We start from the raw sequence: 85,820 nt of genomic DNA on the forward strand, positions 1-85,820 counted from the left end.
AATATCAAGATTCTCTTCATGGATCATTTTAATCGTTTGTTGAATTTCTTCGCGTGCGAACGTAATTGTCATGAATTTTCCTCCAGTATTCTCCTTACTAAAATTCTAGCTAGTAGAATTAGATACGGTGCATAAACGTAAAAATGTCCTCATGTTGAACCTTAACTTGCAAATTCTTGTCATTTCCCTCTTCTTCTAACATACGGGCCAAATCGGCTAGCCCAATCTTGGATGGATTTAAATTCACAACCATAATCATGGTGAAAAATTCATCAACAATTGTTTGGCTGATATCTAGTATGTTAACGCTGTGTTCTGCAAGACGTCCGGAAACCCAAGCGATAATTCCAGTTTGATCTCGTCCCAATATGGTAACAATAGCACGGTTCGACTCTCCTAATGATAATGCCACGGTACTTCCTCCCTTTATAGACGAATGTATTCCAGTTATGGACATTAGACTAACACATTTGTTAAATATACTCAAGTCATTTTGCCTTATTAAGGGTTACATTGATACGGTTTCGCTACCTATTATAGAATATATGCTCCATGCAACTCTTAAATTATCGGTCGAATGGATGATGGTTGACAATGATAAGTAAAAGAGAGCTCGACCAGAGCTCTCTTTTACTTATTTATATCTTATGAGCAACTTCCGCCGCAACTATCGCCACAGCTACTGCCACCAGCAGTCTTAGCCGTACGAATTTCGAATCCTCCACCGTTTGCGGATTCAATAAAGTCGACAGTCGCTCCTTCTAAATAAGTGGTAAGTTTTTTGTCCGTCAGTAATGACACACCATATTCTTCATCAAGAATATCATCATCGTTTTTTGACTCATCCAGAGTCATGCCGAAATTCGGCCCACCTCAGCCAATTCCTACTAGATAGAGGCGCAAAAATGAATTTTCCTTGTTTTGAGATTTCAGCACTTCTTTGACCTTATTTGCTGCAATTTCCGTAATTTTTACCATTAATTGTCACTCCTTTTCATCCCATTGTTTATTAATATACCACATATTCAGCTTTTCGCAAGACAATCTCACGAACTTTCGAAAGTCTTGGCGTAGAGCCGAGTTCAAACTTCTTGGGCATCCCCATTCGGTCTGAAATCCTTCCATAGACGACGAACTTCTACTTCAATACTTGCGGGTAGATCTTGCGTTAATTTTTGTAATTGTTTCATTTCACCTTGTATTTTTTCACCCCAGTTTGGCCTTTCTGGCCAAGCGATGAAAGCTTTTGGTTGTGAAACGACTAAGCTTCGTAAGAACCCCAAGAGGACAAACAGAGTCAAGAAACGCCAGAGCCAACGCATTTTAGAATTCATCCTTTCCGAATAGCCATTATACAGAACTAGCTTGTCCAGAAAGAGATATTTTAAGTCGTTCGGCGTTTAACTCTTGCCAAAACCCTTCCATGTAAAGAAACATTGGTTTAAAATAAACCATAGCGGCCTTCGTAAATAAATGTTTCTGATAACCACAAATTTTCTCTTGGTAAAACGTTTCACAGGAGTTTTCGCCTACTAAAGGCCAACCTTCTACCCCCGCTAAAGTGAACAAGCGTCCAAGTCCGATAGCACCCACGAAATCCAATTTATCGGCGTCATACAAAATCTTTGCTTCTAATGTATTTGGTTCGTGTCCAGCTTCACGAGAATGAGACACGATAGCCTCTTTAACTCTCAAAATAATATCTTCAGCATAGCCAGTTTTATGCAGAATATTGACGGCCAAGCTAGCGCTACTTTCGGCATGCGTTTTTTCTACCGTTCCTGAACGACCAATGTCATGAAGAAGAGCAGCCAACTCTATGACTGTTACATCTGCGCCTTCCTCTAGCGCCAGTTTCTTACCCCACTCCCTAACTCTTAGAGCGTGTTCAAAATCATGGGCACGGTCTTTTCGCGAGTAAAAACCCTGTGCTACGCGAATTACCTGTTGTAACTGGTCTGGTATTTCTTCATTTTCCATATTCCCACCTCCACGGTGCATAATGAGCAAAGATTATCAATTAAGGTATAATAATTCAAATTTATCTTACTCCCTCCATTCTTCGCTTGTCAAGTTTTCCTAATTAGGGATTAAGTTACCTATTTACGTTCGCAAAGTGAATGCTTACTTTTAAGTGAACATGAACAAGGGCTTGCCCATTTAGCAAGCCCTTGTTTTCAATCCATCGTTAGTTTCTGGATACTCACGCTAATAGCGTCTCTAAGCGCTCAACCAGCCCCTTAAATACTTGCAAAGCATTCCGTACAGGAGCAGGAGTCTCCATATCAACGCCTGCCTTACGTAGCAAGTCAATTGGGTAATCCGAACTCCCACCGCTTAAAAATTCAATATACCTTGTTACTGCAGGCTGACCTTCATCTAAAATAGCCCGAGCAAAGGCAGTTGCTGCAGAAAAACCTGTTGCATATTTGTAAACATAAAATGCATTATAAAAATGGGGGATACGAGCCCATTCTAAAGCAATCTCTGGATCAAGGATAACCTCAGCACCATAGTAAACTGCATTCAATTCACGATAGATCTCAGATAGGTTGTCGGCTGTTAAAGCCCCACCCTCTTCGACCACCGAGTGAATCTTCTTTTCAAATTCAGCAAACATGGTTTGTCGGAAAATAGTGCCCCGGAACTGCTCAAGATAATGATTTATTAGATACGCTAGAACTTTGGGATCGTTTGTTTTTTCCAAAAGATATTCCATTACCAACGCTTCGTTCAACGTCGAAGCAACTTCAGCGACAAAAATCTTATATCCCGCATAAAGATGAGGTTGTTTATGATTCGAAAAATAAGTATGCAATGAATGCCCCATCTCATGAGCCAGGGTAAACATGGAATTCAGAGTGTCTTGGTGATTCAATAAGACATACGGATGTGCGCGATAGGTACCCCAAGAATAAGCTCCACTTGTCTTTCCTTCATTTTCATAAACATCGATCCATTTCTGCTGGAAGCCTTCTGCCAAGATTTTGACATAGTCTTGTCCTAATGGCCGCAGGCCTTCAATCACCATCTCTTTTGCTTCCTGATAAGTAATCGTCATCGTCGTTTCAGGAACAATAGGAACATAGATATCGTACATATGTAACTCATTGAGGTTTAAAGCTTTTTTGCGCAGTTGGATATAGCGATGCATCTGAGGCAAAAATTCATGAACTGTATCAACCAAAGAATCATAGACCTTTAAGGGAACACGATCATCATCCAATGAAGCCTCTATCGCCGATGGATAGCGCCTGGCTTTTGCGAAAAAAACATCGGATTTTACACTGGAATTTAAGGTAGCTGCCCATGTATTCCTTTGCTTCTCATAGGTGCGATAAAGCGTCTCGAAGGCTGCTTTGCGCACGCCTTGTTTATGGCTTTCCATAAAATGAATGAAGTTTCCTTTGGTTAGCTCTATCGATTGACCCGACTCATCCTCAATGCTAGGAAATTTTAAATCTGCATTATTAGCCATCGAGAAAATTGTGCCCGGGGCCTCTGCCACTTCGCTGACTTCTGCTAATAATTTTTCCTCCGCTGAGCTGAGAATATGCTCTTTCTTACGCAGAATATCTTCAAGAGCATGGTTGTAAAGCTCCATTTTCGAAGTCTGGGCGCGGAATTCCTCAAGTCGCGCTTCCGGCATGGCCAATAATTCGGGAACGACGAAGGATGTAGCACTCCCTACCTTCACGGCTAAGGCTCCTGCTCGGTCGGTCAATGCTTGATAGGTTGCATTGCGATTATCCTCATCTCGTCGCATACGAGCATACGAATAGACTTCCTCTATTCGTATGCTTAAGTCATCTAACCATTCGAAACACGCGATTAAGGTATCTGGAGTATCTGCTAAATGTCCTTCAAATTTTTTTCCTACACCTAAGAGTTGCTCGATGTGGGAAAACTCTTTCTCCCACTGATCATTATCCGAAAAAATGTCTTCTAAATGCCATTTGTGATCCTCTGGAATTTCCGCTCTGGACTTCAGACGTTGTTGTTCCACAATTTCCCCTCCTTGAAATTAATAATCTCCCTTATTATATACACCCGGATGTAAAATTACTATTTTCCAACGCGAGCCTTGTGTCACCACATAGAATACGGCCTTTTTCCTAAGTTGATGTTAAAAAACTTAGGATCCTGCGTTATCTCTGATTGTCTATCCACCCACTTGGGAAATTGCAGGGGGTATCCAATTTCCGGAAACTCAACATCCACCGTTATCAATCCCTTGTTTTCTCCCTGATAAACATCAATTTCCCAGGTCAGTCCTGCAAAGGGAATCCGATATCGTATCTTTTCAATCGGCGGGACCAGAGATAACCTTTTGAAAGTCGAACGCTCTTCTGAAGACGATTTGGGGTTTAGCGTCTCAAATTCAAAACGGCTTCCGTCCTGATTCGTTTCCTTAATGGTGATCACGATTGTATCGTCAAGAAATCGATAACGTATCGACGGCTTTTCGCTCAAATACCCTTGTACTATATATTGGCCCTCCTGTAGTAAAGGTAAGTGCTCGGAAAAGACCAGAAATTTCCGTTCAATTTCTAAAGCCAATTCATCATCTCCTGTAATTTCGATTTTCAATTTTTATAATAGGTTGTTCGTTGATCATTATGAATTTTCCTACTTTAGATTGGAGATATCATATCCAAAACTACTCTATACAAAGCGAAACAGGCAGCGTACGTTCCACTGCCTGTTTCATCCACCTTGTCCACTTATCCCCTAGAAGGTTCCCCAACCTTCCAGAGTTATTTTACTAGATTCCATCTCCCTGCGCAAGTGCGTTTGTCCGTCCGTTATAAATTTTAGATTATTAGTTTAAACTAATGCGAAAACGATTACTTAGGAGGGACTATGCAAACTTACGATGATATCTTCCAGCAACTTGTCAAAGCGGCATATCAGGGGAACTTATACGAAGCAATTGAACGGATTCGACAATCTGGTAAGGCAGATGAAGAAAAGCTTGAGCTCCTCCTCCATCCAGAGAACCTCCCTCCAGTAGTGCACCTTAAGCAGGACTGTTCTAGTTCGTCAGTCCCGTCCTCCTGCCAGGTTGCCTGTTTATTCTCTGCCATCCAAAAGGACTCGAAAGGGCAGGTCACTGTGTCTGCTGAGGCGTGTGTAGGATGTGAACTATGTATCAAAAGTTGTAAAAGCGGACATTTAGTCGATCGCAAGGATTTCATTCCTCTCTTTGATGAACTTTCGTCTGGGAAGAATCCCGTCTATGCCATGATAGCCCCTGCTTTCATCGGTCAGTTTTCTGCCGACGTTACCCCGGGTAAATTACGCACAGCTTTTAAGAAGATAGGATTTCATGGCATGATGGAAGTTGCTCTATTCGCTGATATCCTCACTTTAAAGGAAGCCTTTGAATTCGATCGAGCTATTAAAAAGGATCACGACTTTCTGTTAACAAGTTGTTGCTGTCCAATGTGGGTGGCAATGATTCGAAGAACTTATTCTACACTTGTCCCCCATATGCCCCCCTCCGTCTCCCCAATGGTTGCCGGTGGTCGAGTCATAAAACACCTGCATCCTGGGGCTAAAACGGTCTTCATCGGCCCCTGTCTTGCCAAAAAAGCCGAGGCAAAAGAAGCCGACATTCGAGATGCTGTAGATTATGTCCTCACCTTTCAGGAAATTACAGAGATCTTTGATGCTGCAAAGATTTCTCTGCCTACCCTTGAAGAGGATGAACGAGAGCACTCTTCACGCGCAGGTAGGATCTATGCTCGGAGTGGTGGTGTAAGCACAGCCGTCTCTGATACTCTGGCCCGACTTCGTCCAAATCGCACCATTCCCTTGCGTTCAGAAAGGGCAAATGGCATTGTTGCCTGCAAGAAAATGCTTAAAGAGATACTTAATGGTGAAATTAAAGCAAACTTCTTAGAAGGGATGGGGTGTACCGGCGGATGTGTCGGCGGACCTAAATCCTTAGTCCCGGTTGATCTGGCGACTAAGGATGTGAACGATTATGGCAATGAAGCGCCTTACGAGACGCCTGCTGATAACCCATCTGTTTTGAAACTACTTGACCTGCTTGGGTATAAAACTCTCGACTCCTTTCTTGATGCCCCGGAATCGATGTTCACTCGAAAATTCTGAGCTCAAATTAGCCAACTTCAATAACTCTTGCCGTTAATGTCCAACTGTATTATGATAATAAGATAATAAGATGATAGTCGGATAGTTATTACACGGGACCTTGACCCTGAAATAGAATTTATGAACATCGATTTACATAACCAATGCCTAGAATAGTCGAGAACGACCATGAATGGTACCGCGAGGTTCTGACTCGTTCCTTAGAGTGGATGGGGCAGACCTTTTTGTTTTATAGAGAGGAGAGGAAAAAATGAAAAATATGGGTTATTTAGGTCCGAAAGGGAGTTTTTCCGAGGAGGCAATCCATTTATTTATAGCCACTCATCCAGAATTTAATGAAACACAGCCTGCGCTTATTCCATTCCCAACAATTCCCCGCTTACTGATTGCCTGTAATGAGCAGGAAGTAGATTGGGCCTTTGTCCCTTTAGAAAATTCCACTGAAGGCCAGGTAGGCGTAACTATGGATACGCTCGGTCAAACCGAACATCTTTTTATCACTCATGAATTCATCCATCCGATTGACCAATGCCTTCTGGCGCACGAACCTATGCCGCTTGAACAGATTGAAAGAGTGTATTCACACGAACAAGCGATCGGACAATGCCGAGATTTCCTCGGTAAACATCTTCCTCATGCTGAACAGCTAACTTGTCTCAGCACAGCTGAGGCAGCCCACAAAATTTCCTCGATCCGCGAAAACTGGGCAGCCATCGGACCACGTCGAGCCGCTCACCTCTATAATCTTCACCTTCTTCAAGAATGCATTCAAGATGTCACGTTAAATGCCACACGCTTTGTACTCGTAGGGCATAGCCTTGCGGAAATGTCCGGAGGTGAAGATAAAACATCTCTTCTAATCATGGCTGAAAATATGCCAGGGTCTTTATACCATATTTTGGGAGAATTTGATAAGCTGCATATCAATTTAAGCCGTATCGAATCTCGTCCATCGAGAAGGCAACTGGGAGAATACGTTTTCTTTGTCGACGTTGATGGCTATGTCTTTGCGCCCCCCATTCAAGATGTTCTGTGGGCATTTAAGGAAAAAAACATCTATGTGAAGCTATTAGGTTCTTATCCCAAGGCACACACCTGATGAAACAATATTTTAGAGCGAGAGAATAAATCCTCTCGCTTTTCATTTAGGCACATATCCTTAAATTCAATCCAAAGAGGATTAATCCTGTCTCGCTAAATCTCATATAAAATGCAGTTTATCTTCATGATTAATTTATCCTTTTTGGGTCAGAGATGAGAGTCAATTTATTCTGGCAGGACCACAAAAGCTGTCGGTAGATAGCGTTCACCAAAAATATTCCAAAGCTTGTTAATCACTTTTCCGTTATATATTAATTCCGAAGAAGAACCTCCATCGAGATTAGCCGCAGTGACTGCACCATAATCCATAAAGATATTGTAGAGATCGCTCATTTTTGCCCCAAGACTAGAGAGTTGTCTACCATCAATTACGACAAAAATAATCGTGCCATCCGCTTTCTGTCCGATAGCGCTTCTTGGCGCAACTCCCCATAACCCGTCGTCAAATTTACCCCGTTTTCCATCTTTTATTAAAGCCGGCCAGAAGGATACTGCTTCATATATATTTTTCTTTTTAACATCATCTGCCGTAATTTGTCCAACGACTAGGTTACCATCCTTATCAATGGCTACAATGTCTGTACTTTTGTTGCCTATATTGTTATGAACAATTTCTCCATTATGTACGGTCAACCCGTCAGGGAAAGCTCCGTTTCCGGTACCTTTAGGGTCATAAAATCCTCCACCATTTATCCCCGCAACAGCTCCAGTGTCTTTAACAAAGTCACTTACCCGTTCTCCTGTAACTTCCAATTCTTTTGTCACAGCTACTTTTACCCGTTTCGGATTCTTGATTAGCATTACCTTACCTTTAAAAGACGGACCTTTTATATCTTCAATTGTGATGCCAGCTGAAGCATCTGTTTCAGTACGCTGAAATGGGGTATAAGATGTCGAATTTGTATTATTATATTTTTTTACGATTTCGCTGATTTGTTCATCCGATAGAAATGCCTTAGCAACCTGTGTGCCTTGAAGTAAGAACGGAACCTACCGCTAAAGTTTGAATTGCTTCAAAGGGACCCCAAAAAATGATAAAAGGCGCAAGTATAAGCGTTAAGATCATATTGAAGAAAATAAAGACAAAAAGTCTTTTAAACATAAATCTTTTTTCTGCTTGATTTTCTTTCTTTTTTCATTTTGCCTCCTCAATCTGATTAAATTATAGAAGAATCTGCACTAAGTAATATAATTTCTACCCTCTTCCTCAGATTTCCTCCTTATGTCAAAATTAAGTAGAATCTTTATAAAGTCCAAATAACTTGGCCTAGTCTAGTAATTTGGAAATAAAAAAATCTCCATGACCAATCTTTCATGAGAGATTCTAAATGACTTAACACCGTAACAAGTAATGTTATAGAAAGAATAAGCCCGATTGAGTCAGATTGATGTTGTATCTATATCCTAGGGGCTCAATTAATTAAAAGGGTTTGGCAAAAATAAGCCAAACCCTTTTGATCAATCCTTCCTCAATGCACATTTTCGAAATGGTAATAAACTTCCTCCCCAAGTCGTTCCAAACCCCCGTCGACCTTAAGCCCAGAGGAAGTTTCTTAGCTGAGAGAAGCACTTTAGTGGAATTGCGTCAATGAGCGCAGACGATAAGGCGTTAAGAAAAGCAACGGGACTTGTCCATGGATGGACTGATGCCGCGGTGCCCGAAGACACTGTCTTCGCACGTATTAGCCTTCTTGCAGGATGGCAAGGAGCGGCGCACATGCAGAAAGCCCAGAGGTTTTGCTTTTTAGCCTTAGCGACAAGCGAATAGCAATGGAACGTATGCGAACACGATAGTCTCCAGTGACGATACTATCCAGTGGAGAGTATCGCCGAAGGCGCAGAGCCATTAACGTTCACTTTCGCGCCGTAGGATTAGTATCGCCGAAGCCGCTAATCCCCAAAGTTCACCTACCGGCGTAGGATGCTAAGAAACTTCCTCCCCTATAAACATTTTCTGCAATAATTCTGTTATCTCCTCTGGCTCACACACATCAACTTTCTTCGCTTGCTTTTTATCTAACTCTTGTAACCCCACAGGTATTTTCCACCCAGTCAATTGACATAAATAATCAAGGGCTTTCCATTCGTCACCCCAACTCTCCTTTTGCTCTCCCTCTAAACCAGTTAAAACGTTCGAAGCAAATTTAAAAGGGCTTGCCGTGGAGGCAATCACCGTAAACGTTGGATCGTTCGTCGCAGAAAGATAGTCTTTATAGACTTTCACCGCGACCGCTGTATGAGGGTCAAAAACATACTGATAAGCCTGATAACTTTGAGATATCGTCTCAAGTGTTTCCTCTTCATCTGCCCAACCAGCATAGACTGTATCCTGGCAGTTTTTTAAAGTAACTGGATCTACGGTAAACGACCCTTGGTTACTCGCGTCATACCAGGCCTGAATCTTCTTCGCATCTCGTCCACTCATTTCATAGAGAAAACGCTCAAAATTACTGGATACCAAAATATCCATCGAAGGTGAAATCGTTTGGAAAAAGTCACGCCGGCTTTGATAAACCCCAGTTTTAAAGAAATCTGCTAAAACATTATTCTTATTAGAAGCACAGATAATCCGGTCGATCGGAAGACCCATGCACTTAGCATAATAAGCCGCTTGCAAGTTCCCAAAGTTTCCAGTAGGAACTACCACATTCATCTGACCTCCCGGAGCGACCTTTCCCTGCTCCACTGCCTGCAAGTAGGCCCAGAAATAATAAACGATTTGAGGCAGAAGTCGTCCCCAGTTAATCGAGTTAGCTGATGAAAAAATCAGCTGTTTTTCCACTAATTGCGCCTTCAGGGCATCTGAGGCAAAAATATGTTTTACAGCTGTTTGACATTCGTCAAAGTTCCCCTTAACCGCAACAACATGGGTATTCACCCCATCTGTCGTTGTCATCTGACGTTCTTGAACAGGACTCACGCCACCCTCGGGATAAAAAACAACAATATGCATGCCTGATCTATTTTTAAACCCCTCTAAGGCAGCCTTTCCGGTGTCACCGGATGTTGCCACGAGAATTAAGACGTCTTCATCACGGTTAAAAAGTCTAAGGCTAACTTTCAATAAGTCTGGCAACACTTGCAGCGCCATATCTTTAAATGCAGCCGTGGGTCCATGCCAGAGTTCCAAAACTCCAAAATTCCCTACTGTAACCAAAGGTACCGGGTTTGACCCATCAAACGTTCCATCGGAATAAACGTTTACAATTTCTGAGAGGACGTCCTCGGAGAAATCCGGCAAATATGGCATCATAACGCGCTTTGCTACGTCACGATACGATAACCCTTGAAGATCCAGCCAATTCAAGGCGGGAAAGGATGAAGGAACAAAGAGTCCCCCGCTAGGTACCATTCCTAATGTAATCGCTTGTGATGCCCTCTGACCAGAAAGATTACCTCGTGTGCTTTCGTACAATACGTTTCCCTCCTTGACAATAATTCTATTATTTATTTACAATCTATCCGCTGTATATTCGCCGTTTATAGACAAATTTCCTCCCTGTAAAGACAAAGGTCTTTATTAATAGTATTTTTAGCAAAATATCACAAAAATTTCATAGGTTCATGGAGGAAAGTATAATTCTTCTGTTGAATATCTTGTAATCAATCCTAAAAATACTTGAAAGGCGGACCAGGAATGTCTGAGTATACAATTCGTAAATATCGCCAAAGTCTGATTCTTGGACTTATCGGGGTCGTTAAAAAACTTTTTCCAGATGAACAACTGAAAATTGCTTACTCTATTCTTGACGGTCTCTATTGTGAGCTTGAAGACTCGTTAATCTCTTCAAGGGAAGCCCAGAGAATCCAAGATCATTTGCGAGACTGGGTTCTAGCAGATCAGGCTATCACTTATGAAAATCGGAAAGACAATTTATATGATTGTCATATAGATAATTATGAAATTATTACGATTTATCCTCCCCTTAGCCGAACAGGATCTCTCAAATATTTCGAAGTGATCCATTTTCCACCGGGATTCATTCTGCTCTTTCCTAATGCCAATCAAGCGGAGACGATATCTCCTTTTATTCCTCCAGAGAAACTCTCATCAACTTTTTCTGAAACCCAACGTTGGTTGGAAAACTTACACCTGTCCAATGTCCAAGATGTAAATTCTATTATTGCTACCAAGTGTTCACAGGACTTAATCTGTTTGGCTGAAGCCTTACATGAGAAGAAAATATCCTCCATTGCTGATAGGATCTTTGAGCAGCGCAACGTGCGCGTAATTCTTATATCAGGGCCATCTTCGTCCGGTAAGACGACCTTTGCTCAACGGTTGTCAACCCAACTACGCGTCAATGGCCTTCGCCCTGTTGCCCTATCCCTAGATAATTACTTCCTGTCGCGAGAAGAAACCCCTCGAGATGCCTCAGGACAATACGATTTTGAAGCCTTAGAGGCCCTTGATTTACCTCTCCTTGATGCCCATTTGAATGCCCTTATCAAAGGGGCAGAAATTGAAACACCGCTGTTTGATTTTGTATCCGGTCGGCGATTCCCCACAGGTAAATTGATGCATATGAGTTCTGATGAAATTCTTGTGATTGAAGGGATCCATGCCTTAAATCCACGCTTGGCACCATCACTTGATCGAAATCAGACGTTTAAGATTTATGTAAGTGCCCTTTTCCAACTCAATATTGATGCCTATACTAGGGTCTCCACCACACATGTTCGCCTAATTCGCAGACTTGTGAGGGACGATAAATTCCGAGGGATTGATCCTGAACGAACACTTGCACAATGGGAAAGCGTCCGACGAGGGGAAAATAGCAATATCTTTCCTTATCAGGAAGAAGCCACTGTGATGTTTAACTCTAGCCTATTATATGAACTTAATGCCCTCCGTCCCAATGCCGAACATTTATTAAACTCTATAACCCCAGAGTCACCTCATTACAAAACGGCCGTTCATCTCTTAACTCTATTATCTTTTTTTGACCCCTTGGACATCTCCACCGTTCCCTTTAACTCAATTCTAAGGGAATTCATGGGTGGTAGCACCTATCACCAATGAGGTAGAGGTTCAACCTAATAATATAAAGCAAAGTGCGAAGAGGGATATTCTCTTCGCACTTTGCTTTAAACCTTACTTGCCCGACTATTGATCACTGGCAAGCTTTCCTGCGTTGGCATAATTTTCCTTAGGCATGTCACGAATGATAATCGAGACTCTTTCTGCAGGCGCTCCAGTGGCTTCCACAATTGCCTGAGTGACTTTCTCCACGAGTAATCTTTTCTGGGTCAGTGTACGGCCTTCCAATAATTCAACATGCACAATTGGCATTGTTTTCACCTCCCTCCAAACATCGCTTGACATGAGCTACTAAAATTTCTGCACTTTTTCGATTTGTCGCCAAGGGGACATTATGAACATCACAAACACGCAATAAGGCGGAGATATCCGGTTCATGGGCTTGAGCGGTTAAAGGATCACGCATGAAGATAATCATATCTAAACTTTGTGTGGCGACTAAGCTACCAATTTGTTGATCTCCTCCAATTGGGCCAGACAAAAGCGCAGTTACCGATAATCCGGTATGTTCTCGAATCAATTTCCCTGTTGTTCCCGTTGCCGTTAATTCACACTGAGCTAAGACATCTTTATGTTTTTTGGCGAAGGCAATCATTTCCGCTTTTTTTTCATCATGAGCAACTAAAGCTAATTTAAACATATATTCTCCTTACTATTCCTTCTTGCTTTTGGCCGCATCCTTAAACCTCCTCAGGCTGTTTCAGTAATTCCTGAGAAGCCTCTGAAATTAAAAAGGTAAGCTTACGCCGCTCGGCAAGTCGGTAAATTTGTTCGGGTTGCTTAATCAATTGATCCTTTTCCGCACGAACACACTTTTTGATGGCATGTTCTAACCGAAGTGCATCACTCCAAGAACTTACCTCCCAAGCTTGAGCTAAAGAAACGGGCTGATGCGCAGCTGTGTATTTAGCCCCATGGCCTCCTGAAACGCCATGGTTATGCTCTCGCAACCTCCTCCTAAGGTCCGTCGTTGCTCCCGTATAAATCGTATTGTTACCACATCGTGCCAGATACACCCAATATCCCATTTCTACTCCTTTGGCCAAAACTCAAAAACGGGACGACTTGACAAAAGCTTCAGCTCAAAACATAAGTCTAAATATTTCTGAAGCCCTGAGATCAGCTTATCACCTAAGCTGTAATCAAACTGGTTAAAATAATCTCGCCAAAAATCCAGTGATCCTCCAAGCATTGTTTGGCATGTCTTAACTATATCCTCTAGGTTAGACAGTGCCTTGGCTTTGGCGTCTAAGAGCAAGCGATAGACAGTTAATACTTCTTCGCCCCGCTCTGCAATCAGCCTTTTAGGGAAAGCCCAAACGGCATAAGTCATGGAGCAGCCGGTATGACGAAGCCATTCTTCCCCTAGATCATAGATATAACAATCCGGATGAAGAAGTGCTGCTTGAAGGGCAGCATCTGCGATCAAAAGCGCTGCATCGGCCTTAGCAAACATCCCCTGAAGATCAGAGGACATAGTCAAGTAACGTGGAGCAACACCATAGTAATGATGGAGCAAAATTTTTGTTAAATTGACAGAAGTTGCCGATGTATTTGTCAGAGCAACAGTCCTGCCATCTAAATCCTTCAAAGCAACCTTCGAGAATAAAAGGATCGACCCTACCCGGCCTTTAGTAGAGACCGAAAGGTTTGGCAACATCGCATAATCTTTCCAATGTTCGCCATAAGAAAAGGCACTAATCGGAGCCATATCAATTCGCCCATCAGCCAACATAGCGTTATGCCCCGTGGGTTCAGCGGTCACAGACTCCAGTAAAGGATGCTCTCTCTGTAAAAAATAGAACATTGGTAACATATTAGTATTCGGGTTATGTCCAATGCGAATCATGCGAATACCCCCATATGCAAGTAATAACCTTTTGTGTCAGATCAAATAACTCCTCATGGTTATACGCAGTGTCTTATTTTAAGGTATTGTGTAATTCCCCAATAGCTTGGATCTTGACGATAACTCCATCCCCTGGCTGCATCGGGCCAACCCCTTCAGGTGTTCCGGTCAGCACAACATCTCCAGGTAATAGCGTCATGACTTGGGAGATGAAGCTCACGAGTTTTGGCACAGAATTTATAAAATACTGGGTATTAGATGATTGTTTCACTGCACCATTAAGCAAAAGTTGTATATCTAACTGACTTGGATCGATATCAGTTACGACCCATGGACCGATTGGGCAAAACGTATCAAATGATTTTCCACGAGTCCATTGCCCATCTTTTTTTTGCAAATCCCTTGCAGTTACATCATTAGCACATGAATATCCTAAAATGGCCTTTGCGGCTTCAGCCTCTGTACCACCTTTAATAGTACTCCCAATAATCACAGCGAGCTCAGCTTCATAGTCTACTTGCTGACTGATTTTAGGATAAATAATATCCTCCTCTGGACCAATAACACAGGTTGGCGCCTTCAGAAAAATAACAGGGTCTTCAGGTAACGAATGGTTCATCTCTTTGATGTGCAAAGCATAATTGAGCCCGACACAGACTACTTTACTTGGCTCTGTAGGGGCAAGCAAAGTGACCCCATCTAAAGGTAACCAAATATCAGTTAGTTTACTATTGGAGTCAAGGAAAGTCCCGTTCAAAAGCCGTATCTGCTCCCCTTCGACAACTCCATACCTAATCTCATTTTCAGTGTTCTTGAAGCGAACATATTTCATCACGCTCAACCCTTTTCTATTTTCTGATGGTGTCGCCTATCCTATTCTCCTTGCGAGTAAACTTCATTAAGCTTCTTCGCGTTTCGAAATATATTCTAACACGAAAGGAGGTTAATAAGAAGCTTGGGAAGAGAATTTATTTTTAACTCTTGAGTGCTTGGTACATCTTGCAAACAACCGTTAATGGGCATTCTTCACAATTCGGTTTACGAGCAACACATATTCGTCGACCATGAAAGATCAAAAGATGATGGACTTGTGTCCATCTCGCTCTTGGAAAGATCCGCAGCAGTTCTTCCTCAACTTTTTCCGGTGTTTTCCCATTGGCTATACCTAAACGATGCGCGACACGAAAAACATGCGTGTCAACAGCTAGCGCCGGAATTCCAAACGCATTACTCGCCACAACATTGGCTGTTTTACGCCCCACTCCGGGAAGTTTTCTCAACGAATCTATATCATTGGGTACTAGTCCCGCAAAGTCTTCAACGATTACCCTACAAGCGGCAAGAATGTTTTTAGCTTTATTATGAAATAAGCCAAGGGAGCGAATTCTGTTTTCGAGTTCTATTTGCCCTAAAGCTAGGATCTCTTCTGGGGTATTCGTTTTGGCAAACAGGGAAGCGGTGACAAGGTTCACTCTTTCATCAGTGCATTGCGCAGATAATATGGTGGCAATCAAGAGTTCAAAAGGAGTACGAAACTCAAGCTCACAGTGAGCATCCGGAAACCGCTTCAGTAAGGCCTCAAAAATGCTATTCGCTTCATAGGAAGAAATCTCAGACATGTTCTTAAAACCTCCAGAGTGGTTAGCCTAAAACTTCTCGTATAAAAATAGTACGCTTTTCCACCATATTATATTCTTTAATTACATTTTGCCCGAATTCCGATTCATCAAATACTCGAACTATAGGCCGAGCTGGCATGCTTAAATTTTGATCGACAACAACTCCAATTTCTCCGGTAGTCAATCTCACAGTTACTCCGGTCGGGTAAGCCGCAATATTTTTAAGGAATAATCGAACCATTTCTAAGGGGTAAAGTGTGCCCGCAAGACCCATTAGAATTTCACAAGCTTCATAGGGCATAATTCGCTTTTCATCACTGTAGTCGGATGTCAGCCGATCATAGAGATCTGCAATCGCCACAATCTGAGCCAAAGGGTGGATTTCCCCTTCTTTGAGGTGCCGAGGATACCCGGTGCCATTCATGTGTTCATGGTGCTGAAAAGCAATGTGGGCAACGACCAAACTAAGATCTTTACGTTTTCGAAGGTCCTCAAAGCCTAAAATCGTATGTGTTTTAACAAGTTCTATTTCTTCGGGAGTTAAATTAGCGGCTTCACTAAATAATTTCTGATCCAATTGCACCTTACCAATATCGTGAAGTATCGCACCGATGGCCAAGGTATCTAATTTCTCACGATCTAAGAACATGGCCTTCCCTAAAACTGTTGAAAGAACGCAGACATTGACAGAATGAGCAAAGATCTGGTTATCGAAACTTCGCATATCCATCATGTTTACCAGGATATCTTTCTTAAACAAAACTTCTTCAACGATTTTACTAATGATTTTCTTTAATTCAAAGCCATCAAGATTTTTTCCTAACCGAACTGCTCGCATGCTTTTTTCCAAAATCCCCATAGCTTGACGACGATTTTCTTCACTAATAACATCTTCGACTATAACATCATCAAAACGATCGTCTTCAATGTAGAGAATGGATATCCCCATATCTCTTAATTTAGCTATGTATAACGGAGTAAGTTTAACTCCCTTGCCTAACAGGACTCTGCCTGAACTCGAGAAAATCGTTTTACCTAATATATCTCCAATCTTTAACGAATTAACTCCTACTTGCCGCACTTAGAGGTTTACTCCTTCCTATTGAAGAACATTTTGACTACTTGATATTAATACAATCCTATATCATTTTTTGTTTTTTTCCAGTCCCGACCTGAAAATAATAATGACGATTACGAAGCTTGGGAGTATACTTTACAAGGTACATTTTTTAAGTGAGGTATTAAACGAATGTGGCTTAATCTTTTCATTATCTGTATACTAGGTTTCTCAGCTGCAGCGGTCGACGCAATTGCCGGAGGAGGAGGACTCATAAGTCTTCCCGCATTATTATTGGTTGGTGTGCCCCCCCATCTAGCTCTTGGAACGAATAAATTTTCAGCATCCATGGCTTCTTTAAACAGTTCTATTACGTTCGCCCGCTCTGGTAAAGTGCACTTACCGCTAGTAAAGTGGCAAATTCCTTTCACTTTAATCGGTGCACTCCTTGGTGCTTGGGCCGTTCTTAGGGTCAGCTCCGAATTTTTAAGTAAAGCAGTCTTAGTCTTGATTTTATTCGTAGGAATTTATACCTTGCTACATAAAAATCTAGGAATGAAGAACAACTTCAAGGGACTCGATCCTCTGCATATATTTGTAGGGTGTCTATTTGCGATGGCCTTAGGATTTTATGACGGATTTTTTGGTCCTGGGACGGGGTCCTTCCTTATCTTTTCTTTTATTGCCCTTTTCGGCTTTGACTTTGTTGTTGCCTCGGCAAATTCTAAAGTTTTGAATTTCACTAGCAACGTCGCTTCTCTTCTCCTCTTCGCCTGCAATGGAAAGATTCTCTTGTCATATGGAATTCCAATGGCCCTCTTCATGATTTTAGGCTCTCAAGTTGGAACGCGACTTGCCATAAAACGTGGAGCAGAACTCGTCAAGCCGATTTTTATTGTAATGTCTTTGTTAGTAGCTGCCAAACTCATTTATCAATATTTATAGTTCTCAACAGCTAAAACAAGCAGACCTGTTCACTTTAAGCTCTTGTAAACAAATCAACTCCCTAATAGAAGACTAGGCATTGCAAGTCTCCTATTAGGGAGTCTCTTTCTTTAGCCACCCTAATAGTTATTACTCTCTATTATAGTAAAGCTGCCTATTACGGCAAAAATATCTATTTGGGGTCCTTGTTCCAATTCACTGGATGACTTGGTTAACCTCCCGGCTGCTGAAGTATCGGATGTTGATCATCCGCTAATCCATACAGTTGTATTTTTAGCCAGTTTGACCCAGTACGAGCACTGATTAAAAGGTATCCTTGCGTATCATTGCTAAAGCGAAAGCAAGTATTACAAAAGACACAGTCGCACGATACTAGTTTTAAATTCGACAGAAGTCTCATTTCTCCTTCTTCTTATGCTACCGATTTGTAAGGCTTTATATAAATTGCACAAGCTACCATATCTTCCTTCATGGTAAAAGACTATAATTATCAAAGGATTATTCATATGGAAGAGAATACAGCTATAGAATTTAAATTCATACATATTACATACGGGACCTGCTAAGCGCTAGATTCCGTGTTTGAACATTGATTTGGGAGGCTTAGCTATGCCGCGAGATAAACAAACTGATCCTGAAGACATCTCTAGTTTAAAACAAAAAATCGAGATCTTAGAAAGCCAACTCGAAGAGATTCGCTTACAAACTCACGTCCTTTTAGACATTGCACGTGCTCTTAACGCATCTCTCGATACACGAGTTATTGCTACCAATATTATTAGCGCCATTGTTTCGCTTATTGGTATTAATCAAGCGAGTGTTTGTCTTTATAATGAAAAAACACAAGACTTTGAAGTTATCGGTGTGTTTGATTCAGGTACCCTCTCCCCTCAGATACCACCTCATCTCGATCTCTCATTTCTCAAGAAAGTCTTAGCTGAAGGGGTAACCTATTACCGTCCACCTCAGGATTTACGGGATTGGAAATGGATCTGCTGCCTGCCTCTTCAAAACGCACAACACAAAATCGGAAGTATTAATATTCATTCCATTCGCCAACCGGAAATCACTTCCGAGCAAATGGAGTTTTTAGAAACTGTTGCCGGTCATGCCTCCTCTGCTTTGGAAAATGCTCTACTGTATGCCTTTGTTGAACGGGAATCAATCACAGATGGGCTAACAGGAGTATATAATCATCGTTATTTCCAAAAACGATTGCGCGAACAAATCTCACTATGTCAACGCCGTAAACGTTCGGTTACTTTCGGCTTACTTATCATCGATGTTGACAATTTTAAACTTTTTAATGACCGCTACGGTCACCAATTTGGTGATACTGTCCTTCAAACCATTGTGAGAGAACTTCAAAGTAATTTACGAGAAGGTGACCTTATTGTTCGCTATGGCGGAGAAGAATTTGTCATTCTAGTACCTGAAACCACTGAGAAAATAATCTTGCTAATCAGTGAGAAAATTCGTGAAGTCGTTGAAAGAACCTTGATTCATTACCCACCAACAAACGAGGACGTATCCGTTACCGTGAGCATCGGAGCAACGCTCTGGCATCCTTCAGATTCTCCCGCCTCATTAATTTCTAGGGCAGACCATGCCCTTTATAAAGCTAAAAAAACAGGCCGAAATCAAAGTATCTTTGAATAGCGGTCCCCTAAACCCTTATTGTTATACGCAGAGAAGCACTAATTCTTATTTTAGGAATTAGTGCTTCTCTGCGTATAACAAGCTTTTTGCAACTATTCATATAAACTATACTTCAACAATCCTAGACAAAGGTCCTCGTTTTCTTGGTATACGGCGAATTGATTTTACAAGTTGGTAACACGAGGTTGTAATGACTGTAGCACAGCCTAAGAGAAACCCACCTATCATCAGCACGAGAATCCAAGCCAGCATAAAAAACACCCCTTTCGCACACATCATATTTAACTATGATATATCTTGATTATCATTATATCAGATCAAGATGAAAAGAGATAGTGATTGTGTTCACTTTCCTAAAGTCCGACTTTTCTTTCTTTTTTTTGCGTTCTTTCTCTTAACCCCAGATACTACCAACTTCTTCATAAGGCACTTGCTTTCGCGTGAAGTCATCCAGCCACTTTGTGAATAACTCAGTCTCTTGTTCCGGCACATGGACAACAAGCTTGATAACTTCACTAAATTCCTCTTTATCGGTAATCCAAGAATGTTGATAAAGCTGATATTTAAGCTGCTCAAACCATTCATAAGGCACTCGCAAAGCAAATACCTGATAAAGAGTTAATTTTTTCAATTCAGTCTCACTTAAAACTTGCCGGGCAGTGCCACCATAAGCCCTAGACAGTCCTCCTGTCCCAAGAAGTATTCCTCCAAAATACCTGACAACAACCACCAAAATATTCCAAACGTTCCGGTGTTGCAAAATATCAAGCACGGGACGTCCACCCGTCCCTTGCGGTTCACCGTCATCGGAAGACTTCTCAATAAAACCATCATGTAATCGATAGGCATAGACATAATGACGCGCATTTGGGTAATCTTCACGAATCTTTAGTATTGATTGTTCTATTTGCTCTAACGTTGTTAGAGGTACAGCAACCGCAATGAAACGAGATTTTTCAATCACTTGTTCACCCGTAATCACTTGAGATAACGTATAAAAATCTTCCACAGTTACATCCCCTATATACGAGTCTGCGCTTTAACAAGAAACGAGTCAATATCTATTATAAAACGCTCATGTTTTCCTACGCCGATCTGTCCTACTTCATCATAAACCTCTACTGAAAAAACCAAACGTCGGCGGTCTATTTCGATAAGTTCAGCAGTTGCAGAAACTTTAGCTCCTAGTGGAGTTGCTGCAGTATGCGAAATATTTAAAGAAGTACCTACACTCGATTGCCCTGCTGGAAAATTTAGGGCATCTACAGCTGCTTGCTCCATGAGTGCCACCATTGCTGGTGTTGCGAAGACCTCTAAGTGTCCGCTGCCCATGGCCTTAGCAGTATTTAAAGAAGTTACAATCGTCTGAGCCTGCCCACAAACCCCAAGCTGTAAATTCAAAATTATCACGTCCTCGTGACTATATTTTACATAATTGTATCACGAAACATACAATAGCGTTGTGAAAATTTCACAACGCTATTGTATGCTATTCTCTGATTAATTTTGACTATGCCATTACATTCTTGCAATCCAATAGCCAATATAACCAACGACAACAATTCCAATAACATGAACGACCCACCAACCTGTACGAAACATTCCCCAGACTCCTAAGTCGATGCGCTCACGTATGTCACCCATATTTTTCACCTCTTATTTTAATTTAATGGTGAGCGGGGCCTTGTGAAATTTCACTGAGTGCATCTCCTGCTTCATTAATGTGGATTTTTTCAATTGCCAGGTCACCGATGGCTACAATACCCAACAATTTTCCCTGTTCCACAACCGGTAACCTTCTAATTTGATATTTTGACATCAAATCAGCTGCCTCATGTACATCTTGATTAGAAGTCACGCTTTTGATATTTGTACTCATGACATCCTTAGCCGATGTGCTCTTGGTATCTCCTCCGGTCGCGACAACGTTCAGAACAATATCTCGGTCGGTAATAATTCCAACCAATTCATTTCCTTTACAAATTGGAATAGAACCGACATCGTCTTTCTTCATTAACCTCGCAACCTCGACAATTGAGGCATCCGGAGTAACCCAATCAACTGAACTCGTCATAACTTCACGCACTTTCATACTTTAACTCCTCCTAGAATGATTTTTATTTTAGCAAAGCTAGTATAAACATCTTCTCTAAAAACCATGCTGGGTATTATTGTCTGAAATCATAAAAACCGCCAAAGCGGTTTTTATCTTAACATCCCTATTTAGAGTTAACATTTAAGTTAATTGAGTGCGCTTCTCTCGAGACAGGATGGTATGGAACACTGGTCACTAGAATACTTTTGCGGAAAAGTAACATTAATTTCATTAACTGCCCTGTTTGATTATGAAGAAGATTTTGCCACAATCTTTCCGGAACATATTCCGGAATGGCGACGGTAATTGTGTCAAAATGTCCTTTCTTCTCCACTTGATCAATATAATTCAAAAAGTCGTGGACAGTAGCACGATAAGGAGAATCGACAATTTCTAAAGGGATTTCTATATGATGCTCTGTCCAATGCTTAAGCAACTTTGCTGCTCGATTGGGGTCAGATGCTACATGAACAGCCGTGACCTGAGGGGTCAAAGCATAGGCATATTTCAATGTTTTTAAAACAATCAGATTTAAGTCATAAACTGGGACGATCACTTTATTACGATAGTCTGCCAATTCAACATGTGCTCTTCGCCGCTTTAATTTTGTCACATGCCTCTGAAAACTTTCTAGCGCTTCTGTAGTGACCTCTACTTCCCGGATTTCACACTTATAAACGTGACGAATAGCTCGGAACATCAAAACAAGAAGAGGCATGATCACAAGAATAATCCATGCTCCTTGCCTAAACTTCGTCGTAATAAAGATAATTAAAACTAGGAATGAAATGACTCCTCCAAAGCTAAATATTGCAAAGTCGACCAGCCACTTTTCTCCTCTTTCTTGCCACGTATGTTTGGCCAGACCGGTACCTGTCAGGGTAAACGAAATAAACACCCCAATAGCATAGAGCGGAAGCATCGAATGAGTGTCTCCATGGAATACAATAATGAGCAGACTAGACACTAGAAACAACGTCCAAATTCCTACGCTATAAACAAGACGGTCCCCTAAATTTTTAAAATACCTCGGCGCGTATCCATCTCGGGCCATTAAACTCAACAAGATCGGTAACCCAGCATAAGGGGTACTCGAGGCAATGACAAGAATAGCTGCGGCTGTGCCCATCAAGATAAAATAAGGAATAGTCTTTCCAAAGATAATTACACCCAATTGATTTAGGACGGTGTTTCCTTCAGCCGGAACAAGGTGGTAGGCGCCAGCTAAATATGTCAGCCCAATTAATCCCAAAGAAACAATAACGCCCAAAATCATCAAAGTGCGGATAGCACGCTTTTGGGCTGGCTTTTTAAAGGCCGTAACCCCATTACTTACTGCTTCAAACCCAGTTAAGGCTGTGGTACCGCCTGCAAACGCTCGCGCTAAGATAAACCAGGTTATCCCATTAGCTGAGGACGCTGCAATATGCCCTGTTGCTACTGCCGAAGGTGTTACGCCGTGGACTAAAATCTCAACCAAACCCGTTCCGATTAAAAGTGCTAAGGTAGCAATATAAAGGTATACAGGTAAAGCAAATAGTCGTGCAGATTCTTTTAAACCACGTAAATTAACCCACGCCATAAAAATGATGATCAAACAATCCGCGAGAACTTTGTGCTCAGTCGGAGCTAACCACGGAAAAATCCCAGTCAAATTCTCTATAGCAGAGCTAACACTAACAGCAACAGTCAAAATGTAGTCGAGCGTTAAACTCGCACCTGCAATAAGACCATAGTTCTCACCGAGATAAGCTCTTGCAATAGTATATGACCCACCACCTTCCGGATATTTCTGGATTGCTTTACGGTAAACAAGAAAAATACTAATCACCAGTAATACGATGGCAATTGAAATTTTCAAAACATAAGCATAGCCCAAAGAACCAACCAAAAGAAGGACATAAAGAATCTCATCCGGCGCATACCCCTCTGAAGAAATAATGTCCGAACCAAAAACTGGGACCCCGCCAGAAACCCCAACTTTAGCATCCTCAGCGTTTTGGGTCGCCAGCGGATGGCCAAAAATAGCTGTACGAATTCTCAACCATAATAATCTATTATTATTAGCCATCAGAAAAAGCCGCCTTCTTTCTGCCACTGAATTAATGGCCAAAACTCACATTACTCTTTCTTTGGTTTTGTACCTGAAACGATGGCAACAACACCGCCGGCCAAATTATCGAAACGCGTTTCGATCAGCCCACACTCTGCGAAAATACGGACCAGCTCTTCCTGTGCGGGAAATTCTCGAGCCGAGTCATGTAAATATTGATAAGCGCTAGCTTTTTTAGCCCATATTTTGCCCATTAAGGGAACGAGTTTTTCAAAATAGACCCAATAAGCTTGTTTGAACACTGGGAAAGATGGTTTAGCCATATCCAAGGATACAACCTTTCCACCGGGTTTAACGACACGCACCATCTCTCGGATTCCTTGTCTTAAATCCGGCAAATTTCGTAATCCCCAACCCACCGTTACCCCATCAAACGAACCCTCTGAAAAGGCAAGTTCCATTGCATTTCCTTGGATAAATTGAATACAGTTCAGGTTCGGTGACTGTGTTAATGAATGTTTAGCGACATCCAACATTTTTCGAGAGAAGTCTAATCCTGTAACTTTTCCTTTTGGGCCAACAACTTTTGCCAGTTCCATAGAAAGTTGCCCTGTCCCACAACAAACATCAAGCATATGCATACCGGGTTTTGCTCCGACACGTTCCACTGCAATCCGTCGCCACCGTTTATCCATTCCTAGGCTCATTAAACTATTCATTAAATCATAATGGGTAGCAATTGAATTAAAAGTCTCTTTGACATATGTTGATTTATCTTTACCTGCAAAATCCATCGTTTATCTCCCTATCCATTGGTTCTTTATTTATAATTAGTATTTCATTCCTTTAAATAGTACGCGATGTTTGCCCCCTTGTCTAGGTCCCTTCCATATCTAAGCCACAAATAAACAATCCCAATCAATATTGTAAATTAAAAGTTCTAAATTATACTTTATTAAAAACGCTTAAACCGTTATACTGTATATAGCACCATGATGTATATAGCATTATAATGTGATAAACAGTATTAGGAGGTGAATCATTGATCCAGTCAAAACAAAGTCGTCATACTAATGCTTTCATTCTTCTTTTTTTGGAGGAGTTATCTGTGGCCTATGGTGCTCAAATTTTCTCTCACCTACAGTCAGAATTGCCTTATTGCTTATCCGATAGTCCAAGCGTTTACCGTGCCCTTCAGGAAATGGAAGAAAAAGAGTGGGTGAAATCCAATTGGAAATCTCCGCAGACCGGTCCTCCGCGCAAATGGTATAGCATTACTCACAAAGGACGAGCGGCCCTTCATCAGTATGCTGAAGACATCGTACAACGACAGGCTAATTTAAATTTCTTTCTTAAACACTATGCTGCATTAAACCGGACGAATTTATAATGCATAGCTGAAAGGAGCCTCACATTATGAGTCCCACAAAGCCTATAAAATATTCAACGATTAGTATACTTTCTTTAGCTCATATGCTAAATGATATGTACAGTAACTATTTACCTCAAATGCTTCCGTTTCTGGTAGCCGCTACAGCGCTTACTACCACTCGGGCTGCCATCCTAGTATCAGTGTTCACCATCAGTTCCTCCTTCATTCAACCACTCTTCGGTTATTTCCTTGACCGGCAAGGAAAACGCTGGCTTGTCCATGTGGGTACCTTATGGATGGCAATTATGCTTAGTTTAACCGGACTTGTCCACAACTATCTCCTTCTTGTTGTTCTGGCTGGGTTAGCTGGACTCGGTACAGCCGCCTTTCATCCCCAAGCGTCTACTATGATCACAGTTGTCAGTGGCGACCGAAAAGCAGTTTTCTTATCCACCTTTGTTGCCTTCGGAAATATCGGTTTTGCTCTCAGCCCGCTTTTACTTGTTCCTTTGTTTCAAACATATGGTCTGCATGCTACTATTTACACTGTCATTCCTGGAATTTTTGTTGCACTATTGCTCTTTTTCTTTGCGCCCAAAAATGACGTGCTCGGTGGAAATGCTCCAACTTTTTTAGAGGTTTTACATTCTTTGCGGTCAGCTCGTTCAGAGCTACTGACTATTACCGGGGTTATTGCGATTCGTTCTTTAGCCTATACCGGGTTGTTAACGATCCTACCCCTATATTTTCAAGCTCAAAAGCTCTCATCCATTGCCTCCAGTCATTTAGTCTTTATTATGCTGTTCTCTGGAGCGATCGGCGGGGTCCTCGGGGGATTAATTTCCGATAATTATGGTCGGAAACCTTTAATTGTCAGTTCGCTTATTTTATCTACTCCCCTATTCTATAGCTTTTTACACTCCCACGGGACTCTGAGCGTTGTTTTCCTGGCCCTCGCTGGGGCATCCCTACTGTCAAGTTTTTCAGTGACCGTTGTTGCAGCGCAAGAGGCTATCCCTAATAATAAATCTTTAGCAGCAGGACTATCAATGGGATTTGCCGGAGGAATCGGTGGGCTAATGGTCATCATAATTGGCCGTATTGGAGATTCCTACGGTTTATCTTCAGCTATTTCCATATTATTTTTTCTTCCCCTCGTGGCTGGAATTATCGCCCTGTTCATGAAAAGCCGACCTTCAGCAAAAGCAGGTCGCTTAAGCGCACGCTGATCTAGATACAATTCGGAATACTGGGTATGAAGGAAGGGGATCGCCTAAGCGATCCCCTTCCTTCATATTTTGTATCTTAATAAAATTATGCTAGATGTTAAATAGATGACATCTCCATAGAACGTTGCAATTTATTATTCCTTATTTTGGCTCCGAACCCACTAATGTTTCGCCTCGCTCCGTAAGCACCCAAAACGTGTACGTTTCGGACGAAGCAAACCCACATCCTACACACTGACTGCTTCCCCGATCGGTACTACAACTCGAACTACAGGATTGACCGAACTGTTCGGTGCGAATATATCCCATATGTTCCATTTGTTCCAAAGCATTTTCTAGTTCTCGCACCGAACAGCCAACTTCATGAGCCAACTGTGCCATTGATAATGATTCCTTGCGTGCTAGTATTTTCATAATACTTGTTAGCATATCATTCCACCCCCAGAGGGCTTATTTAGAGCTTATTGAAAACCAAGTAGCATTCCACCGTGGAAAACAATCCACCCCATCACAAAACTAAGAATAAGGTTATATGCTACCCCGAAGCTGGTCCAGCCTAAGCTTCCAGATTCTTTATACGTTGTAACGACTGTGGCGAGGCAGGGAATATAAAGCATATACACTACTAAGAAGGTAAACGCCCTCAAAGGAGTCATGGCGCCCGTCATGGCCTGTGCGATGGACTGCGACGCATCTGCAGCAACACCGTACAAAATACCTAGGGTCGACAGTGTCGTTTCCTTAGCAGTGAACCCAAAAACGATCGCAACCATGATCCGCCAATCAAATCCTAATGGCCTTCCAATAAAGGATAACCAGCCTCCCATATCCCCAGCCCACGTTTCATTCATCGGAACCCCTTGCGGATAAGAGCTCAGTACCCAGACTACAATCGATGCCACTAAGATGAAAGTCCAGGCTCTTTTGAGAAAAGAATAAGTTTTATGCCATGTTGGTATCAGAACATTGCGCAATGTAGGAATATGGTATAGAGGCAATTCCATGACAAAAGCTGACCGTTCTGTTTGCTTGACTACTCTTCTTAAGAAGAGCGCAGAAAACATCACCAGAATCATACTTAAGAACAATAGACTTAGCATAACGACAGATCCCCGAGAACCTGGGAAAAATGCTGCAACGACAGCACTCATGACCCCTAAACGTGGAACACAGGGTATTAACGGATTTATAAGCATGGTAATCAAACGATCTTTAGGGTCTTCCAAGGTTCTTGTAGCCATAATTCCCGGAACGTTGCATCCAAACCCAGAAACTAAAGAAAAAAACGATTTTCCATGCAACCCCATCAGTTGCATAAAGCGATCCCCTAAAAACGCAGCACGCGCTAAATAGCCACTATCTTGCATAAAGGAAAAGAAAGCAAAAAATATCGCTATCTGAGGAACAAAAGCTAAAACAGCACCAACCCCCGCAAAGATCCCGTCTCTCACCAAACTTTGCACAAAGTCTGGCACATGGCCCCATCGCAATAAACCGACAAGGACATCAGCAGCCCAGGCCATACCTCGCGAAACAGCATCACCTATAGGCGCACTGGCAACAAAAGAACCCCAAAATACTACGGCCAAAACCGCGAACATGATTGGATAACCCCAAATAGGTGAAAGTACCCATCTGTCCAATAAGTCAGTCCATGTTGGTTTTGCAGGATTTTCGTGAGTCCTAAACTTCGGTAGAATATGAGAAATGTATTTATATTTGGCATCCGCAAAGGCCATCTCAAAATGATCTTTGCTCCACCCTTCTGCCTCATAAGTCTGCAGCAAGTCATCGCCTGGAAGCGCAACCGTTTCTAGAAGCTCGTAATTCACAACATCACCAGGGTCACAACAAGAATCTTTACTCTTACTTTTCCGCGACTGGGACGTGCTTATCTTCCACTCTTGTCCGATCTCCGGATCTCTCTCTAAACGTTTAAGAGCTAACCATCGCAATGGATACATTGTTGCCCATTTGGTTTTCGCCAATAGATCTTCCATTGCTTGAATCTTTTGTTCGAGTTCCTTCGGATAAGAAACTTCGACTGGGGAAAGGTCTTGCTCCAGCTCCCCCACTCGAATTGCTTCAGATAAGAATTCCTCAATCCCTTTTCCTTTGGCCGCGACGATTTCAACCACTGGCACATTTAATGCTGCTGCCAACTCAGATGTACGGATCGTAATTCCAGCGGTCTGAGCCAAATCCAACATATTTAAACCGATAACAACACGGGGAGAAAGTTCCAGAATTTGCAGAACTAAATAGAGATTTCGTTCAATATTCGAAGCATCAACCATTGCCATGACAACATCTGGTTTTTCACGCAGGATATATTCTCGTGTGATGATTTCCTCTTGTGAGTAAGCAGTTAAACTATAAGTCCCTGGCAGGTCAATTAGTTCTATCTCTTGATTCGCTCTTTGGATTAAACCCGACTTTCGTTCAACAGTTTTTCCCGCCCAGTTGCCAACCTGTTGGTTAGAACCAGTCAAGGCGTTGAAAACCGTACTTTTTCCAACATTAGGATTTCCCACAAGTGCTATTTTCATAACTTAGCCGCCTCCCTTTTTTATGCTCATAAATCATGTCCTAAGCGGCAACCCGGAAAATCTAAACAGATTAATCAATCTTAGCTCTTTAACTAACGACTCGCTAAAAGGTGTTCTCTGTGCTCTTGATGAGCTTCAGTTACAATAATTTTCGCACATTCTCCTCGGCGCATCGCTAAATAGTACCCTTTGAGGCGAACTTGGAGTGGACCGCCCCAAGGAGCACGACGGACAACCTCTAACTCAACCCCAGGGACAATACCCATATCCATCATCCGGCGACGCAATGCTCCCCCACCTTCAATATGCTCAACACACGCCCGCTCTCCAGGTTTTAAATCTCCTAATAATCGTTTCATCGCGATCACCTCTCCTCTATGTAAATGATAATCGTTATCATCAAATGCCAAAAAATTAACTGAGAACTTATCTCATTTATAATATTACTATTGTTTTCCGACCCTGTCAATAGATCATAACAACCATTATTCAGATTCGAATATTCGCAGTCCTCTTTCCTCTCAGTACCGTTTATCACAGCATTTCCAGAGTGATTAGAACAACTAGGCAACATTCTTAAACAAAAAATATTTAAGAATGATAAGCATTGCAAATTATAAGAGGCTATAGCTCAGTCCATAATGCTCAATTCAGAAGATCACGTAATCCTTGGGCAGTCATAAATGCTTTTTGACACAATCAAAAGGAGCAGGAGTTACCCCCTGCCCCCTTGTAAATTTTTCTTAGTAACGACGCATGGATTGGAAACAATCGCGGCAATATACTGGTTTTTCACCAGAAGGTTGAAAAGGAACTTCAGTTTGTACACCACAACTTGCGCAGATTGCAGGAAACATTTGACGTTGTGGGCGACTACCGTAACCACCACCATAATTACTACGACCACCTGTTTGTTGCTTGCGGGCATGACGGCAGGCTGGGCAACGAGTTGGATCATTTTCAAACCCTTTTTCAGCATAGAAATCTTGCTCACTAGCCGAAAAAATAAATTCCTGACCGCAGTCGCGGCATGTTAAAGTTTTGTCTTGAGCCATTATAACTCCTCCTTATTTGGGTGTTCCTTGTACGCGTGGGATCCTCCACTAATTTTCATCCGTTCACCAAATAAGGTCAGAGTTATGGATTCCATTTTAGTTAGGCCCATGTCTTAACAAGCACACGGTCAGTATAGCAGAGCAACTGCTCATAAGCAAACGAAACTTTCTCCAAAATATTGCTTCTGTGGATCAACAGCATATAAAACAAACAAATCCTATTACAAGAAGAAACTGAGATTATCAAGAAAACTTGACTGGTGCCCGCGAAGACACTGTCTTCGCACGTATTAGCCTTCTTGCAGGATGGTAAGGCGTCGTGATGGTGAGAAGTGCCCTTCCAGAAAGAATGGAACGATAAGTTATGCTTTCTGACTAGTATTAGAGAACGTGCACTGCTCCCTTAATGAGCATCTTTCTTAGCACCTCTTTATCTACGCCTTGGCCTAAGGCAATGCTTAAAAATAATCGTGCCTTTTCTGTCGACAAATCCGCCGAAAACCAAGCCCCAACTCTTTCTAGGTCTGCCCCACCACCTGGATATCCATAGACTGGGGCGGTGCGTCCAAAAAAACAACGAGAAGTAATAACGACGGGAATGCCTTTAGCCACAATATCTGAAATCGCCTCTATGAGTTGGGGCGGTAAATTTCCGCGGCCGAAGGCTTCTATTACAAATGCTTCAGTTTCATCTTGAACCATTGCCCTTATAATATTTGAAGGCATACCCGTATAAGCCTTACAAATAGCGACCTTGGCTAACGCTTTAGGAACTCCAAGCTTGATGGTTTGTTCTGCTTTACGATGCCAAATAACCTCCCCCGTGTCAATACTTCCTAAGGCTCCTATATCTCCAGAATGGAAAGCATCCACATGACTGGTATGCAATTTACGCACATCACGTGCGGCATGAATTTGCTCATTGAGTGCAATGACGACTCCTCGATTGACAGCCAGAGGATCCAGTGCTATACGCATTGCATTATGTAAATTACGCGGACCATCTGAATCACTCTCTGAAGCATCTCTTTGAGAAGCAGTAAGAATAATAGGCCGAGAGTCTTTGATGGCAACGTCCAGGAAATAAGCTGTTTCTTCGAGAGTATCTGTCCCATGGGTAATAATTATGCCTTTTAATAAAGGATCAAGTGAAAAATGCCGCTCAACTTCCCTGGCTAATGCTCTCATATGATCGGGGTCTATATTGCAGCTGGCCACATTGCTGAAATCGCAGATTTCCCAATCTGCTTCCTGCGAAAGCTCTGGTAAGCTCTCGATTAATTCATGACCGCTCACAGCAGGTACCACTTTTCCTGCTGCATCTTTTCGCATGGCGATAGTCCCACCGGTAGCAATAAGAAGTACTTTTTCCGTCTTACTCACACCCCCTTCACCAAACCTATTCCTAAATCTATTAAAGACTGCTGCAGCCTAACAATATAAAAAGGTTTTGTTATGTTCATCGACATCTCTCCATTTACCTTATTTTACCTTATAAAAAGGAAAATTAATTAATCTTCCTTCTCATATCTTATCCTAGGAGTATTTTCCACATGAGGAGGAGTTCTGTTTGAATCCAAATTGGACACCCATGGCACGACGACTTGTCGAGAAACGATTATGGCTACTCGGGTATATTTCCGAGGATTATCAGGACGATTTGCGTGCAATTGACTCACTTCGACAACAAAGTTCCCACATTGATACCTATGCTGACTTTGCCTTTCAAGTTCAGCCCGATGGTAAGTTCGCTGGTCAAATTAATCAACTCGCCCTTCAAGAGGCTCTAACACGAAACATTGCCCCCCTCATTCTATTCCATAATTTTAACGGAAAAACCTTTGATCCTCAACCCTTACGTTCTGTCTTGTCTTCCACCGCTTCTCAGCGGGATTGCATACGTCATATGATAAATCTGCTCCCTCCCACGGCAGCGGGGGTTCATGTTGATTTTGAAGGCCTAGAAGCCCCTTACCGAATTCCATTTCTAGCCTTTCTAGAATCCCTAAAGGCGACATTACATGACCAGGGTATGCTTTTAACCATTGCAATCCCTGCAAAACGGTCCGAGGGGGAAGCACCCGGCTATGATTTTGCTGGCATAGGGCGGTTATGTGATTCAATTACTCTGATGACCTATGACCAGCATTTTGCGGGAGGTTCACCCGGGCCCATCGCCAGTTTACCTTGGATGACAGAGACACTTGACTATGCCATCCGCTATATTCCACACGAAAAACTACTATTGGGGATTCCTGTATATGGGTACGATTGGTCCAATGAATTGACACGTATTGTACCAATGCGTGCTGTTCCAGAGTTAGTAGCCCGAACCAACGCACGCATACTTTGGTCTGACCCCGCTGTAGAACCCTATTTCTATTATTGGCGAGGACGCCTTAAACATACTGTATGGTATGAAAATGAACTTTCTGCAAAGATTCGCCTTGGTTTTGTCAAGAGTTATCGGTTACGGGGCATTGCCATATGGCGCCTTGGTTATGAAACAAGTCGTTTCTGGCAAGAGGTAACGGGCAAACTCAAAAGATAATTTAACTTCCTTGGGAAAATTAAGTAGAGCATCTTGAGAGGATGCTCTTTTCTAATAACTACTTGTTCTTTAGTCAATTAACCCTTATCATAAAAATTAATAACAAAATATAGAGGGGTTGAAAAAAATTATGTATGAACTTAACAACCATACGAAAATTGTTGTCTATCAATCGCTCCAAGATTATCTTCAAAACAACAAAATATCTTGCTCATGTGAACGTTGTAAGGCTGATATTATGGCATTTGCTTTGAATCGTTTACCACCCCGCTATTATGTTTCTTCACGTGGCGAAATTATGACGCAATGGGAATCTCATGCCCTTCCAGACCAAGCGCGTGTAATGGCTGAGGTTGTCCGAGCCGCTCAACATGTCATTGCTTCACCCTCACACTCATTAGATGACTAAAATACAGTTAACTCGCATTTATAATGATGATGACCACCAATACGGCCACTATAAATAACGCCAATACCCGAAAAGGGGTATTGATGACTTGTCGCATACTAACAAAAGTCAATTCAATGCCAATCATACCCTAACCTCCTCACCCTTTATTAGAATATGGTGATTATTGGTATGCTGTGAGGCTATGGAGTCTGATTTCAATTACATTATTTTTTGATTGACCGGAAAAGCTGGTTTAGTGAAACTCAAATCAGAAATGAGGAGCAATACGTGCTTAAACCTGAAGAACTTCTCCGTTTTTCTCTATTTTCATCTTTAACCGCTGAGGATGTCGCTCCCCTGGTCCCTCATTTACATGAGCGTCGTTACCGTCGTGGGCAACTATTGTTTGTTGAGGGAGAGATTGGTTCTTCCGTTTATTTTGTTATTTCTGGACAAATCAAGCTCAGTAAATCAACCCTCGGGGGCGATGAACAAATTCTCGATTGGTGCGGTCCCTATGATTGTTTCTCTGAGGTCCTGCTTCTTGAAACGGGATCATATCCTGCCACAGCCCAAGTCCTTCAAGACAGCCTCCTATTAGTCCTACATAATGACGTCATGCCCCGTATTCTAGAGACTAACCCCGCTCTCTCTGTAGCCCTCATTCGCACACTGAGTCGACGATTAAGACTTGCCCAAGAGTTCATACGGATCCTAACAAACCGTTCTACCGCTGGAATTCTTGCCGCCCTGTTTCTTCGCCTGGCGCAACCTTCCCTTAAACCCGGAAATCCTATTTATGTAGATGCGTCTCTCACTCATCGGGATCTAGCCAGCATGATTGGTACGTCTCGCGAATGTGTCAACCGTGCCATTAACGGTTGGAAAAAATCCGGAATCTTAAAACTGGTCGATGATCGATTGGAAATTATTAAGCCCTATGAATTAGCCGAATGGCCTTAATTAAACCCCATCATAATGGAGCTTTCAGGTCTTTCCAGTTGATTTATTATGTGCCAGCACTCTTCCCAACCTATTGTCAACTGACGCCGCCAGAAAACCATAGCTGCACGCGTCTTTTCACCCGCTCGTTCATTAAGCATGCTTTGGTTTGGCGTTTTTCCCCCCCACGCTTTAACCCATTCCTGATAACATTGAATCAGTTCAGTCGATTTCCTTAAATATCGAATAGAAAAAATACACGCCAACCAGTGGATGACCTCATCCTCCCCTCCTCGAGCATATACTTGCCCATCTAAATCTGCTCCAGTGATCAAAAGGAGCAAAAACAAGAAATGAACGCGTACAGCTTGTCGCAATGACTCAGGATTCAATTGGAGGATTTCTGCAAACCGACCTAAAGGCTTAAGAAAGAGTTTCACACAGGGATCACGATAAGTAAAAATTCCAAAAGCAGTCAGTGGGATTGGAAAAACATCCTCTAAGCCGCTTTCTTGTAATTGACCTACTAATTCTCGTTCAGCTTGAACCAAACGTTGTTCTCTTATTAACAGTTGGTCTTTTGTTTCGTTTAGGAACAATTCTGCGTCTTTAGGACGTTCGGGAAGAAAATCCGCCCATTCACGTAATCGTGAGCGTCGTGGCATTAGTATATCAATTAAAGATCCTGTTTCTTGATGCAGCAGTTTGAATCCCTGGCGTACGCGCTCAGGGTCGCGATATAAGCCTCTCATTAACTTTTCTGCTGCATGGGGAATTTCCACGGATTCCTCAAACCGTATTATCGCTTCTCCGTTTCTCTCTGGAAACTTAAGTCCCATAGCCTGCTCAATATCTAGTCGCAATGAAGACACCACTGATCCCCCCTTAGCCTTGTCGCTTGTTTCATCTTATGGATTGTGGTGATCATTCAGACCATTTCCGGCTTAAAGTTGACCATTAATCTCCGCTTTGTTAAAATAAGTAAAATGACATCAGAAACGAGCTGACTAACATGTCTAAGCGCACCTATCATGAGTTCACTCTCGACGCTTTTCAAGAAGAGGCACTGGATGCCATTGATGCCGGGAAATCCGTCATTGTAGCTGCACCTACAGGTACCGGAAAGACGCTTGTTGCAGATTATTTAATTGAAAAAGCCATGAATGAGCATTTAAGAGTTATCTACACTGCCCCTATTAAAGCGTTAAGCAATCAAAAATATAGGGACTTCAAAAAACAGTTTGGAGAAGATGCAGTAGGCATCATGACTGGCGATGTTGTTCTAAACCCAACTGCCCCTCTACTCATCATGACGACAGAAGTTTTCCGCAACCAGGTCATCACGGAAGACCCTAATCTCGAATTTATATCTCATATAGTTTTTGATGAAATTCATTGGCTAAATGATGAGGAACGAGGAACTGTCTGGGAAGAGTCAATTATTCTCGCGCCCGCGAAAATGAAAATTCTTGGGTTAAGTGCAACAATCGCTAATGCCCAGCATTTAGTCGATTGGATCAAATCCATCCGGCATGAAGATGTTGCTCTAATCGAAGAATCCAAGCGGGTTGTCCCTTTAGAGTATTTTTACTATACCAAAGACACTGGCCTAGTAAATTATGATCAGCTTTGGCATTACTATCGCCAGAAACTAAAGGACCGTATTAATGATGAAAACCCCTTTAGCCCAACCACTCATTTAGACCTCATCCGCACAATTCAGCGTGACCATCTCCCGGCGCTTTTTTTTGTCTTTAGCCGAAAACAGTGTGCCTTAAAAGCTATGGAATTGGCTACACTTGCCAACTATTTAAAATCTCCAGAACGCCGAACTGTTGAAGAAAAATTCTTTCAACAGTTCGGTCCAGAGGCTGACTGGTCGTCTTCGACACGTCAGCTTAAGCGTTTATGTTCTAAAGGGATCGCCTATCATCACGCTGGTTTGCTTCCATCCCAAAAAGTAATTGTCGAAGAGCTCTTCCTAGAACGGCTAATTAAGGTGCTTTATTGCACAGAAACATTTAGTGTCGGAATTAATTATCCCGTCAAAGCTGTTTGTTTCGACTCACTCAATAAATATGATGGACGCAATTTTCGTGCGCTTGCGAATCATGAGTTTTTCCAGATGTCCGGTCGTGCCGGACGGCGCGGTCTTGATAAAAAGGGGTTTTCATTTGCCCTTGTCGATTTAGCTTATATGGAAAAAAGTCCGCCCCCAAAATTCCAGTTAAATCGGCTTGAGCCACTTACCAGCCAATTTCGACTGACCTACAATACAGTACTTAACCTTACTGCAACCCTAACGCAAGAACAAATTGAAATCTACTTTCAAAAAAGTTTTGCAGCCTATAGCTACCGATTGAGCTCGGATCAACTTCACAACGAATTAATTCAGATTCAGCAACAACTCAAAGGAGCCCAACATCAACTCTGTGAAGCGGTAGGTTCATTTAACTGTCCTTTAAAGCACCATCCTAAACGCAAGGAATTAGAAAGACTCCGGAAAACGTATAAGGCTCTGGGGCCTCGAAAGCAGTCCCGCGTATACGGACGAGAGATGGCCCGTAAAATTCGCTCCTGGGAAAAGTTGTTATCTCAATCTCCGAAGAGTTGCCCCTCTGGGCGACAGGAGAGCTGCAAAGATCAAAGCAAATCCTATTTAGCGATACAACAACGGCATAAAGATCTTCAAGCCGCCTTAGCGAGCCTTCCCGAGGAAAATGCCTTTCTTCATGAATTTGAATATAAAAAGAATCACCTCCGCCAAATAGGGTATTTACGCGGAGATGAACTTTTGCCTCGAGGTACATGTGCTAGTCATATTTATGTCCAAGAGCTATTAGTTACCGAACTTATTTACTCAGATGTGTTCTCTCAAATTGATGACGATCAGCTGAACGCCTTGCTTTCAAGCATCGACTTTGAAGCAAGAAAAAATGATATGTTTCAACGTGCTACTGTCTTCGATTCAGCTCCCGTCAAAGAGATCTGTGAATACATCCAAAGTATTTGTGGTCAAGATGCCATTAGATACGACCCACGAGTTGCCGGAATTACCTATGCCTGGAGTCAGGGCCAAACATTTGTTGAAGTTCAAGCTTTGTGTAACCTTGATGAAGGTGATATCATTAGCGTTTTTCGACGAACCATTGATCTCATGCGCCAGATGCGGGAGGCCGTAAGCGATACAGCCCTACGAGCTCGGCTAAAAGTATGCATGGAAAAACTTGATCGAGATGAAGCGGCTATAATGGAACTTTAGGAATAAGGAAATTTAGCTGCTTCAATAGGCTCAACCTTATGAAAAGAAGGGACCGCTGACCGTGTTGGCAATAAATTATGCTTTCGAACTAGCAAAACCGGCAAAACAGAAGGGAAAAGCTCTTTTAATAGCTTTTCCCTTCTGTAACTTTTGGCCCACAACGCCTTATCAAGGACAGCATAATGTATGTGCTAGTTACGCTTGAACCTCAAACTCACTTTTGCTTACTCCACAGAGTGGACAAACCCAATCATCTGGAATATCCTCGAAAGCCGTACCCGGAGCAATTCCTGAATCAGGATCTCCAACCTCAGGATCATAAACATAACCACAAGCCGTGCAAACATACTTTTTCATAAAAACGCCTCCATCCATAAATAGTATTAGTTTAGATTTAAACTAATACTATTTTAGCATCTTTAATATATTTTAGCCAATTAAATCTAAATAATTATTATCTTAAGGTACCCTTATACAAAGAAATATTATAATTCTTCAAGACATAGCAACAAAAATTCTCAACACAATGACACTGTTCCGTATGATCACAAAAACCCACCTCGAGTTTCCCAATTAAATGGTGATGCAAAATATGTACATTTACATATAGGTGATTTACCCGCTCGCTCACTAGTAGATAGTACCGAGTCGCGAAATAAAACAGCACGATCATAGCAATAATTATGATTATCCGGATACCTGGCAAGAACCAAGGAATCAACAAACTACCTAACCCAAGAAGAAAAATAACAATTATCGCGATTGTTTCTTGTAGTTTAGCGTTTTTCCACTCTTTATATCGACCAAGAAATTCATAGAATAACAAAGCCATACGCACTGAAGGGGCCGGCAGCTCTACGAGACTTGCCGTTTTGTTTAGTACGGGGTGGCAAAGTATTCCCACGCTCATCCTTCCCTTCTGAGGTGCTTATAAATTCCCTTGACTTATTAGACGGAAAAGATCGTCGAGCTGACCTACATAATCTGTCTCCACCTCAGATTCTAAAGTTCCCATAAAAAAAAGTTTCATCCCTAGTTCCCGACAGATTATATCTTCTATATGTTCACTGACTAATAAACAACTATCCGTTTTAACACCAAGACTTTCGGCAACTTCTCTAAAAAAACCAAGATGTGGTTTACAATAATGAAAGGTATCTAAGGCAGGAATAACTTTAAAATGTTCTGGAGTAAGCCCGGCCCAGCGAACCTGTTCTTGCATAGCAGTTAACGGTAACAATGGACTCGATCCAACAGCCGTTAAAAAACCTTGTTGTATAGCATACTCAACGACTTTAACCCCGAGAGGAATAGTCTGAATCAGGCAACGCAACGTAGGAAAATCGGATTCGTAAAACTCCTCAAAAATTGGTCGCAGTGTTTGGAATGACTGACCAGTGGCTTTACTGAAGTCATCGTAAAATGTCTGCATATTAGTTTGCCCCGGTTTGGGTTCATTTTTCATAATCTCCAGCGATTTTAATAGTTGTTTAGAAAGCTTATCAGGGGAGATAAGGTGCGCAAAGCGAGGGGCCAAGATTCCTAGGTAATTCCGCATGAAATCGGCCGCATCTACTTTTGCCAACGTACCCTCTATGTCAAAGAGAATGGCTTGAATCACGATCCTGTCCTCCTATTGAGGTCTCAAACACAGAACTATTCATTGTTCCGGTTCTACACTATATTATTCTCCTTTTCCTTACGAATTCCTCCCAGCGCTTGAGATGTTCCTTCTTCAACTATAAAAATTCCATCTGGCTGAGCTAAATCCACTACTAATTTGCCCCTTTGTCAAAAATCCAGTCTAAGCCAATGGCATAAAGTGTATAAAGAAAACTTGGCTGGCGCCCGAAGACACTGTCTTCGCACGGATTAGCCCTTCTTGCAGTATATAACGAAGTTTATACTTTCTGATAGTAAAAAAAGGCCTCAAAGGATTGTTATCCCTTGAGACTTTTTAACTGTTCTCAGCTTTCGCAACGACCCACTCTGCTTTACAGAGGTGCAATCCTGAGATTCCCTTCCCTAATGTGCTGCAGGAACATTAGGGAAAACCATTTACTTTGTGAGGCTTAGAAACGGGCCCCCACCATAAGCTTACAAGCTTCATTCAGACTTTTGTAAGGGCGCGTAGCTTTGATTCCTTTACAACACAGTTATGGAATTCAAACTTTTTAAAATCGTTCCCCTCAAAATCTTAAACAAAAACAAAGTCAGCCCATGAAATGGAAAACTCCATTCTGCCCTCTCTAGCCAACAACCTCTCTCCTCAATACGATTTCGCTCGCTTTCGGGGCAACGCATTGCCTAACTACCTTCTGGATCAAAGGTTGTCCGCTTCCTTTAGCTTACTTCTTGATACTAGCCTTAAAATCCTCGGTAGAAAAATGTAGTTTTTCTACTAATAACATCGAACTAACTACTTCTTATTCTTTTTAGGTGCCGTTTTTCTTTTCTCAAGGAGAAGTTCAGCCGTGTGTATCACTTTAATTCCAGGATTTCGTTTATCTAGCCCTCCTGAGATTTGCATCAAACATCCCGGGCAGTCAACAACAACGGCATCTGCACCAGTCGCTTCAATATTACCCAGTTTGCGTTCCATAATAGGGCCCGATAACTCTGGGAATTTTATAGAGTAAGAACCAGCAAAACCACAGCACCGATCAGATTCGTTCATTTCTATAAGTTGAACCCCTAAGGTATCACTCAAAAGTTTGCGAGGTTCAGCTGAAACTCCCCGTTTCCGTTTAAGGTGACAGGAATCATGATAAGTAACTTTCAGTGGCTCCCCATCTCCCCCAGTCTTCAATCCGCCTAGATCAAATAGTAATTTAGAAAAATCTCTGGACTTACGACTTAATTCTTCAGCACGAGCCATTAAGGCAGGATCATCTTGAAGGAGTTCTTTGAAACTGTCTATAAGAGCATGTGTACAAGTTGGACAGGCAGTGACAACATAATCAACCTTTTCGGCTTCTAAGGCTTTAATATTCATAATCGCACATTTACGAGCATTTTTTCGGTCACCCATATACGTTGCCGGAGCACCGCAACAGGATTGTCCATCCGGGAATACTACTTCATAACCTTTTTCATTCAGCGCAACAATCATACCTTCGCCGATCTTCGGATAGACAAAATCAATAAGGCAGCCCGCATAGAGTGCAATTGTTCCTTTCCGTTTTTTAACATCTTGCTTTATAGTTTTGAACACATCACGGAAAGGAACCTTGGCAACTGTCGGTAAACTCTTTTTCTCCGTAAGTCCAGACAAAAACATAGGTAAATGGCGGATAACCGGCTGTCCTTTGCTGAACGGCTTTTGCGCAATAGAGGCTGTACGTAAGAGTGAGTGGAACAGCCGCCGGTTAGAAACCACATCCAAGGCAAATTTTTGAGTGAACGGGAGCCCTTGTTTATCTCCCATGCGGTTTCTTATCTCTAAAATCATCTCTGGAATATCTAATTTTCCTGGACATACCTCGGAACATTTTCCACATTGCAGACAAAGATTTTGGGGATTTTGGGCATCTTTTTCCGAGTTTAAGAAATTCGTTAAGATAGTACCTATCCCACCTGTATAAATATGTCCATAAACATGCCCGCCCACAAGTTGGAAAGCAGGACAAACATTAAGACAAGATGCACATCGAATGCACTGAAATGTCTTTTTAAACTTCTCGTCTTCATACATCTTACGTCGCCCATTGTCCATTAAGATAATGTGAAATTCCTTATCCTTTACCATACCATCAGAGTAATAGGCTGGTGTTTGGCCGGTTACCATGCTTACATAACTTGTTATTTTCTGACCAGTAGCACTCTTCGGAAGTGCCTGGATAATGTACCCAGCATCTTCAAACTTGGGCACAATTTTTTCTATTCCTACTAAATAAACGTGTACGGGAGGTAATGTGGCAGTTAGACGGGCGTTACCTTCATTGGTCATCATAATCAAAGTACCAGTCTCAGCAACTGCTATGTTGGCCCCTGAAATGCCCATATCAGCCTCTAGAAACTTCTTGCGGAGTTCTACCCTGGCTGTTTTAACAAGTTCCGAGATTTCTGGCTCATTCAAGCGATTTAAGTGGTTGGTAAAAGTATCTGCAACCTCTTCTTTAGTCATATGAATTGCTGGCAGGACCATATGAGAAGGATGTTGCCCAGCGAGCTGGACGATCCATTCACCTAGGTCTGTTTCCTGAACATCCATACCTTCAGCCAGCAACGTCTTATTGAGCAGAATCTCTTCAGAAGCCATAGATTTAGACTTAACAACCCGTTTTACACTTTGGCTCTTGGCTAACTCTAGAATATATTGTTTTGCGTCCTCACCCGTAGTGGCTCGATAAACCTTAGCACCTCTTGCCGTGGCTGCTCTTTCGAATTGATCCAGCATTTCATCTAAGTGACTTGCTGCATTCGACTTAACTCGCTCGATATTTTCACTGATCTCTTTAAAATCATAACCTTCGTACGCATTTTCACGTGCTGTAGTATAAGCATCCCCAAAACGACCTAGAGCTCCACGCAACACGTTATTTCCAAGAGCATCTCCAATTTTCTTTTTGAATTGTTTGTCAGCCATTTAAGCCACCCCTTCTACTTGTTCATCAACAAAGACGACCACGAGTTGCTTCGGACCATGAACCCCAATGGTCAAAACACGTTCAATATCCGAAGTTCTACTAGGACCTGTGATAAACCCAACAAATCCTGGGATTTGAGGAAGCCGATGTAGGGTTGCCATGGTTTCCATTAGTGTAGGTATCAGTTTCGATGTATAAACAAGGGCGACGTGAATTGGAACAAGGGTAGAACACAGACGCTGATCAACATTAGCATCTGCATCGGCCTGAACAAGAGTTCCCAGTTCAGCAATAGCATAGCTAACTTGCGATATACCAGCCTGTGCATCTGGTGTGACTTCTCGAAAACGGTCTAATTTCACATCTATACCTGCTTCGTCCAATTGATTAGCAAAATTTCCTTTTTGGGAGATAGAATCATTTAGGAGAGCTACATTTTGAACTCCTTTTTCTTTCAGAAGGTTTCTAACAAGTTCACCAGCTTCTTTTGCTGTCTTGACGCGATAACATTCACCAGACACCGCTTCTAATTTAGCTTTGAATTTTTGATATAATTCCTTCGTTTGGTCCATGGGGCCTTCCTCCTCTGATGATTTCTGCAAAACAATATTTTTTAGGACTGACTCTATAATAAAGTCTAATGGTCAGACCATCATACCGTCTGTTTGTTCAATATTAGAATATTTCAAACGAAATTACAATATCTTTGTTATCTAAATTTTAAATATTTCGAACAAAGTAAGTTTTTGAAACTGACTGTACCCATTTCAGATTTATTGTTGTATAATGTAATCCATATTAAGAAAGGAGGACTTTTCGTATGACAAACGTTGTAAACGGAAAGGTTCCCAACTTTCCTTTACACGCCTTGGAAACTAGTTATCTTGTTACCTAAATATTACCAATTGATTTTCGACAAAATTTACGTTATGGTTAAATAAGTGAAGCCTAGTAGTTAATGTTCTAAAGGCCTTGCGCAGAAGAGGATTTCCGGACGCGGAAATCCTCGAATTTTTTTTGGATTTTTTCTATAATGCTAGAATAAGCGAGTTCAAAAACTTGCAATTTTAGTTTATTGGATTATAATAATTAATAATTGGGGGTATAGCTCAGCTGGGAGAGCGCTAGATTCGCATTTTAGAGGCCAGCGGTTCGATCCCGCTTACCTCCACCAATAATGAATATGCTGAAGCCCTTGGTCTTCAAGGGTTTTTTTATTTTTCATTACGCAATATAGTTCCTCTGTTTGTTGGGCCTAAAGTCTTGTTGGGGACAAGTTCTTTGTCATGGAATAAACTGATGCCTAAATAGTAAATAAGAATACCCCAGCAATGCTGAGGTATTCTTTCTTTCTAGCTTGTTATTGGCGAAAAGAATTTAATCCTGTCAGGATCATTTTCACCATAAAAAACCTTATTAGTCTGGATAATATGCTGAGGATAGGATTAGGATTTTTAAACGTTAAGATTCTCAATTTATCCCTGAATCAAGTTTATCAGGAGTAAGTTCTAGAACTTTGTAATTCATTAGAACTCTCCTTGTGTATTCTGTCAATGCAATTAGCAAGGAGAGTTCTTTATTACCGTAATCAAATAGAACATGTCAATTGGTCGAGCAGTATATCAACACGACTTATAAGCCAAACATAATTCCTTAAATTCGGGAAAGACTATTTAGAAGTTAAATATTTAAGGAGGCGTTGTTTTTGAGCCACAAAGATGAAGCCACACGAGAAGCTTTAGCCAGTGAATTAGGAGAACTTAAGGATAAATACTCCAAGTTGGAACATGATTATAATGAGTTGAAACATCAGTCTTCTCAAGTCCAAGCTCTGGGATTAGGGCAAACACAAGGGCAGCAGACTTTTCAACCACAACACGAACAACTTAAAAACAACTTTTACAATGAGGCAAATTTAGAGGTTGCCAGTGAACTAGGACATTCTTAATAAACCGGAAATATGAATACCCATAACTAGTTAATCCATTTTATTTGACCGAACAAAAGGGAAGAGCCTACAAGCTTTTCCCTTTTCTCTATGTTCTAATTGTTCCCTTTCTGCCGTACTATAAATGGGGGGGATGGAATGCAAGGTGTTCAATTCGATTCAGAAATTCTCTATGTTCAAAAACTATATTATTTCTTATTCTTAGCGACGTTTACAATGCTTACCTGTGCGATTGCTTTCTGGCGTTTTGGCTTAAACATCGGCCTACTTATTCTGGGAGGCGGCCTCGCTATTTCCTATATCGCCATGTTTAAAAAAAAGAATTTTTCACCTCCTGAAAAAAAGATAACTGCCAAACGAATGGCCCACGCAATTTCTCAAGACACCAGTCCCGTATCAATTGCTCGTTTTGCTTGCCAACTTTATTACTACTTTCATAAACCTGCTCAAGCTATTTCTCTGCTCGAAAAATTTTTACCCACCCATGACCCTCTGCTCTGCATGACACTTGGGGACATCCTTCTGAAAGAAGGCGAAGCGAAACGTGCACTCTATGTTTTGCGAGATAATCCTTATGCCTTAATCGACCCACTTCTGCTAACTACTCAAGGTCGGGCTCTCATTGAAATCGAGAAAATTCCTGAAGCTGTGCGAATGTTCGAGCGGAGCTTACATATTGCTAAACAAAATGGCTTCCCTAGAAATGGAGCCCATTGGCTTACCCAAAAATTCCTTGCTATAAGCTATACAGCAAGCATTCATCATACTTTGGCAGACTGTTATGTTATTCTTGGAAATCCACCTAAAGCAAAACATCATTACCAAGCTGGTAACCGATTTCTCTTTGATCTTTCACTATGGCGTCACCAGTCAGAGCCTATTCATTCCCAACAGATATACAATAAATCTCATTAGTTCATCAATCTTTCCTCTTTTATCCTGAGTTTAGCGCCCTATTCCAACAGTTTTCTCAAGAGTAATTCTCTATAATAAGGATAAGACAATATATTATGGCAAAATCGGACAATACTAACGTTAAGTACTCGAATGGAGGGTGAAAAATGCTGTCAACTCATGGTGAAGAAGTTCTAGGATTTATCCGTGATTTCGAAACATCCTCTCGGGATTATCTCCGCTCCAAAGGCTTGAGTGAATACGAGATGACCAACGCCTATCTCGATCTACAATGGAATTTCCTCCATACGATTCTCAAACAACGTTCTGAGAAGATGCGCAGAACTTCTCGACGCCATATTCTGCATCCAAAGAAACATGCGATATAAATAACCCCCAATCGCTTTTCAACTGAATAAGTGATTGGGGGTTTTGTTCACACAATTAACTTTTACCTAAAGAATGAGGCCTTGTACAAACGTTGATACCTCTGTAATGCACGAATAGCTGTCAGGGTCGTAGTTAAGGGTTCTTCATAGTTCCATCCTTTTGCATATACCCCACGGTAAGAAGGTTCAAACGAACCATTGCTGTTCTGAGCAGCGAGAAGATTCCTTATTCCTTTTCCCAATATTCCTCTGGGAACTATTCTTGTATACCGCCATAACCCTGAAAGAGATAAGCTGGTCTCGACAACAGAACCCCAGCCCCCATCACTACTCTGAGCTTTTATTATAAACTCTTGTGCTTTTTTTCTTGCCCCTAAAATGTGGCGTGCAGTATTCCACCGTTCCCAACTAAACTTCCATTTACTGAGTAATTCTAAGGCCTGGGCCGTGCTATAAACTGGCCCCTCGAACCATGATGCTGGAAAGGCACCTTGATCGTCCTGCTGGGCTAAAATCCAATTTAAACCTCGCCATATCTTTTCATCTTGCGTACGTGTACGCCACCATAGCGCCTCAAGAACATGAATGCTAACATCAACACTCGGAATGTATACTGGTAACTCTGAAGAGACTTGGGGAGGTATACCTTGAAAGCTGGGAAATGTTCCCCAACTCCCGTCAGTATTTTGTAGCCGCTTTAGGAGACTTACGCCCAATTGATTCTGTTCTCCAAGTACCTGATGTAAACCGATCAAGGCTACTGCCGTATCGTCCAAATCAGGGTGAGTATATGGAGGGGTACTACCATAACTCCCGTCTACATTTTGCCCTCTTTTTAACCAATCTACCGCTTGACCTATCCAAGGAATATCTGCAGGCCTTTGAGCTGTCTCAGCAAAGACACTAGCAGCCCAACCTATAGCCCATATTTTTAGTTGGTCAAAGGCAGGCCACCCACCCCCTGGATATTGTTTTTGTACTAACCACCGTCCGGCTCTTTGTGTTTGTTCAGCATAGCCTCCCTTATTCATAAGCGCAAGAATTGACAAACTCGTTGCAATAATATCCTCTGCCCAAGAACCGTCAGACATTTGGGTTTTCAAAAGATACTGAATGCCTTTCTGACTTCCCTCTTGAGAGTTTGAGGCGAGGAGTGATGCCGCTACAACAACTGGCCGACCATAAAGTGGTAGCTTGGCTAAGACTCTATCTTCCAAAATAGTCGGGAGCAAGATCTCTTCCGGCGTAGGTCCCTCCAACCCTGGGACCACTCTTTGCCCTAACGATAAGATCATATGAGAAAACTGCCTTGCTTGAGATAAGATAATGATTCTAGCCATCCACCCACCTTGGCTCCCTTGAAGAACCGTCTCAACGATCTGAGTAATCTCTTCATCTGGTTTGTCACCAGGAAACTTTCCCCATCCTCCTTGACGATTCTGCCTTAACCATTGAATACCTCGCTGTTGAGCTTTCTCAAATCCCCTTCCAACTGCGAGCAAAGCCAGTGCGGCTAGCGCTGTAGCCCCTGGGCTTGGAGATACACCGTGAGTTTCGTCAAGATTTCCTGACAAGATTTGTTCCACACCATCAACCACAAAATGCCTAGCATTATTAAGGCTCTCTTGGACTTCGTTTTTAAGATCCATAGCACCGTCTCCGTCCTTATATTTAGCGCATGCCATAATATGATTTATGTAAGAAGGAGGAAAATTGTTCAAAAAAGAAAAACGCTGAACCCTGAGGTTCAGCGGATCTTCTCACTTATACATTCGAAAACAAAAACACATACATGAAATCGCTCCCCAAAGGCTTATAAGGCATTAGAAATTCAACCGTTATTGCGTCAAGGACGTTATAGCTCAAGAGTTCCGAAAACATTTGTATTTCAAGACAAACTGCGTCACATGCCCCTCGTCGTACCAGTCCTCGTCGACCCAAGCTCAGAGGAAGTTTCTTAGCTTAATGAGCACTTTAGTGGAATCGCGTCAATGAGCGCAGGCGATAAGGCGTTAAGAAACGCAACGGTTCACATGCAGAACATCCCTGAGGTTTTGCGTTTTAGCCTTAGCGTCAAGGGAATAGCGATGGAACGTGTGCGAATGGGCTAAGAAACTTCCTCTCTAAAGCATCCGACTCACAGCAATCTCATCACAATTTGGAAACTTGATACAATTAATACACTCAGACCAAACTTTCTGGGGCATTTGATCTTTACTGACTTCTTCATAACCACAGTATTTAAAGAACTCAGGCTGATAAGTCAAAGCAAAAAGCCTAGTACAACCCAATTCCCTCGCTTCTTCTTCAAGTCCCTTAACGATCTGTGTTCCAATACCTCTTCTTTTATAATCATTGGAGACTGCCAGCGCTCGAATTTCTGCTAAGTCACTCCATAGAATGTGCAGTGAAGCAACCCCCACCAATTTCCCGTCTACTTCAGCTAGCAAGAACTCACGAATATTTTCATAAAGCATATTTCGTGATCGGCCGAGCATTAGTCCTTGTTCTGCATTACTATTAATCAATAACATCATCTCTTCGACGTCCGCTATTCGCGCCTTACGTAACTTCATCTCTTTTTCTCCTTTATACATTTTGTATAATTATACAACAGTTCTTATATTGTTGCATCTCCTTTTTTTAGCGGATAGCTGCCTATTGAATGATAAATGTGGCATCCTCGTTCTTTGACACTTTGTATCAACTCAAATGTTGCGACTGTTTCGGTTCTGAGGAATTTTCTATCCTTTCTCAAGATATTCTCGTTAATTCCATCGATTCCACCGCTCGCTAAGGTTATATGTGGTTGATAGCTACGAAATTCAGGAGGTATGCCTATGTTTCTTAGGGCACTCTCTATGGCAATTTGGAGGGAGATAAGTACCGTACTTTGCACACCCATCCATAAAATACGCGGAGCTTTAATAGTCGGGAATACGCCCAACTCCTGAAAGATAATCTCAAAAGGGCAAAATTGGGAGCTTACTTCCTTAAGCGTTTTATGAATATCTTGAACTTTCAATTCCCTAACCTCACCAAGAAATTTCAAGGTTAAATGGAGGTTATTTGGTATACGCCAATATCCTTTAATGCCATACTCCTGTTGCAATTTGACTTGCCAGGTTTGAAGAAAAGCGATTGTCTCTTTAGACCAACCAATACTTACAAAAATACGCACACAAACCCCTGCCTTTTGCCCTATTCAGGAAAACCCCCTATTAAACAAGAAGAAGTTACTTCCAAAGTCTTATTTTTTGCATTCCCGCTAAATTTGTCGTATTTTTCTAGCGTCCTTTTCGAAAACAAGTTTACACATTTGAAGATTTTAAGCCTGTTTGCGGCATTTTTTCTCTTTTAATATATCTCCTTTTTTTTACATTTTTCCGCGCTTCATTATGGTACACTATTTCAGTGTTGTTCATTGTCTTTATTGGAGGGGGGATTGTATAATGTGTTTTCCCTAAAAATTCGTTTTCTTCATCGACAAAGTGTCTTGTTATTTTTATCGCTTGTCCTTATTATAACCATTGCCATAATTAATATCTTACCACTCCCTATTTATTTACGTCTTATTCTTCTATTCTTTCCTATCCTCACGATTATTTTATGGTTTGAGCTTTGGTTAAGCACTTGGGGCAAGGCATGGATATTATCGGCAACAATGCTCGTGGTTTCTTCACAAGTGTATTCTAGTCATCCTATAATCCCGTTGCTTCTGGTTAATATTCTCTTCCTGCTGGGGATAGTGTTTCTCTACGTCCACAAAGAAACACAAGAACGCTTACTTCATCAATCTCACATCAAAGCGATGCGTGTGTTGCTTCGACAAGATCCTCCCTTAATACAAACTGTTGACTACACTCGAGAAGCGGCTATCTTGTTAGACAATAAAGCGGTTATAGTAGAATCCAATCCTCAATCGACCCTTCTGTTATCGTTATCCGAATCATCTTTAATTGGTCAACCTATATCGGATGTTTTAGGTATCTTGCATAACTTTCAACCGACCAACTCACCAGTTACCGGTGAATTCATCTGGAAAACTCCGCAGGATATCAAACACCTACGATTTCGAACTCGGCCTTTACTAGACTATGACATTCCATCAGGGACTCTTTTAATAATTTACGATATCAGTGAAGAAAAAAAAAGCTCAGAAGCCTATTTGCAAGCTGCTAAACTTTCCATTATCGGCCAGGTCTCTGCGGGTTTAGCCCATGAAATCCGCAACCCCCTAACAACCCTCAAAGGCTTTATGCAACTGATCTCCCCCGAACAATGGCCTGAGTCCTTCCGACCATATCAGCAACTTATGCTGGATGAAATCCATTCTATCGACCAAATGCTCAATAAGTTCGTCCTTGTAACAAGCCCTTCAGCGCCTCAAATGGCACCCGTCAACATGACAAAAACCGTTCATGCTCTGACGCAAATGATTCAGCCCATTTGTCTCATGCAGAGTGTTACCCTTGTTCTTGAGCTCTCCGCTCATTCAGTCTATGTTATGGGTGACCATGAACAACTTTCTCAGGCACTTCTGTCTCTTTTGAATAACGCGTTTGAAGCTTCGCCCAAAGGAGGAGAAGTTATTATTCGTATCACGGAACACGATTCGTACGTACGCCTAAGCGTTATCGATAACGGCCCCGGTATTCCTGAAAACCTCCGTCATCGTGTCCTTGATCCGTTCTTCACCACACAAGATGAAGGCACAGGATTGGGGTTAACCATTGCCCAACAAATCGTCCTCGCTCACCATGGTAAACTTCACTTTTCAGAACCCACTAGTGGAACTGAAGTGCTGATTGATTTACCCTGTTTATCGAATTTTACGAGTAACCTTTCTGCATAAGTAAATGGTTCATAAGTGTGCTTTGAGAATTCAGTTCATAAATTCCTTTTTCCCGCCAATTTTCAGGCAACGTCCAGATCGGAAATTTGGCCACATCTTTTAGCCAGCAGTACCAACGACGAATTTCTTCCTCCATGCCGAGTGTTGTTAACCAATGTACTCGGCCATCCCATACTAACGAATCCCCATGCTCATCTTTTGCGTGAACCAAAAGAAGGCTTCTTTCCAGAACACATGTCAACAGAATACTTCGAGCGGCTTTAGCAAGTGGCTTTTCAAAAATTGGACATACGACACTTAACTGCCCATTGCCTTGGAAAAAATACCATTCTTCCAGTTCGAGCACTGAGTTCTCGCCACGCTCTTTAGGAAGCCATGGCCAAGGCCAAGGGCTCCCCCAGACTGATTTAATAATGCCACCACTTTGATGAAGCCATAAAGCTAGGAGATCTTGAGGACGCAGCTTGCCTTCTTGCTCAAGTGATTCGAGGTAATCGAGGATACTCAAAATAGTTGCGCAAAATTCCAAATTAAGTGAGCCTGAAGCATCCACCCAACCCTGTTTCTGCCACTTCAATATTTGATCACTATTCTTAAGCCACTTTACTTTAGTGCTTAGTTCAAATTTCTTACCTTTGCGACGAACTTCAGCAATCTCAAAACTCCCCCAAAGGAAAGCAATCTGTTGAGGTTTTATTTCAATACGAACCTGTCGACTGACTAAATCATCAAAAAACGCCTTCACAATCATGAGTTGTTGCAAAGCAACTGGATTCAGTCTTTGCCCCCAGCGTTTCCAATCTGGGCGTTCTTCTCCCAGAGCGTAACGTGATCGGCTGCATAGTTGCTCCTCAGGAATAAGGTATAAACTAGGCGTAAGTTTTTCGCGCCAATAAACTGCCCGTGCGGAGATAGTTCCTCCAATTTTAGAGATTCCATTTAAAAAGGCCACAGAAAAATTAGGGGCCACAAAATAGATCACGGTTTTAGCACCATTACTGATTCGATTACCCCATAATACACCAGCCAGAAAGAACTCCTCTTCACGTATAATAGAAGAACTGGCAATGATGCCAACTCTTAAAGTCGTCTCACCGCCCATAAAGTAAGTAAACTGTGGTGGGAGACGGTTTGCCTTCTTTTTGTCTTCTGGGCATTCTAGCCAGTTCTGAGCAATAAATAAGTCAGAATGAGCTTCCCAGATCATGTTCCAGGTGATACTCACAATGAACCTCCCTTAGATTTTCTTCATATGCATGTTTACGCGCTATAGGCGAAGATCATGACACATTTATGAAAACTCCAAGCTATTTGTTGCCATTATTCCTCTAAGAGACCCTATCCTCCCTGCCATCTTCGAACAATTTGCAGCGTTTCCTCGATAGGCAAAGCATAACGGATGTTTCCATCACGTCCTTCCATAGTTTGAGCCATAAACAAGGCGTTCCAAATACTTTCTGCAGTTGTTTCTACCATAGCTCTGAAGTATTGATCCAGTTTCCAATCGGATAAATAATCCTTAGATTCGCATGAATAAGTGCTGACCATTAAACAAAAATCGCCACTTCCGGTCATCGAGATCGAACCTGTCCGGCTCATTCCCAAACTAACTCGCTTCGCAAGTTGTCGAAGCTGCCAGCGTGATAAGGGCGCATCCGTCACTCCCACAAGTATTAATGAACCCGGAACATAACCCTCTACCAACACAGACAGAAATTGACCAACTGGAACACCTGAAAAGAGGAAATCACGCAAGAGGCCAAAATTAGCCAGAGCAAGCATTCCAACAATGTAGTTGCGCCCATTCTGATCTTGAACGATACGGGATGCGCTTCCAATACCACCTTTCATTTGGAAACAAGACATACCGACCCCAGCTCCCACGTTACCTTGCTCTATCGGCCCTTTTGTCGCCCGTTGCAGAGCAAGTATAGCATCCCGTGGCTTAACATGTCGCCCTCGAATATCATTCAAATATGAATCATCGCATTCCATGACCACAATATTCGGTGTCCGGGCATCATTTCCAATCTCGGGATTTTGTTGTAATAGATAGGTAATAACGCCGTTAGCAACATCGTTAACGCTGAGGGTATTCGTTAATAAGATAGGACAGTTCAAGAATCCCATTTCCTGGACGAAGGGAACGCCGATTGACTTTCCATACCCATTAAAAACCTCTATCCCCGCACGGCATGGTTGACGATAAAGATTGACTGGACGAGGTAAGATCGCTGTCACACCCGTTCGAACGGGACCTCTTCCCGGAACCAACGGCCCATTGCCCTGAATTAGGGATACATTTCCTACGAGCACGCCAGGAACATCTGAAATATCATTGAAGGGACCTGTTGGCAGTTGTCCCAGCCAAAGGCCTAAACTCCTTGGAGTTCTTCTATTTTGCATAAAAAATCCCCCCGTTGTACTCTATTAAAAACAACGAAGGGATATGAACAGACCCTATCTATTATGAATTGTCCTGTTATGCCTCTTGCTTTTCAGAGAGCCCATCTAAAAAGACAGATAGTGCATGATTCAGCTCTTCATGCAAATCCCCTACACCTGAAACAAACCAGCGCATAAAATGTTGTATCATCATTCCTTCTAGACTTTCAGCCAAAAAGGCAGGATCAAAATCACGACTAATTTCGTTACTTTGTTGCCCAACAGTTAAAATAGCGAGCAGACCATAGTGCAAACTCAGATCATAATCTGCCCCTTCGCGATTCCGTACAGTAACCCAAGCAATCTCCCGGTCATTGATCATGAATTCGGCCCAATCTTGAAGCAGGGTCTCTAGTCGCTCTCGAGTACTCAAACTGTGCTTCTGGCGGCCATTGTTGACAAGATCTTGACATGTACGTCGCGAAAATTCTAAAATGACGGCTTCTTTCGTAGGAAAATAGTTATAGAAGGTTCCTTTACCTACGTCAGCATACTGTGTAATCTGCTCGACAGAGGTGGCCGTAAATCCTTGCAAGCGGAAAAGTTGCATGGCGTTAGAGAAGATCTTTTCACGAGTTTCTCTTTTCTTGCGCTCTCGACGAGATATATCCTGCATTTTAAATCCCCCTTAATATGGATGTGTTAGCAAAGGAGTAAACTTCTATTAGTCATTCTCCAAATTCCATATTTTTCCTTCTTTTTCCAGGGGTTTTCAGAAATTTTACTTCTCCGCATGCAGAATGGAATTATCAAATTATCTCATCGGCCTGTTTTTCACACGAGCTGATTCTTCCCCAAGTTTCCAAACCGTTAGGATCCTCCAAACTGCTCGCTCTAACTGATCTTCCGCCTTCTTGTATGCCTCTTCGATGGTTGTCGGCCCTTCAGAAACACTGAAACAGCTTGTGACCCCACTGTCAGCGAGAAGATCAGGAAGGCCCTCCACAGATCCTGAAATGACAAGTACAGGAACCTCATACTTTTTTGCTAAAGCTGCAACCCCTACTGGTGCTTTACCGTAAGCTGTCTGGAAGTCTGTCCTTCCTTCGCCAGTAAGTACTAAATCTGCGTGCTGAATTTTCTCTTCGGCATTGGCTACCTCTAAAACCATTTGTGACCCTGGTCGCAATTTTGCTCCTAGAAAACCAACGACTCCCGCACCAAGTCCGCCTGCCGCGCCTCCACCAACTAATTTTAGCAGGTTTGTACCCGCATATTCGCTCAAACGTTCACCTAAGTTTTGCAAAGCTGCGTCCAGAACTCGGATATCCTCAGAATTTGCACCCTTCTGTGGACCATAAACAGCACTTGCCCCCTCTGAACCACATAGCGGGTTTTGAACATCACAGGCCACCTCGATCACCACTTTTGATAGGCGAGGATCTATTCCAGACATATCAATATTGATAAGGTTGGCAAGCGCTGCTCCACCTTGAGGCAAATCTTTACCCTGAGCATCGAGCAACCTAACCCCTAATGCAACCGCCAGGCCAGCTCCGCCATCATTCGTCGCACTTCCACCTATACCCAGGAGAATTTTCTTAACGCCACGCTCCAGCGCATCCCGAATAAGTTCACCAGTACCCTGCGTGGACGTCAAGCGAGGATTTCTTTCCTCATCATTCAAAAGCGTTAATCCGGAAGCCGCAGCCATTTCAATAATCGCCGTTTCCCCCTCGTCAATAAGTCCATAAGCTGCCCCTATTGGCCGTCCCAAGGGATCTGAGACCTTGGTTTCGATCTTTTCTCCACCTACCGAGCTAAGTATAGCTTCCACCGTACCTTCTCCCCCATCAGCCATCGGGATCAGATCGATCACACTTTCCGGGTACACCCGTTGAACACCCCTGCTCATCGCAAGAGCTACGTTTAAAGCAGTTAAACATCCCTTGAAAGAATCTGGGGCAATGACGATTCTCATTATTATCACTCCTTAGCTTGAGCACGATGTCCCATAATCATTCCGATCTTAAGAAAAATGAAAAGACTAATAAAATCTAAAACTACCAATGTCCAACCTTCAATTGGAATTCCTGAAATAACCGCAACCAAATAGGTCAAAGTATTGAATATAATAGCAGCAAGATATGCAGAACGCAGGTTCTCCGGCCGGGAACGATACCCTACCAAAAAACCCAGTGGATAAAAAACTGCAAAATTAAAAGTCAGTTGACTAAGTAATCCATCTGAAACAAAAAACTCGCCCCAAAAGATGAAGAGCAAGCTTAAAATAAGAAAATAGCGCCAAAAAGCAGAAATCATGCTTGCCTCCCATCAAAACAAGGGAGAGAGTTGAGACTCTCTCCCCAATTCTATTTATACTAGTCAGAAAGTATAAGTTCAACTAGGCGGCCGCTGACCATGAATGGCCGAGTGTCCCCGTAGCCAAGACTCAAACAAGGCGTTTGAGGTTAGAGCATCGCCACGGATGGCTAGATGCCGTATGACAAAGCGCCGTGATGGCGAGAAGGGAACGCCTTCGCTGAGGCTAACAAGAAGGTTAACACGTGCGATAACAGTGTCTGCAAAAAGACTAATACGTGCGAAGACAGTGTCTTCGCGGGCGTCAGCCAAGTTTTCTTTATTAGCTGTAGTTTGGCGCTTCCTTGGTAATCGTCACATCGTGTGGATGGCTTTCGCGAAGTCCTGCAGCTGTTATGCGCATGAAGCGGGTTTGGGTTCTCAAGGCCTCGATATTTGGAGTTCCACAATACCCCATCCCGGCACGCAACCCCCCAATCATTTGATAGATTGTTTCAGAAACTGGTCCTTTAAAGGGGACACGACCTTCGATGCCCTCAGGCACAAGTTTTTGATCCTTTTCTTGGAAGTAGCGATCTCGGCTTCCTGCTTTCATTGCACCGATTGATCCCATGCCCCGGTAAACTTTAAAACTCCGCCCTTGATAGATTTCCATTTCTCCAGGGCTCTCTTCTGTCCCAGCGAAGAGGCTTCCGATCATAATAACCCGAGCACCAGCCGCTAGGGCCTTTACAATATCACCAGAGAACTTAATGCCTCCATCTGCGATAATCGGAATCCCATATTTTTCTGCTTCCTCAGCACAATTCATAACGGCAGTAATTTGAGGAACTCCTATTCCCGCAACGACACGCGTCGTACAAATTGATCCTGGTCCAATTCCAACTTTAATCGCATCAGCGCCCGCTTCAATCAATTCGCGAGTTCCCTCTGCTGTTGCTACGTTGCCTGCAATCAGCTGTGTCTCCGGAAAACGCTCTTTTAAAGCTATTACCGTGTCGATAACGCCTTTAGAGTGTCCATGTGCCGTATCTAAAGTGATGACATCAACACCAGCTTTAACTAACGCTTCAGCACGTTCTAACAGATCTGGAGTGACACCAATGGCAGCACCCACCCGTAATCGACCGCGGTCATCTTTGGCTGAGTTCGGATACTGCCGTGATTTCTCAATATCCTTAATTGTAATAAGACCCTTCAGGATTCCTTCGGAATCAACAATTGGTAACTTTTCTATCTTATGTTGGCCTAAAATTTCTTTAGCATGTTCAAGGGTCGTACCTACAGGAGCTGTTACCAAATTTGTTTTGGTCATTACTTCTGAAATCATACGGTCATAATTTTTCTCAAAGCGCAGATCTCTGTTTGTCAATATTCCGACAAGTTTTCTTTCAGCTGTAATCGGGACCCCAGAGATTCGATAACGTTCCATGAGTTTTAATGCTTCTTTAATCGTGTCATCGGGGTGTAAAAAAATAGGATCGGTAATAACCCCATGTTCCGATCGTTTAACCTTATCGACTTCTAAGGCTTGCTGTTCGATACTCATATTTTTATGAATAATCCCAATTCCGCCTTCCCGCGCAATGGAAATCGCCATACGAGAATCTGTGACTGTGTCCATTCCGGCACTCATAAGCGGAATATTGAGTTTAATCTTTTTGGTCAAATACGTGCTGACTTCTACATCTCGTGGAAGAACCTCCGATTTAGCTGGAACAATGAGAACATCATCGAATGTAAGTGCTGCTTCTTTGATAATACGATTGGACTGCATGATTAGCTCCCTTCATAAATAGTTTTCTAATTAGTATACCAGAAATACGATCATAAGGATAGGATTAGTTCTTGTATTAATTTTTCCCCTATTCTGAAGCAAACTATTCCATACTACTTGTAAACCAAGTTTATGTTCACTATGATAAAGAATACGAGGAGGTGAAAACATGTTCTACCGAGTGCATCAATTCATTCAGGCGTTCTTTCCTCAGATTGATTCTTCCGAAATAAAATGGGCAATGAATAACTTGTCCCCTGGAGCCTGTTCACTTTTCCTCAATCAGTCTCGATCAGAACAACGTCACGCTCTTGATGTGGCAAAAAGTATCATGAAACATCAATATACTGTATCAAATTCCGAATTTCAAAACCTGCTCGCCGCTGCACTCCTCCACGATTGTGGGAAATCCATCGTTTCCATTCGCCTCTGGCAACGTGTATTTATTGTTCTAATGCAAAAAATGCCCCAGTGCATCTGGTCGCGCCTCGAGACTAGCCAGACAATTTTCGCATTACCCTTAGAAATTGCCACGCAGCACGCCACTTGGGGCGGGTGTTTAGCTCAGGAAGCAGGTTTAAACCCTGAGATTTGTCTTTTGATCCGCGAGCATCATGCTCCTAACACAGAGCTAGGAAGTATCTTAGCAAGTGCTGATAATGCGCATTGAAAAAGCATGAGTCGCCAAAGAGTAGGCTCATGCTTTTTGTTCTGATGATTCCATCTTTTCTTGAAGTTCCACAATTTCTTTGTTTTTCGAAAAAATCCACTTAGCAAACCGTTTGTTATCTCGTTGTAAACGCACGTTTTCCTTTTCGAGCCGGTGAACTAAGGCCACCTTTTCTCTTTCAACTTTCTCTAACAGGTTCATAAGTACCCGGCGGCTTACTCTTAAGTGTTCAACACGTTGCTCCAGCTCCCCAACACGAGCCCTAAGTAATTTCAATTCATCTATGGCATCCAAAGACTTTCGCCCCCTCGGCTCTAACTACACTAGTATTCTATGCCGAGGAACCGCATTTTAACCCTGCCCTATTAAAGACTCTTTCTTGAGCATCTCAACTAGTTTCGCTCTGCTAGATCAAGGATTTGTTGAATCACATTAAGAGACACTCCCCAACCCCCGAGCTTCACACCGGGCTTAAGTGCTTCTCCATGAAAATCCGAGCCTCCTGTTATCAGTAGCTGATACTTCTGCGCAATAGTATGGAACTTTCTTACGTCTTCGGGATTATGATCGGAATGGAAAACCTCGATGCCTTGGAGTCCAACTTTGACCCAAGTCGGAATTCCTTCCTCTAAACGATGGACACCGGGATGGGCAAGAACCGCAACACCGTGTGCTGCCCGCACTAATTCAATCCCCTCTTCTGGTGTCATCTTATAGCGCGGAACATAAGCAGGAGCCCCCACCCCAATGTAGCGATCAAAACCTTCCCCAATACTACTCACATATCCCCGTTCCATCAGAGCATGGGCAATATGTGGACGCCCTATAGATTCTCCTTGAGCAAACTGCCGAACTTCATTAACGCTAATATCAATCCCCTGAGCTTCCAAACAATCAAGAATCTTTAGCATGCGGTGTTCACGAGCTTGGCGTAAATACCTCAGCTTATCGTTTAAGAAGCTGGATGAACCATCTAGATCGTATCCAAGAATATGAACCTCTTTACCTTGCCACTCTGTGCTAAGCTCGATCCCTCTAAGTATTCTGATCTGATGTTTTTCTCCGGCTTCCTCTGCCTCTTGCCATCCCTGGATCGTGTCATGGTCTGTGATGCCAAGCCCTTTTAAGCCCAACTCTGCAGCTGAGTAGATAAGCTCTGTTGGTGTTAACAATCCGTCGGATGCTGTTGTATGGCAATGCAAATCTGCTTCGAACTGGGAAAATGCTGAATGATCCACTCTTTCACCCCTTTTCGAGGGAGCTTTATTTTTCTTTCTCTCTTATTTTAGCACAGCAGATAATAAACGCCTAAAATTACTACCTGTAATCTGTTCAATCTCCGAGGTGGAAAACCCTCTCTTTGTCAAATCATTAAGTAGGTAGTCGTAATCGCCGACATGCCCAAGACCATCAGGCGCTTCGCTAATTCCATCAAAGTCCGATCCTAACCCGACCGTTTCTACCCCAGCCACATCTGCGATATAGCAAATATGACGTACCACATCATCTCGAGTCGTCTTGCCCGCCTCTTTCAGAAATCGAGGATAAAAGTTGATTCCGACTACCCCTTTATGTTTTGCCAAAGCACGAAGTTGTTGGTCAGTTAGATTTCGTGGATGAGCACAAAGGGCCTGCGCACAAGAATGGGAAGCAGCGATGGGATCTTTCGAAAGTTCTAAGACATGCCAAAATCCGGCTTCGTTCAGATGAGAGACATCAATAAGCATGCCAAGTTTATTCATGCGTAGGACAACTTCCTGGCCCAACAGCGTTAATCTACTTTGGGTGCCAACTTCGCCAACCCCGTCGCCCAAGGCATTACGTTGATTCCAGGTCAGCCCTAAAGCCCTGACACCTAGCTTGAAAATAATATCAAGCATAAAGATGCTTTCACCTAGGATTTCTCCACCCTCTACACTCATCAGAATACCTATCCGATCTGAGTCTGGTATTTGTTGAAGGTCCTGTTTCGTTTGAACAAGAAATACCTGATCAGGATGATCCCCAATAAATCGATGGGCCCCTTCTATTAGTTGTAATCCACGCCACGTAGCTGATGACGGTTTATACCTCGTTTCAATAAAAGCAGCCATGAATTGAAGAGCTACTCCTGCCCTCCTTGCTCTCTGAATATCCCAATGTCCTCCCTCTGAAGGATCTTGAAGTGTCCTCTCACCGTTTACAAAATGGATTAGACTATCGCAGTGCCCATCAATTATATAGGGTTTTTTCATAACAACGAGCCCCTCCTCTTAAACAACATAATAAAGCACCTGTCTGCTATGATTATAGCAAACAGGTGATACTCAAGTGACATTTAACGTGCCTGAATAATTAACTTAATGGCAGTTCTCTCTTCTCCATCAATTACAACGTCGGTGAATGCCGGGATACAGATCAGGTCAACTCCACTTGGAGCCACGAAACCACGAGCAATTGCTACAGCTTTGACAGCTTGATTGAGAGCTCCTGCTCCAATAGCCTGTAGCTCAGCGCCACCGCTCTCACGAAGAACCCCTGCAAGGGCACCCGCGACAGCATTCGGACTTGATTTTGCTGAAACTTTTAAAACATCCATAGAAACATCCTCCTGCTCGAATTGGTTTACAAGTATTGCCACAACTTTGAATATATGTATTCGAGAGCAAGCAGGCGAAATCCTCTTTTCTCAAAAGAATTTTCAGATTTTTTATATAATTATGTGAAAACGCCTTTATTAGGCTTCAGCAAAGCGTTGAATCGTTTCAATTTTACTGGTTTTTCCAGATTCCTCATCAATATCTAAGATCAGAGCATTAATCTGTACCGGGCCACTTGCCAACTCGAACTTCGCGGGAAGCTGGGTCAAAAAGCGATTTATAATAATTTCCTTTTTTACTCCCAAAACAGAATCTCTTGGTCCTGTCATACCGACATCTGTAATATAAGCTGTTCCCTGAGGAAGCACACGGGCATCTGCTGTCTGAATATGGGTATGAGTTCCCACAACAGCGCTGACTTTACCATCGAGAAACCAGCCCAACGCAACTTTTTCTGAAGTTGCCTCGGCATGGAAATCGATTATGATAATAGGAGTCTCTTGTTTAATTTGATTAATCCAACGTATAGCTCCACTAAAGGGGTCCTCCAGTGGGGGTAAAAATATACGACCGGATAAATTAAGAACACCAATTTTTCTTCCCATCGCCCGAATAAAACCATGCCCTTGTCCCGGTGCTCCAACTGGATAATTTGCTGGGCGGACAAGTCTTGGCTCATGATCGATAAAATTCATAATTTCTCTTTGATCCCAAACATGATTCCCCATTGTCAAGAATTGGATTCCATATTTATAAAGTTCTTCAGCAACATCTTTTGTTAATCCTTTTCCAGCCGCGGCATTTTCTGCATTGGCAATGGTTATATCAACTTTATATTCCGCCTGAAGTGGTTTTAAGAAACGTTTAACAGCTTCCCTTCCAGGCTTACCCACTATGTCTCCAATAAAAAGTATTCGCAACGAACGTGCCTCCTTCTAAATCGAGGTTCGAGGCGCGAGGTTCGAAATTTGCACATCGCCCACCACCCCTAAACAATATTCATAGAATGCTATTATTCTTCATTTTAATACAGTTTATCCGGTTCGAGGTTCATGGCTCGAATATCATATATCAAGTATTAAATATCGAACATCGAACATCGAACATCGCGCTTCGCGCCTCGCAAACCTAATTCTTAAATACCAATACTCGACCCTCTTCTCGCAAAGCGACAACGTTTTTATCAATATCATGCGTCTGAATTGAAGACAGCATGTGGTTAATCATTTCTTCCTGAAAAACCTGTTCATCTTCGGGCAGATTCATTTCATCGTAGACTAAATTCTGTTTATATTCTCGTTTTAGAAGTTCAACAATGAGCCCTACTTCGCGTTGAGTCATACTATCGACATCCCGGGTTACTGTGATAACACAGACGTTTTCCTCGCTCCGACATGCAATATCAAAAACCCGCATACTCTTTCCCTCAAGCTGATGGAAGAGTTCTAAGGCAGGTTTCAGGATTTCTTGGAAAGAAGAGAGTTCATCGTGTTGCGTTATCATAAAGGTAAACTTAAGGGCATGCTGCTCACGCCAATAATGAACCGAACCTACCTCAGAGTATCTCAACAGAATTGAGGTCAATAGTCCTACTCCGTCTTGAACACGTCCTCCATCTTTATATATATTCATCCTTGTTTTCAGTCCTCTCTATTACACTATCCTTAACATGACAACTATTCGGCATAGGACTGCTTTTTCCTGCATAGAAGCTGCTCAAATCGGTTGGGCATATTTGGTTTTAGTGCAAGATTAAACTTCTAGAATGATATAAAGAAAACTTGGTTGACGCCCAAGCCAGAGGCGCAGGCGGCAGCTTTAGTTGCACTTATGCTTCCAGAAAGTATGGAACGAAAGTTATGCTTTCTGACTAGTATAAAGAAAACTTGGTTGACGCCCAAGTCACAGGCGCAGGCGGCAGCCTTAGTTGCACTTATGCGCTGGCCAAGGATGGCCGAGTGTCCCTGTAGCCCGAAGACACTGTCTTCGCACGAATTAGCCTTCTTGCAGGATGGCGAGAAGGGACCTTCCAGAAAGTATGGAACGAAAGTTATACTTTCTGACTAGTATAAAGAAAACTTGGTTGGGTCTATGTGCTTGGATGACAAAAACAGGCGATCCGCAGAATCGCCTGTTTTAACATCTCTTAGATTTGACTATTTTGCAAAGTCAACCGCTCGGGTTTCACGGATCACCACTACTTTAATTTGCCCTGGGTATTCAAGCTCTTCTTCGATCCGCTTACTTATCTCGCGCGCGACACGTGGAGCGAGCACATCATCAATCTTGTCAGGTTTAACAATAATACGAACTTCTCGTCCGGCTTGAATGGCAAAGCACTTTTCGACCCCTTCAAAGCTCTCCGCGATCTCTTCTAGCTTCTGCAAACGTTTAATATACGTTTCCAAGGTCTCTCGGCGTGCACCTGGGCGTGCTGCAGAAACTGCATCAGCAGCAGCAACAAGGACGGCAACCAAGGTTTTCGGCTCAACATCGTTATGATGCGCTTCAATTGCATGAACAACATCACTTGATTCCTTGTATTTTTTAGCTAGATCAACTCCAATTTGGACATGGGTCCCTTCCATATCATGATCGACGGCCTTGCCAATATCATGTAGGAGACCTGCCCGCTTGGCAAGCTGTATATCTATGCCTAACTCCGCAGCCATCAAACCTGCCAAATGAGATACTTCTGTCGAATGCTTCAAGACATTTTGTCCATAACTTGTACGGAATTTGAGTCGACCGAGCAAACGAATTAACTCAGGATGCAAACCATGCACGCCTGTCTCAAATGTTGCTTGTTCCCCTTCTTCGCGGATCTTTTGGTCGACTTCTTTCTGAGCCTTTTCAACCATTTCTTCAATCCGTGCAGGGTGAATACGACCATCGGCAATAAGTTTTTCGAGAGCGATTCGCGCAACTTCTCTGCGTATGGGGTCAAACCCCGATAAAATCACGGCCTCAGGAGTATCATCAATAATAAGATCGATTCCTGTCAAAGTTTCTAAAGTACGGATATTACGCCCCTCACGGCCAATAATCCGACCTTTCATTTCGTCACTAGGCAACGCCACAACCGATACTGTTGTTTCAGCTACATGATCCGCAGCGCACCGCTGTATAGCCAAAGCAATAATATTTTTAGCCCGTTTCTCTGCTTCTTCCTTAGCACGAGTCTCAATTTCCTTAATCATGATCGCCGACTCATAGCGAACCTCTTCTTCAACTCTTTTCAGCAATAGCTGTTTGGCCTCTTCTGAGGTCATGCCGGATAAACGCTCTAGTTCAGCTTGCTCTTGACCAACAAGCAGGCTTAACTCTTCTTTTTGTTGTTCTACTTCACTTTCTTTGCGATGTATATTTTCCTCTTTGCGTTCAAGTGATTCAATTTTGCGATCTAAGCTCTCCTCTTTTTGGAGCAAGCGTCGTTCAAGCCGCTGGAGTTCGTTACGCCGTTCTCGAGTTTCTTTTTCCACTTCATTATGGATATGCATAACTTCTTCTTTGGCAGCAACGACCGATTCTCTCTTCTTACTTTCAGCTGCAGAATAGGCATTCTCGACAATACGTTTTGCTTCTTCTTCTGCAGATCCAATACCCTTTTCAGCAGTATTTTTACGAATAAGCCAACCTGCTAAGACACCTAAAGCTAACCCCACTAATATGGCGACTAATCCAATAATAACTGTTTCCAACATACGTGCACACCCCCTTGTTTGTCAAATTCTATTTTTCAAATAAAAAAAACTGGTTTCCCAAAACCAGTCACATTAAGCATAACCTTAAAGACGGGAGTTTTTCCCCGTTTCCTACAACTCTCGTAAGTCAAAAAACCGTATATTTAACTGACTACTACGAAATCTATAAGAAAACCTTAAAGGTTAAATCTTAACAGAGACAGGTCTCTGCTAAGATTTTAATATCATTTGCAAACAATGTCAAGCTTGTCCTAAAATGGTGCATTTTATACACTAGGCCTACCTAGGATCTAATGTCTCATCATCCCGATTATTAGTGGTTTTAATCTGATAGAGTACTTTTCTTACCATGTCGGAGGGATACCCACGTTGAATAAGCTTGCGAGCAACTTTTTGCTGAAGCCACAAATCACGCGGAACCTGTCTCTTGGAATCTTTCTCATGAACCTTTTGATCCCAACGCTCACCCTCTTGTACCCACCACCGTTTGGCGAGGGTTAAACACTGCTGAAACTCATCACCACTTGAATACGTTGCTTCCAACGCTTGCTCAATCACCTGGGATACTAACCCTCGGTTTTGCAAATCTTGGAGGACTCTGCGGCGTGAATAACGTCTAAGTCGATTTTGCGAAACTGTCAAAGCTAATTCCTGGTCGTTAATATAACCTAAGTTCTCCATCTTTTCCAACACTTCGCTAATTTCCGAGCTTTCATAACCCTTTTCCATCAGACGTGTTTTCAATTCATAATGTGTCAAAGCACGACGTGATAAACAATCCAAAGCGACCTCTCGGGCACTCTTAAGAGGTTTAGAACTCGTCAAGTGAATCATCATCTTCCGTTACTTCCGCTGTGCCTGCTGAGGTGTTCATATTTGTGCGGATCAGTTGCTCAAGAACGTTGGCCATATCCAGATGTTGCTTGAGATATTCTTTAACATTCTCACGTCCCTGCCCTAACCGTTCTCCGTTATAAGAGTACCAAGCCCCAGATTTCGTAATTATCTCCATTTCGGTACCGATATCTACGATACTTCCTTCACGAGAAATACCTTCACCGTACATAATGTCGAAATCTGCCGTTTTAAAAGGGGGAGCAACTTTATTTTTGACAACTTTAATACGAGTTTTATTGCCTACAATATCCTGCCCTTGTTTTAAGGCTTCTTGCCGACGGATATCTATCCGAATTGTAGCGTAAAACTTAAGAGCTCTGCCCCCCGTGGTCGTCTCTGGGCTACCAAACATAACGCCTATTTTTTCACGAATTTGATTGATAAAAATAACACAAGTATTGCTCTTGCTAATGGAACCCGTCAACTTACGTAAGGCCTGTGACATCAGACGAGCATGTAAACCAACATGATTGTCTCCCATTTCCCCTTCAATCTCTGCACGAGGAACTAAAGCGGCCACAGAGTCAACTACGACGACATCCACAGCAGCACTGCGTACAAGTGCCTCACAGATTTCGAGTCCCTGTTCTCCCGTGTCCGGCTGGGCGACCAGTAAATCATCAATATTAACTCCTAAAGCCTTAGCATAAACAGGATCGAGGGCATGCTCTGCATCGATGAAAGCAGCTGCTCCACCTAATTTTTGAGCTTCAGCAATAATATGCAATGCAACAGTTGTTTTACCAGAGGACTCAGGTCCGTAAATTTCAATAACCCGCCCGCGCGGTACCCCTCCAACGCCTAAGGCCAAATCTAGCGCCAAAGAACCTGTAGGAATAACATCAATTACTACTCCCGCATTTGATTCTCCTAATTTCATAATCGAACCTTTGCCAAACTGTTTCTCAATCTGAGCAAGTGCAATGTCAAGTGCTTTTAGCTTATTCGTTTCGGCCATTCCGTTATCCTCCTCATCTGGGTCCAATTAACGCATTTTTGCGTTTTGGCAAAACATCTGTTCGGTTCTCATTATAGATGTTGAGCTCGATACTTGTCAATTTGTTTATGTTTCAACCGACAACAAAACAAATGTTATTACATTTTTATTGATTTTATTGTAAAAGCTAACCTCTTTTGAAGTTAGCTTTTTACAATAAAATATATTTCTTTTCCGATTTTAATAATCGCTATTTTCACGTGCTTTGGCTGGTTCAACACTGACTCTTCGCCCTTTAATCATAGCCTGATGCATACAACTCTGAACCCTAGAAGCATATTCTTCGGGAACCTCTACAAAGGTGAATTTATCATATATATTAATCATCCCTATAATATTTCCAGAAATTCCACTTTCATCGGCAATCCAACGAATAATATCCTGAGGACGGATTTGTTGTATTCTTCCGATGTTTATGAAAAAGCGTACCATACCCACTGCTGCTCCCGTATTTCCATAATGTATATCGCCTTGCTCTTTGTCTTCTTCCAAACTCACTCCTTCAACCCCAAACTTTAAAGCTGCGGCAGCAACATCAATAGAATCGTATTCTTCGAGCAAATCACCGACAATCGCTCGATAGTTTCCTAAGCGATTACTTTGGATCAGTTTTATAAGTTGATTCTTGAGATTTTCGGCCTGACGCTCGCTGATATCAGCCAGTGAAGGCAACTCTTGGCGCCGGATTCTCGTCTTAATCAGATTCTCGATCAACCGAAGTTGGCGGTACTCCTTAGGAGAAATTAGAGTTATAGCTTGCCCTTTACGACCCACGCGCCCTGTTCTCCCAATCCGATGCACGTATGATACCGGGTCCTGAGGAATATCGAAATTAATAACATGGGTGACATTATTTATATCTAACCCCCGTGCCGCAACATCCGTTGCCACCAAGAGTTCCGACTTCCCGTCCCGAAAGCGTTTCATCACTCGATCCCGCTGTTGTTGGCTCAGATCCCCATGTAATCCATCAGCAAAATATCCCCGAGCTTCAAGAGCCGCTACAAGCTCATCCACGCCACGTTTTGTGCGGCAAAAAATTATTCCTTGGCCAATATCCTCAATATCAATAATTCTGCACAACGCATCAACCTTAATACTTTCCCTGGCCTCATAGAACACTTGATCAATTAGCGGAACCGTTAACTCGTCCCGACTAACTGTTACAGCACGTGGATTATTCATATAGATCTGAGCTAACTTTCGAATTGCTGGCGGCATAGTTGCCGAAAATAGCATAATTTGTCGGCCTTCAGAAGGGACGTCCTTTAAAATAGCCTCAATATCTTCAATGAAACCCATATCCAGCATTTCATCCGCTTCGTCAAGGACTACAATTTTGGCATGTTGCAGGCGAAGTGTACCTCGGTTCAGATGGTCTAACAATCGACCAGGAGTTCCGACGACCACCTGATATCCCATGCGCAAGGCGCGAATCTGACGATCAATGGGCTGTCCACCGTAAATCGGCAATGGTTTTACATGCCTATACTTTCCGATCTTGGCAATTTCCTCAGAAACCTGTATGGCAAGTTCACGAGTGGGAGTTACAATAATCGCTTGCACCGCTAGAAATTTAGGATTTACCTTTTCGGCAATAGGAATTGAAAACGCGGCAGTTTTACCCGTCCCGGTCTGAGCCTGACCAATTAGATCAACCGCTTCAAGTGCATAAGGTATTGCTTCTTTTTGAATTGGAGAAGGCTCTTCAAACCCCATTTCAGATAAGGCTTGTAGAATCTGTTTGCTCAACTTAATATCTCCAAAAGATTGTAGACGTTCAACCATCACCTAGTTATAGTCTCCTTTCATTTTTTAACATATGCAGCCGTACCTCATTTAGGGCCGCCTGAACGGTCAACTGGCGAACGGACTCCCGTTCCCCATAAAACTGAAATTTTTTCGCATGAACACCCTCAGGCGTAGCTATTCCAATATATACAAGACCCACCGGTTTTTGATCACTGCCTCCATCTGGTCCCGCTATTCCCGTAGTTGAAACGGCCAGCTCTGAACCGATTTTAGAACGGACTCCTTCTGCCATTTCCTTGGCAACCTCTTCACTCACCGCACCGAACTGTTTTAGATTTTCTTCACTTACTCCAAGAATTTCTCGTTTTACGGAGTTAGAATAACTCACAACTCCACCCAAATAAAACTCCGAACTTCCTGGTTCCTGAGTAAAGGCAGCACCTAGCAAGCCTCCTGTACATGACTCAGCTGTTGCGATGGTTAAGTGCTTATTTATTAACGTTTGTCCAACAATACCGATCATGGTCTCCTGATCACGACCGAATACTTTGTCTCCTAAACGTCGACGAATTTCTCCTTCAACGCGATCTAAAGCCTCTCCAGACGTTGTTGCCGAGCTTCTCGCCACCAAGCGAATGTGCATCTCAGCTCGTTTGGCAAGTAATGCCATTGTAATGTCAGGAAGACTCATCAGTTCACCGAGCACTTCCTCAATTGCTGATTCTCCCATACCAAATACTTTTAGGACGCGTTCCTTCATTCGCTCAGCTTGTGGTTCGATGATTCGTTGCAACTCCGGCCAAACATAATTATCGAACATAGGCCGCATCTCAAACGGTGGACCTGGTAATATAATAACCGTTTTACCGTTTTTCTCGATAATAGCACCAGGAGCAGTTCCGATGGGATTAGGTAAAATTTTTGAGTCCTTGGGAAAATAAGCTTGTTTCTCATTACTAGAAGGCATCGGAGCTTTCCGACGACCGAAGAACTGTTTAATCTGTTCTAAACTGGAGGCATCTAACTCCATCTTTAAATCCAAAACTTTAGCAACAAGTTCCTTCGTCATATCATCCACTGTAGGACCTAACCCACCTGTTGTAACGAGAAGATCCGTTCGCCCGATCGCCTGACGTAAAACCTGCTCTAAACGTTCCAGATTGTCACCGACTGTCGTATGGTAGTCTACTTCAATGCCCAAAGAAGATAGTTTTCCTGTCAAATAGTGAGCACTCGTATTGAGGGTTTCCCCAAGTAACAATTCAGTCCCAGTTGCTACAATTTCAGCTTTCATATATTTTATCACTCTCCCATAATCAGCGCAAATTTTAAACTTTTACACACTTGCTTAATTATTTCTCATCTTAACCAAGATTATCCTTCTTTCTTACAAAAGTATGTAGGGGCACGCTTTGTGTGCCCCTACGATGGTAATTGTTATGGCGCCTCTAGGCTATGTGTTTTAAATGTGCCCGCAAAGTTTCGCCACTCAAACTTTCCTCTGTCTTAAGAATCTCAGTGATCTGCATTAACGCCTGCTCGTTTTTCTCAATAATCCTCATCGTTCGTTCTTCAAGATCAGCTAAGATACCTTTCGTTACAGGTTGGCGCTGTTCGGCACTCAAGAGAGAAACATCAGTAACTCCCAAAGAAGACATTCCCGCAAGAAGCATTTTTTCAACAAGATTAAGAGCTTGTTCATAATCACCCATAGCACCGGTACTCCTCGTGCCAAGAATCTGCTCTTCCGCTAGTGCCCCTGCTAAAGTTACCATAATCTGCTCTTCCAACATAACCTGAGTATAAAGGTATAAATCATCCTTCGGGTAATGGCGAACATATCCCAAAGCGTTTCCCCGAGAACGAATGGAAATCTGAGAAACCGAGTTTGGTCGTACTACTTCTGCAAGCATAGCATGCCCACTTTCGTGGATGGCTATACGCTGCAATTCCTCTTCCGTCGGCTTCCGATCAAGTTTCTCTCCCAACATTACTTTCTCGACCGCTTCATGTAAGTGGTGCTCAGTTATCTCATCCGCATTCTCACGCAGAGCAAAAATAGCCGCCTCATTAGTCACACTCTCCAAATGTGCTCCCGAGAATCCGAATGTTTCGTGAGCGATTTCTTCCAAATCAACCTCTTGGGCCAAAGGTTTATTTTTGGTATGGATTTTTAAAATTGCAATCCTCCCCTCCTTATCAGGGAGATCAACTTTAACTTGCCGGTCGAAACGCCCCGGGCGAAGTATTGCGGCATCCAAGGCTTCCGGACGATTCGTCGCTGCCATCACTAAGATATGGGCGCCTTGATCAGCTTTCAAACCGTCCATTTCAACTAAAAGTTGGTTAAGAGTTTGGTCATACTCATGGTGTGAAACATTACTCCCGCGCTTTGCTCCTAAAATGTCCATTTCGTCAATGAAGATAATCGCACTCGTTTTCTTCTCTTTGTGTACCATTTCACGTGCTCTCTTAAACAGCCCCCGTACCCGTTCAGCCCCCACACCAGCATACATCTCTACAAATTCACTCCCGGATACCGATAGAAAAGCCGAATTAGTATACTTCGCTGCGGCTTTGGCTAATAAGGTTTTCCCAGTTCCTGTCGGCCCGGACAATAGTATTCCTTTTATCGGCCGAATCCCTAAAGCCTTCATCCGATCAGAATAAAGCAAAAAATCTAAAGCTTCCTGAAGTTCCTTTTTAGCAACACTCTGTCCTCCGATATCCTCAAAATCGATCGCCGTCGTAGCGATGGACACCCCATTACCGTTTTTTATAACTTGACGTGAAAGGACAAATGTCCAAAAAAAATAGCCTACAGCAATCAGCAACCCGATGGGTAGTACATTATATCCCATAACGAGTAGAAAGGCGAAGATACCTGCTCCCAAGCCTATTAAGATATCGAGTTTCATGCTTTCTCCCCTTTCGATGATAACTCTATTGTTGTTTTTTACTTGCTAAAAACTTCACTTGTCCATGCCTTTCTAGCACTTCGATCAGTTGCGCATCTCCTTGATTCATGATCACATAAATCGCATCATTGTCCATTTCAAGTTCGAGCTGTACCCCTGCTTTCTCTGCTTGTGTTCTAACGTTTTGGGCCATCTCAGTGAAATTTCCACGTGCAATTCCTTCTTGAAGGGAAAACTGCATTTGACCAAATAGATTATCAAGGGTATCGTTCGTTTTGTCTAGGTATCGAATAGGCAATTCACCAGCTAATTTTTCTAAGGAAAGGCTTACTTGACGAAGGTTCGTTATGTGGTTGGTAACCACATCTATCTCACTTTGGCCATTTTTTTGCACGGTTTTAGCGGAAACGACACCTGGAATCTGCTGACTTTGACTTAAGATGCTAACATCAACCCATTTTTTCTGATAGACGACCTTGCTCCCTAATAACAGGCCAAATACTAGGAGACCAACAAGGCCTATCAGCAATATTCGCTGTTTTGTCATCGCATTTTCCTCCGTTTGCTACACTTCGTACTATATCAACATTATAGCACGGGATATATCATTTCGAGAGGAGATCTTATATCCATTATAGGCAAAAATAAACAATAACTGTTTCCATGTATTTTTATTACACATTTATAATCATTAAAAAATGAGACAAGTAGGTGCACATGCTACAACGTGCCTTTACCTGTCTCATTTTACATACTCGTCAGAAAGTACAGCGCATCTTAGTAGCCGTCACCTGAAAGCTTGATATTAGCCAAGTTTCTTACAAAGATAAATATATATAATCTATCTGTCAGATTTCCAAACGATGTGAATCATTTATGCAGTAGTTTGCGAGATTTTAGCAAATAATCAAGACCAGAAATAACGGTGAAAATCAACGCGATGTATAAAAAAGGTTGTCCAACATGTATACCAATCAGAGAAAGCGGCCAGTCATGCAACAATATTGCTGTAATCGCAACAACTTGAGTAATGGTCTTGATTTTGCCAAGTTTGCTAGCACTAATCACAACCCCATCGACAGCTGCAATAGCTCGGAGTCCGGTCACAGCAAACTCTCTTGCTAGGATAATCCAGGCAACCCAAGCAGGCACCGCTCCAAGCTCTACCAATGAGATCAGGGCAGCGGAAACTAGGAGTTTGTCGGCTAGTGGATCCATGAATTTACCCAAGTTCGTAACCTGGTGGCGTTTTCGGGCGATATATCCGTCTAGGCCATCGGTGGCAGAGGCAAAAATAAAGATCACAGCAGCCACCATGTCTTGATGTGGGAATAGCGTATGACCTTTGGGAACTTGGAGAAGTAAAAAGGTCATAAACACTGGTATTAAAATAATCCGTGCTAGAGTTAAACGATTGGGTAAATTCACGAAACAACCTCTCCTATTAAATCGTAACTATCCGCCTCAAGGATGCGAACTTTAATCATGTCACCCACATGAATTGAGGTCTGGGCACTTGTGATATAGACCTGTCCATCGATTTCGGGAGCGTCTCCTTCGGTTCGACCCATCCAGCGCCCATCCAGCAATTTCTGCTCAAGCAGCACCGTAACGATTCTATTAACCCAACGTTGTTGCCTAGCCCTCGAAATATCCTGTTGGATCTGCATAATCTGCTCTCTGCGCTGTTCGCGAATTTCTGGCAGAACTTGATCCTCTCTTTGACCAGCTGGCGTATTCTCCTCTTGAGAATATGGAAACACTCCAAGCCGATCAAACTGGACGTGCTGAACAAAATCAACCATCGTTTGAAAGTCCTGTTCTGTTTCTCCTGGGAAACCCGTGATCATCGTTGTCCGAAGGACGATGTCCGGCATAGCACTACGCAATTTTTCAATGAGCGTTTCAGCTTGCTCTATCGTACCTTTTCTATTCATCTCTTTTAGAATCTTATTATCCGCATGTTGCAAGGGTAAATCAATGTACTTACATACCTTCGGTTCCTGGCGCATTGTTTCAATTAGTTCATCGGTAAAACGCTCAGGATAACAATACATTAATCGAATCCATTCAATTCCCTCAATACGGGCAAGCTGACGAATTAGCTGAGGTAGGCGGAGTTCTCCACTTAGGTCAAATCCGTAGCGCGTGGTGTCCTGAGCCATGACCATAATTTCCTTAACTCCTTGCGCAGCCATATCCTGGACTTCCTTGATCACGGATTCCTCCGGACGGCTACGAAAATGTCCGCGCACATACGGAATGACACAATAAGTACAATAGTTATCGCAACCTTCTGCAACCTTTACATAGGCTAAATAATCGGGAGTGGATCGTTTTCGGGGCATCTTCTCATCATGAAGGAAATTTGGGGCTCCTGGTTTAATGAGCGTCGTGCGCGTGCCCTCAGCTGCTTGAACTATTTCTGTGATTTCATCAATATTCCCAGTCCCAAGCACACCGTCTAACTCGGGTATATCTTGCATTAATTCAGAGCCGTACCGTTGAGCTAGGCACCCTGTCGCAATCAAAGTCTGACATGAACCGGATTGTTTAAAGCCTGCCATTTCAAAAATAGTTTCAATCGATTCTTCCTTTGCCGATTGAATAAAAGTACAAGTATTTACTACAATAATCTCTGCTTCTTCAGGGTCTTCTGTAAATATGTAATCTTGGGCAAGTAAACCTGACATTACCTCACTGTCTACTTGATTCTTTGGGCATCCCAGAGTGACTACCGCAACTTTTTTCGTCAACGTTACACCTCATATCATTGCTCTACTTTTCTAGTATAAACCAACGTTCTCGCAAGGTCAAAAAAAATTAGCATGTATCCCAACGCAATAGCTATAAAAAACCAGGAACTTGGACCCAAACCATTTACTGTCAGAATGTTAAAAAAACAAGAGGTGGCTTCATGCTTCATGCCACCCTCTTGTTTTTAGAACTTTTCATTATTTGTTAAGGTCTTGTCGTTCAGCAGTCGTAATATATATTACGTTTTCTCCAATATTTGTGGCATGGTCGGCAATACGTTCGAGATAACGACCTACAAAAATCAGATACATGCCTTGATCTATGATTTCCGGTTTCTCGGACATGATGACTAAGAGATCCCGCACGATTTTTTTATACAGATGGTCAACTTCGTCATCCTGTACAGCCAGACCATGTGCTAGTTCCATGTCCTCGTTGCTATAAGCTTCTAGCCCTTGCCGCATCATCTCAAGTGCCTTCTCAGCCATCAGTGGAATGTCAATCAGCGGCTTACATAGAGGTCCATCAATTCTTCGCACAACCTTAGCAATGTCGATGGCCAAATCAGCCATTCGTTCCAGATCTGTCGATATTTTCATCGCCGAAACAATTTTTCGCAGGTCCTTGGCAACCGGCTGTTGCGTCGCGATTAAGCGCACGCATTCGTCATCCACCCGCCGCTCAAAATCATTGACCAATTGATCCTCGGCAATCCAACCCGCTGCCTGAGCCCGATCAAGAGATATCAGAGATTGCACACATCCTTGTAGTATCCTTTCGACTTCTTTACCCATGTCTTTAAGTAAATTGGTCAAAAATAGCTGCCCTTCATTTAGTGACTGACGCATTAATAATCCCCCTTCATTATCCCAATATGTTCTGAGATGTTGTCTTCTGTTCATTCATCAAAATTATAAATATTTTCCAAAGTCTACTCATATTCCACCGATTCTCCACTGAGAAAGAAGACAGTAAAGTCTGCTATGTAGGCGGCATGTTGTATATTATGCGTCAGTAACGCCACGGTATCTTGATCATATTTATTTCGCCATCCGTGGTGATTCTACCTTTAACTTTTGTCCCTGTAAGGTATTGCTTTTTTCTCTATAGCCACGAATAATGTATCATACAATGATTAACTCATAATTATCTCTGTGTAAAGCTTGTGTTAAATGGCAACATTTAAAAGGGAATTATTAAATCACTGTCGAAATAAGGTTCTAAGAAACTATAGCGAGGTGTCATGTGTGTTTGATCAAACGATTGATCCTATCGACTCGTGTGGCTGTGGCGATACAGGATATCTTACCACGCGAACCGTTCCTATTGACTTAGCCCATGGCGTTGGGCGCATAGATAAAGTTCCCGTCTATCACTGTCGTTCAACAGATTGCCAGGAATTTACTCTTCCCCCGCTCGTTTCGCGTCGCCTCGAAGACATAGCGGAAGAAATGGAAAAAGTCCAATCAACAGAAGCAGTTTATACGTGGGAATCCCATCAAACACAGTCCCCTGAACCACTTCAACGGACAAATGACCAAATCCACTTACAGGCGTTTACCCTTCAGTTTGGCGGCCGTGAGTATGCAGATGCACACGTTGTACTGATCGTACCCGGCCAGGCAATCTTTTTCCAGAGTGCACTTGAAGATACGGAGTACTATCTCCTACTCTACGAAGCAAATACTCGTATAGAGGGAATATGGTTTTCCTTTCTAAAATTTTACTATGAAGAACCGGAATTTACTTACGAAGATTTTCTTGAATGGTCCGAAGACGGACACCTTAAAGAGCTAGGACGCATTCCCCTTGATGAGGTAGAAGATACATTAATCGGTGAATTCGGAGAATGTTAGCTCTCATTTAGCTACTATGAATAATGAACTCTTAATAAACAGGCTAACATGTGTTGGATACCCTATTCGATTTCGTTTTCTTCATTTAATCATCTTCTCTTTTTAATCCTGCAATTCTTATGCTATTTAAGAAATTGACCAAACCTTGTGAACCAAGAAAGATCCCTAATCCTACGGTAAATTCAGTTATTGTCCCCATTGATCCACGCAGAGTAAATCCTGTAAAAGAATCAGGTAGTCCACGCATGGAACTCATTAATGTGGATACTAGTCTCGGCAATGAACTGCCAATATAGTATAGCCCGAGAACCGAAAACGCTACTCTCTGTACATCACCTACCGCTAAACCTGCGCTCTCCTTAGAAGTGGTTCCCCTTGAAACCATAATTCCAGATAATTTATCAGAAAAAATCCATAGTAAAACTCCAAAGAGAATATAAACTAATGAAAAAATAATATTAACTAAATTTTCTTGAGCCACTAGTTTCGGCGTTGCAATTGAAACAAAAAGTACACTGGACAACACGTTAATCCCTTGAATAATTATATAGATACCTAGAATCTTGCAAGCTAAACTTGCTATTTCCTGCTTATTCAATCTTCTTCCCCCTTTTTTATACTAGTCAGAAAAGCATAACTTTCTTTATAACGCCTTAGTGACACATAACCTTGGGCTAGTGAAATAGTTATACTAAACTGTTACTCTACTAAGCTTATTTGTGACGAAGTTTAAAAGGCAACTGAAGCAACGATCTTGAATGTAATTAATCCGCCTAAAACGATCCCACCTATAATTCCATATAATAAGATTCTATTGGCATAACCGTTTAGTTCTGGATTGGATTTATCAATTTTTTTAATGTGACAGTAGGATGAAATATTCATAACTACCAACACAATAAGAGCAAACGGCAACAAGACACGCAAGTCTGGTCGTTCATAAACTGCTGAATTATTGTCTGATATCAAAATTCCTTGAAAAACCATCATAACCGGCAGTAACGCCTGAATAAATAATTGTCTCTTTTTGATTTTCCAATACTCAATTCCTAGCTTCTCTCGCTCATAATCGAACAACGGCCTCATTGAAGGTACTATAATCTCTATCAGTTCCCCTCGCTTACGAGTAATCATTCCAATAATAAAACTAATTAGACATATCACCCCCGCCATGAAACTAAATGCTTTGAGAGATTTTACAAATATCAAAACTATACCTACTGATGCAATGCCGAAAACGTAGGTAATATTCTGTATTATGATCTGTTTCTTGCGTAGTTCTCTCAAATCTTGCTCTACCAACAATTAACACCCCCTTATTAAGGTTATCTGTTAAATTAAACTCTTAGACTGTGCTTGCCTTCGCCCTATACCTTAACCATCTTTTTGAATAGTCCATCTACCTCTTCTTTTTGCTTAATTGTAACCTTCAAGACGGTTGTGTGAAAAGAATAATACTCAATATACTCGATCTTCAAAGTAGAGTAACCTTCCTTTGTTCCCATCCACTTATATGATTGTATTGCGCTCCAATTAATTAGACGATTTCCAGTCCAAATCCCGTTATTCATCAGACCTTTATTAAGAGTATTCTCCATAAATTGTCCATATAATAATTGTAGTGCAAGCAGAATCAACCACGATATTCCAATCCTGAACTTACCGTAATAGCTTACCATGACGATAAAAAATGCAAACAAAGTAAAAATAACTGAAGAAGCACGCATTCCTGGCAAAACTGAAGGGGTCTTGTCCAAATTAACGAGTTGTTCTCCCATTTTTTTATATTTTGTTCGGGTATAGACAATCTTTATCCATACGGTTGGGAGGAGAACTAGTAGACTTAGAATAACATCCTCTTGAATTGAACGAGAAGCCACGGTTATAACCGCAACCGCCATATATGCGATTATGAAATCAAACATTATTTCTTCACCCTCTACTCCCATTGCATTATATGATCTCCCTTAGAACTTCCACATTTTACCTCGATTACCTGCTACTATCGTGAAATTTGTCTAAAAAAAGACAGATCGTTATATTATTAATATAACGATCTGTCCGTTCACGCACCTTTAACTCTTTCTAGCCCATTTATCCTTTCGGACGCTCACTAATTCTAGTCCTACCGTTACTTATCCTTTTTACTCCCCCGATGTTTTCTTTTGCCCTTATGGAGTACGTTATCGGGACCTCTCCAGTATCGTCCTTTTTCGGAAGTACCCTCGCTCTGTACATCCTTACTCTTCATCCCCGTGTACGGAGCTTCGAGTCGCCGTGCTTCCTTATTACCACCTGCTTTACTCGTCACACCTTTGTAGGGTGCCACTTCTGCAGTTTGTGCGCCCTTAGCTCGTCCCGCTTTGCCTAATGTACCTTTGTACGGTGCCGCTTCTGCACTTCTTGCGTCCTTAGTGCGTCCCTCTTTGCCTAACGTACCCTTGTACGGTGCCGCTTCTGCACTTCTTGCATCCTTAGTACGCCCCACTTTGCCTGACGCACCCTTGTACGGTGCCGCTTCTGCACTTCTTGCATCCTTAGTACGCCCCGCTTTGCCTAACGTACCTTTGTACGGTGCCGCTTCTGCACTTCTTGCATCCTTAGAGCGCCCCACTTTGCCTGACGCACCTTTGTACGAAGTTTCTTTACTAGCTTCACCCTTGCTCTTCATTCCCGATCTTCGCACTTGTCTCTTACGCAGTTTTCTCGGCTTTTCATCCTTTTCTAACGGATCTACTCGTACATATTTCCTTGGGCGTATAAGACATTTAGGCCCATACCCAATTAAGTCTTCACGATGAGCTAAACGTAAGGCCTCTTCCACTAGCGCATGGTTTTTAGGATTCCGATACTGAATTAAGGCCCTCTGCATGGCCTTCTCATGCAGACTGCGCGGGATATAAACTGACTCCATCGTATGAGGATCCAAGCCTGTGTAATACATACATGTGGAGAGTGTTCCTGGCGTCGGGATAAAATCCTGGACCTGCTCTGGATTAACACCCATATCTCGAACATATTCCGCCAACTCAACAGCTTCTTTCAGGGTACTTCCTGGGTGTGATGACATCAAATAGGGGACAAGATATTGTTCTTTCCCTAGTTCTTCATTGGCCTCACGAAACTGCTTCACAAATTCTTCATAAACAGCTTTCCCTGGCTTGCCCATCAAACGAAGAACTTCTTCACTGACATGTTCCGGTGCAACTTTCAATTGACCGCTGACATGGTGTTCACAAAGTTCACGTATAAACTTAGAATTTCGATCTGCTAAGACGACGTCATAACGAATACCAGATCGAACGAACACCTTCTTTACCTTCGGCAAACTACGAAGACGATACAAGAGATCCAAGTATTCCTCATGATCATTTTCAAGTTTATCGCACGGCTCAGGAAAAAGGCACTGTTTATGTGAACAAGCTCCCCTGTTTAATTGCTCCTTGCACGCCGGACGACGAAAGTTGGCTGTAGGGCCACCAACATCGTGAATATATCCTTTAAATCGCTCATTCCAAGTCATCTGCTCAGCTTCCCGAATAATCGATTCTGCGCTACGACTTTGAACAATTCGCCCCTGATGAAACGTTAACGCACAAAAAGAGCATGCTCCATAACATCCTCTAACGCTGGTTAGGCTAAATTCCACTTCTTCAATAGCCGGGATTCCCCCTTGGTCAATATAAGACGGATGATACGTCCCCATATAAGGTAGGGCATAGACTGCATCCATTTCTGCTTGTGTCAACGGAAGTGAGGGCCGGTTTTGCAACACACTTTTCTGACCGTGGGATTGATACATTGCTTTCCCTCGGAAAGGGTCCTGTTGATTATATTGTACCCTAAAAGCCTCAGCATACTTTTTTTTGTCGGAAGTAACATCATGGAAACTTGGCAGAACCAAGGTATCTGGAGGTACAAACTCCCCGCTCAATGGCACCATGGTCCCTCTTATGTCCGTAATCTGATCAATCGGTACTCCGTTGTTCAGACGTTCGGCAACCTCCACAATCGACGTCTCCCCCATCCCAAAGACAAGCAAGTCAGCTTGACTATCTAATAGAATAGATCGCCTAACATCGTTACTCCAATAGTCATAATGGGCAAAACGCCTCAATGAAGCCTCAATTCCCCCAATAATTACAGGAACACCCGGAAGCGCTTCTCGCACACGATTTGAATAAGCGATAGTTGTTCGGTCAGGACGAAGCCCTGATTTTCCTCCAGGAGAATAGGCATCTTTATGCCGTTTCTTTTTTGCTGCAGTATAGTGATTAACCATGGAATCGAGATTTCCTCCAGAAATCAAACACGCTAAGCGGGGTTTCCCCATCGCTCGAAAATCCTGGAGATCTTTCCAATCGGGCTGAGCCAGAATTCCCACCCGGAAATCATGTTTTTCTAAGATACGTGCAATGATTGCAATTCCAAAGCTTGGATGATCTACATAGGCGTCACCAGTAATAAGGAGAAAATCAAGTTCATCCCATCCACGTGCCTCCATATCCGTTCGATTCATGGGTAAAAAGTTCCGTATGCGCATATTCTCACCTTTCTGCTTAAACCAATACTTATTTATTATAGAAAACTAGTCTGGCGCCCACCTAGTTGCACTTATGCTTTCAGAAACACCAGCCTTGTATAATATGAACTAATATGGACAAAATTCTCATTCATCAGTGGTGCCGCAGTGGCATGAGGATCTGAATACTTAAAAAAAGAAAAGAGGGGCAACCCCTCTTATCGATAGTTGATAAACTGTAGTTCGATGCCAAAGTCCTCTTTACGCAAAAGAGCAATAGCCGCTTGGAGGTCATCTTTGTTCTTACCAGTCACTCGAATCTCATCCCCCTGGATAGAACTAACTACTTTTATTTTATTGTCTTTCAGGACCTTATTAATTAGTTTTGATTTTTCTTGGGCAATCCCCTGTACCAGTTTTACCTCCTGCTTAACTGTGTCCCCGGCGGCCTTTTGAGGCTTCCCGTACTCTAAAGCTCTTAAGGAAACTCCTCGCTTAACTAGTTTACTTTCTAGAATGTCGACAACGTTAGTCAGTTTGAAGTCGTCATCTGAGATCAAAATTATCTTATCGGTCTCAAGCTTGATGGATGATTTGCTATTCTTAAAGTCAAATCGATTGGCGATTTCTTTCTGAGCCTGCTGTATTGCATTTTCTACTTCAGGCATATCCACCTTGGAAACAATATCAAATGAAGAATCTTTAGCCAAAATAAAATGCTCCTTTCAATTTAAACTATTAGGGTGACTTTAAAATGTCTGAAGTTAATACGACATTACGAACAACTGCGCCTGACTTTCCTAAACTTGGCAACGCTTTACCGTTTAACGTAACCGAAAGGCCTCCTGCGTTACCAACCGTGAGCAGTTCGATTTTACTAGTTCCTTTGACCTCTTTGGTTGTTCCCGCTGTGAACGTGCCCTGAAAAGGTGGCTGACCATCAACTCTGACCTCAATCCAACAGAGTTGTGTGAAAACCAACTGTGCAGTTAAGCCATCCTGTGTAGCGGCTACAACGTTTTCCGGGTTGGAGACTACCGGTGAATTCGGGCCTGGCGTATTGTCCTCAGTCTTCGTGGGACTCGTTTCTGGTGTAACTGCCTCTGCTTTCGGTGCACTTGGCAAGGCTGGCGGGGAGTATGGAGAGTCTGCGACTTTTTTACCAGACTGATTCACGGAGATCGCTATCGCCAGTACAATGGCCAATACAGCCATACTCCCGATGATCATTGGCCTTACCCACAAAGGACGGGCTTTGACAAGCATATTTGGTGATTCAAGAACTGGTCCAGCCTCTGGGGCTATTGAATCGTTATAGAGTTCAATAATTTCATCTGGGTTTAAGCCCAATTGTTTAGCGTAAGTTCGTAAATACCCCTTGACATAAGTTGCACCAGGGAGTATCCCATAATCTTCCTCTTCAAGTGCTTGAATATAGCGAACGCGGATTTTCGTGGTGTCCTCAGTGTCCATGAAACTCCATTTTTTTTCTTCCCGAGCGGCCCGGAGCATTTGCCCTTCTCCTGCCATTGATAAAACCTCCTTGTTCCCATTAACTCTGATCGAATGCTATGAAACCCAAAGCAATATCCTCTATAGTAATCACATTTTCTTCGGTGGTAGATTTCTCTAAACTTCCGGCGATGAAAACATTCAAGTTTTCAATAATTTTGAGCATTGGCATTTGCTTAAGTAATGTTTTGTATTGACAATGACGGCTTCCATTCCAATTTTAACACGAGGTTTTCCTGTATGCTGTTAACTAGATTTCCATTTTATAAATAGAGTATCCCCTAAAAAGTTAAGATGCACACCTATTATCAAGCATATTGTCACGTCTCTACGCAATTCGATTTTTATTTTGCAGAATATCGAACTGTAAATAGTGCAGATTCTTGACCTGGGTAGGCCACCTTTTCATCAAGATAGCATTCCAGCTTCCTTAATGCCTGAGCAGGTTCTTCATAGTTTATAAAGAACGCATAATCCGAGCTAGGTTCATTTGGATAAGCATAAAGCTTGTCATAGTACTCGAGAAGCAAGCGCTCTGTAAATACATCCAGACAGCCTTCATCTAAGAGGACACGTAATTCTTGAACTTTGACATGACCCAAGGTTTTAATCAGGCGCTCCAATGCTGTTCCAATTTCCTGAAGCGCATTAGGTACCGTTGTGTACTCACTCAACAAGCGTTGAACTCGGTTTTTCAAGGAGTCATAATGGAGGATTTGGATTCCCTCTTTCATAGCTGTGAAGAAACTGGTCGGTAAGGTTACCCTTCCTATCCGTTTACTTTCACATTCAACAATAATATAAGAAAATTTGCTTAAAGATTCAAGTTCCTCATACAATAGTCCTTCGAACTTTTTCTGAGAGGGAGGACTTCCGAGACCCATGGCACCAAAAACTGACCCTCGATTATTAGCCAGTTTCTCAAGGTCGATTGCAGGATAACCTTCAGCTCTTAACTTTCTCAAAAGTTCAGTTTTCCCAACCCCTGTATTTCCTCGCAAAACTACGACCCGAAAGGGAAGTTTGTTTTCATGAAAAGCTACGACTTGATTGCGGTAAGCCTTAAACCCACCTTGTAGACGGTAAACAGAAATGCCCATCAAATCCACTACTGTTGCCAGAGACTTGCTCCTCATTCCGCCTCTCCAGCAAAAAAGAACCAGCGGACCCTTTTTGGAAAATTCCTCTACTTTTTTCACTATATCCGGAAGTTTCGGGCTAACTATACTTAGGCCTAGTTCGCGGGCCAAACTCGGCGTAGCCTGCGTGTAAGTGGTACCGACCTCAACTCGTTCTGCGTTATTAAAAAGAGGGAGATTTACTGATCCTGGGATCGTTGCTTCGGCAAATTCTCCCTCAGAGCGTACATCAACTAGAATCGGATGATCTAATGTTTTAAGTTCTTCGATATTAATCTCCGTAATCATGCTAAAATTCCTTCCAACTAGGTTCTGTTCTACTCATCTTATCATAAATCCTGATGAAGGATAATGCAACTAGTGGGCAATTTCATCGTTACACTGGCCAAATTTCAGTTCCAGTTGCCCTTTAGTCATTAAAACCTCACGTGGCTTGGAGCCTTCGTATCCTCCCACAACCCCTTTTTCCTCGAGGAAATCCATTAAACGAGCGGCTCGAGTATATCCAATGCGCAAGCGGCGTTGTAAAAGTGAAACAGAAGCTGTTCCACTTTCTATGAAGAGCTCGGCAGCCTCATAAAAGTGCTCATCTTCAATTTCTTCTTTTTTCATCGTCCCAAGTTCCATATTCGGAATTTCTTGATACTCGGGCTTCGCTTGGTTTTGCAGGAAGTTAACAACGTTCTCCACTTCTTTATCACCTAAATAACATCCCTGTACCCTGAGCGGCTTACTCGCTCCCATGGGATAATAAAGCATATCTCCACGACCTAAAAGTTTCTCTGCCCCATTCATATCCAGAATGGTCCTCGAGTCTGTTTGAGACGAGACCGCGAAAGCAATTCTGGAAGGTATATTTGCTTTAATTAAGCCAGTGATTACATCAACTGAAGGGCGTTGAGTTGCAACAATCAAGTGAATTCCTGCAGCACGAGCCATTTGGGCTAAGCGACAGATTGCGTCTTCAACCTCACCCGGTGCCACCATCATTAAATCAGCCAACTCATCAATGATGACCACAACATACGGTAACGGAGGATGCTCACCATTTTTCTCCTGGGTTCGCAAAAAATTGTAACGGATGATGTCTCTAACTCCTGCTCCCGCAAACAGTTCATAACGGGTCTCCATTTCTGTCACGATCCATTTTAAAGCGCCTGCAGCTTTTCTTGGGTCTGTCACCACAGGTGCAATCAAATGCGGAATTCCGTTATAGTTGGCCAATTCTACCATTTTAGGGTCAACCAACAAAAACTTCACCTCGTCGGGGCGAGCCTTAAACAGGATGCTGTGAATTAATGTGTTAATACACACTGATTTTCCAGAACCTGTGGCACCCGCGATCAAAAGATGGGGCATTCTAGTTAGATCTGCGATCACCGGGACCCCTGTAATATCTTTACCCAAACATAACGCTAACTTACTTGCAACTCCCTGAAATTCAGAGGTTTCTAAAACTTCTCGAAAATGAACCATGGCGACTTCCTTATTCGGTACCTCGATACCCACCACTGATTTCCCTGGAATTGGTGCCTCAATACGTACATTAGCCGAAGCCAAACTTAATGCAATATCATCCGCCAAATTTGTTATTTTACTCACTTTTACACCTGGAGCAGGTTGGGCCTCATAACGTGTAATGGCAGGTCCTTGGGTAACCTGGGTCACTTTAACCTTCACCCCAAAACTAGCCAACGTTTCTTCCAGGACTTTCACATTATCTGCTAGATCCTTATTAAGTCTGGGGTTTTTCATTTTAAAAGATTTATGTAACAGCGTGACTTGAGGAAGCTGATAATTTCCATCTTCACGGGTCTGACGTGAAATCGGTGTACTCGTCACTTTACCAGGAGCTATCGTAGCTTCTTGCATTTCCGCCGACATTTTTTCGAATCCAAGTTGTCCTTTAGGCAGGTGTTCAATAACATTAGATTTAATAGGTAGTTCATTTTGATCTTCTAAGGTTTTTATGACCAAAGGTCGTTCCACCACATCAGGGTCAAGGACTAGTGTAGGCCCTTTTGCAGGACTCCCTTTTTTCTTGTGCATATTAGCCTCTGCTTTTAAGTCCATATGAGGTTCTTGTCCTCTGTCACTGGGTTTCTCACCTTCGGAGTTCTTTAGAACATCAATGAAATTGTTTATTTGGTGTTTCATCCATTGTCCTGATTCTTTCCCAAGCTGATTAACTTCCTGTACTCCCTGAATCAAAGAACGATTTATGATCAATAGGGCCCCGATAAGCGAACCCATGATTAAGACAACGTAACTTCCCGCAATGCCAATTGTCGTTTTTAACAGAGCTGCAATCGCTGCCCCCACAAGTCCACCACCATGGCCACGCTGTCCTTCATGAAGCATGTCTGCCCCAGTAAAAGCTTCTACACCCGGTAATTGAAAATGTAGTATCCCGAGCAAGACAAACCAAAGAATGATAACCCCCACTGCCTTTGATCCCAGACGGGTTGTTTGCTTGTTCATAAAAACAAGCCCCCAGGAGCCCATCATGAGAGGGATACAGACCCGTCCACCTCCAGCCAATACAGTTAGAATATGTTTTATTTGACCGCCAACCAGGCCACTTCTATCTGAGTAGAGTGCCACCATCCCTAAGCAAGCCATTCCGACTACGAAAACTCCGATAACTTCATTCCGTATAGTGTCTTTTAAAGAGCTTACTTTCATATTCGCCTTTGTATTTATCTTGCGGCGTGTTTTTGTCTTCGCCACAGAACAATCCTCCAAACATTTATTTAATAATCTTCTTAATTATAAATTCCACAAAAGAACGCGTTTTCCTTTTCATTCAAGAAAAATACGTTAAATTTGGCTAAGGAGACAAATATGTACTGCCCTGATCACATATGCTTCCAAATGGGTAGAAAGCGGCTTTCGCCGCTTCTCTAAAATGCGACTCTGTTTTACTGATACTGGTTATTTTGGTTAATTAAACAATTGAGTTCTTTGAATGCTTCCTTTACTCCCCCTACAGTTTGGATTAACCCGGCTTCGACTGCTTGTTGGCCAATAAGGATTGTCCCAATATCTTGGGCTAACTCTCCAGTTTGAAACATGAAATTCTCTAACTTTTCTTTATTAATGTTAGAATGAGAATAGATAAATTGATTAATCCGTTCTTGCATTTTCTGTAAATACTCAAACTGTTGATGTCCATTAATCACTAGCCCAGTATAACGAATTGGATGAATGGTCATCGTTCCAGTGGGCGCAATTAGGCTTTTCATACAACTTACAGCTATGGGAATTCCAATACTGTGGCCGCCACCAAGAACCAACGAAACTGAAGGCTTACTTAAACTGCTTAACATTTCGGCAATAGCTAATCCAGCCTCAACATCTCCACCAGCTGTATTTAAAATCACTAGGATTCCTTCAACTTTAGGGTTTTGCTCAACCGCTAGCAGTTGCGGGATGACATGCTCATATTTAGTCGTCTTGGATTGGGCCGGTAGAATTTGATGGCCTTCAATCTGGCCAATTATAGACAAACAATAAATTCGTTCCACAACATCAGGGATTTGAATTTGCCCTACTTCTTTTAGATTAGATACGGGAGCATCATTGTCTTCTTCAGGGGAAATCGTTTCATCAGAACGCACCAGCTAAACCTCCTTCAATAATAAGCCAAGAACCCCAATCCGTTAACCAGGTTGAAAGGTCAACACTGGATTTTACATGTCTGAGAGGTTCTCTTTTATTATGGAGGTTTAACACAGAAATCATACGATCTATAATTGATGAGCTCAGATTTTGGTCAAGAAAAGAGCATCTGACTACTATTTTATCTTTACTGGTAATTATTAGAACAACTTAGCGAACGAGAGTTTCAAGATTTCTTCTATACATGGTTTTATGACCCTATATTTTTCCTTTTCATTATGATGATGTTATTTATAGTATAGTATTATAATATCAAACTGCAAAATAACCAAGGAAATGATTAGATTCTCAAACTTTCGACAAGTTCGATGTAGTTTCTTGTTTGCTTCTTGGCGATACGAAAGGCACGATAGTGTCCGGTGGACACTATCGCCGAAAGCGCATAACCTTTCACGCATACTATTGCGCTGAAGGATTAGTATCGCCGAGCCACCACTCTAAAGGAACGCTTCGAGGCGAAGGGAGCCTTTCGCCACACTGCGTCCAGCAACGAAAAACTCCAGCCGTGTGGATTCTACTTTGCCAGAGGCTTGCGCCCCAAGTATCATCGGCCCTGAAACGAAAGGCACGATAGTGTCCAGTGGATACTATCGCCGAGCCACCTACCCCAAAGAAACACTTCGTGGCGAAGGGAGCCTTTCGCCACACTGCGTCCTAAAACGCACACTCCAGCAGTGTGGATTCTTAACTTCCGTGTTCGGTATACGAAAAGCGGACGAGCTTTTCGCCACATTGCGACTCGTAAAGCAAACTCCAGCAATGTGGATCCCGAACGGGTGGAACCCCA

The 85,820-nt window shown here is 42.5% G+C and carries 86 protein-coding genes, 1 tRNA gene and 2 pseudogenes; 21 read left to right on the forward strand and 68 right to left on the reverse strand.

Going from position 1 to position 85,820, the window contains the following annotated elements:
- Nucleotides 1-118: 118 nt before the first annotated feature.
- From DSBG_RS08820 to DSBG_RS08845, 6 genes are all read right to left on the reverse strand, one after another.
- Entirely contained in the window at nucleotides 119-412 is a 294-nt protein-coding gene (locus tag DSBG_RS08820) for an ACT domain-containing protein (protein ID WP_068963780.1), read from the reverse strand.
- Between the two features lie 233 nt (nucleotides 413-645).
- Nucleotides 646-978 (reverse strand): HesB/IscA family protein, encoded by a 333-nt coding sequence (locus DSBG_RS08825; protein WP_083236789.1) that lies wholly within the window; start codon nucleotides 976-978, stop codon nucleotides 646-648.
- Nucleotides 979-1,082: 104 nt separating this feature from the next.
- Entirely contained in the window at nucleotides 1,083-1,322 is a 240-nt protein-coding gene (locus tag DSBG_RS08830; protein ID WP_068963781.1) for a hypothetical protein, read from the reverse strand.
- A gap of 28 nt (nucleotides 1,323-1,350) precedes the next feature.
- Nucleotides 1,351-1,980 carry an HD domain-containing protein gene (locus DSBG_RS08835; protein WP_068963782.1) on the reverse strand — a complete coding sequence of 210 codons (630 nt, stop codon included), beginning with the start codon at nucleotides 1,978-1,980 and terminating at the stop codon, nucleotides 1,351-1,353.
- 223 nt (nucleotides 1,981-2,203) lie between these two features.
- A complete protein-coding gene (pepF, locus tag DSBG_RS08840) occupies nucleotides 2,204-4,006 on the reverse strand; it encodes an oligoendopeptidase F (RefSeq protein ID WP_068963783.1) in 1,803 nt (600 codons plus the stop codon).
- Between the two features lie 83 nt (nucleotides 4,007-4,089).
- Nucleotides 4,090-4,590, reverse strand: a complete 501-nt coding sequence (locus DSBG_RS08845) for a CYTH domain-containing protein (protein WP_242877500.1) — start codon at nucleotides 4,588-4,590, stop codon at nucleotides 4,090-4,092.
- 273 nt (nucleotides 4,591-4,863) lie between these two features.
- Between DSBG_RS08845 and DSBG_RS08850 the strand changes: the two genes are divergently transcribed.
- Entirely contained in the window at nucleotides 4,864-6,120 is a 1,257-nt protein-coding gene (locus tag DSBG_RS08850; RefSeq protein WP_068963785.1) for a [Fe-Fe] hydrogenase large subunit C-terminal domain-containing protein, read from the forward strand.
- A 250-nt stretch (nucleotides 6,121-6,370) separates the two neighbouring features.
- Complete coding sequence (gene pheA / locus DSBG_RS08855) at nucleotides 6,371-7,219, forward strand: prephenate dehydratase (RefSeq protein ID WP_068963786.1); 849 nt, start codon at nucleotides 6,371-6,373, stop codon at nucleotides 7,217-7,219.
- 167 nt (nucleotides 7,220-7,386) lie between these two features.
- Here pheA and DSBG_RS08860 read toward each other — a convergent pair.
- Nucleotides 7,387-8,323, reverse strand: a pseudogene (locus tag DSBG_RS08860) (phosphodiester glycosidase family protein).
- Nucleotides 8,324-8,809: 486 nt separating this feature from the next.
- Here DSBG_RS08860 and DSBG_RS08865 point away from each other — a divergent pair.
- The gene (locus DSBG_RS08865) at nucleotides 8,810-8,989 is read left to right on the forward strand and encodes a hypothetical protein (protein WP_068963787.1); all 180 of its coding nucleotides are present in this window, start codon (nucleotides 8,810-8,812) and stop codon (nucleotides 8,987-8,989) included.
- A gap of 156 nt (nucleotides 8,990-9,145) precedes the next feature.
- Here DSBG_RS08865 and thrC read toward each other — a convergent pair whose 3' ends face one another.
- Nucleotides 9,146-10,636 (reverse strand): threonine synthase, encoded by a 1,491-nt coding sequence (thrC, locus tag DSBG_RS08870; RefSeq protein WP_068963788.1) that lies wholly within the window; start codon nucleotides 10,634-10,636, stop codon nucleotides 9,146-9,148.
- Between the two features lie 222 nt (nucleotides 10,637-10,858).
- Here thrC and DSBG_RS08875 point away from each other — a divergent pair, with 222 nt between their 5' ends.
- Nucleotides 10,859-12,244: a uridine kinase family protein gene (locus tag DSBG_RS08875; protein ID WP_068963789.1), complete on the forward strand. Its 1,386-nt coding sequence runs from the start codon at nucleotides 10,859-10,861 to the stop codon at nucleotides 12,242-12,244.
- Nucleotides 12,245-12,328: 84 nt separating this feature from the next.
- Here DSBG_RS08875 and thmT read toward each other — a convergent pair whose 3' ends face one another.
- From thmT to DSBG_RS08910, 7 genes are all read right to left on the reverse strand, one after another.
- Complete coding sequence (thmT, locus tag DSBG_RS08880; RefSeq protein WP_068963790.1) at nucleotides 12,329-12,514, reverse strand: 2-hydroxymuconate tautomerase; 186 nt, start codon at nucleotides 12,512-12,514, stop codon at nucleotides 12,329-12,331.
- Entirely contained in the window at nucleotides 12,495-12,902 is a 408-nt protein-coding gene (locus DSBG_RS08885; protein ID WP_068963791.1) for a methylglyoxal synthase, read from the reverse strand. Before DSBG_RS08885 ends, thmT begins: the two co-directional genes overlap by 20 nt.
- 40 nt (nucleotides 12,903-12,942) lie before the next feature.
- Nucleotides 12,943-13,308 carry a GIY-YIG nuclease family protein gene (locus tag DSBG_RS08890; protein ID WP_491005717.1) on the reverse strand — a complete coding sequence of 122 codons (366 nt, stop codon included), beginning with the start codon at nucleotides 13,306-13,308 and terminating at the stop codon, nucleotides 12,943-12,945.
- Nucleotides 13,293-14,111 (reverse strand): menaquinone biosynthetic enzyme MqnA/MqnD family protein, encoded by an 819-nt coding sequence (locus tag DSBG_RS08895; RefSeq protein WP_068963793.1) that lies wholly within the window; start codon nucleotides 14,109-14,111, stop codon nucleotides 13,293-13,295. Before DSBG_RS08895 ends, DSBG_RS08890 begins: the two co-directional genes overlap by 16 nt.
- A gap of 73 nt (nucleotides 14,112-14,184) precedes the next feature.
- The gene (locus tag DSBG_RS08900; RefSeq protein WP_068963794.1) at nucleotides 14,185-14,943 is read right to left on the reverse strand and encodes a fumarylacetoacetate hydrolase family protein; all 759 of its coding nucleotides are present in this window, start codon (nucleotides 14,941-14,943) and stop codon (nucleotides 14,185-14,187) included.
- Nucleotides 14,944-15,085: 142 nt separating this feature from the next.
- Nucleotides 15,086-15,730 carry an endonuclease III gene (nth, locus tag DSBG_RS08905; RefSeq protein WP_068963795.1) on the reverse strand — a complete coding sequence of 215 codons (645 nt, stop codon included), beginning with the start codon at nucleotides 15,728-15,730 and terminating at the stop codon, nucleotides 15,086-15,088.
- 22 nt (nucleotides 15,731-15,752) lie between these two features.
- Nucleotides 15,753-16,811, reverse strand: a complete 1,059-nt coding sequence (locus DSBG_RS08910) for an HD-GYP domain-containing protein (RefSeq protein WP_068963796.1) — start codon at nucleotides 16,809-16,811, stop codon at nucleotides 15,753-15,755.
- 168 nt (nucleotides 16,812-16,979) lie between these two features.
- Between DSBG_RS08910 and DSBG_RS08915 the strand changes: the two genes are divergently transcribed.
- Together DSBG_RS08915 and DSBG_RS08920 are read left to right on the forward strand one after the other, a co-directional pair.
- Nucleotides 16,980-17,732: a TSUP family transporter gene (locus DSBG_RS08915; RefSeq protein ID WP_068963797.1), complete on the forward strand. Its 753-nt coding sequence runs from the start codon at nucleotides 16,980-16,982 to the stop codon at nucleotides 17,730-17,732.
- Nucleotides 17,733-18,341: 609 nt separating this feature from the next.
- Entirely contained in the window at nucleotides 18,342-19,391 is a 1,050-nt protein-coding gene (locus DSBG_RS08920) for a GGDEF domain-containing protein (RefSeq protein ID WP_068963798.1), read from the forward strand.
- A 394-nt stretch (nucleotides 19,392-19,785) separates the two neighbouring features.
- Here the strand turns inward: DSBG_RS08920 and DSBG_RS08925 are convergent, their stop codons facing one another.
- The 6 genes from DSBG_RS08925 to DSBG_RS08945 all read right to left on the reverse strand — a co-directional run bounded on the left by DSBG_RS08925 (nucleotide 19,786) and on the right by DSBG_RS08945 (nucleotide 24,333).
- Nucleotides 19,786-20,400 (reverse strand): YigZ family protein, encoded by a 615-nt coding sequence (locus DSBG_RS08925; protein WP_068963799.1) that lies wholly within the window; start codon nucleotides 20,398-20,400, stop codon nucleotides 19,786-19,788.
- 11 nt (nucleotides 20,401-20,411) lie between these two features.
- Entirely contained in the window at nucleotides 20,412-20,795 is a 384-nt protein-coding gene (locus DSBG_RS08930; RefSeq protein WP_141694272.1) for a thioesterase family protein, read from the reverse strand.
- Nucleotides 20,796-20,909: 114 nt separating this feature from the next.
- Nucleotides 20,910-21,035, reverse strand: a complete 126-nt coding sequence (locus tag DSBG_RS24015) for a hypothetical protein (RefSeq protein ID WP_009624623.1) — start codon at nucleotides 21,033-21,035, stop codon at nucleotides 20,910-20,912.
- A 22-nt stretch (nucleotides 21,036-21,057) separates the two neighbouring features.
- Complete coding sequence (locus DSBG_RS08935; protein ID WP_068963801.1) at nucleotides 21,058-21,483, reverse strand: CBS domain-containing protein; 426 nt, start codon at nucleotides 21,481-21,483, stop codon at nucleotides 21,058-21,060.
- Between the two features lie 127 nt (nucleotides 21,484-21,610).
- Nucleotides 21,611-23,557, reverse strand: a complete 1,947-nt coding sequence (locus tag DSBG_RS08940) for an APC family permease (protein WP_068963802.1) — start codon at nucleotides 23,555-23,557, stop codon at nucleotides 21,611-21,613.
- Nucleotides 23,558-23,607: 50 nt separating this feature from the next.
- A complete protein-coding gene (locus tag DSBG_RS08945; protein ID WP_009624626.1) occupies nucleotides 23,608-24,333 on the reverse strand; it encodes a demethylmenaquinone methyltransferase in 726 nt (241 codons plus the stop codon).
- A 248-nt stretch (nucleotides 24,334-24,581) separates the two neighbouring features.
- Here DSBG_RS08945 and DSBG_RS08950 point away from each other — a divergent pair, with 248 nt between their 5' ends.
- Both DSBG_RS08950 and DSBG_RS08955 read left to right on the forward strand, forming a co-directional pair.
- Complete coding sequence (locus tag DSBG_RS08950) at nucleotides 24,582-24,929, forward strand: PadR family transcriptional regulator (RefSeq protein WP_068963803.1); 348 nt, start codon at nucleotides 24,582-24,584, stop codon at nucleotides 24,927-24,929.
- A 26-nt stretch (nucleotides 24,930-24,955) separates the two neighbouring features.
- Nucleotides 24,956-26,140, forward strand: a complete 1,185-nt coding sequence (locus tag DSBG_RS08955) for an MFS transporter (protein ID WP_068963804.1) — start codon at nucleotides 24,956-24,958, stop codon at nucleotides 26,138-26,140.
- 141 nt (nucleotides 26,141-26,281) lie between these two features.
- Here the strand turns inward: DSBG_RS08955 and DSBG_RS08960 are convergent, their stop codons facing one another.
- The 5 genes from DSBG_RS08960 to DSBG_RS08980 form a co-directional block, all read right to left on the reverse strand.
- The gene (locus DSBG_RS08960; RefSeq protein ID WP_068963805.1) at nucleotides 26,282-26,569 is read right to left on the reverse strand and encodes a FeoC-like transcriptional regulator; all 288 of its coding nucleotides are present in this window, start codon (nucleotides 26,567-26,569) and stop codon (nucleotides 26,282-26,284) included.
- A 32-nt stretch (nucleotides 26,570-26,601) separates the two neighbouring features.
- Nucleotides 26,602-28,689 carry a ferrous iron transport protein B gene (gene feoB, locus DSBG_RS08965; RefSeq protein ID WP_068963806.1) on the reverse strand — a complete coding sequence of 696 codons (2,088 nt, stop codon included), beginning with the start codon at nucleotides 28,687-28,689 and terminating at the stop codon, nucleotides 26,602-26,604.
- A gap of 92 nt (nucleotides 28,690-28,781) precedes the next feature.
- A complete protein-coding gene (locus tag DSBG_RS08970; protein WP_040413518.1) occupies nucleotides 28,782-29,048 on the reverse strand; it encodes a FeoA family protein in 267 nt (88 codons plus the stop codon).
- 384 nt (nucleotides 29,049-29,432) lie between these two features.
- Nucleotides 29,433-29,744, reverse strand: coding sequence for a zinc-ribbon domain containing protein (locus tag DSBG_RS08975; RefSeq protein WP_068963807.1), 312 nt, complete (start codon nucleotides 29,742-29,744; stop codon nucleotides 29,433-29,435).
- A 381-nt stretch (nucleotides 29,745-30,125) separates the two neighbouring features.
- A complete protein-coding gene (locus DSBG_RS08980) occupies nucleotides 30,126-31,127 on the reverse strand; it encodes an asparaginase (RefSeq protein ID WP_282434207.1) in 1,002 nt (333 codons plus the stop codon).
- 187 nt (nucleotides 31,128-31,314) lie between these two features.
- Here DSBG_RS08980 and DSBG_RS08985 point away from each other — a divergent pair, with 187 nt between their 5' ends.
- From DSBG_RS08985 to DSBG_RS08995, 3 genes are all read left to right on the forward strand, one after another.
- On the forward strand, nucleotides 31,315-32,295 hold the full coding sequence (locus tag DSBG_RS08985) for a glycosyl hydrolase family 18 protein (RefSeq protein WP_083236791.1): 981 nt from the start codon (nucleotides 31,315-31,317) through the stop codon (nucleotides 32,293-32,295).
- 130 nt (nucleotides 32,296-32,425) lie between these two features.
- Entirely contained in the window at nucleotides 32,426-32,704 is a 279-nt protein-coding gene (locus DSBG_RS08990; protein WP_068963808.1) for a late competence development ComFB family protein, read from the forward strand.
- Nucleotides 32,705-32,974: 270 nt separating this feature from the next.
- Entirely contained in the window at nucleotides 32,975-33,649 is a 675-nt protein-coding gene (locus DSBG_RS08995) for a Crp/Fnr family transcriptional regulator (RefSeq protein ID WP_068963809.1), read from the forward strand.
- Here the strand turns inward: DSBG_RS08995 and DSBG_RS09000 are convergent.
- Nucleotides 33,646-34,500 (reverse strand): hypothetical protein, encoded by an 855-nt coding sequence (locus DSBG_RS09000; protein ID WP_068963810.1) that lies wholly within the window; start codon nucleotides 34,498-34,500, stop codon nucleotides 33,646-33,648. The two genes, DSBG_RS08995 and DSBG_RS09000, sit on opposite strands and share 4 nt — an antisense overlap.
- Nucleotides 34,501-34,640: 140 nt before the next feature.
- On the opposite strand from DSBG_RS09000, the gene DSBG_RS09005 reads away from it, so the two are divergent.
- Nucleotides 34,641-36,890 carry a DEAD/DEAH box helicase gene (locus tag DSBG_RS09005; protein ID WP_068963811.1) on the forward strand — a complete coding sequence of 750 codons (2,250 nt, stop codon included), beginning with the start codon at nucleotides 34,641-34,643 and terminating at the stop codon, nucleotides 36,888-36,890.
- A gap of 195 nt (nucleotides 36,891-37,085) precedes the next feature.
- Here the strand turns inward: DSBG_RS09005 and rd are convergent, their stop codons facing one another.
- From rd to DSBG_RS09030, 5 genes are all read right to left on the reverse strand, one after another.
- The gene (rd, locus tag DSBG_RS09010; RefSeq protein WP_068963812.1) at nucleotides 37,086-37,247 is read right to left on the reverse strand and encodes a rubredoxin; all 162 of its coding nucleotides are present in this window, start codon (nucleotides 37,245-37,247) and stop codon (nucleotides 37,086-37,088) included.
- A 97-nt stretch (nucleotides 37,248-37,344) separates the two neighbouring features.
- On the reverse strand, nucleotides 37,345-37,800 hold the full coding sequence (locus DSBG_RS09015) for a hypothetical protein (RefSeq protein WP_141694266.1): 456 nt from the start codon (nucleotides 37,798-37,800) through the stop codon (nucleotides 37,345-37,347).
- Between the two features lie 18 nt (nucleotides 37,801-37,818).
- Entirely contained in the window at nucleotides 37,819-38,511 is a 693-nt protein-coding gene (locus tag DSBG_RS09020) for an HAD family hydrolase (RefSeq protein ID WP_068963813.1), read from the reverse strand.
- 798 nt (nucleotides 38,512-39,309) lie between these two features.
- Nucleotides 39,310-41,478 carry an L-lactate dehydrogenase (quinone) large subunit LdhH gene (ldhH, locus tag DSBG_RS09025; protein WP_068963814.1) on the reverse strand — a complete coding sequence of 723 codons (2,169 nt, stop codon included), beginning with the start codon at nucleotides 41,476-41,478 and terminating at the stop codon, nucleotides 39,310-39,312.
- Nucleotides 41,479-42,051: a LutC/YkgG family protein gene (locus DSBG_RS09030; protein WP_068963815.1), complete on the reverse strand. Its 573-nt coding sequence runs from the start codon at nucleotides 42,049-42,051 to the stop codon at nucleotides 41,479-41,481.
- Nucleotides 42,052-42,577: 526 nt separating this feature from the next.
- On the opposite strand from DSBG_RS09030, the gene DSBG_RS09035 reads away from it, so the two are divergent.
- The 4 genes from DSBG_RS09035 (at nucleotide 42,578) to DSBG_RS09050 (ending at nucleotide 44,710) form a co-directional block, all read left to right on the forward strand.
- Nucleotides 42,578-42,653, forward strand: a tRNA-Ala gene (locus DSBG_RS09035).
- 531 nt (nucleotides 42,654-43,184) lie between these two features.
- The gene (locus tag DSBG_RS09040) at nucleotides 43,185-43,427 is read left to right on the forward strand and encodes a hypothetical protein (RefSeq protein WP_068963816.1); all 243 of its coding nucleotides are present in this window, start codon (nucleotides 43,185-43,187) and stop codon (nucleotides 43,425-43,427) included.
- Nucleotides 43,428-43,565: 138 nt separating this feature from the next.
- Nucleotides 43,566-44,342, forward strand: a complete 777-nt coding sequence (locus DSBG_RS09045) for a tetratricopeptide repeat protein (protein ID WP_068963817.1) — start codon at nucleotides 43,566-43,568, stop codon at nucleotides 44,340-44,342.
- A 146-nt stretch (nucleotides 44,343-44,488) separates the two neighbouring features.
- Nucleotides 44,489-44,710 carry a hypothetical protein gene (locus DSBG_RS09050; protein WP_068963818.1) on the forward strand — a complete coding sequence of 74 codons (222 nt, stop codon included), beginning with the start codon at nucleotides 44,489-44,491 and terminating at the stop codon, nucleotides 44,708-44,710.
- Nucleotides 44,711-44,772: 62 nt separating this feature from the next.
- Here the strand turns inward: DSBG_RS09050 and DSBG_RS09055 are convergent, their stop codons facing one another.
- The 3 genes from DSBG_RS09055 to thpR form a co-directional block, all read right to left on the reverse strand.
- Nucleotides 44,773-46,359: a prenyltransferase/squalene oxidase repeat-containing protein gene (locus DSBG_RS09055; RefSeq protein ID WP_068963819.1), complete on the reverse strand. Its 1,587-nt coding sequence runs from the start codon at nucleotides 46,357-46,359 to the stop codon at nucleotides 44,773-44,775.
- A 474-nt stretch (nucleotides 46,360-46,833) separates the two neighbouring features.
- On the reverse strand, nucleotides 46,834-47,286 hold the full coding sequence (locus DSBG_RS09060; RefSeq protein ID WP_009624519.1) for an N-acetyltransferase: 453 nt from the start codon (nucleotides 47,284-47,286) through the stop codon (nucleotides 46,834-46,836).
- Nucleotides 47,287-47,330: 44 nt separating this feature from the next.
- Complete coding sequence (gene thpR, locus DSBG_RS09065) at nucleotides 47,331-47,891, reverse strand: RNA 2',3'-cyclic phosphodiesterase (protein ID WP_068963820.1); 561 nt, start codon at nucleotides 47,889-47,891, stop codon at nucleotides 47,331-47,333.
- A gap of 273 nt (nucleotides 47,892-48,164) precedes the next feature.
- On the opposite strand from thpR, the gene DSBG_RS09070 reads away from it, so the two are divergent.
- Nucleotides 48,165-49,565 (forward strand): two-component system sensor histidine kinase NtrB, encoded by a 1,401-nt coding sequence (locus DSBG_RS09070; protein ID WP_068963821.1) that lies wholly within the window; start codon nucleotides 48,165-48,167, stop codon nucleotides 49,563-49,565.
- Here the strand turns inward: DSBG_RS09070 and DSBG_RS09075 are convergent.
- From DSBG_RS09075 to guaB, 7 genes are all read right to left on the reverse strand, one after another.
- Nucleotides 49,543-50,790 (reverse strand): hypothetical protein, encoded by a 1,248-nt coding sequence (locus tag DSBG_RS09075; protein ID WP_176716233.1) that lies wholly within the window; start codon nucleotides 50,788-50,790, stop codon nucleotides 49,543-49,545. The genes DSBG_RS09070 and DSBG_RS09075 overlap by 23 nt on opposite strands.
- A 113-nt stretch (nucleotides 50,791-50,903) precedes the next feature.
- Nucleotides 50,904-51,971 carry a DmpA family aminopeptidase gene (locus tag DSBG_RS09080; RefSeq protein ID WP_068963822.1) on the reverse strand — a complete coding sequence of 356 codons (1,068 nt, stop codon included), beginning with the start codon at nucleotides 51,969-51,971 and terminating at the stop codon, nucleotides 50,904-50,906.
- Between the two features lie 76 nt (nucleotides 51,972-52,047).
- Entirely contained in the window at nucleotides 52,048-52,626 is a 579-nt protein-coding gene (locus tag DSBG_RS09085) for a TetR/AcrR family transcriptional regulator (RefSeq protein ID WP_068963823.1), read from the reverse strand.
- Between the two features lie 138 nt (nucleotides 52,627-52,764).
- Entirely contained in the window at nucleotides 52,765-53,931 is a 1,167-nt protein-coding gene (locus tag DSBG_RS09090; RefSeq protein WP_068963824.1) for a glycerate kinase, read from the reverse strand.
- A 5-nt stretch (nucleotides 53,932-53,936) separates the two neighbouring features.
- Nucleotides 53,937-54,272, reverse strand: coding sequence for a hypothetical protein (locus tag DSBG_RS09095; RefSeq protein WP_068963825.1), 336 nt, complete (start codon nucleotides 54,270-54,272; stop codon nucleotides 53,937-53,939).
- A 78-nt stretch (nucleotides 54,273-54,350) separates the two neighbouring features.
- Nucleotides 54,351-54,584: a hypothetical protein gene (locus DSBG_RS22410; RefSeq protein ID WP_141694267.1), complete on the reverse strand. Its 234-nt coding sequence runs from the start codon at nucleotides 54,582-54,584 to the stop codon at nucleotides 54,351-54,353.
- Between the two features lie 10 nt (nucleotides 54,585-54,594).
- Nucleotides 54,595-56,049: an IMP dehydrogenase gene (guaB, locus tag DSBG_RS09100; protein WP_009624527.1), complete on the reverse strand. Its 1,455-nt coding sequence runs from the start codon at nucleotides 56,047-56,049 to the stop codon at nucleotides 54,595-54,597.
- Between the two features lie 169 nt (nucleotides 56,050-56,218).
- On the opposite strand from guaB, the gene DSBG_RS09105 reads away from it, so the two are divergent.
- The gene (locus DSBG_RS09105; RefSeq protein WP_068963826.1) at nucleotides 56,219-56,719 is read left to right on the forward strand and encodes an HD domain-containing protein; all 501 of its coding nucleotides are present in this window, start codon (nucleotides 56,219-56,221) and stop codon (nucleotides 56,717-56,719) included.
- Between the two features lie 27 nt (nucleotides 56,720-56,746).
- Here the strand turns inward: DSBG_RS09105 and DSBG_RS09110 are convergent, their stop codons facing one another.
- The 6 genes from DSBG_RS09110 to DSBG_RS09135 all read right to left on the reverse strand — a co-directional run bounded on the left by DSBG_RS09110 (nucleotide 56,747) and on the right by DSBG_RS09135 (nucleotide 60,930).
- On the reverse strand, nucleotides 56,747-57,013 hold the full coding sequence (locus DSBG_RS09110; RefSeq protein WP_009624529.1) for a hypothetical protein: 267 nt from the start codon (nucleotides 57,011-57,013) through the stop codon (nucleotides 56,747-56,749).
- A gap of 98 nt (nucleotides 57,014-57,111) precedes the next feature.
- The gene (locus DSBG_RS09115; RefSeq protein ID WP_068963827.1) at nucleotides 57,112-57,957 is read right to left on the reverse strand and encodes a PHP domain-containing protein; all 846 of its coding nucleotides are present in this window, start codon (nucleotides 57,955-57,957) and stop codon (nucleotides 57,112-57,114) included.
- Nucleotides 57,958-57,999: 42 nt separating this feature from the next.
- Entirely contained in the window at nucleotides 58,000-58,953 is a 954-nt protein-coding gene (locus DSBG_RS09120) for a dipeptidase (RefSeq protein ID WP_068963828.1), read from the reverse strand.
- 83 nt (nucleotides 58,954-59,036) lie between these two features.
- Nucleotides 59,037-59,297, reverse strand: a complete 261-nt coding sequence (locus tag DSBG_RS09125) for a stage V sporulation protein S (protein ID WP_009624532.1) — start codon at nucleotides 59,295-59,297, stop codon at nucleotides 59,037-59,039.
- Nucleotides 59,298-59,435: 138 nt separating this feature from the next.
- Complete coding sequence (locus DSBG_RS09130) at nucleotides 59,436-60,218, reverse strand: TIGR00282 family metallophosphoesterase (protein WP_068963829.1); 783 nt, start codon at nucleotides 60,216-60,218, stop codon at nucleotides 59,436-59,438.
- 208 nt (nucleotides 60,219-60,426) lie between these two features.
- Nucleotides 60,427-60,930: a hypothetical protein gene (locus DSBG_RS09135; protein WP_068963830.1), complete on the reverse strand. Its 504-nt coding sequence runs from the start codon at nucleotides 60,928-60,930 to the stop codon at nucleotides 60,427-60,429.
- Between the two features lie 213 nt (nucleotides 60,931-61,143).
- Here DSBG_RS09135 and DSBG_RS09140 point away from each other — a divergent pair, with 213 nt between their 5' ends.
- Nucleotides 61,144-61,365, forward strand: coding sequence for a hypothetical protein (locus DSBG_RS09140; RefSeq protein WP_176716234.1), 222 nt, complete (start codon nucleotides 61,144-61,146; stop codon nucleotides 61,363-61,365).
- An 89-nt stretch (nucleotides 61,366-61,454) separates the two neighbouring features.
- Here the strand turns inward: DSBG_RS09140 and rny are convergent, their stop codons facing one another.
- The 10 genes from rny to phoU form a co-directional block, all read right to left on the reverse strand.
- Nucleotides 61,455-63,002 (reverse strand): ribonuclease Y, encoded by a 1,548-nt coding sequence (rny, locus tag DSBG_RS09145; RefSeq protein WP_040413502.1) that lies wholly within the window; start codon nucleotides 63,000-63,002, stop codon nucleotides 61,455-61,457.
- A 279-nt stretch (nucleotides 63,003-63,281) separates the two neighbouring features.
- Nucleotides 63,282-63,839 (reverse strand): regulatory protein RecX, encoded by a 558-nt coding sequence (locus tag DSBG_RS09150; protein WP_242877502.1) that lies wholly within the window; start codon nucleotides 63,837-63,839, stop codon nucleotides 63,282-63,284.
- Entirely contained in the window at nucleotides 63,814-64,857 is a 1,044-nt protein-coding gene (gene recA / locus DSBG_RS09155) for a recombinase RecA (protein ID WP_009621112.1), read from the reverse strand. The genes DSBG_RS09150 and recA overlap by 26 nt, the downstream gene beginning before the upstream one ends.
- A gap of 219 nt (nucleotides 64,858-65,076) precedes the next feature.
- The gene (locus DSBG_RS09160; RefSeq protein ID WP_141694268.1) at nucleotides 65,077-66,687 is read right to left on the reverse strand and encodes a DEAD/DEAH box helicase; all 1,611 of its coding nucleotides are present in this window, start codon (nucleotides 66,685-66,687) and stop codon (nucleotides 65,077-65,079) included.
- Between the two features lie 4 nt (nucleotides 66,688-66,691).
- Nucleotides 66,692-67,942 (reverse strand): competence/damage-inducible protein A, encoded by a 1,251-nt coding sequence (locus tag DSBG_RS09165; protein ID WP_068963832.1) that lies wholly within the window; start codon nucleotides 67,940-67,942, stop codon nucleotides 66,692-66,694.
- Nucleotides 67,943-68,096: 154 nt separating this feature from the next.
- On the reverse strand, nucleotides 68,097-69,566 hold the full coding sequence (locus DSBG_RS09170) for an AAA family ATPase (protein ID WP_068963833.1): 1,470 nt from the start codon (nucleotides 69,564-69,566) through the stop codon (nucleotides 68,097-68,099).
- A 25-nt stretch (nucleotides 69,567-69,591) separates the two neighbouring features.
- Nucleotides 69,592-70,113: a hypothetical protein gene (locus DSBG_RS09175; protein WP_068963834.1), complete on the reverse strand. Its 522-nt coding sequence runs from the start codon at nucleotides 70,111-70,113 to the stop codon at nucleotides 69,592-69,594.
- 323 nt (nucleotides 70,114-70,436) lie between these two features.
- Nucleotides 70,437-70,994, reverse strand: coding sequence for a CDP-diacylglycerol--glycerol-3-phosphate 3-phosphatidyltransferase (gene pgsA / locus DSBG_RS09180; RefSeq protein WP_068963835.1), 558 nt, complete (start codon nucleotides 70,992-70,994; stop codon nucleotides 70,437-70,439).
- Nucleotides 70,991-72,322 (reverse strand): 30S ribosomal protein S12 methylthiotransferase RimO, encoded by a 1,332-nt coding sequence (gene rimO / locus DSBG_RS09185; protein WP_068963836.1) that lies wholly within the window; start codon nucleotides 72,320-72,322, stop codon nucleotides 70,991-70,993. The genes pgsA and rimO overlap by 4 nt, the downstream gene beginning before the upstream one ends.
- Before the next feature lie 198 nt (nucleotides 72,323-72,520).
- On the reverse strand, nucleotides 72,521-73,171 hold the full coding sequence (gene phoU, locus DSBG_RS09190) for a phosphate signaling complex protein PhoU (protein ID WP_068963837.1): 651 nt from the start codon (nucleotides 73,169-73,171) through the stop codon (nucleotides 72,521-72,523).
- Between the two features lie 399 nt (nucleotides 73,172-73,570).
- On the opposite strand from phoU, the gene DSBG_RS09195 reads away from it, so the two are divergent.
- Entirely contained in the window at nucleotides 73,571-74,179 is a 609-nt protein-coding gene (locus DSBG_RS09195) for a hypothetical protein (protein ID WP_068963838.1), read from the forward strand.
- Between the two features lie 85 nt (nucleotides 74,180-74,264).
- Here DSBG_RS09195 and DSBG_RS09200 read toward each other — a convergent pair whose 3' ends face one another.
- From DSBG_RS09200 to DSBG_RS09240, 10 genes and pseudogenes are all read right to left on the reverse strand, one after another.
- Entirely contained in the window at nucleotides 74,265-74,777 is a 513-nt protein-coding gene (locus tag DSBG_RS09200; protein WP_068963839.1) for a hypothetical protein, read from the reverse strand.
- Nucleotides 74,778-74,908: 131 nt separating this feature from the next.
- Nucleotides 74,909-75,481 (reverse strand): hypothetical protein, encoded by a 573-nt coding sequence (locus tag DSBG_RS09205; RefSeq protein WP_141694269.1) that lies wholly within the window; start codon nucleotides 75,479-75,481, stop codon nucleotides 74,909-74,911.
- Nucleotides 75,482-75,546: 65 nt separating this feature from the next.
- Nucleotides 75,547-76,104 carry a DUF5673 domain-containing protein gene (locus DSBG_RS09210; RefSeq protein ID WP_141694270.1) on the reverse strand — a complete coding sequence of 186 codons (558 nt, stop codon included), beginning with the start codon at nucleotides 76,102-76,104 and terminating at the stop codon, nucleotides 75,547-75,549.
- 632 nt (nucleotides 76,105-76,736) lie between these two features.
- Nucleotides 76,737-78,722: pseudogene (locus DSBG_RS09215) on the reverse strand (YgiQ family radical SAM protein); the annotation flags it as partial.
- Between the two features lie 197 nt (nucleotides 78,723-78,919).
- Nucleotides 78,920-79,411, reverse strand: a complete 492-nt coding sequence (locus DSBG_RS09220; RefSeq protein WP_068963843.1) for a YajQ family cyclic di-GMP-binding protein — start codon at nucleotides 79,409-79,411, stop codon at nucleotides 78,920-78,922.
- A 28-nt stretch (nucleotides 79,412-79,439) separates the two neighbouring features.
- The gene (locus tag DSBG_RS09225) at nucleotides 79,440-80,231 is read right to left on the reverse strand and encodes a helix-turn-helix domain-containing protein (protein ID WP_068963844.1); all 792 of its coding nucleotides are present in this window, start codon (nucleotides 80,229-80,231) and stop codon (nucleotides 79,440-79,442) included.
- A gap of 22 nt (nucleotides 80,232-80,253) precedes the next feature.
- Nucleotides 80,254-80,385, reverse strand: a complete 132-nt coding sequence (locus DSBG_RS24020) for a hypothetical protein (protein ID WP_282434208.1) — start codon at nucleotides 80,383-80,385, stop codon at nucleotides 80,254-80,256.
- Nucleotides 80,386-80,557: 172 nt separating this feature from the next.
- Nucleotides 80,558-81,640 carry a tRNA 2-selenouridine(34) synthase MnmH gene (mnmH, locus tag DSBG_RS09230; protein WP_068963845.1) on the reverse strand — a complete coding sequence of 361 codons (1,083 nt, stop codon included), beginning with the start codon at nucleotides 81,638-81,640 and terminating at the stop codon, nucleotides 80,558-80,560.
- A 69-nt stretch (nucleotides 81,641-81,709) separates the two neighbouring features.
- Nucleotides 81,710-84,037 carry an FtsK/SpoIIIE family DNA translocase gene (locus DSBG_RS09235; RefSeq protein ID WP_068963853.1) on the reverse strand — a complete coding sequence of 776 codons (2,328 nt, stop codon included), beginning with the start codon at nucleotides 84,035-84,037 and terminating at the stop codon, nucleotides 81,710-81,712.
- 236 nt (nucleotides 84,038-84,273) lie between these two features.
- Nucleotides 84,274-84,972, reverse strand: a complete 699-nt coding sequence (locus DSBG_RS09240; protein ID WP_068963846.1) for a ClpP family protease — start codon at nucleotides 84,970-84,972, stop codon at nucleotides 84,274-84,276.
- A gap of 568 nt (nucleotides 84,973-85,540) precedes the next feature.
- Here DSBG_RS09240 and DSBG_RS23390 point away from each other — a divergent pair.
- Nucleotides 85,541-85,820, forward strand: a 280-nt coding sequence (locus DSBG_RS23390; RefSeq protein WP_207647225.1) for a hypothetical protein, incomplete at its 3' end; no start/stop codon positions are given.

This window comes from Desulfosporosinus cupriresistens, assembly GCF_001707885.1.
In the GTDB taxonomy this organism is placed as follows: Bacteria; Bacillota; Desulfitobacteriia; order Desulfitobacteriales; family Desulfitobacteriaceae; genus Desulfosporosinus.

Excerpts from the sequence above, each read along its gene's own strand:
- mnmH (WP_068963845.1), bottom strand. The coding sequence starts at position 81,640 with ATGATTACGGAGATTAATATCGAAGAACTTAAAACATTAGATCATCCG.
- DSBG_RS09055 (WP_068963819.1), bottom strand. The coding sequence starts at position 46,359 with ATGGATCTTAAAAACGAAGTCCAAGAGAGCCTTAATAATGCTAGGCAT.
- DSBG_RS09125 (WP_009624532.1), bottom strand. The coding sequence starts at position 59,297 with ATGGATGTTTTAAAAGTTTCAGCAAAATCAAGTCCGAATGCTGTCGCG.
- DSBG_RS08935 (WP_068963801.1), bottom strand. The coding sequence starts at position 21,483 with ATGAAAGTGCGTGAAGTTATGACGAGTTCAGTTGATTGGGTTACTCCG.
- DSBG_RS09120 (WP_068963828.1), bottom strand. The coding sequence starts at position 58,953 with ATGAAAAAACCCTATATAATTGATGGGCACTGCGATAGTCTAATCCAT.
- rny (WP_040413502.1), bottom strand. The coding sequence starts at position 63,002 with ATGTTGGAAACAGTTATTATTGGATTAGTCGCCATATTAGTGGGGTTA.
- DSBG_RS08990 (WP_068963808.1), top strand. The coding sequence starts at position 32,426 with ATGTATGAACTTAACAACCATACGAAAATTGTTGTCTATCAATCGCTC.
- DSBG_RS09135 (WP_068963830.1), bottom strand. The coding sequence starts at position 60,930 with ATGAATATATATAAAGATGGAGGACGTGTTCAAGACGGAGTAGGACTA.
- DSBG_RS09030 (WP_068963815.1), bottom strand. The coding sequence starts at position 42,051 with ATGGACCAAACGAAGGAATTATATCAAAAATTCAAAGCTAAATTAGAA.
- feoB (WP_068963806.1), bottom strand. The coding sequence starts at position 28,689 with ATGAAAATAGCACTTGTGGGAAATCCTAATGTTGGAAAAAGTACGGTT.
- DSBG_RS09090 (WP_068963824.1), bottom strand. The coding sequence starts at position 53,931 with ATGAGAATCGTCATTGCCCCAGATTCTTTCAAGGGATGTTTAACTGCT.
- DSBG_RS08945 (WP_009624626.1), bottom strand. The coding sequence starts at position 24,333 with ATGGATTTTGCAGGTAAAGATAAATCAACATATGTCAAAGAGACTTTT.
- DSBG_RS08895 (WP_068963793.1), bottom strand. The coding sequence starts at position 14,111 with ATGATTCGCATTGGACATAACCCGAATACTAATATGTTACCAATGTTC.
- DSBG_RS09095 (WP_068963825.1), bottom strand. The coding sequence starts at position 54,272 with ATGATTTCTGCTTTTTGGCGCTATTTTCTTATTTTAAGCTTGCTCTTC.
- DSBG_RS09150 (WP_242877502.1), bottom strand. The coding sequence starts at position 63,839 with ATGATGATTCACTTGACGAGTTCTAAACCTCTTAAGAGTGCCCGAGAG.
- DSBG_RS09105 (WP_068963826.1), top strand. The coding sequence starts at position 56,219 with ATGTTCTACCGAGTGCATCAATTCATTCAGGCGTTCTTTCCTCAGATT.
- DSBG_RS08975 (WP_068963807.1), bottom strand. The coding sequence starts at position 29,744 with ATGGCTCAAGACAAAACTTTAACATGCCGCGACTGCGGTCAGGAATTT.
- recA (WP_009621112.1), bottom strand. The coding sequence starts at position 64,857 with ATGGCCGAAACGAATAAGCTAAAAGCACTTGACATTGCACTTGCTCAG.
- ldhH (WP_068963814.1), bottom strand. The coding sequence starts at position 41,478 with ATGGCTGACAAACAATTCAAAAAGAAAATTGGAGATGCTCTTGGAAAT.
- DSBG_RS09235 (WP_068963853.1), bottom strand. The coding sequence starts at position 84,037 with ATGAAAGTAAGCTCTTTAAAAGACACTATACGGAATGAAGTTATCGGA.
- DSBG_RS09165 (WP_068963832.1), bottom strand. The coding sequence starts at position 67,942 with ATGAAAGCTGAAATTGTAGCAACTGGGACTGAATTGTTACTTGGGGAA.
- DSBG_RS09140 (WP_176716234.1), top strand. The coding sequence starts at position 61,144 with ATGGAACGAAAGTTATGCTTTCTGACTAGTATAAAGAAAACTTGGTTG.
- DSBG_RS09015 (WP_141694266.1), bottom strand. The coding sequence starts at position 37,800 with ATGAGCGTGGGAATACTTTGCCACCCCGTACTAAACAAAACGGCAAGT.
- DSBG_RS08970 (WP_040413518.1), bottom strand. The coding sequence starts at position 29,048 with ATGAAACGATTATTAGGAGATTTAAAACCTGGAGAGCGGGCGTGTGTT.
- DSBG_RS09045 (WP_068963817.1), top strand. The coding sequence starts at position 43,566 with ATGCAAGGTGTTCAATTCGATTCAGAAATTCTCTATGTTCAAAAACTA.
- phoU (WP_068963837.1), bottom strand. The coding sequence starts at position 73,171 with ATGCGTCAGTCACTAAATGAAGGGCAGCTATTTTTGACCAATTTACTT.
- DSBG_RS09060 (WP_009624519.1), bottom strand. The coding sequence starts at position 47,286 with ATGAAGTTACGTAAGGCGCGAATAGCGGACGTCGAAGAGATGATGTTA.
- DSBG_RS24020 (WP_282434208.1), bottom strand. The coding sequence starts at position 80,385 with ATGCCAATGCTCAAAATTATTGAAAACTTGAATGTTTTCATCGCCGGA.
- DSBG_RS08865 (WP_068963787.1), top strand. The coding sequence starts at position 8,810 with ATGAGCGCAGACGATAAGGCGTTAAGAAAAGCAACGGGACTTGTCCAT.
- DSBG_RS08940 (WP_068963802.1), bottom strand. The coding sequence starts at position 23,557 with ATGGCTAATAATAATAGATTATTATGGTTGAGAATTCGTACAGCTATT.
- DSBG_RS08875 (WP_068963789.1), top strand. The coding sequence starts at position 10,859 with ATGTCTGAGTATACAATTCGTAAATATCGCCAAAGTCTGATTCTTGGA.
- DSBG_RS09085 (WP_068963823.1), bottom strand. The coding sequence starts at position 52,626 with ATGCAGGATATATCTCGTCGAGAGCGCAAGAAAAGAGAAACTCGTGAA.
- DSBG_RS24015 (WP_009624623.1), bottom strand. The coding sequence starts at position 21,035 with ATGGGTGACATACGTGAGCGCATCGACTTAGGAGTCTGGGGAATGTTT.
- DSBG_RS09175 (WP_068963834.1), bottom strand. The coding sequence starts at position 70,113 with ATGACAAAACAGCGAATATTGCTGATAGGCCTTGTTGGTCTCCTAGTA.
- guaB (WP_009624527.1), bottom strand. The coding sequence starts at position 56,049 with ATGCAGTCCAATCGTATTATCAAAGAAGCAGCACTTACATTCGATGAT.
- DSBG_RS08850 (WP_068963785.1), top strand. The coding sequence starts at position 4,864 with ATGCAAACTTACGATGATATCTTCCAGCAACTTGTCAAAGCGGCATAT.
- DSBG_RS08900 (WP_068963794.1), bottom strand. The coding sequence starts at position 14,943 with ATGAAATATGTTCGCTTCAAGAACACTGAAAATGAGATTAGGTATGGA.
- nth (WP_068963795.1), bottom strand. The coding sequence starts at position 15,730 with ATGTCTGAGATTTCTTCCTATGAAGCGAATAGCATTTTTGAGGCCTTA.
- DSBG_RS09225 (WP_068963844.1), bottom strand. The coding sequence starts at position 80,231 with ATGGCAGGAGAAGGGCAAATGCTCCGGGCCGCTCGGGAAGAAAAAAAA.
- DSBG_RS09210 (WP_141694270.1), bottom strand. The coding sequence starts at position 76,104 with ATGTTTGATTTCATAATCGCATATATGGCGGTTGCGGTTATAACCGTG.
- DSBG_RS08885 (WP_068963791.1), bottom strand. The coding sequence starts at position 12,902 with ATGTTTAAATTAGCTTTAGTTGCTCATGATGAAAAAAAAGCGGAAATG.
- DSBG_RS08830 (WP_068963781.1), bottom strand. The coding sequence starts at position 1,322 with ATGCGTTGGCTCTGGCGTTTCTTGACTCTGTTTGTCCTCTTGGGGTTC.
- DSBG_RS09170 (WP_068963833.1), bottom strand. The coding sequence starts at position 69,566 with ATGAAACTCGATATCTTAATAGGCTTGGGAGCAGGTATCTTCGCCTTT.
- pheA (WP_068963786.1), top strand. The coding sequence starts at position 6,371 with ATGAAAAATATGGGTTATTTAGGTCCGAAAGGGAGTTTTTCCGAGGAG.
- DSBG_RS08920 (WP_068963798.1), top strand. The coding sequence starts at position 18,342 with ATGCCGCGAGATAAACAAACTGATCCTGAAGACATCTCTAGTTTAAAA.
- DSBG_RS09050 (WP_068963818.1), top strand. The coding sequence starts at position 44,489 with ATGCTGTCAACTCATGGTGAAGAAGTTCTAGGATTTATCCGTGATTTC.
- thmT (WP_068963790.1), bottom strand. The coding sequence starts at position 12,514 with ATGCCAATTGTGCATGTTGAATTATTGGAAGGCCGTACACTGACCCAG.
- rd (WP_068963812.1), bottom strand. The coding sequence starts at position 37,247 with ATGAAAAAGTATGTTTGCACGGCTTGTGGTTATGTTTATGATCCTGAG.
- DSBG_RS08835 (WP_068963782.1), bottom strand. The coding sequence starts at position 1,980 with ATGGAAAATGAAGAAATACCAGACCAGTTACAACAGGTAATTCGCGTA.
- DSBG_RS09005 (WP_068963811.1), top strand. The coding sequence starts at position 34,641 with ATGTCTAAGCGCACCTATCATGAGTTCACTCTCGACGCTTTTCAAGAA.
- DSBG_RS08960 (WP_068963805.1), bottom strand. The coding sequence starts at position 26,569 with ATGCTAACAAGTATTATGAAAATACTAGCACGCAAGGAATCATTATCA.
- DSBG_RS08915 (WP_068963797.1), top strand. The coding sequence starts at position 16,980 with ATGTGGCTTAATCTTTTCATTATCTGTATACTAGGTTTCTCAGCTGCA.
- DSBG_RS09080 (WP_068963822.1), bottom strand. The coding sequence starts at position 51,971 with ATGCAAAATAGAAGAACTCCAAGGAGTTTAGGCCTTTGGCTGGGACAA.
- DSBG_RS08955 (WP_068963804.1), top strand. The coding sequence starts at position 24,956 with ATGAGTCCCACAAAGCCTATAAAATATTCAACGATTAGTATACTTTCT.